The following is a 115,343-nucleotide window of genomic DNA, read 5'->3' on the forward strand; positions in this document are numbered from 1 at the left end:
CAGTCGCCGTAATAATTTCTGCCAGTAAAGTTTCATGACGCGAACGATTGCCATAATCACGATTTAAAGCTTCTACAATCGCTTCCCGATGATTATTGATCATGGCCTTTAAATTCAATAAATGCTGTTTGCGTTGTGCATTGCTTTCAATGCCTTGCTGATGAAAGCTCGTGCGCTGTAATTGGAAACAGTCTTGTAATGTCTGTTCGATAACTGTTTGCTCTAAATGCGACTGAACTGTAAGTTGCATAGTCTTTCCTTTTAACGGCTAACGGTGGTAAACGCGTTCTTATGCCTAAATGGAGAAAATCTCTTACTCTACTTTAACAAAACACTTGAATTGAGCTTGACTTTTTAGGACAATAACTTGATCTTTTAGGACATTCAGGAACATTGTTATGGCAAGTTATATCCGTGCAGCTAGTCTTGGCGGGTTCGAAGAACTTGTCCGTAGTTATGGTGTAAATCCTATCGAAATATTAAAACAAGTCGGTATTTTGCCATCGTTACTGCGCGATCCCGATTCTTTCATTCATTATGATCATTATTTAAGTTTATTAGAAAATGCCGCTTTACGCTGCCAAGAAGAAGCTTTTGGTTTAAAACTTGGCGCACTACAAAATATTAGCACGATTGGTTTAATTGGCGTGTATATGTCCCGACAAGCGACAATTTTAGATGCGTTAAATGTTGCACAAAAATATGTGTATTTACATGCTGAAGGCATCGTGTTTCAAGTTTCACAAGTAAATGCACAACTGTCTAAACTGACCTTTGTTCGTTTAAACGAACACAATGTCGATGTGCCACAAAAGTCACAACTGGCTATCTGTCTCGTGACTAATATTTTAAAAGATTTAATTGGACCCGCATGGCATGCTGAAAAAATTCATCTTAAGCAGCAGGCTCCCAAAGACTCTAAAGTATTTACAGACCATTTCGCTTGCCGAGTTGAGTTCAAAACAGAAGAAGATGCGCTTTATTTCCCAGCCAGTTTTTTAACACATCAACCTTATGCATTTAATGAAGATCTGGTGGATCAACTGATCGTACAGCGACTGGAAACGCAGAGTAGTACCAAAGGTGATAACGACACCTCTCTAATTGAAAGCTCAGTCCGCATGCTCATGGCAACAGGTGATTGTAGTATTGAAAATATTGCTTTATGTATGGGCATGCATCCGAAAAAGTTACAGCGATTCTTAAAAATGCAAGGCACGACTTATCGTGATTTGCTCGAAAACGTCCGCAAGAAAGAAGCGCTTCGTATGATTAATGCAGGTAATGTCAGCCTCACAGATCTAGCCTTACAACTCGGTTATGCAGAACTTTCTATTTTCAGTCGTAATTTTAAACATTGGTTTGGTATGAGCCCTTCTGAATGGCGTGATCACAATAAACAAGCGCTTACACATTAAAACTGTATTGAGTCTTTGAGCATAATTCGATTGGCTTCAACGCATTCACAAATAGAACATTCTTCTTCATGATGAGCAATTGGTAGATGTCGTAATGTTGCTATAAAAAGTAAAGCTAAGGATGACAACCCATCCTTAGCTTTATTTTTTATCTTCAGTTGTAGATTTATCGTCTTATATCAATCTTGGGATGCCTTAAATCAGCGCTTTAACCAACATTGAAATAGCGACCACAATTACCGTGATTGCGAAAATCTTTTGAATGATGCTGGAAGGCACTAAATTCGTTGCTTTACGCCCCAATAACATACCAACTATACAGGCAATCACAAAGGTTGCTGAAATACTGATGGGATACTGAAAGCCATCCAAAACATGAATCGAAATACTCACACCACCGATCAAGAAGATAATCATCAGTGAAGTTGCAACAATACTATTCATGTCTAGATCAGTAGCCTTGCGCAATGCAGGCACAATCACGAAGCCTCCGCCTACACCGAGCAATCCTGTTAACAAGCCTGCAACCACACCAATAAAGCCCAATACCGAAGCTGTTCTGACATTCCAGATTAATCGTCCAGTCGATTTATTCACTTTACAAGGTGGATTTTCCATATCATTGACTTTATTAAAAAAGACTCGATAAGCCACCACCAACATCACTAGGCTAAAAGCAATGCTCAACCAGACTGGTGAAATGATATTGGAAAGTTGTACCCCATAACGTGCTGAAGGAATACTGATCACCGCAATCCAAATCGCAGCACGATAACGCACGATTTTTTTGAAGAAACCCTGAATTGTTCCCACAAAAGCAGACAAGGTAACAGCCAATAAGCCGACTGGGGCTGCCTGAGCTACACTCCATCCCTGACTCGCCATTAATGCGGGAACTGCGAGTATTCCTCCGCCAGCACCCGTCATGCCAAGCAAACATCCTATTGCCAAGCCTTCTAAAACTAACAACCACATGGTTCTAGACCTCTTTACCTCAAGGGGGACTCTTTTTTAAATAAAAGAGTCCCTAACCCATCTGTGAAATAACAAATAGGAACTTGTTTTTTTAGGCGTTAAAAATAATTAGCGTTTAGGTTTAACCATCCACTCATGCCCTTTGAGCATGCCATCCCAATACATCGGTGGAAGAATCTGCTCTTTTAACAGCCATGCCAGTCGTGTCGGTTGTTCACCATTAAGTAGCCATTTTGGAAAGCTTGGGAGCAACTTACCACCATAACCAAACTCGGCCAGTACAATTTTTCCACGCTCGACAGTCAGTGGGCATGAACCATAACCATCGTATTGGGAAAAATTGGTACCGCCTTGTAAATACTCCAGTACATTCACAGCCACAATCGGTGCCTGCTTACGTGCTGCGGCGGCTGTTTTGGCATTTGGTGCATTCATGACATCACCCAAAGCAAAAATATGCGGATATTGGGTATGCTGTAAGGTATGTTGATCGACACTGACCCAACCTGCATGATCGACTAAATTACTTGCCAGAATAAAGTCGGGAGCTTGCTGTGGCGGCACCACATGAATCATGTCAAAATCAGTTTCGATAACAGCGCTATTTTCACCATTCAGTTGCTTGAACCAAGCACGTTTTTGCGAACCATCCACCTTGATGAGTTGATGGTTAAAATGCAAATTAGCGTCATAACGTTTGACATATTCCATCAAGGCAGGCACATAGGCGGGCACACCAAATAACGCTGCACCTGTATTGTAAAAATCAATCTGGATATCTTTAAGTACGCCCTGCTTTTGCCAATGATCCGCAGATAGATACATGGCTTTCTGCGGTGCTCCTGCACACTTAATTGGCATTGGTGGTTGCGTGAAAATCGCCTTACCGCGTTTCATTTCTCGGACTAACTGCCAAGTGTAAGGTGCTAAGTCATAACGATAGTTGGAAGTCACACCATTCTTACCCAGCGTTTCGACCAAACCCTCAATACCATGCCAATTCAGTTTTAAGCCGGGACAGACCACCAAAACGTCATAATTCAGCGGCTTACACCCTTCCAACAACACTTGCTTATTGTCTGGATCAAAAGCTGCCACTGCCGATTTAATCCATTGCACTTGTTTTGGAATTAAGCTCGCCATGGTTCGCACAGTTTTTTCAGGCTTAAAAATGCCGCCGCCCACCATAGTCCAACCCGGTTGGTAGTAATGAACTTCTGCAGGATCAATAATGGCAATGTCTAAATTCGGCTGACGTGAAAGTAAGCTTGACGCCACAGAAATGCCAGCAGCACCACCCCCGACAATAACAACACTCAACTTTGGAATATGCTCTTGTGCATGTGTCGATTGCTTTAAAATACGGGGGATAACACCTTGCAAGTCGTATCCTAAAGTTCTTGCTGTCAATAACATTTGCTCTAAGGTCTGATCTGTTACTTGAGACAACGCCCAAAGGGTAATAGACCGTGTGCCAGATCGGCAATATGCCAATAATGGCTTTTGAGCCTGCATATACAGGTGTTTAAATTCTTCGGCTTGCTCATCAGTCACTTTACCGCTCACCACAGGCAAATACTGAATTTGAATGCTATAAGGTTGCAAAGCCTGTTCAATTTCAGCCACATTCGGTTGATCGGGACCTTCACCATCTGGACGATTACAAAAGATGGTTTTAATGCCACGTGCTGCGATCAATTCAATATCTTGCGTAGTAATTTGATCGGCAACCCAAAATTCAGTATTGACTTGTTTTAATTGCATCTTCGCTCTCCTTTACTGACCACAAACTTTATTGGCGGGTAATGCGATATCAATTTTCTTCGGATAAGGAAGATTTAAACTGTTCATAATTTCCACAAATTCAGCTTTGTTTCGCGCTGCACCTAAACGCGAATTATGTAAACGCTCATGCCCGACTGTCGAAGCTAAACGGCCTTTATAGTCATGTCCCGGGTAAACAATAGTCTCGTCTGGCAAAGTAAAAATTTGAGTATGAATGCTGTCATACAAGATTTCGGCATTGCCTTCTTGAAAGTCGGTACGCCCACAACCATCAATCAGCAAAGCATCTCCTGTAAACACCATACCCTCTGCAACATAACTGGTACATGCATTGGTGTGCCCTGGGGTATAACGTGCTTCAATATTTATTTCACCTATCCGAATCACACTTTGATCAGTGATAAATATATCGCCACAGTTCACACCTGAATTGCGATGCAATACAGTTTTACAGCCAAACTTTTCACGTAATAGATTGGCAGCGGTCACATGATCCGCATGGACATGGGTGTCCAAGCTATAGACCAGTGTTAAGTTATGCATTTGCAAATGCTGGCTATAGACGTCTATTTCAGAAGCAACTGGGTCAATCAATACTGCTTCACGTGTCTGCTCTGAAGCCAAGAGATAAGTATAAGTTGAACTTTCTACTTCAAAAAATTGATGAAAGATCATGTTGTAACACCTGAATAAATACGTTTCTTTATTCTTAAATTGCAAACTCAGTGCCAACTTTTAGCTTTTTTAATTATATTCATTAAAAACAATATATTAAAAATTAATTTATTTTTTTTAGCCTCTACTCTATTTCATCCTTGTTTCACTTTATGTTTCAATAAGAAACAAATGAAACAGACAGTGAAACACCATGCTCACTCTTAATTTTGCTTTACAAACACAGTTAGAATTATTTTTAGAACAATTACAAAGCTTTATTGATGAAAATTTGATCTTGATTCAAGAACAGCAGAGCCAAAACTTTATTTATGAGTATGGAACATCCGAGTTCAACAAAAAAACCATCACTGCCTTCAAACAGTTAATTCAAAACACAGAACTGCAAACTGGGTTGATTCATCTGCCTGAAACCTCTACACAATATTTATTGACCCGAAAAAAACTGAATGTGCTTGATCAACAGTTTGTCGGTGAGATTTTTTTATTTCAGCCTGTTTCTTTAAATACGGTAAAACCAAAGCCTGTAACAGCATTATCTCTCCAAGAGACCTTTCATAGCCGCTCAAGTTCAATGCAGCATATGTTCTCCATTATTGAGCGAGTTGCGATTACCGAATTTCCTGTACTGGTTCGGGGGGAATCCGGCAGTGGTAAAGAACTCGTGGCACAAGCCATTCATGAACATAGCCAAAGAAGAAAACATCCGTTTATTGCCATCAACTGTGCTGCGCTCAATGCCAGCTTGTTAGAAAGTGAATTATTTGGGCATGTTAAAGGGGCTTTTACAGGCGCAATTCGTGAACACAAAGGCGTATTTGAACGTGCCGCAGGTGGTACCTTATTTCTGGATGAAATTGCCGAAATTCCACTGGAACTACAAGCCAAATTATTACGGGTACTGGAAACAGGAGAGTTTACGCCTTTAGGCGGTGAAAAATCGTTGAAGTCCAATGTCAGAATTATTGCAGCGACTCATCGTGCACTACGTGAAGAAGTTAAGTCAGGTCGTTTCCGCCAAGACTTGCTCTACCGTTTAAGGGTCATCCCGATTTTCGTACCGCCACTGCGTGAACGCAAAGAAGATATCCCTTTGATTGCCGAATTTTTACTGAATGAACATCGGACTTCAGCGCAAGCCCCTCTTCTTTCAGAGGATGCTCTGCAAACTTTAATGGCGTATGACTGGCCGGGGAATGTCCGCGAACTCAAGAATACATTGTTATATGCACTGGCAATGGCGAATGGTCGCTCCGAAATTACGATTTCTGATTTACCTGATGAGATCATTCATGGAGCACAAGATTCTGATTCTACAACTGAAAAAAATGAGCAACCTATACGAATCAACGCCACAAAACTGGAGGCCTATACCTTGCAGCAAACTCTAAAAAAATATCAATATGACTTGGGATTAACAGCGCAGGCCTTAGGAATTAGCCGAACCAGTTTATGGCGTTACCGCAAGAAATTTGGAATATAATCCTTATTTCTTACGGGCTTTGTTCGTTTATAGAAAATAGAATCTGTTTTGCATTGAGTATGGATAGGATACTTTTGCCTTACCCTCTCAATGCTGTCAATGACTGAAATAAAGCCAAAGCCGTTGCACTAATCCTTGATCGGATTTTTTGAGCAAGTTGTCATAATCACGTTGCGCCAGTTTCTTCACCAATGCCAACCAGATTTGACGTTGCGCTAAACTAGAACCCCGTATAGACCCCAAATAATGTGTCTTTACCGATCCTACACCACAAAATTTTAATGTCGTATCTTTAAGCTGTCGCGTACTCGGTTCACCAAAATACCATTTATACGTCCAACCTGCTTGGTCTAAGGTAGTAATGATTCTGGCCGTTTTGCGTTTTAAGTGCCCACGAATACGGTTGCTATTTTCAAAATAACTAAAGGCTTGACTAGGAAGAAATAAACGATCAATAAACCCTTTCGCTACAGCAGGTAACCCGCCCCACCACACTGGGAAAATCCAGACCAAATGATCCGCACTCATTATTTTAGACCATGCTGCTTGTAAATCGGGTTCAAGCTCCATTCTTTGTTCATAGCCATATTTCAGATTTGGATCAAAATGTAATGTGCCAATTTCAATCACTTCAACCTGCACGTCAGATGGTACAGCTTCCATATAGGCCTGCATTAAAGCTTGATTAAAACTGGTTGATGATGGATGAGCATTGATGACCACTATTTTTCTTTTCAGCAGGTTACTCATATTTTTCTCTAGGTTTAGCCAAATTCATTTTCAGATATCACTTGATATTTGAAATACATCTAGCCAAAATAACGCTTTCCATTTAAGATATCAAGTGATATTTGAAAATTAAATTAATCTATGAAACCCACAAAAATTTCTCGTGATGAAAAACAAATTCAAACTAGAAATCAGTTAATTGAAGCAGGCTTTCACCTTATTTCTGAACAAGGCTATAGTGCGGTATCTATTCGGAATCTTTCAAAAAAGGCAGGTTATACTCAAGGCGCTTTTTACTCAAATTTTGAGCACAAAGAAGATTTTTTACTGACCTTAATGAAAATTCAATTTGAACAAGAAAATCTGCAATTACAGAAAATTATTACTCAGACACATTTGACGCAGTCTGATTTAATGGCCGCACTCGAACAGTGGTTAATCGATTTTTTCCAGCATGATGAATGGTTGAAAATTTCAATTGAATTGCAATTATATGCGGCACGTGACGAAATATTTTCCAATGAATATCAGCAAGTTTGGCAAAATCATCAGGCGCAAGTTTCTGAAGTTTTACAACAACTCATTCCAAATTTTTCTGCGGCAGAGTCAGCTCAGCATGAACACAAGCTTCTAGAAATTATCTCATTAAGTTACGGCTTAGCGCTTCAATATATGATTTTTCAAGATGATGTGCATAAATATGTAAATATTATGATGCAGCAACTGACCGAGATGATACCCGCACATTAAAGCTGTCTCTTTCAAGTTCTATTTCATATTAAATTTCGCACCTAAACCTTCTAAAATGAAAGTGGCACAGACTGGATAAACATCTGGAAAAAGTGGATAGAGACAAGTGCTTAATCACGTTTCAATCAAGCTAAAACTGATTGACTAAAGGATTGAGCACATGACCTCATCAAATTTACAACAATGGAATGACTTGGTGGATGGATGCATCGATTTCCGCCCAGAAGAAGGCGTAGTAACTCAAACCTGATTTAACAGTGACCAATATTTACTTAAGACTGTAAGATCAGGCTTGAGCTAAATTCTTTTCAACCTGAATACATTTTCCATCAATAAATGTATATCTGATAAACATATATTCAGGCTTAAACATCAATATCAAGATCAGATAAAACTGATAAATCCGAAGATTTATCAGTACATTTTTGCTTAAGCCACACCAGCAAAGTCACGCAACATGCTAATGAATGCTTCTTTTTCCTGTTGTGGATATTTTTCAAACACTCCATTTTGATGGCTATCGGCGATTTCAAACAGATATTGTGCTGTTTGTTTGCCCTTTTCTGTCAATTGATACAAGTTCTCGTGATCTGAAAGTAGCCCTTCACGTTTTAAAATTTCTGCTGCGCGTTCTACTTCTTGCATCGGCATAGCAATATCCCGTGGTAAATCTTCCTTACTTGAAGCAGTTCCGCTGGCAAGCACTAACAGCAATCGAGATTCACTGGTACGAAAACCCGATGCCAATTGTTTCGGAATATAATCCGTTTGATAGGCTTTAAAAGCACGGCTCATTAAATAACAAACATTGTTATATAAATGCCCTTGTTGTGGAATTTCAGAAAGTGTTGGTTCACTGTGTTTTAGCTTTAAACTTGGATGTGGCATCACGCATGAATATGCACCTTGGTGATAGACCAAAGGACTGCGACCTTGATCATGAAATTTCACAACTTTACCAATCATAATCCAGTGATCGCCCCCTTCAATCACTTGGTGACGTTCACATTCAAATATGGCAGAACAGTTTTCTAATAATAAACTCGCACCTTCACCTTCCTGATAATTGGTTCCTTCAAACTTATCAATATTGCGGCGTGAAAACTTGTTGGACAGTTCAATTTGCGAACCTGACAAAATATTGACAGCAAAATGTGTTGCTTGCTCAAACACAGAAAAACTAGATGATTTTTTATCAATGCTCCATAAAATCAGCGGTGGATCGAGTGACACTGAATTAAAACTATTGGCAGTTACTCCGACTTTTTCACCCTGTTCATTTTGCGCTGTGACAATGGTCACACCCGTTGCAAAATTGCCTAATGCGCGTCGGAATTGCAAAGGATCTATGCTTAACGGTTGTACTTTTTGTATTACATTCATCTTTTTCTCCTTAATTTCCATATCACAAGGAAAAGGCTTAAATATCTAAAACTAAACGGGATGATTTGGAACGAGAGCAGCAGACCAAAATTTGTTCATTACTGGCTTTTTCTTCATCGGTAAAATACACATCGCGATGGTCGGGTTCACCTTCAATTACATCGCACATACAGGTGCCACAAACCCCTTGCTCACAAGACATTTCAATGTTGATGCCTTGTTTGGCTAGAGCCTGTAAAATGGTTTCTCCTGCATCTACCAAAATAATTTTTCCACTCCGTTCAGCGATCACTTCAAATGCATCGCCCGAAGTATCAGTTTCAACTTGGAAATATTCTTTATGAATCTGTGCTTGCGGGAAATTGTGGGTCGTAGCGAGATTGATCACCCAGTCCATAAAACCCACAGGACCACAGGTATAAATATGACTTGTTACATCAATATCCTGAATCGAGGCTTCAAAAAACTGGCGATGGCTCGCTCCTTCAGATTTAAAGTGAAAGGTGGTGAATGGTGCTAGTTCGCCATTTTTAATTTCATTGACAAAGGCACAACGGTCTTCGCTCGCACCACAATAATGCAGCTCGAAAGATGCACCCTCATGCGCTAATTGATAGGCCATGGTGATGAGCGGGGTAATGCCAATACCTCCACCGATCAACACCGTATGTTTCGCTGGGTACAATGGAAATAAATTTTTGGGTGCACTCACCTGAATGTGCATTCCATCTTTTAAATCATCAAAAGCTGAAATCGAACCACCACGTGATTCTGCATCTCTTAAAATGCCTAATCTGAACTTGCCAGCCTGATTTGGATTTTGGCAAAGTGAGTATTGACGAACCATACCATTGGGTAAGTGCACATCAATATGGGCACCTGCTTCAATTTGAGGTAATACTTCGGCATTAGCAGATTCAAATTCCATGACTGCAATATTGCCACCTTCTACATGGCGGTTTTTTACGACAACATCATAAAGTGTAGTCATTTTTGTTTTCTCCTTTTCACTTGCTTGGCACAAGGCTTAGCGCATGAATAAACCACCATTAATATCCCAAGTTGCACCTGTGACAAACCCAGCATTTGGACTTGCCAATAACGCACAGGTTTCTGCAATAAACGACATATTGCCTAATGCTTTAACAGGAATATTCTGGATAAATTGTTCCATTTTTTCGTCTGACACTACGCTATGCACAATGGCTGATTCCATTGGACCAGGAGCAACGGTATTTACTGTCACACCTTTAGCTGCAAATTCTTTAGCAAAAATTTTGGTTAAAGTCACAATGGCACCTTTGCTCGCTGCATAATGTGCGCCTGTTGCCGTACCACCATTTTGCCCTGCCAAAGACGCCATATTAATAATGCGCCCATAGCCTTTTTGTGCCATGTATTGACCAATAATTTGGCAAGACTGAAATGTACCGCGCTGATTAACTTGGGTAATCCAGTCAAAATCAGCAGCCGTAATCTCCAAAACTGGGGTTGCCTTAGTGACCGTCGCGTTATTAATCAACACATCAAGTTTTGCAAATTTCTGCTCAATCCACTGCACTACTGCATGAAAGTCTGCTTCAACTGAAATATCCAGTTTCACTGGATACATTTGCTCGGGAAACTGACTTTCTGCTTTGGCTTTTTCCGCCTTTTCCAAGGTGCTGGCAGATAAAATCACCTGATGACCTTGGCTCGCAAAATATTCCGCAATGACATTACCCAAACCTGACGCAGCACCTGTCACTAATACAACCTGTTGCATGACGATGCTCCTATAGAATGTAGCTAATACCTGACAAGGTATCGGTAGAATTAATTAAATTAATGATTTTACGGTTAATTTTTAAACCTGCGTCGGTATCACGGTTTAAATGGTAAGTCACATCTGCGGTGTAGTGTTTGAGGTTCTCTTTACGGAATTCACGCAAGTTTTGCGCACAACGTAAAATGATTTCACCTTCCTCATGTTTTAAAATCCGAACACGTGAAATGCTCCGAACCGTATTTGCCTTGGGTGAAGTTGAAATTGCTTCGCCATTTTCTAAACGCTGAACACGCAATTTACGCATGTGATGATCGTCATAAGCATAGTTCAGATTGTTTTCATAATCGGTAAGTGTCGGATCAATTGGAATGATATACACTCCTTTTTCATTCCAAAGATTTAACCAAGCATCATGCTCAGAGTGATCCAGCATATCGGCTTCTGCCCAAATAAACGCTGTGACTTCATTGAGTAAATTTAAATCAATTTTCATGTTATTTCCCTTAAGCCGTCATCAACTTTTTCCACTGTTGATAGGCCGAGCGCATCCCTGTTTCAGCACTCACATCACTTTTTAAACCATCTTCAGTTTGTACTTCACCCGCTAAACCACGGTTCAACATAATCCAGAGGTTTTCGCCTGCGGCTGCCCCTTTTTGTACACGTTCCCATGCTTCAGCATCATCGGGTGTACCAAATCCAAATGGGCCTTGGAAATGCTCATGCAAACGCAGACGGTATTGATTCGCAATTTGTGGGCCGCCATCCATGGTAATCACGGAATGATGAATTTCTGTTTTATCGACTGAAATCGGCTGCATGACTCGGAAAAATGCCATTGAACAGGCAATGTTCGGAAACAGGTTTAAGTTAAAACCAGAACCACCCACAGCGCGCACAATACGACGCACTTCCAATTCCGCATGACCTTCATCACGTAAAGCTTGTGCTAAATCTTCAAAACGTTCCTGAATTGGACGTTCCATTAATTCTTCGTCTAAATCGACCAATTCAGGAATCATCACCATCACACTGTGACCATTGCCTAAATCTTCGACATAACCGGGTTGATTTTCAAAGTTAAATAATTCTTCTGTTTTTTCATCGACTGAACTTAAGAAAGACTTGTGTACCAATGGAAAATGATAAGCATCAGTGGTGTTTTCTAGCTGGATTTTCCAATTTCCCGGGAAGGTAAAACGATGTTCGCCTAAAACTTTAATTGGATAACCCGCACCTTGTTTCATGAACAAATCAATCCACTTTTTCGCAGGACCGAGGAATTGTTCTAAAGGTTCCACTTCATGATTAAATGACGCGAAAATCATGCCGTTATATTCTTCAACACGCAGGCTGACCAATGGCAATTCTGATTTATCCAAACATTCACCATAACTTTCTGGGGAAGGAACGCCGCGTAAACTGCCATCAAGTGCATAACTCCAACCGTGGTATGGACAAACAAAGCTATTGGTTTTGCCTTTTTTGTGTTCACAGACTGTCGCAGCACGATGGCGACAACGGTTAAGTAATACATGCACTTTTTTCTTGCGGTCACGAACTACGACGACAGGTTGTTTGCCAATATTGATGGTTTTATAGCTACCGCCTTCTGGAATTTCACTGGCATGTGCCACCCAAACCCATGTGCTGTAGAAAATCTTCTGCATTTCCTCATCAAAGATACGCTCATCTTTGTATAAAGACGTATGTGCACGATCGCTTTGCACCAGTGCTTCATAATCCACACCGACATTCAGTGTTGAGATAATTCCATTCATTTCAATAATCCTTTGATAAATTCCTAATTTAATTCTGGGTCGGGACAGGTAATTCAGCGTCACTCTGCCAGTTCGTCACTGGTCGACTAAAAATATTCTGAGTTTGAAAATGTTTGATCTTCCAACTACCATCCGTCTGTTGCGCAAATTTCACGTTCAACTTAGCGCTATTCAAATGACTGCGTCCATCACGAAAAGTAGAGGTTTGCAACATCAGCCAAGTTGCCGTGGCGTACTGCTGCTGTACTTCAATTTGCTCCGAACTGACAAAGTGAGCATTCATGACAAAGTGCGATTCTGTTTGGGTATAGCTTTTGAACATGTTGTAAATGGCTTGCCAAGAATCATATCGCCCAAAAGATTTGGCATACTTTTCCCCAATCCCTTCCCAAATGCACTCCGCATCAAAAAGCCCCATCAGCTCATCTAAATTGGTCTTTGGATTTAACTCATCACAAATTTCCATGTAACGGTTTAAACAGTTCCGGATGGCGTTATGCGCTTCCAACTGTTCTAAACGTGAGAGGATTTTTACCAAGTTCACTTTGTCATCCATGCCCTGCACCTTAACGTTGAATAATCAATTCACGTCCAACACGTGCTTCGACTTTGCAATATTTCCAAAGTTTATAAGGACCTTCACCTACAACCGTGGTTCTGAACAAATTACATGCCGCATGTACAGTTTCAATATCAGGCACATCTGCCAATAAATAGGTCGTCCATGGCCAGCCTGTACTTGGGCCAACCATGCTTTGGTCATCATCCATATTGCCAAACACATGTACCTCAGGCAGGTCGTGAATCGCATTCCACATCTCACCAAATGCAGCCCAGACCGCTTTTGCTTCGGCAGGTTCTGCATCAAAAAAATTCTGATTAATGCCCATGCAGAACAACACACGTAAACTTTTTTTAGCGTCCATTTTGATTTCCTTGATTCAGGTTTAAATTTATAAATATCCAGGGCTTGGCTTTAAGCCAAAACGAATTGAACCCGCATTTTGTAATGTGGCATCGCCCATAAAAGCGTGCTGTGTAACGACATTGGTGTCATTTACAAAACGGCTAAATGGGTTCTGGGTATAAATGGCGGTCATGCCTGCCAGCATTTGCATTTTTCGCGTGACCTTGGCGCATACGCGAGCAGCATGGGTACAGGCTAAACGCATATCACTAATCTGTTGCGTGGTTGCCACACGCCCTGCAACGACTTCGTGCCAAACGCTATCCATGGTTTGATAGAACCATGCTTTGGCTGCCTGAAATTCTGCATCTGCTTGTGCAAATTCATATTGCGTCACAGGACGATTCGCAATTTCAGCACCACCTGTAATTGATGCTTTGCCCGGTGCTAAAATTTGAAATTCTTCTAAAGCAGCGGCCGCTACACCTATACCAACAACAGTTAAAACTTGGGTTGCTAGGGAAAGTGATGGATATTTAAAGAAAGGTTCAGGTAGTTTGGATGGTTCACCCCGTACAAATGTCCAGTGCTTTTCAACCAGTACATCTTCCACAACCAAGTCATGACTGCCTGTACCTTTTAAACCCACTGTGTCCCATGTCATTTCAATTTTGGCTTTATGCGCAGGCATCACTGCCATACGTGGTAGACCCTGCATTTCATTATTTTTTAAAGGTGAAATCCCCACACCAATAATGTCTGCACCCATGCAACCACTAGAAAACTTCCAACGTCCACTAACTCGAACACCTTCATCGGTAATTTCCGCAGGTTGTGGTGGGAAAATTCCCCCAGCAAAAACCACATCTGGGCCATCTTTATACAGCTCTTCAAGTGTTGCTTCTGGCAGACTGCCTAAATAAGCGGGGCTCATCCCAAAACTTGCCACCCAACCGACCGAACCATCCGCCTTAGACAAAGTTTCAATCAGTTCACAAAACTCACGCGGTGAAACGGCATCACCACCAAAGCGTTTTGGCACAAGCGCGCGGTAAACTCCCAATTGCTTGAGTTTTTCAATCATGTCCTGACTAACAAAGGCTTGATTATCGAACTCACCTGTACAGGCTCTTGCTCGAATTTCTTGACATAAAGCGTCAAGATCGACGGCTTTTTCTGGTGCTACAAACTCCATTTTAGATAATTCATTCATTATCTAACTCCTTGTAATATATTTATTTTAGTGCGAAATATATTTCGCAATCGCGCATAATTTTTCGTCTTGCTGATGCCCAGCAACCAACTGTAGACCCACGGGGAAGCCATCTTCTGTCTGTAATGGAATTGAAATTGCAGGGTGTCCAGACAAATTAAAAGGACGAACCAAACGGGTTAAATTTAAGAATGCCGCTGTATTTTCGGCATCATTGACTTTTGGTGGAATCTGCGGCAATGTCGGCAAAACCAAAGCATCATATTGATTTAATAAAGTATTTATGGCTTGAGTAAATTGTGCTTTAACCTGTTCGGCCTGTTTCACCTGCTCTAGGCTAGTATTCGCTGCTTTTAATAAGCGTTGGTTTACATCAGCACCAATTAGACCCGTCTGTGTTAACTCACCATAAGCCTGCCAATTTTCATAATTGATCATCTGCATGCCTGCATCATAAGCGGCATCAAACGAGTCAATGGTTTCACGCGGTAAATCCAGCTGATGCTGTGCAAAGAATTGTTCAATACAACGCCATACCTCATCACTCGCAGCTACATTTATATAAGCCAACTTGGGTGGCTGTTGCAGCTTTTCAGCAGGCTGAAAACTTGGTTCAATAATCTGCATGGCAACTTCAAGCATTTCGACTGAATTTGCAAAAGGTCCGACACAATCTAAACTGCTTTGGGCTGGATGTACCCCTTGACGACTCACACGCCCAAAAGTCGGTTTTAAACCATAAATTCCACAGCATGCAGCAGGCATACGAATAGAACCACCCGTATCGGTTCCTAAAGAAAAATCTGCCAGTTTTGCCGCCACTGCCGCAGCCGATCCACTTGAAGATCCACCTGGAATCAATTCAGGGTATTTAGGGTTAATGGGTGTTCCAAAAGCATGATTAATCCCCGTAATACCAAATGCCAACTCATGTAAATTGGTTTTTGCTGTAATTTGACAATTGGCTTTCAAAATATTGTCGATCACTTCCGCATTGTGTTCTGCAGGCGAAGCATTTAAATAAGCTTTACTGCCCGAGACTGTTTTAAAGCCTTGAATATCAATCGTATCTTTAATCATGACTTTGAGTTCGCCATGTCCTCGCGAAAGTGATTGTGCAATAATATTCATTCACTTTTCCATGTATTTTTATAACTTAATTTAAATATGAGAAATTTACATGTAATTGTCAAGTAAATTTTACAAGAGTCATCAAGGCAAGCGACTCAATTTTGTTTATAATAGTTTTATCAATTTTACTAAGTCCCTGCTTAGCTATGCTGAACCATTTAGAACAATTTTTGCCTAACAATGAACCTGAAAGTCTTAAAAATTTTCCTTTTTTCTGGATTTCACAAGTCAATGGAAAATATTCCCAACTTATTGAAAAATCAATTAAAAAATTAGGAATAGACAATACGCGTCGTAAAATTATTCTGAGCACCAATGCTTTAGGTGAAGCCAGTATTACTGATATTTCCAATCTTTCTACACTCAAACTCACTACCGCAACCAAAGCGGTTTATCGTTTAGTGGAAGATGGCATTGTTGAAGTTTTTTCTTCTGCAACTGATGAACGTATTTCGATGGTAAAGCTGACAGACAAAGGCTTATCGCTGGTTCAACAGATTAACCAAATCAGTGCTGTTACTTTAGCAGGCATTCTGAATGCCTTTTCTGAAGATGAACTTCATCATCTGAACCAACAACTAAAAAAACTATTTGAATTAATGCCCTCTAGTTAAGTCTCGTTTTTTTAATGGTACTCAACAGCAGATGATTAAAGACTCATTTGCTGTTCACCTCTTTTTCACTGTAAACAAATTCCATCTACAATTCCAAGAATAAGACATTGATATAAAATTAGTTTTTCCATAAAAGTTCAAATAGGATACCCTTTGAGTATTTAAAAATACTCAAAAGGTAATGGAATTTTACATATAAAAAGAAAATAATCCTGCAATGATCAACATCTCAATCGCCAAACGGTTGACTGAATTCTAATTATTTTTCTAAAAATATTATTGATCAAATACAAAAGTTAAGCCTCTGAATTTAACCCGCACTAAATCAATTCCTTTAGCGCAAGCAACCATTATTCAGAAATTTCAAACCGAGCAAGCTAAAACAAAAGGACAAATCAATGGACAATGTAGATGTCTACGTAGAAAAAGCGGAGCATAAAAAAACTCATCTGTATTCATGGTATGTGGTCATACTCTGTATGTTGGCCTATATCTTTTCTTTTATTGACAGACAAATTTTGGCACTCATGATTGAGCCAATTAAAGCCGATTTACATTTAACCGATACTCAATTTAGTTTGTTACATGGCCTCGCCTTTTCCTTGTTTTATGCCTTTATGGGTTTGCCCTTAGCCTATATTGCTGACCGTTTTTCTCGTCCAAAACTTATCTCTATTGGCATTATTATCTGGAGTCTTGCAACAGCAGCTTGTGGCATGAGTAAAAATTTTCTTCAGTTATTTTTATGCCGTATGGGCGTGGGTATCGGTGAGGCGGCATTATCTCCAGCAGCTTACTCCATGTTCAGTGACATGTTCAGCAAAGACAAGTTAGGGCGGGCTGTCGGGATTTACTCTGTCGGCGCATTCTTAGGTGGTGGTATTGCCTTTTTGGTCGGTGGTTATGTGATCAAACTGCTTAAAGGTGCAACCTTAATTCAAGTACCGTTATTGGGCGCCATGAAAGCTTGGCAAGTTGCCTTCTTGGTGGTGGGTTTACCGGGTATTCTCATTGGTTTGCTGTTTATTTTGACCGTACGGGATCCCGAACGTAAAGGTCAGCGCTTAAATACTTATGGACATGTCGAAAAAGGTGAATTTAAACAATGTTTACAATTTATGCATAAACATGGCAAAACCATTACTTGTCATTATTTAGGTTTCACCTTTTATGCCATGGCTTTATATAGCCTGACCAGTTGGACCCCTGCTTTTTATATTCGTAGCTTTTCACTTTCTCCGACTGAAACTGGCTATATGCTTGGTTCCATTATGTTAGTTGCCAATACCTTAGGTGTTTTTTGTGCAGGCTGGCTCAATGACTGGTTTATTCAAAAAGGCAGACAAAATGCACCGATGCTCACAGGTGTGATTGGTATTATCGGATTAATTCTCCCGATCTCTCTTTTCACCCAAGTGCAGAACTTACATCTTTCGGTAGCGTTACTTGTTCCTGCCATGTTTTTTGCCTCCTTCCCTTTGGTGATTTCTGCAACTGCTTTACAAATGTTAGCTCCTAATCAATTTCGTGCGCGTCTGTCTGCCATTTTCTTATTGGTCAGTAACCTAATTGGTTTAGGCATTGGTACCACTTTGGTTGCAATTTTGACTGATAAATACTTTGGCAATCCACTTATGGTGGGCTCTTCATTGTCAATTATTGGTGGCACATCCTGTGTGTTTGCTTTCATTCTTTTGCTTAAAGGTTGCAAATTTTTCAACGACAGTATGCAACGCGAAAAATTACATTAATTGTCATTTTAATCTCTGCATTCTGATGTCTGTCCCAAAGCAATGTTTTGGGAAGGCACTTCAAAATATTTAAAAAGTTAATGCCCGAACCTTACAAGCATCTCATGGAAATAATATGCAACGCTCACCGCATTTCAAACAACAAAAACTCGCCCTAGCCACCCTGCTGATATTCAATGGATTTTCAATAACAACCATTCATGCAGCTGAATCTACAGCAGCACCAACAGATGAGTGGAAATTCACGCTCAGAAATGCCTATATCGATCGTGATTTTGATAACGCTAGTGTCAAAGATACAGGCAGTTGGTCGCAAGCCGCTTCTTTATTCTATAAATCTAAAATGCTGGATACGCCCTTAAATATTGCCGATCAACCCATCACAATTGGTGCCGATGCTTCTGTGCAATATGCTGTGCGTCTAAGTTCAGACAAACATGTTTCCGATTCTATTCTTCCTTTTGATAAAGCCAACCAATCACAAGCATCAGATTTTTTAAAATATGGTGCAACTTTAAAACTCGGTTATGGTAATTCCTTATTAAGAACAGGTGAACTCTGGTTGGATCTGCCTGTGACTTCGGTGGATACCAGTCGCCAGTTGTTAACCTCTTATTGGGGAACTAATCTTCGCTCGCAAATTACCGATCAATTTCAGACTGAAATTGGTCGCATCGAAAAAGTCTCGCCACGTAATGAAGAAGAGTTTCGTAAATTTTCCTACACCTCTAAAGGGGTCACACACTATTCAGATGGGTTGAACTATATTGACCTGCGTTATCAAATTACCCCAACGTTAAAGGGTGAATATTATTTTGGCAATCTGGAAGATTTATATAATACGCACTATGCAAGTTTAGATCACACATGGAAACAAGCGAATTTTTCGCTTAATTCAAAACTGAAATATTTTAATTCTAAAGACCATGAGGATACGTTCACTATTGATGCGCAAAACATTGGTCTGCTGGAAACCTTGAAAGTGAGTAATCATTCTTTTGGCTTGGGCTATCAGCAAATTATTGGCGATTCTGCCTATCCATTATTAGATGGTTATCTACCTGAAACCTATTTTATTAACTGGAATGTCACAGGCTTTGCCAAACAAGATGAAAAATCTTATCACTTAATTTATAGCTATGACTTTAAGGACTTTGTACTAGGGCTCAGCACTGCGGTGAAATGGGTTTATGGTCATGATTTCAAATCATCCACAGGGGAAAACAATCAAGAAACCGAGGCCAATTATGTACTGAATTACGCTTTTCAGCAGCCGTATCTTAAAGGACTCAGCTTTCAATATATTCACATAGATTATAATGTGAAATATGGTAATGACTTTACTGAAGACCGTATTTTTATGAATTATATGAAGAAGTTTTAAAACCACACCTTTAAATCTAGATGCCTCCTCCAAAATGAGGCATCTTTTTTGCTTGTAGAATGTGTCAACGACATCTAATCAATTTAAGTTTGTAGAAATATTCTCAGTCCGATAAATTTCTTCAATACATTCTAAAATTTTTGGAATATACGCACTTTGGTCCATGTTGCGCATCGACAACGAGATAGGACTATAAGCTTCTAAATCTAAAATATTCAGATATTCCACATTTTTCATGCCAATGTCACAAGCACTTTCTGGAATTAAACATACCCCCTCACCTGACGCTACCAAGCCCAAAGCCATGTGAATTTCACGCACTTCTGTCCACTTGGTCGGAATTAAACCCAACTGGGTAAACATCGCTTGTATGGTGGTCGAGAAATTAGGTTTTGGTGTATTGGGATAGGAAAAAATAGTTTCATTCACAATTTGTGATAAATACACCCCAGTCTCTTGATAAGCATTCAAAGGATGCTTTTTAAAAATCGCCAGTTTCAATTTTTCTTTGCGGAGCAACAGTCTTTTAATGGCAGGATCACTAATTGGCAAGCGACCAAAACCTATGTCGATTTTACCTAGTTTTAATGCCTCGACCTGATCTTTGGTACTGCATTCAATCAACTCGACTTGAATCTCTGGATTTTTTTGGCGAAACAAATAAATAATCTGTGGCAATAACCCATATAACAAAGAACTCACATAGCCAATTTTGACACTGGTATTGACTGCGTTGATTTTCTTGATCATGGTGGTGGCTTGCGCTGCATGCGTTAAAATCTGCACTGCATGCTGATAAAAATATAAACCTGCTTCCGTCGCCTTTAAGGGCCGAGAACCTTTTTCAAAAAGATCGATCCCCAATTCTTCTTCTAATTTTTTAATTTGGCGAGTCAATGGTGGTTGAGCAATAAATAGCTTTTCCGCAGCTTTAGTAATACTTTGCTCTTCAACTACCGTCACAAAATATCGTAAATGTCTTAATTCCATCAACATACCTTTTTAGTATTTTAAAATACCACTTCATATCTATTTTAGGTGATTACATTCTTCTATGGTATACAAACAAGTTCGAAACAGTTGAAACTTCATGTATAAAAGCATAGAAACCATACTCGTGGATATCCCTACAATCCGCCCGCATCAACTGTCTGTGACAACGATGCGTATTCAAACATTGGTACTGGTAAAAATAACAACTACGGATGGTTTTATCGGTTGGGGCGAAGCCACCACCATTGGTGGGCTGAATTATGGCGAAGAAAGTCCTGAAAGTGTTAAAGCCAATATTGATACTTACTTTGCACCATTACTGACTTCAGTGAAAGCATTAAATGTTGCACAAACCTTAAAACTAATCCGCAAAAATATTAATGGCAATAGATTTGCCAAGTGTGCCATTCAAACAGCACTACTTGATATTCAAGCTAAACGTTTAGGCTTACCTATTAGTGAATTACTTGGTGGACGTTTACGCGAAAGTTTACCTGTGCTGTGGACACTGGCTTCGGGTGATACTGAAAAAGATATTGCCGAAGCAAAACAAATGATTGAGCTGAAACGTCATAACACGTTCAAACTCAAAATTGGTGCACGCCCTTTACAGCAAGATGTTGACCATGTGATTGCAATTAAAAAAGCCTTGGGTGCAGACATCAGTGTTCGTGTAGACGTCAACCGTGCTTGGTCAGAACTGGAATGTATTCGTGGTATTCAGCAACTTCAAGATGGTGGTATCGACCTCATTGAACAACCGTGTGCTATTCAAAATACGGATGCTTTAGCGCGTCTGACTCAGCGTTTTGACGTTGCGATTATGGCAGACGAAGCCCTTACAGGCCCTGACAGTGCTTACCGCATTGCCAAAAGTCATGGCGCAGATGTATTTGCAGTCAAGATTGAACAATCAGGTGGACTACTCGAAGCCTGTGAAGTCGCCAAAATTGCATGTCTTGCAGGGATCGATTTGTACGGTGGCACCATGCTTGAAGGCCCTATTGGCAGCATTGCTTCTGCACATGCCTTCTCGACCTTTGAATCTTTAGCTTTTGGTACAGAATTATTTGGCCCACTACTTTTGACTGAAGAAATTTTAAAAACACCGCTTCATTATGAAAATTTTGAACTTCATCTACCTACAGGTGCAGGTTTAGGCATCGAAATTGACGAAGACAAAATTGAACAACTACGACGTAAAGACAAGGAAGCCGTAAATGTTATTTCACGTACGCATGGATGTGCATATTCCGCTTGATATGCCCATTGAAAAAGCCAATGAGATTAAAGCTGTTGAAAAAGCATATTCTCAGGAATTACAGCGCTCTGGAAAATGGCGACACATCTGGCGTGTTACGGGACAGTACTCCAATATTAGTATTTTTGATGTTGAGAGTAATGAAGAGTTGCATAACATTTTACAAGGTTTGCCGCTTTATCCATTTATGAAAATTGAAGTGATGCCTTTGAACAGGCATCCATCTTCCATCCGTGAGGATGATTCATAGAATCTGAATCACCATTAATCTGTATTTTAAACATAACAAGGAGTGTGGCATTAAAACCAAGTAGCTAAATCAATAGCCAATAATAATGCCATCCATAATCTACATACTTCAGGAGTTATAGTATGAACCGTCAACAAATTGATGCACTTGTAAAAAAAATGAATGTCGATACCGCACAAGGACCTGTCGATGAACGCATTCAACAAATTATTGTTCGCTTACTTGGCGATCTGTTCCAAGCCATTGAAGATTTAGATATCCAACCTTCTGAGGTATGGAAAGGCTTGGAATATTTTACCGATGCTGGTCAAGCCAATGAATTGGGCTTATTGGCTGCTGGCTTAGGTTTAGAGCATTATCTTGATTTACGTGCTGACGAAGCGGATGCCAAAGCAGGTGTTACAGGTGGTACGCCACGTACTATTGAAGGTCCTTTATATGTGGCTGGTGCACCTGAAACAGTTGGTTTTGCACGTATGGATGATGGCAGTGAATCGGACAAAATTGATACCTTAATTATTGAAGGGATTGTCCGTGATGCAGACGGTCAAATCATTGAAAATGCCAAAGTTGAAGTTTGGCATGCCAACAGCTTAGGCAACTACTCATTCTTTGATAAATCACAATCGGACTTTAATTTACGCCGCACCATTTTAACCGATGCACAAGGTCAATATGTGGCTTTAACCACTATGCCTGTGGGTTATGGCTGCCCTCCTGAAGGCACGACGCAAGCGGTACTGAATAAGTTAGGTCGTCATGGTAACCGTCCATCACATGTGCATTATTTTGTCTCTGCGTCAGGTTTCCGCAAATTAACCACTCAGTTCAATATTGAAGGTGATCAATATTTATGGGACGACTTTGCTTTTGCAACCCGTGATGGTTTAGTCGCAACTGCGGTAGATGTCACTGATCCTGCTGAAATTCAACGTCGTGGTTTAAACAAACCATTTAAGCACATCACATTCAATATTGAATTGGTCAAAGATGCGGCTTCTACTCCTTCAACTGAAGTTGATCGTCGTCGTGCAGTAGCATAACGCTTTAATCGATGAACCATGAATGAGCTAAGGAAATACTTGGCTCATTCTATTCAGTTTCCAAATAACGCTACGATTTTTTAATTCTTACTCCTCTTTTCGACATTTGATATTTGCACGAATGAAGCAGATCCGAAATCCATGTATGGGTGCTTTACATGATCAATAAATCCTCGACTTCAATTCATGAAGTTTTATCCCAGATACAAGACGGCTCAACCATCATGATCGGTGGTTTTGGTACAGCAGGACAGCCTGCTGAACTCATTGACGGGCTGATCAAGCTTGGACGTAAAGACCTCACCATCGTTAGCAACAACGCAGGCAATGGCGACTATGGTCTGGCGAAACTGTTGAAAGCCGGTGCCGTCAAAAAAGTCATCTGCTCATTCCCGCGTCAGTCCGACTCTTGGGTCTTCGATGAACTCTATCGTGCAGGCAAAATCGAACTGGAACTGGTGCCTCAAGGCAATTTGGCCTGTCGTATTCAAGCCGCAGGCATGGGACTCGGCGCAGTCTTCACCCCTACAGGCTTTGGTACCTTATTGGCCGAAGGCAAAGAAACCCGTCACATCGACGGTAAAGATTATGTACTGGAATACCCAATCAAAGCTGACTTCGCTTTGATTAAAGCTCAACAAGGCGACCGTTGGGGTAATCTGGTCTACCGTAAATCGGCACGTAACTTCGGTCCGATTATGGCCATGGCAGCAAACGTGACCATTGCTCAAGTTTCTGAAGTGGTGGAACTGGGTGCTTTAGACCCAGAACACATCATCACCGCAGACATCTTCGTTCAACATGTGGTACAGGTTCAGCCTGAACCTGTAGCTGTGTAATCGGGAGAACATCATGAGCTATCAAAAACTCAACCGCAACCAGATTGCTGAACGTGTCGCACAAGATATTCCTGATGGGGCTTATGTCAATTTAGGCATTGGCTTACCGACCAAGATTGCCAGCTATCTACCTTCAGACAAAGAGATCTTCCTGCATTCTGAAAATGGCTTATTGGCTTTTGGTCCACCACCCGCCGCAGGTGAAGAAGATCCTGAGCTGATCAATGCCGGTAAAGAATATGTGACCATGTTAAAAGGCGGTGCCTTTTTCCATCATGGGGATTCTTTTGCCATGATGCGAGGTGGGCATTTAGATATTGCAGTTCTGGGTGCCTTTCAAGTGGCAGCCAATGGTGACTTGGCCAACTGGCATACTGGTGCACCCGATGCAATTCCATCGGTAGGTGGCGCGATGGATTTGGCGGTAGGCGCTAAAAAAGTGTTTATCACCACCGATCATGTCACCAAAAACGGTGAACCGAAGATTGTGGCAGAGCTGACTTACCCCGCCACAGGACAAAAGTGTGTTGACCGTATTTATACCGATCTGTGTGTGATTGATGTGACTGCGGAAGGCTTAAAAGTGATTGAGAAAGTTGACGGTTTAAGCTTTGCAGAATTGCAGGCGATGACGGGTGCTCCGTTGGTGGATGCGACACAACAGAATTAATGATTTGAATCCCCCTAAATCCCCCTTTGCTAAAGGGGGACTTCTCTAGCATAAAGTGCGGTGGGTCTCCCTCCTTTTTAAAGGAGGGATTAAGGGAGGATTAAGAGAAGAATAGATATGAAAAACGCTTATATCATCGATGCCATCCGTACCCCATTTGGTCGTTATGCAGGTGGTTTAGCCCCAGTCCGTGCCGATGACTTGGGTGCCGTGCCAATTCAAGCCTTAATGCAACGCAATCCGAGTGTGGATTGGAAACAAGTCGATGACGTGATCTACGGCTGTGCCAACCAAGCGGGAGAAGATAACCGTAATGTCGGTCGTATGTCAGCATTGCTTGCAGGTTTACCGGTTGAAGTGCCTGCCACAACTGTGAACCGTTTATGTGGTTCATCACTCGATGCGATTGCGATGGCTGCCCGTGCAATTAAAGCGGGTGAAGCGAATCTGGTTATCGCAGGGGGCGTAGAAAGTATGTCTCGTGCTCCCTTTGTGATGGGTAAATCAGAAACGGCTTATGGCCGTAGCCAGAAGATTGAAGACACCACCATGGGATGGCGTTTTATCAATCCGAAGCTGAAAGCCATGTATGGTGTAGAGACCATGCCACAAACCGCAGAGAATGTGGCACAGCAATTTCATATTGATCGTGCAGATCAAGACCAGTTTGCCTTGACGAGTCAACAGCGCACAGCAACCGCGCAAGCTCAAGGCTTTTTTAAACATGAGATCGTCCCTGTGAGTATTGCGCAGCGTAAGGGGGATCCGATTGTGGTGGATACCGATGAACATCCTCGTGCATCGACCACATTAGCAGGTTTGGCTAAACTGAAGCCAGTCGTCACAGCAGAAGGCACCGTCACAGCGGGAAACGCGTCAGGCATCAATGACGGTGCGGCTGCTGTACTGATTGCTTCAGAACAGGCGATTCAGCAATACCAACTTAAACCACGCGCCAAGATTATTGCTTCTACCGCTGTGGGTGTAGAACCGCGCATCATGGGCTTTGCCCCAGCGCCAGCGATTAAGAAGCTTCTTAAACAAGCCAATCTCAGTATTGAACAGATGGATGTGATTGAGCTGAATGAAGCCTTTGCGGCACAGGCACTGGCAGTGACCCGTGACCTCGGTCTGGCAGACGATACAACACAAGTGAATCCAAATGGTGGGGCGATTGCGATTGGTCATCCATTGGGTGCATCGGGTGCACGTTTAGTCACCACAGCTTTAAACCAATTGGAACAAACAGGTGGTACCTATGCCTTATGTTCGATGTGTATTGGGGTCGGTCAAGGTATTGCAATGATTATTCAGCGCGTTTAACAAATCATAACTATTTAAGATATTTCCCCTCCCTTTTTTAAAGGGAGGTCGGGAGGGATTTTATGCCAACATTTATTTCAAATGATGCAACCATCAATTACGCAACTTTTGGTGATGCCTGTAATCCTGCTTTGGTATTTTCTAATTCTTTGGGGACCAATTATGGCATGTGGCAACAGCAGTTTAATGCTTTAAAGGAACAGTTTTTTGTGGTGTGTTATGACTCGCGTGGTCATGGTGCTTCGTCTACCCCGCAAGGTCCTTATCACTTGCAGCAGTTGGGTGAGGATGTGATTCATTTGCTGGATCATTTAAAGATTCAACGCGCTGCATTTTGTGGGATTTCGATGGGGGGCTTAACTGGTCAATGGTTGGCTATTCATTATCCTGAGCGGTTTAGCCATGTGGTGGTGTGTAATACGGCGGCCAAAATTGGTCAGGAGCAGGCTTGGCTGGATCGGGCAGCGTTGGTCAGATCTCAAGGTTTACAATCCGTTGCGGACAGCGCAGCTTCGCGATGGTTTACAGTTCCCTTTATCCAAAGCAACGCGGCAACGGTTGCAACGCTTTCAAACGACTTAGGTGCTGGCAGCCCAGAAGGTTATGCGAGTTGTTGTGAAGCTTTGGCTAAAGCGGATGTTCGGGAGCAGTTAAAGACAATTACGGTGCCTGTATTAATTATTGCAGGACGGCAAGATCCTGTGACAACCGTGGCGGATGCTGAGTTTATGCAGAGTCAGATTCCGAAGAGTCAGTTGGTAGCAATTGATGCTTCGCATATTTCTAATGTGGAACAGCCAATCCCGTTTAATGAAGCTTTAAAGCAATTTCTATCGAATCATTCAACTAAACCGCTAGAAAAAGCTGAGTTTGAAGCCTAACGGTACTTTGTATTTACAATAGCTAGACAGATCTTGCTTCAGTTAAATCTAGCTTGAGGCAAGATTCTTTTCGACTAAAATATACATCTCTCTCCCTTCTATCTTGAATTTCAAATAATCCCTCCAATATGCATATGCTTGTTTAAATTCATGTTCTATCCCTTCAAAGTCAAAAATATAACGCATCCGACGTTGAATAAAATCTTGCATTGATTTGTTCTATTTAAGTGTTGCCAATAAGGCAACGAAATGCTTATTAAGTTGCTATTGTTCCAGCCCTAAAACTTTTAGATGATAAGGGCTCAACACAAGGAATCCGCATAAGATGGTAGATAATAAAAAGTACTAGAGGAGTTATCCTCTAGCACTTTAATTCTTCAAATCAAGTTTTGTATTAATTAAACAACAACTTGTTGATTATTGAGTAGATCATTTAAATTGGTATTCACACTATTTAATGTCAGCAGTAAGGTACTATTATAACTCGTCCCACTTCCATCTCTATCTATGTAAAGCTGCGTATTAGAACCACTTACCAATGTTTTGATATATGGATCTAGGCTACTAGTATCATAATTACCAGTGAAATTAATGAGCAAATCACCAAAGTCAATTTTATCCGCATTCATGTTGGTCGAAACATTGCCAACCGTAAAATCTGACCAACTATCTGTACCATTACCCCCAGCAGCTTCTGATGCAACCAATAGCTGATATATCAACGTATCCGATCCAGTTCCACCTGTAAATTGATCATTACCGCCTTGACCATCTAAGATATCATTACCAGCCCCACCATTCAGAATATTTACCTCACTATTGCCAATAAGTGTATTATTGAGTGTATTTCCTATTGCATTTATCGCTGTTGTACCAGTCAGTGTAAGGTTCTCTAGGTTATTGCCTAGTGTATATGTCACCGAGCTACGAACCGTATCAATACCCTCATTAGTATTCTCTGTAATCGTATCAGTTGTACTATCAACAGCATAGACATCATTACCTAGACCACCCAGCAATTTATCATTTCCGGCACCACCATCTAGATAGTCATCACCTGCTCCACCCGTTAAGGTATTAACTGCACTGTTCCCTATAAGCGTATTATTAAGTGCATTTCCTGTAGCATTTATTGCTGTTGTACCAGTCAGTGTAAGGTTCTCTAGGTTATTGCCTAGTGTATATGTCACCGAGCTTCGAACTGTGTCGATACCTTCATTGGTATTCTCTGTAATCGTATCAGTTGTACTATCAACAACATAGACATCATTACCTAGACCCCCCAGCAATTTATCATTGCCTGCACCGCCATCAAAGTAATCATCACCAGCTCCACCAGTTAAGGTGTTGATTGCACTATTTCCCAGCAATGTGTTGTTAAGTGCATTACCAGTTCCGTTAATTGCGGTTGTTCCTGTTAAAGTGAGATTTTCGACATTATTGCCTAAGGTATAGGTGATGCTGCTTTGGACAGTGTCTATTCCTTCATTAGCATTTTCATTGACGATATCCGTGGTGCTATCAACAACAAAGATGTCATCGCCTTTACCACCATACATGGTATCGTTGCCCGTACCGCCATTGAGCGCGTCATTTCCAGATTGGCCATACAGTATGTCATTACCCGCTAGTCCAGTGATCGTATCATTCCCCGATGCACCATAAAGCGTATCAACACTACTCGTTCCGTTTACTGTCAAATTCTGAACCACAAATGTAAGTTTGAATACATCTGACACAGTCTGGTTTGCAGTATCTTTGGCGGTAATTTTAATATTTAAGGCCGCAGCATAATCTGGAGAAGTTCCGCTTAAGACCTTTGTACTCGCATTGAATGTTAACCATGCTGGTAGTGGGCTTCCGTCTTCTAAGGTTGCTGTATAGGTTAGGGTATCACCATCAAGATCCTTAAATGTAGTTGAAGGAACGGTATAACTAAATGCTTTCGCATCTGTAACACTCTGATCTGCAATTGGATTCAATACAGTTGGTGCTTGATTAGGTGGATTCACTTTCAAAGTAAAGGAGGTTCCTGTTCCAAGACCATACATATCAGTTCCCCAATAGAAGAAAGACAAATTACCAGTGACATTCGATGATGGGGTGCCAGATAGGGTTTGTGTGGCAGCATCGAAGTTTAGCCAAGATGGTATCGGTTGATATTGTCCATTGCTGTCTTTGGTTGTGAGCGTGATCTTATAACTTAAGTAGTCCCAAGTGTCCTGATCGATAATTACATTACTCGCGAACTTATAGCTAAATACTGTTCCTTGGTTACTAGTAATCGTCGGAATCACAGCATTTACTGTTGGAGCATGGTTATTCGCAGCACGATTGACCAACGTATCTATATCGCTACTGGTCCAGACAGTCCCTGAATCAAATTCAATTTGATCCATTTTATAGGTATTACTCACTGTATCCGCGACATAATAGTTAGATAACCAAATATGATCACTCGTTCCTTTAAAACTAAGATAAACACTATTGCCATACTTTTGAGCAAAGACATCGCTACTATAATAGCCCTGAATTTGTAATGTATTGGTTGCGCTTAGATCATCATAGAAACTGTAGGTATCTGTTCCACCACCTTTGGTATAGATATAGGTATCATCTCCACCTAAACCATCAATATAATTGTCTTGTGCATTACTGGTAATAATATTATCTAATTCGTTACCAAACGCAGTTTTAGCACTACCCTTTAAAACAAGGTTTTCAATATTATCTTCTAATAATCGGTAGTTATTTGTTAGTACTGGATTACCATTTTCATCCTGACCAATGAATCGTGCATCTTGCCAACGTTCAATGGTATCTGTACCAGCATCAAAATCTTCCTCGACCTGATCACCATCAATGATACGGGTATTTCCATCTTCGTCAGTAATAATGGTATCAGTTACATCAACGACATAATAATCATCACCTGCACCACCAGCCATATAGTCGCTACCTGTACGACCATCTAGGTAGTTATTTCCGTTGTTGCCTATCAAATTATTATTAGCTATGTTCCCTAATAAATAACTATCACTAAAACCAAATAATTCAATCGCTTCAAATTGGCTATTTTCTAGATCTACATTGCCTACATCATATTGGTACTTGATTGTGTCATAACCACCAGTTTCACTCGCTAACTGGAGTGTATCTAGTCCATCTACAATATAAGTATCATCTCCTGAGCCACCTTTTAATATATCTGCACCTTCACCTCCATTCATGTAAGCCCCATCATTGTTAGCAATTAAGGTATCATCACCTTTACCACCATAAAAATGTCCACTTCCCATTAGGATATCATTACCATCGCCACCATAAACCGTGGCATTATGCTGGATTTTGATAATATCATTTCCATCACCACCATATGCATTTCCTGCTTGGATTATGATTAAATCATCCCCATTTTCACCATAAGCAATTCCATTATTTATTGCTATTGCATCATCCCCTTCACCTCCATACACATCGCCTGATTTAAGTGTGATTGAATCATTACCATTTCCACCATAGACAGTACTTGTTACCTCCATAATTTCAATAGTATCATTTCCATCTTTTGCATAAATATAATGATTATTATAATATGAAACCAAATTACTTTTGCTCGTTAAATCAGATATAAAATCATTTGAATTTGTATAAATAAACTCTGTATATGTTCCATTCATCAAATCCATCAACTTTGCATTTGTTGCACTCGTTTCAAATGCAAATTCTCCTGTATACATATCATAATAACGAACACCAGGAATAAAAATATCCAAATTTCCAATTTTATCGAAATCATTTTTACTATTTAATTCAATTAATGAAAAATAGATTCGACCATCTTTAATAAAACTCATTACCCCTGTATTAATATCATAACTAGCCTGCAACAAAGTCCGCATTATACCGCCTGAGCTTCCAGAAATATATGACCACAGTACACGATCATTTAAAGATATCAGCCCTACTCCATCTGCATCACTAATTTTATAGTTTCCATGTAAATATTGTTTATCTCCAATATTATAATTATCATACCCATTACCCCCATAAAAATAACTTCCGTCTCCTCCACTCAACCTATCATCACCATCACCACCGAATAGTGATCCACTATTACCGTAACTCGTAATATTATCATTCCCACTATCGCCATATATTGTATTATTACCATAACCTCCTAAAATATTATCATCACCATCCCCCCCATATGTAACACTACCTTTATTACCAGTAGAGATATTATCATTTCCGCCTCTAGCATATATCGTATTTAATATATCCACAGAATTAATTTCATCATTATTCTCCGTACCAAAAATTTCTATCTTTGAAATATTATCTATAATTTTTTTGTAATTCCAGATAGTTCCATCTGAAAACTCAAGCTCAGCTATAGAATAATTTTCTGAGAAACCATATCTAGTAGACATAGTATCCTTAAAATTTTTAATGATAATTTTATCATTCACTCCATATGTAATTTCTAAATCATTACCCACTAAAATTAATAAAACTTCTTCTTTTAAAACATCCTGAAATTTAATTCTATTATATTTACCATCTTGTTTAGCAAAGTCTTCAAATACATTATCTGATAATTTTACTCCCCAATTTATTTCTGTTCTTTTTGCATTCATCTCATCAGAATTATCTAAATAAGTATAAAAATCATATATCTTATCTACACCACCTCCTCGATTAAAGATATATGTATCATTACCCCGACCACCAAAGAGACTATCGTTTCCTTTTCCACCAATAATAATATCATTCCCTTTTTCATAATACATTAATGAAACAGTCCCATTTTCATTAATAACAGCATAATTCCCTCCTAAATCACTGTCTGAGTCATCAACTATATCTGCATAGATCAGATCATCTTTATTACCACCAGTTATTACATCATCTCCTTGCAGAGCAATCATTTTATTATTGAGATAAACTTCCCCTGCTAATACGTCATTACCAGCAGTTCCAAATATTTCTGATTTTAGTTTTTCTAAAATTTGATCTTTTAACCAAACTTCATTGTTGGAAAAGACCAGTTCAAATTTTTCTGAGTGATTAAAATAGTCCATGATGAGAATATGAGAATTTTCACCATAGGAAATTGTTAAGTCACCATCAGAAAGAACGTGAAAAGAGATTTGGTTAGATAAACTACTTTTTAATTCAATTTTATTTAAACCATCTGAGTCGACAATAACATCATCACCATCATTATCTTTAAAAATATACTGGTCATTGCCTAATCCACCATAGAGCGCATCATTATCCAATCCCCCAATTAGCGTATCATCTCCCTTCTCCCCATTGATTTCATCATTGCCAAATCCACCTTGAAGAGTATCGCTACCATCACCAGCAGATATTGTATTATTCCCAGAGTTTCCTATAATTTTATTGTCTAGGTAATTCCCAACAATGTGAAAATCTCCAGTACCTAACATTACAACATTATTCTGATTTGAATCTAAAACATAATCATGATTAACAGAAATATATCCACCAAAGTTTGCTATAAAATCATCTTTTAAATATGTAATTCCATTAATAATAATGCTTTCAAATTGATTGATATCCAATTGAATAGAACTATAAAAATTTAATAATAAAATAGTGTCTCTGGCTAATACCAAATTTAAGTTATCCAATCCATTGTTTAATATTATAATTTTATTATTATGATCTACATCAATGATCTGGTCATGCCCTAAGTTTCCATTAAAAATATAGGTATCCTTCCCGGCTCTGCCTTGCAGGAGGTTATTTGCAGCATTTGAAATCAGAGTATCATCGCCTGTTCCTCCGATTGCATTTTCAATCACCGTACCATAACCAATGAAGTTCTGACCTGCTTCTAAAATACTCTGTGAGTTTTGTCCGATGTAACTCCATCCGCCCGCATTCAGGTCAATATAAACATTCTGTGTCAAGGTAGATGCATTAAAAGTATCTATCCCATTCCCATCCCAAATATACTTATCGGCAAAGGTATAGGTATCATTCCCCATACGAACATTTTGATTAACTCCATACAAATATTGCAGACTTGCCAAATCATAAAGTTTGAGATTCGTATCATTAACACCATTGCTGGTATAGGACATGAGGGTATTATTTTGATTATTCTCTAATTCTGGTAAAACTGGTGCTTCAAATGGATGTTTTAACCCTAGAGCATGGCCTATTTCATGGAGTAAGACTTCAAATCCGTCTGAACCTTCACCTAAATCAGTTAATACTTCAAAAATCAACGAATTGAGATGTATTTCTCCTGTCTGAGCACTTGCATAACCAGCAGCCGCACTCGCATCTGCACTAGACAAATCATCTAAATAGAATTTTAAATCTCCAGTACCAGTCTCTGATTGTACAAACTCAATATTTAAAATTTCAGCAAACTTATTTAAAGCTTTTCCAACTGCTATGACTTGTTCTGGCGTATAGTATTGATGATTTGATAAGTTGTTTGCTGGAAATGCATACATTATCGTCGTTTTACCTTGTAGGGTAATATCTCCACGAGTCACAAGTGCATCAATAAAATAGGCAACACCATCCAGTGGATCAGGAGGCAATTCATTCTCTTCAGGGGGCGGGGCCATTTCCATAATTTTTGCCGTATCCCACACGATACCATCTTCAAATCGAACCTCTGATATTTCAATTTGATCAAATATTCCTTTGCTATCTAAGTAGCTATGATTATTTGTATTTCTAACTTTGTAATAATCTTTCACTGTCACTTGATCATCTTGATCATCTTGATCATCTTGATCATCTTGATCATATTTAATGATCAGGTCATATCCATCGCGGATAACACCTCGAATCTGATCTGAATTAAAAGTGAAATAAATAAAATTTTGATAATTAAGCGAAGCTATGTCTGAGACTTCTTCAACAATCGTATCGTTCCCATCTCCTATTGAAAAGACATATAAGTCGGAACCTTGCCCTCCTTGTAAATTATCATTACCAGTCCCACCAAAAATAATGTCATCTCCACTGTCACCATGGATTTTGTCATTAGCGTCTTCACCATATAGGATATCGTTACCTTCCCCACCAAACAGAAATATATCATTACCATCTCCACCATAAATGATATCATTTCCATCTTCGCCTTTGATCAAATCATCATTGGCTCCACCATACAGTATGTCATTATCCTTGCCGCCATAAAGCTGATCATTGCCTGCCCCTCCGAATAGAAAATCATCTCCTTCACCGCCAAACACATCATCTTTTTCTTTACCATCGATATCAATTAGCTGGTCTTCATTATCCCCATATAGGTAATCATTACCCTCACCACCGTCGATGTAATCCTTATCTGTTCCTCCAAAAATAATGTCATCCCCACCATTACCCCAGATATGATCTTCACCTTTTCCACCAAAAATGAAGTCATTGCCATATCTAGTGCTATCCGCTGAAGTTGGAGGTGCTGTGGTACCGAACAAATTAGGGAGATCGCCTGTAATATTGTCATTCCCTTCACCACCATAAATGACGTCGGCTTCGTACCCACCAATTAGTTTATCATCATCATCTCCCCCGCTAATATAATCTCGACCTGCTCCGCCATAGAGCACATCATTTCCCGTCCCGCCATATAAGTAGTCATCTCCTCCTCGTCCATACAGATGATCACTTTTTTCATCGCCATATAAATTATCGACAGAGCCAGAACCTAATATAAAGTCATCACCAAGACCACCATATACCGTATCTGCTCCCAACACTCCTCCATCATCAGTTTCTGACAATAAATAAATACTGGTCAAATTTAATGTATTACTCGCAATGTCTGAGAATATGCTTATTCCTGGTAATAAAATTGGAGTTACAACACCATTTTTAGTAAGAAAATACGTATACGATTGAGTCTCTTCACTCCATTCTTTAGTAAAATTAAAATTGACATCCCAACGCGAAGATACACTATTCGCGATAAGGTTTGTTAATTCTGCTAAAGTCGCATTCGGATTGACTTGATTCTTATATTTTTCCAATAGATATTTAGAAAAATCAGAGGCTTGAATTATATATCCCTCTGAGCTAATCAGTAAATCCTCACCATCACCACCATAGATAGTATCTTTCCCCACTCCACCTAGAATAATATCCTGATTATCACCACCTTTTAATGTATCACCACCTGCTAGTCCATTAATAAAATTATTACCATTGGCACCATCAATAAGGTCATTTCCAGTCGTTCCGCTTAGATAATCATTTCCTCCCCCTCCATTAATACTAGTTTGATTGTATGCAATATTATTTCCATTATTCAATGTAGGTAAATTATCAAAAGAGGGCATGTTTACAGGGGTAATTTCGCTGAAAACTAGACCAAAATCACCATTTTTTTCCCAGCCTTCTATATAAATTGTATTTTTTTCATCACCAATTTTATGAATGCTTATAATTTCATTATCGGTATCTTCGCCTAGTTTTCTTATAATATAAAGATTATTGGAACTGTACCAAGCTCGTATATTTTCATCATAAGTACCAACAGCTAATGTAGCTAGATTAATCTGAATTCTTCCATCTTGGTCAATAATATACTGTGTACCAAGCCCTAATCCTTCATTTTCAGTGATGATATAATTATCAACACCTTCCTTTCCTTCTAATATATTAGTTCCTATCCCACCTTCAATAAAATCTGAGTTAACACTTCCATAAATTAAATCATTACCTATACCACCTGACAAATCACTTCTAATTGTACTTTCCGTGGTGGCTTCTCCAGAATAACCGTAAATAATATCATTACCACCCCCACCTTTAATAATATCTTGGCTATTTCCAGAATATATAATGTCATTACCTTCAGCTCCTTTTATATTTGCAAGCCCACTCCCTCCGTAGATAATATCATTTCCTGCCCCACCACTAAGCTCATCATGTAGATCTAAATTACTTACATTAGAAGCGTCCGCATAAATAATATCATTACCCTCGCCACCTTCTGCAGTTAACCAGTTAGCTCCTCCAACTAAAATATCATTTCCAGTACCACCATCCAATAAATCAACTCCTGAACCGCCATTCAGATAATCATTACCAGAACCGCCATAAAGTTCATCATTATCTGCTCTTCCTAGTAAAATATCATTTCCATCTTCACCCTTTAGATTATCATTACCATTTCCACCATACATATCATCAGCATATTTCGTACCTTCTACAATATCTACACCATTGCCAAGAATATATATTCTTCCTGAATTTTGTATTCTATTAATTTGTTTACTAACCCAGTCATTTAAATCACTTAAAGCCCCTAACTCAAACCAATTATCTAAACCTAATTGCTGTAAATTAAATATATAATTATTTATCTTTGAATCTAAAGATTCTGATGTATCAGAAGTGTTTAAACCATAAACAATCAACTTGTTATCATGAACATAGTCAATCAAACCACTATTTAATATTTCCAATAATCCATTATAAAGTTTAGTTAAATTTGGTACTGGCATACCTAAAATTTCATTATTTAAACGTTTTAATTCATCTTCTTGATTTATTAATTCAAGCAAATCCCCTTCATTCAAAGCAATAGTAGGGAAGTTATCACTTACATCGAATAGAATTTTGATTGTTTCTCCAATGCCATAAGGGTCAATCACACCTTGAGTCAAAGTGTTTGTAAGACTTGCTAAACCATCGCTTGATTCATAATTAAAATTATCATCCCACGGAATTACAGCAATATTTTTTATACTAAATGAACCATCCTCACCTACAATAAATTCTGCATCCTTATTAAGAGTAAACTCCATTGAACCGAATACATAAGACCTATCTAAATAATCTTCACTTTCTGTATCAAGACCATAATTTGAAATACCAACTCGGGTACCCTGACCTTGAGGATATCCTTCATCATCTTTAAAACCTAATTTTTCCCAAAATTCTCTTGTCTTATACGTATGCCCTATCTCAAATTTATCAGCATAATCTCCAGCCAAAAACTTGCGAACAGCTTTAAAATTTCCCACGTCTATGTAACGTCCTGCCCCTAAAGTCATAAACTCCAGAGCATTAACCGTAATAGGTGTATTCACACTATTTGTAATAGTATCATCCAATAAATTGGTTGGCTTTTCTATTTTTCCATAAAGATAATAGCTAATAATTTCTAGCATCGTTGGAATTGTACTCATAATTTATACCTTTTTCTTAATGATGAATCATTACCCGACTGGGTTTCACTAGAATTTAAAATTTGCTGTTCTTCTGAAATAGTTCCACATGCAGTGACCAATATCTTTATATTTTCATTTTTTGCATAGGCTGGTTTTCTTAGACCTCCTATACTTAATAGCAATCCATAACGCTGAACTTGTTCTGGTTTAGAAAATAGAAAGCTATGATATATATTCATAACGTAAATATCATCAATACTTTCACCATCTATTTGATCTAATTTTAGTTTAGGCTCTTCTTGCTTATTTTTTTCATCATCTGTTTTTGCTCTTTTTACAGACCAGACTCCTATCCCATTGAGTGCATTATCAATTATTTCTCTATCACAACAAAGAGGGTCAATACTATAACTATGAATACTATATGTTCCTTTATCTATTTTTTTTAAACTGGATAAAGGAAGGATTCCAATTGAACCTCCCACTATAGAATATGTCAAAGGTAAATTTTTCAAATAATCAATATCAACGCTATTATCTTCTTTCCATAAGCTACGTAGCCCATTACGAGAATTATCAATATCAGAACATCGTTTATGTTGTATTAAGCATTCTCTCCGATTACTATATTCCTCTACTGTAGCAACAGCGACTAAACCAAAATTTTCTTCAAATGATTTGTTAATATCTGCTTTTTTTATCAGTTCTATAATTTTATCTTTATCACTTAAATCATATTTAGAAACGAATAATTTTTTATTATCAACATTCCACCCTTGATTTTTTGCTCTTATTGTTCGTTCCAATTTAATTTGAATAATATCTGCCTTTAGATTTCTCAATTTTTCTTCTTCTGAAAGATATTTTTCTTCTGCTGTACAATAGCCACGTCTCTCGTTATATTCCTCATATTGCCAAATAATAATTCTTACAACTAAATAAACTAGCAATATCAATACACTACTAAGCACAATTTTATGAAATAGTTTCATCAATGATCCTTTTTGCCATTCAGCAATTTACTTGGTCTCACTTTTTCCACCTCACTAAACAATGAAAAGGTCTGATTCACATAGTTCACCACTCCAGATATTTGATCCATGTAATGCATGAGTTCTGGAGTTTTTTCAGCTTGCATGAGCTTGATGGTTCTTGAAGGGTCATAGCCATCAAATTGGCAATAAAAGAGTGGCTCTCCGCGTTTAAGAATTAAATCTTTAGATGTGTCATGCCATTCAAATGCCCACATCAAGGGGCGTGGCCAAATATGAATCGGGAAACGCCCTCCAAAGATAGTGCCGGGTAAAGAGTGTTTACGGTAATGCCCAAAAGCCTCTAATTGCGTCAGGTACACCACTTCATCTGCAATAAAACAGTACGGCAGTTTCAGTTGTAAAATGGGAACTTGTGGTGTACGCCATTCATTTTCATTCACCAGTGTAATCAGTTCTCGTAATTTATTGGTGCGTACAGGTGATTGTTCACCCAATACATTCACGATACTCGGTTTGCCCTGTGCATCTCGTGAAAAGCGTAAATGAAAGTCAAATGGACAATTCACCACAAAATAGCGACTCTCCAATTGCAAGACTGCTGGACAGCGACTGGCGGATTTTGCATGTTTGGTTTGAGATTGCGAACGCATTCGATAAGGTGGCTCATATAGAATGGAGGCTTTCTCTTCTGTTAAAAACCAACCCACCTGAATTGGACCCGTAGCTGTGCTAGGGTCACGATCTTCTACTATAAACTGAATGTGCATTGTTGTTATTCGTAAGTGTTAAACCGCAATATTATAACCGTAATTCTGATTGTTTTTTACCCTAAATTATATATTCATGCTTAAAATTACAGCTATCATTTGCTGTTATATCCATGATTTAATTATTTTTATTCTAACCTTCATCACTTTTAAAATTCGTAAAATCAAAAAATCCACAATTAAAAAAATTGTGGATCTGATCTCAAAATCAATTCTAACGTTCTCGTAATGCTTCCTTCGCTTTATTAAATGGCTTTAATAAATAGTCTAGAATGGTTTTTTCACCGGTACGAATATCGACCGTGGTTATCATGCCTGGGGTAATTGCAAATTTCTGCCCTGCCTTATTCTCTAATTGGTCACGGTCGGTTTGAATATAGACGCGGTAATAGAACTGATCCTGCTTGACTTCATCCCGTATCGTGTCTGGGGAAATAATGGTCACCTTACCTTCAAGGCCACCATAGATTGAGTAATCATAAGCAGTAAACTTAACCAAAGCCGATTGATTTGGGTGAATAAATGCAATATCACGTGGTGAAACACGCGCTTCCACCAGTAATTTCTCATCCATAGGTACAATGCTCATCAGTTTTCCATTTTGTGGAATGACACCACCCAATGTGACGGTATCGATTTGTTTTACAATTCCCCGTACTGGAGCCTTGAGTACCGTACGCTTTAAACTGTCCGAGCGACCTTTTATCACGGCTTGTTGACTTCCGATTTCGGTATTGGTTTTTGCTAATTCTTCTCGAGCATTGACTTCATATTGATGACGTATATCTTGAATTTGATTGTTTAAGTCTGTCGCTTGTCGTTTTAGACGCAACACCTCAACTTCGCTGGCGGCGCCTTTGGCAATCAAGGGCTCTGTCATCGACAATTCTACTTCTACCAATTTCAGTGCGTGTTGCAGCCCAGTAATCGATTCTTGTAAGTTACTGCGTCGGGCATGATACAGCGCTGTTTCTTCACGCAGTAAGTGAGGGTCTTTTTGTACACTCTCAGGAAAGACTAAAGCTGTTTGGTTAACCTCAGCCTGTAGTCGTGCCGCTCTGGCTTGAGCTGCTAGTAGTACCGAGGCCGACTCTCCAACATGGGATGCAAAACGGGTAGGATCAAGCTGAGCCAGAACCTGCCCTTGCTGGACGATTTGCCCTTCTTTCACATCTAAATGCGTTAATATTCCACCATCTAAAGATTGGATCACTTGTTCTTTTGAAGATGGAATGACCTTTCCAGTTCCTGTAGATACTTCTTCTAGCTTAAAGAACCACGCCCAAATCAAAAAGAGTGCTAGACATAAGGTAACGATCCAAATCACTAAACTCGACTTTGGTAAAGCGGGTTCTGGATGTGAAACAAATCCTGCTCGGGAATTTTGCGTTGCTTGTTGATTCATCGCTTTTCTCCAACGATTGCAGCATGCTGAATATGCGATTCTTGTTGTTTCATAATTTGCTGACGCGGTGCATCCATCACGACTTTGCCATCATTGAGCACGATAATACGATCTACGAGCTCTAACACCGCTCGACGATGTGTAGCGATCACCAAAGTCCGTGAACCCAACCATTGTTTCATCTGGTCAATAAATTCTTTTTCCGCAACATCATCAATGGCTGCGGTAGGTTCATCCAGTAATAATATATTTGGTTGTCGAACCAGTAATCTGGCCAATAACAGTGCTTGGCGTTGCCCACCTGAAAAACCCGTTCCACCTTCTAACACTAAATGATCTAAGCCTTCTTTTTTCTCTTGTACAAACTTCAGGGCTCCAGCCATGTTTAATGCCTGAAATAGATCTTCATCCGTAGCAAGGGGGGCACCTAATAATAAGTTTTCTCGAATCGTGCCATAAAACAGCATAGAATTTTGGTTGAGTAGTCCAACGTCTCGACGTACATCAGCGGGGTCAATTAATGCTAAATTTAATTGATCCAAATGTATCAGCCCTTGCTGTGGTGTTTGCATCCCTGCAAGTAGTTGTAACAGTGTAGATTTACCTGCCCCATTGCGACCCAATAAAGCGATCTTTTCCCCTTGCTTGATCTGTAATTCTGAAATATGCATGACTGGTCTAGAATCATCTTGCCCATATTTAAACATGACATTTTCTAGATCATAATCACCATTCAACATTGCTCGGTGAATAAAATGGTTGTGAGCTGCTTGATCGACAGGCTTTTTCATCAGCTCATCCAATCCTTTTTTTGCAACTTTTGCTTGTTGGAAACGCCCAAGCACGCCTGTGAGTTGAGAGATAGGTGCCAACATACGAGAAGATAAAATCGAACAAGCAACTAGAGCACCTGTAGTCATTTCACCCTTCATCACTGCAAAGCAGCCTACAAGCACGACAATGGCATAGGTTAACCCTTGAATTTTTTGTGTCCAAGCCGATAGTACACCTACAATTTTACGTTGTTGCATACTAATCTCTGCCGAGACTTCATTCATGTGATTCCACTGATTCTGAAACCGTGACTCACCTCGTAACAGCTTGATGTCTTCTACACCCTGAACTGTTTCAACCAGAATTGCATTGCGAATTGCTGACTCTCTCATCCCCTGCTGTGCAAGTTTGGCCAAAGGTTTTTGCGCCAATAGCCCAGGAATAATCATGAGAGGAACGACCAGCAGCATCACCCAAAACAAATTACCGCCAATGAACCAGAAAATCACCAAAAAGAAAAAGAAGAACGGTAGATCCGCGATCGCAGTCACCGTAGTCGATGTGACTAATTCTCGCACTCCTTCCAATTCTCGGATTTGAGAAATAAAAGTCCCTGTCGACTTTGGACGTTGGTCATTTTTGATGCGCAAAGCATGTCCAAAGACACGATCGGAAATTTTTAAATCCGCACGCTTCCCGATAATGTCGGATAAATAAATGCGAGAGATCCGCAAAACAAACTCAAAAATTGCAGCAATCAGCACACCTCCTGCCAATACCCACAACGTCGGAATGGATTGTGACGGAACAACACGGTCATAAACTTGCATAGAGAAAATAATGGTCGCCAAAGCCAAAACATTGGCAACCAAAGAGGCCAACATAATATCTAGGTAGCGTTTCCAGTCTTTCAGTGCAATCGACCAAAACCAGTTCTCTTGATACGGTTTGATATATTCATCAACACGCAGATCGGCAACTGATTTTTCTGGTCGAAGTAGATAAAAGTTTTGCGTTGATGCTAAAAGCAAATCTTGAGTCGTCTGTTGTGAAAGCCCCTGCTCTCCACTCAGTTGAATCCCAATATTGCCTTTGGCATCCATCTGATGAATGACACCCACTTGACCATTTTTGAATTCCGCCAACAGTGGGAAACTCCATGGATTCAGCAAAGACTGGTCAACTTTAGCCTTTTTAAGATGCAAACCAACTTGTCGGCTTATAAATGATAAAAGTTCTTCAGGATTATTATTATGATTCCATTCGAGTTGGATTTTAATGCGTTCTTCAGAAGGTTCTATTCGATAATGTTTTGCAATATTCAGTACAGCCTGCAACCATGGCTGGTAATCTGTTGTCATTGTCATGGTTTGATTTCGTTCCCCAAATAATTTTTTTGCTCTAGTCCATAGACTTCACAGCCCCGCCCAGTTGCCGCAATATACTGAACTAAACTGTTATAAATATCGTAACGTGCATTTTCGATATCCGAAGTTGCCATATGAATGGATTGTTCGGCATTCAGTAAATCTAATGCTGAACGTGTCCCTAATTTATATTGCTCTTGATAGAGCTCTTTGGTTTTGATGGTGGTTCTTTGTCTGGCCAGCAGAACTTTCATTTGTTCTTGTTTATGTGCTATTTGTTCACGACTAATTCGTATCTGATCCAAGATATCTAAATGCACAGAATTTAACTTCGCCCGAGCAGCTTGTTCGGCATAACTGGCAGAACGTGTTTGAGCTGCAATTGCTCCACCTTGAAAGAAATTACTGTTGGCCTCGAACATAATCGAACTATAAAAACCATTGTCTTCATTATTATTCGGATTTCGACCATTAACCGCTTGGCTCATCGAACCTTTAACATTAAGTGTCGGGTAACGACTAAGTTTAGCTTGAGATTTTTGTGCTTGGGCCACCAAAATTTCAGCATGTGCTTGCAGCATTTTAGGGATGTGATTCATTTCTGGATCGACATATAAATCTGAATGAGCCACAAAACTATCGGGGATAACCCAATTCTTTTGGCGAATATCAAAACCAATCAAGTTTTGGAGTTGCAGTTGATATTGGATCAATAAGGAGTTTTGTGCGATTAAATTTGCTTGTGCTGATTCTAAGTAAGATTGTGCTTGTACTGGATCTGCTTGACTACTTAATCCGGCTTGAGCTCTTAATTGCGTTATTTCGACAATACGCTGAATCCCTATGATTTGTTGTTCCGCAATACGCACCATTTCTTGTAAACGTTTAATATTCACAATCGTCGATGCCACTTGCTGTGAAAGATCTTCAACAGTGACCAACAATTGGCTTTCCGCTCCCCATGAGCGTGCCGTTTGTATATCTACACTGGATTTCACCTTACCAAAATCATAGAGCATTTGTGTTGCACTAAAACTGATCAGCTGTCGACCTCGCTCACCAGATGTCATATCCCCTGTATTAATCCCACCAGAAAACTGGGGAAAATATCCTGAGCGTGCCACTGCAATATTTTCATTTTGTGCCGCATAATTCGAAATTTGTTGTTGAATATCGGGATGTGTCAGCACTGCCTGCTGTACTGCATCCATGATATTGATTGAATTCATTGTTCCAAATACAGGTGCGGAGGCGTTTGGTACTGTAATCAATTTGGCGTCAAATGGATGATTTTCTTTGAATTCATATAAATTAGATTTTTCAAATTGCTGATCACGATCATTTGGACTTGAAGTAAACATGGGATGAATTTGGTTGTTTAGTTCATCAATATTGACTATAGGTGTCGCTAATGCATTCAATGGCAAAAAAAGTAAGCACAACATCCTTTTTTTGATGAGTTTTTTTCGTTTGGTACAATACATAATGTTGCAATTTTATTTTATATAAAGGTAGTAAATAATCAAATATTTTTCAATATTATCAATAAAGTATATTCCCATGTATCAAAACTTACAGTAATTATTATGCATAAAAGATTACTGTAAGGTTAATATTAAATTAGGAAACTATTTACAAACAAAGTTCTTGAGTCAATATGTAAGAGTGAGAGCTAATAAAAGGTATCGGTGTTCCAATTGAGATGTTCTCGCTACCTGAAATCATATTTACCATTGATGATGTTGCTAAATAGTTACCTGATTTTAAAATTGAAATTGAAAATTTTGCTACGTGGTATGGATATTTTTGCTGCGCGGCCTGATAACTTTGATAAAAATTATTCCAATTATTATTTGGAACATATTCGAAAAAAGACTGTAGTTGCGGAATTGTATAGTTTGAAAAATCCAAATTCAGCTCTAATGATGTTTGATATTTTCCAACAGGTGATAGATAACGATAAACACCTGCATTAGATGTTGGTGCGGCTAAGCGGACATCACAATTAGCTTTTGGTAAATTGCCGCTCGCCAAAGTACCGACGTTTTGCCAAGTAGCTGCATTCGCCAAACAAACCACTGCTGTAGAGCATAAAAAAACAATGCTTTTAAAAAAGTTTGCCATGATTTCCTCTTTATAACGTTATAATTTATGAAATTTTTAAAATGCATGAGCTAATTTTCTAATAAAACATGCAAGTGCGCTATCCTACAAGGTAAACCCAATTTTTACAAACAACTTAATTCAATTTAATTATATATAATACAAATAGATAGGCTTTTTTTTTGCACAAAGATTTAAAAATTAAGATTTCTCATATCTACTCAAATTTAAGTGACAACTCGGGTATGTGGTTGGCCTAATACTATAAATTTATTCAGAACTGCAATTCTCGCATTTATTTCATTTACCTGACTTGAAAAATGTCTAGCTGACAACTTATCACCTAATAATTTGATGCAATACATTTTGGTTTCGACCAAACTTCGCCAATAATAGCCTGACCATTTTTTCCATAATGTCCCGCCTAATTGTTTAACTATTCGAAGTAATTCATTTCGCTCTCGCGAGCTAGGCTTTTATCTTTCCATGGCTTCGCATTTTTTCTGGGAGGAATATCTCATTTTGAAAATTTCATCGAGATAATCAGCCCAATATTGCAGCCACTTTGCACACTCATTTTCATATCCATGCAAATTATAGGTTCCTTCAATTCCCTTTTTAGAATGCCCTAAAATTGCTTCCGCCACATCACCTGGACAACCCAATCGTGATAAACCTGTACGTACTGTCCTTCTCAGATCATGAGGATTCCAATCCTCCATTCCCTCTGGCCAAAGCTGCTCATCTTTAAATGAATGTCTTTTCGCCCTAGGGCGTGTCCTCATTTGAAAAATTGGTTTTAAAGGTTTAAAAGAGTGATTTAACCTCTTTTTATTTGTATATTTCTCAATGGCACGCACCCTACTCACCGATGATATTTGGCAACAGATTCAATCTACTATGCAGTTTCATGGTTGTTATTGTTTAAAGAACAGTAGAAATATCATGGAAGCCATCTTATGGAAATTACGTACAGGTACAACATGGCCTGATATTCCTGAAGAATTTTGTCCTTGGAAAACAGCATATAACCGCTTTAATCGTTGGGCATGTAAGGGCTTGTGGGATAAATTTTTTTTAAACTACGAGGCGTATTGGATCAAGAATGGGTATTCATTGACGGAAGCTACATACGCGCGCATTAGCATGCAAGTGGAGCTCGGTATGGTTCGAGCGAGCAATTGGACAGTCTAGAGGTGGAAGAACCACAAAAATCCATCTTGCAACCGACGCGAATGGATTACCGATTGATTTTAAAATCACTGGAGGTGAAGTCCATGACAGCCAAGTTGCAACGCAGTTGATTTGTGAGGTCGGTCAGTCAGATTACCTGATTGCAGATAAAGGCTATGATTCGGAAAAAATCAGAATACTGGCAAGAAAGCAAAATATTGTGCCGATCATCCCAATGAAATCAAATAGTAAGAGAGAAAACAAAGAATTTGATCATCATTTATATCGCTTAAGGCATTTGGTTGAAAATGCCTTTGCGAGATTAAAACATTTCCGAGCGATAGCGACCCGATTTGATAAGCTTGCACGAAATTATCAGTCTATGGTTGACATTGCTTGTATGTTGATTTGGTGCAAAGCCAAATGAGGACACGCCCTAGTCTTTTCTTTTAATAACCACTTAGCTTCGGTAATTGTTTTCTGTGCAATCGGCTTTCCAGTACGATATGAAGGAAACACATATTAAGCGAATTATCTATAGGGCTACGATATCTATATTTAAAACTTTTACCCTCCTGTCTTACCACAGCCTAACCTCAAACCTGAATATTCACCTACATCAGTTGTATCTTTATCCCCTACTTTCATTTTGTTTATTGTACGTGCTGATAACACTATTTTTATCTTCAACCTTTTCCAACCTTGCATTTCTCTTTTGTTCATTGACCTGAATTTGCTACCATACCCACTTGAGGCGATAGGGAACCAACTCACTCCTCCAAGATCTTTTACATGTTTATAAACGGTCTTTTTTTTCGACTTAGAATAGAATCTACAAAGCATTATTTATGTCGATTCTAAAATTTAACCCATATTTTATACTATTGAAACTTAAGGATTTCATATACATGAGCTTGCAAGACATCATAGCCACTATTGATTCCCATACTCCTATGATGCAACAGTACTTAAAAGTCAAAATGCAGCATCCTCATGCCTTAATGTTTTATCGTATGGGTGATTTCTACGAACTTTTTTTTGACGATGCACATAAAGCAGCCAAACTGCTCGGCATTACGCTCACCCACCGTGGTAAAACCAATGGCAATCCAATCCCAATGGCTGGCGTACCCTTTCATGCAGCAGAAGGTTATCTGGCGCGTTTAGTCAAAAAAGGCGAAACCGTTGTTATTTGCGAGCAAGTCGGCGAAGTCACAGGCAAAGGACCTGTAGATCGTCAGGTGGTTCGTATTCTCACCCCAGGTACACTCACTGATGATGCCTTACTCAATAGCCATCAATCTTCGAATTTAGTAGCATTATGCTTACAACAAAACCAAATTGGTATTGCTTTACTTGACTTGAGTGCAGGCATTTTTAAAGTTCAACAACAAGATTTTAAGCTGGAACAACTCAGCATCGAACTGGCACGCCTCATGCCAAGTGAAATTCTGGTCGATGAAGATATTGTTGACCCCAACATTTTAGAACAAGTCAAAAAACAACTCGACTGTCCTGTAACTAAGCGTCCGAATGTTGACTTTAATTTAAATAATGCACAAAAAACCCTGTGTGATCAGCTTGGCGTTTCAACACTTTCTGGCTTTGGGATTGATCATTTACCTTTGGCAAAAGCTGCGGCAGCAGCGCTGATTCATTATGCCAAAGACACACAAAAAACTGCGCTGCCGCATATCCGTAGTATTCAGCTAGAACAAAGCAGTGACTTTATTGCCCTTGATCCTGTTACACGTCGTAACTTAGAAATTGTAGATCCTTTATTCGAACATGGAACGTCATTATTTCAACTCATCAATGATTGCCAAACCGCGATGGGCAGTCGGTTATTAAGCCGCACCCTCATGCAACCGCTGCGGGATACCGCCTTACTCGATGCACGTCTTGATGCCATTCAGGCTTTCATTGATGGCTATCATGAAGCTCCTATTCGATTAGTCCTGAAAGAAATTGGGGACATTGAACGCGTGCTTAGCCGTGTTGCTCTCGGAAGCGCGCGTCCACGCGACTTGGTACAATTACGCCAAGCGAGTGCTCAACTGCCATTTTTACGCCATGCACTCAACCCAATTGTTGCAAACCAAGAATCTCAGTTGATTCAACAACTCAATGAGGAATTAGGTGACTTTAATGGTTTATACCAGCGCCTCCTTGCAGCAATTATCGAAAATCCACCTGTGCTATTACGTGATGGCAATGTCATAGCAGAAGGTTTTGACAGTGAACTGGATGAATTACGCAAAATTCGTGACCATGCTGGGCAGTTCCTGATCGATCTGGAAATTAAAGAACGCGAACAATCTGGTATTCCTACCCTGAAAATCGGCTACAACCGTGTCAGTGGCTATTACATTGAATTGACTCGTGCCCAAGCAGAACAAGCACCTGAGCACTATATTCGCCGTCAGACCCTCAAAAATGCCGAACGCTATATCACGCCAGAACTGAAAAGTTTTGAAGATAAAGTGTTATCCAGTGAATCTCGTGCATTAGCGCGCGAGAAAATGCTGTTTGAAATGCTTTTAGATGAGCTTCGTCAAGATATTGCAGCTTTGCAAATGATGAGTGCTGCCATCGCTCAAATTGATTTGCTCAGTAACTTTGCCCATCAAGCCCGTTTAAGAAACTGGTCTCGACCTGAATTTAGTCCAGAAACGGGCATTAAGATTATGGCAGGTCGTCATCCCGTGGTAGAGGCATTAAGTAAAACTGCATTTACCCCAAATGATACGCATCTGGATTATGCACACCGCATGGCGATTATTACTGGCCCTAACATGGGCGGTAAATCGACCTTTATGCGTCAAACCGCACTCATTAGTTTACTGGCTTATTGTGGTAGTTTTGTCCCTGCACAGTCCGCTACGCTAGGTCCGATTGACCGTATTTTTACCCGTATTGGTTCTGCCGATGATTTATCGACAGGCAAATCGACCTTTATGGTGGAAATGACCGAAACTTCGCAAATTCTGCATCATGCCACCAATCAGTCCTTGGTGCTCATGGATGAAGTGGGTCGTGGAACCAGTACCTATGATGGCTTGTCCTTGGCTTGGGCTTGTGTTTTAGACCTGAGCAAACGGGTGAAATGTTTATGCTTGTTTGCCACCCATTATTTTGAACTGACTGAGTTGAGTAAAGAATCAGGTATTTACAATTATCATGTCAGTGCCAAAGAACTGAATGGCAATTTGATTTTGCTGCATAAAGTACAACAAGGTCCTGCCAGTCAGAGTCATGGTCTACAAGTCGCAAAATTAGCGGGTATTCCTGCGAATGTGATTAAAGAAGCGCAAAACCGTTTAAAAATTTTAGAGCGCCAACAGCAACAGCACGTCAATACGGCGGTGCAACGTGATTTATTTGCACCTGCCGTACAAGCAGAACCTAACATTATCGAACGTGTGGTTGAAGTGGAAAAAGTATCTCCTGCGCTTGAAATTTTAAAAGCGTTAGATGTCGATAACCTAACCCCACGTGAAGCTTTACAGCATTTGTATCAACTCAAAGAACAATTAGAAAGTTAAGCTTTAAAAAAAGGTCGGTTGAATATCACCGACCTTTTCATTTTGAGTATCACTTCACTCATCGAGATTGCTCAAGTTTCCACGCTAAATTTTGCTGCACAGCGGGCCATTCATTTTTCAAAATACTATATACATAGGTATCACGTAAAATATCATCCTGCACAATTTGATGATTTCTTAACACGCCATCTAATTTTGCTCCTAAGCGTTCAATTGCAGCACGACTTTTCAAATTAAAGGACGATGTTCTGAACTCAACAGCAATACAGTTTAATACTTCAAATGCATGCGTAAGCAACAAGTGCTTCGCCTCCGTATTCACATGACTCCGCTGCACAGATTGTCTATACCATGTTGAACCAATTTCCACGCGACGATGTTCAGCAACCACATTCATATAAGTGGTCATGCCAAGGATCCGACCACTGTGCTGTTCAATCACCACAAAGGGCAACATACTTCCCTTGTGCTGCAATTCAAGTCGTCTTTGTATCTCGTTAAGCATAAGTTCAGGTTTAGGAATAAAGGTATACCAAAGTTTCCAGAGTTCACCATCACACACAGCTTCTTTCAGTGCTAATTCATGCTCTAAACTTAAGGGTTCCAATTTAATGTTTTTACCCACTAGGGTGACTGGCTTTAACCACGGCATGTTTCATCTACCTCTAAAGCTGATTTCTTAGATGCTGCCACTTGGTGCATTGCTTCGCTTATCTCCTGCTTACCTGTATCAGATAATGCCTTGGCGACAGCAATAACGTCTCGATGCTCTTTGTTCTGACCTAATTTTGATTTACCCTGAATTTTGGTAATTTCAATCTCTATCCCCACGATGGCTTTTAACATTGGCTCGATATAATTTTTTGGCGCATCCGACATTTTCCATGGTTCAGCTTGCATGGCTTCATGGGTACGGGTTAAACGTGCCACCACTCCACGTACATAACGCTCATCATCACGTATTTTAACTTTTCCATAGGCATGAATTACTCGATAGTTCCAAGTGGGCACTTGTTGATGATGCTCTTGTTTGCTCGGATACCATTGTGGCGAAATATAGGCATCACCTGCTCGAAATACCACTAGCACTTCATCACCATCTTGAACATCTTGCCAAACTGGATTTTTTCTTGCTACATGTGCATGCAGTACGCCCAATTCAGTCACTTCAGCATCAAGTTCAAAAGGTAGATGATTTGCATCTAAACCACGCTGTCCATGCGTCAGCAAAATTCCTAAAGGATATTGTTGTATGAGTTCATGCATGACTTCTATATTGGTTTCTTCAAATTCTGCGGGGACGTACATGGTCTATGGCTCCTATTATTTTCCAAATCTTAATTTGTCTTACATGTTGTAAATTTTCAGTTTTAATTGGATTATAAAAAAGAACCAGTTTATCTAAATTTTAGTAGACCAGAATTATGGCAAGAATGACAAAAGTAATAGATCTCCCCTCTATGACCAAACTGAACAAGGCCAATGGCCAGATCAGTACTCAACTCATTCACATCTTCCGAGCAGCCGTTCAACGGGGTGATTTACAATCTGGTGATGCCTTACCTTCCTCCCGCGGGCTAGCACAAACATTAAATGTTGCCCGAGGTACCGTGATTGAAGCTTATGAGCAACTTATCGCAGAAGGTGTATTTGAATCTCATGCCCGAAAAGGAACTTTTGTTTCACAGACTTTAAACCATTCGACTACAGCGACTTTAAAAAGAGAAAAACAAGAAACCGACATCCCGCTTACAGTAGCCGCACAAGCATTTTCTGAAATACTCAAAGAATTTAGACCCTTACCGCATCGGCCTTTTGCCGTTTCTGTGCCCATAGGCCGTACTCAACCGAATGAGATGTGGCGGAAATATGGAAATCAGTACCGTGCTCGTGGCATTGCAGCCCCCTCAGGTTATGATGATCCTCAAGGCATCTTGTCTCTACGTATCGCCATTGCTGATTATGTTCGGCGCTCGCGTTCTGTGCATTGTGAGCCTGAACAAATTGTGATTACTAGCGGAATCCAACAAGCACTATATATTTGCAGTCAAATTTTATTCAATGCCAATGATATGGTTTGGGTCGAAGATCCCGCTTATCGGGGGACTACAGCCATACTTGAGCATTCATTACATCATTTAAAAATCGTACGCGTACCTGTTGATGAAGAAGGTATTCAAGTCAATATCGGTCGAGCGCTTGCTGAACATGCACGTGCCGCATTTGTCACCCCTTCGCATCAATATCCTATGGGTATGCCCATGAGCCTAGCAAGACGAACTGAATTACTCGCATGGGCAAAACAACAGGATGCTTGGATAATTGAAGATGATTACGACAGCGAACTTCGCTACAGTGGTCAACCTTTTCCAGCACTACAAGGAATGGGAACTGATCAGGTCATCTATTTAGGAACATTCAGTAAAGTCCTGTTTCCATCCTTACGTTTAGGTTATGCCATTTTGCCTAAAAAGCTGGTTGCCCCATTTTGTGGGCTAAGAGCATTGATTGACCGTCACCCACCTTCAGCAGATCAACATGTATTGGCAGCCTTTATTCAAGAAGGTCATTTAGAACGACATATTCGGCGTATCCGAAAAGTTTATGCAGAAAATCGTCTGCAATTAATCGATCTGGTAGAACGCTATATTCCAAAACACCTTGGTTTTTTACAATCTGGCGATCAGGGTATGCATATGTTGCTGTGGTTAGCCGATCATTTAAATGACCTCACAATTGCCCAAACAGCACTTGAGGCTGGGATATCCATTAAAGCTGTTTCACCCACGTATTCAAATCAAACGAAACGTTCTGGACTCATTCTTGGATTGGGAGACTTTGATGTTTCGCAAATGGAACAAGCAGTAGCTAAACTTGCAAAAATCATTCAACACCATGACACCGTAAAAACTAAAATTGCTTCCATTCAGTAAGGATACAGGTCGAGCATCAATAAAGATTCTTAATGTCATATATGAGGTTTTATTAAAATAGACGACTATTTTTCATGACATATCGATGAAATTTCAGACAATAAACCAAAAATTTACTCGTTCAAATACCAGCTTTATTCTTGGAATACGACATTTAATCCAGCCTCAAAAGCATATTATTATAATTAATGATCAATCATTGAATGAAAATCAAAAAATGAAATCATGGCTCTATTTTCACCACAAAGATGTCCTTAAATTTAGCGACTATTTTTTTATAGAGAACTAAGTTGATGATTGGGTGTGAAAGCTCATTAAGTAGTTTTGATTAGAATGTAAAGTTCAAACGCTACGAAATATCTAGAGGAATACAATCATTCATAGATACTCCGTAGCGCCATAATTAGAAGCTATAATTTTTATCATTGCCTAATTTGGAAAATTGAGCTTCCATATCATTAAATGCATCAGTAAAGCCATCCAATGAAATTTTATTCTCTATCAGTTGTTTTTTATTATTTTGGAATCGGGTAAAAGCATAATTTCCACGTTTAAATTGTTTAATCAATTCAGAACCGTTTCTAAATAAGCCTTCACGCTCTTGAAGAATTTCATTGTTATCTATATGAATAAAAGCTGGATTATCCTTTAAATTCTTTTCACCAACATTCACAATATATTGATGATTAACACGCAGAATAGAAATAGGCCCTTTACTCATAACACAGGCTCTCATGTCCTCAAATACTTTGTACTGACACTTTATTTTCCAGCTCGCACGCCCAAGTAACTTATTCTCCATGAAGTCAATTTCGGCATTATTGTTTGATTTGGCATTAACTTTTAAAATTAAAGAAGAAATTTGGTCTTCTGATGCATAAGTATTGTTTGTAATGACGCTAGTTAGGATAAAAAAGGATAAAAAAAAATTTTACGCATAATGAAATCCCCAGTATTTTAAAAAAGCTATAATAATCAACATTTTTTTGATATCTATTGCTTAATGTATCATTTTTTAAAAATAAGTGTGTTTTTTTACAAATTAATTTAAATATGTTGAATATTACTCATTTTTTCACACAAACCACTTTCAGGTTGCAGAGAAATACGTATTCCACTGATCCACCCATAGCGCCATTAAAATTTTTAAACCAATACAAAGATAATATTTTAAGTCCATTCAATATTTACTGACGCCAAAAAGTTGGGAGCGAGCTTTCAAAATAATAAGGAACACTGGACTCACATGGATCACCCGTATTTATCACACCAGTTTCTAGCTACTGCCAAAATATAGAATGTTTCCCTGAATTTGAAGGGACCATAAATTCCTACCTTTCATGAAGTTCAAGCCGTTTTTACCTTCATACTTAAGAAAGCAGACAACTCAGCACAACCACTTACAGGTCATGCGACTGCCAAAATGACTGAAGTTTATGCATCTGGACACGAAATTTCATAGAACAATGTTTATCTTGAACTTATACGGCTCTATACAGACCTGCACCCTACCACACTGATAGAATATCAATCTAAGTATTTGTTTTTTATAATTTATTAAGACTCTATTTTTCTATAAAATGGGCATACAAATAGGTCTGAATTTCGATAAATTTCATTGATATATCCTTATTTCACGCATTTGAATAACAAATATCAATAAAAGCAATTGTTAGTTATCCCCATTTTTGCCTAAAATACCGCATGAGTAATTAAAACCATATTTTTTAGGTAGCTGTCGCCATGACCTTTGTTGTCACTGAAAACTGTATTAAATGTAAATATCAAGACTGTGTAGAAGTTTGCCCTGTTGACTGTTTCTACGAAGGTCCTAACTTCTTGGTGATTAACCCAGATGAATGTATCGACTGTGCACTGTGCGAACCAGAATGCCCTGCAAATGCAATTTTCTCTGAAGATGAACTGCCAGAAGGTCAAGAAGTATTTATCGAGCTAAATGCAGAACTTGCTGAAAAATGGCCAAACATTACTCAAATTGGTGACCAACCTGCTGACCGTGAAGAATGGAATGGTAAAGCAGACAAGTTACAATATCTTGAAAAATAAGCCATTAAAAAAGATCAGCAGTTGCTGATCTTTTTTTATACCAAAAACACACATTTGATTGCAAAATTTCCAAATTTATACATCCCTTTTCGATTAAAATAAGCAGCTATATTTCTAAGCATTTGATTTTCATACATGAAGCATTTTTTCAAGGGTGTGCTCAGCTTGAGTATAATCCCTTTGGTTATGATCGGATGTAGTTCATCTCCTCATAAATCTGGGCAAGGCGCACCTCATGGAAAACGGATTTTCATACCTCAAGAACGCGTAATTGTTGAACGTCCAATTCCCCCTAAAATTATTCCATATACCTACAACAGTTGGGTTGCTGCTAGCGATAACTTACGACGCGTACGTGAATACGAAGTTTTTCTAGAAAAAAATAATGTCGGTAATATTATTCCCACGTTTGAGTTATTACGAACCGCCCGCGATTGGCAAAAATGTGGTCGTTCGCAATACATGATCCCTACACGTGAGTTATGGGCAAATCAGGTACCAACACTTAAAGTCTTTAAATACCTGGTAGCGTCCAAAGTATTAACCGACTTTGAAGTCACATCCGTTTACCGCGACTTAACGCTAAACCAATGTGCTGGTGGCGCAAGCTCCTCACGCCACTTGTTTAATTCTGCCATCGACTTCCGTATTGGGCCTGAATATCCGCAACCAGAAGATTATGCTTTTATTGAAAATACCAAATTTAAGCTGTGTCAGTTCTGGGAACAATATGGGCAAAGCCTCAATATGGGCTTAGGCTTGTATGCTTCAGGGCAAATTCATATTGATACTCAAGGCTTCCGCACTTGGGGGCCAGATTTAAGTCGCTCCTCATCCATGTGTAATTATTAACACGCATTCCATGACAGAGGTCTACCTACCTCTGTTTTTTATTTTCAGTGATTAATATTCTGAGAGAATTGAACTCTGTCTAGAAATGTTTAAAATGCACTGATTCGATATTTAGGCGCTAAGATTATGCAAGAAATGTGGTCAGAGATTGATAATTTTATCGATACACATTTAATTCCTGAAGACCCTATTCTGATACAAACACTTGAAAACACGGCTCAAAAAGGTTTTCCTGACCATCTTGCTGTCGCTCCAAATCAAGGCATGCTGTTGCAAATGCTGATTCAAATGAATCAGTGTAAACGTGTACTGGAACTCGGCACATTTGCAGCTTACAGTACCATGTGGTTAGCTCGTGCCCTGCCTGAAGATGGTTATATTCTTACCATTGAGGGACGTGATACGCATGCTGCACTGGGTCAAGAAAATATTGACCGCGCCAAACTACCACAAACCATTGAACTTAAAGTTGGGCGTGCAGCAGATGTACTCAAAGCACTCCCTGCTGATTTTGAACCTTTTGATTTTATTTTTATTGATGCCGATAAACAAAGCTATCCTGAATACTTGGAACTCAGTTTAGACTTATCTCACTCAGGTACAATTATTGTGCTCGATAACGTGATTCGTGCTGGTGATATCGTGAATCCCGATAATCACAAGCCGAGCATTGAAGGCATTCGGGAAACTTTTGCGCGCTTGCAAAACCACCCAAGATTATTGTCTTGTACAGCACTACAAACGGTTGGCAGTAAAGGTCATGATGGTTTTGCTATTGCGATTGTAAAATAGCCAACAAAGCACAAAAAACACTCTATTGCATTTTTATGTTAAAATACAAGTATTTATAAGTATTGTCCATATAGTTATCCACATATAATGCGGATAACTATACATTAGGCTAGTCCACTCGAAGTTCTTTATTTTGCGACCAAGAGTGGAACTGTTGAATTCCTAAATATCGTAGTGGTAATGCTTCCCAAAAAGAATTGGTGAATTTTACTGTGGCTAAAAGCCCCCATGACTACTAATTTAATATCATGTTCTCGCTGATATTCCAAGATGTTTTCAGAAACATCACCATAACGGTATTCAACCACGACATCTAAACCAGCATCTCTTAAGAACTGCGATGGTTCATTTAAGATTTCAGGATGATCGCCGATGTAAAGCAAATGACACTGTAATAGGCGTAATAGATCACTCTGAGCAATTCTGTGCATCATCTTGATACAGGTCGGTGAATATTCATAGGCAAAAATAAAACGCGTAGGTGGAACAAATTTCTCACCAACTGTCAGTACAGTGCTGTTAACGCCACGAATAAAGTTTTCAACATTACCACCAATGGGTTTGTTACGCTCGGCAGAGCGCTCACCTACCCGACCAATCACGGCAATATCATCTTCTTTAAGCACATGAAAACTTTGTTCTAGAAAGTCACCTTTTTCCTGAATATGCGTTGCATCTAAGCCATATTTTTCCTTCACCATTTCAGAAATATGGTTGAGTAGGTTATTGCTATAATCTAGGGCTAATTGACTTTGCTTTTGTTCAAGTTCTGCCAGCTCTTTTAAGAGCATTGCATTACTTTCAAAACCGATTACCCCACTAATTTCACCTAAATGATAACTGGCAGGATAGTAATCTAGCACTTGTAATAACACGAGTTCGCGTTGTGTTTGCTTTGCAATCCAAGCTGCTGCTTCTGCGACAGCATTGATGCAGGGAGAAGAATCTATACACGCTATTACCCGTTTCATTGTTCGCCTCTCAATTAGTCTCTGGGGACTATAGGTCTAGTTGTTGTCTCTAAACTTAGCACATCTAGTGATGAGTTGGCATCTTTTGTGTAACCGAGAGTGATGAAAAATATACAATTATTCTATTCACGGTAACGAATAAAGCGTGCTGGATTACCTGCCACAATCTCTTTTTCACCCACATCTTTGGTGACCATACTTTGCATTCCAACAATTGCATGATCTGCTATTTTCACCCCATCCTTGACACCGACATGTGCGCCCAACCAAACATCACGCCCAATTTCAATTCCTTGTGAGCGCACAGGTTGTTGATAAATTGGTTGGTCTAACTGCATACCGTGATCAAAAGCATATAAGTGGCTATAGGCTGCTATGCGTACTTGATCATGCAGTTTAATCCCGACCCGCCCACCATCTAAAATACAGTGATGATTAATGGCAACTTCATTGCCAATGTCCAGTGGTCCATGCAAGGTGCAATCTGCGGCAATAAAGCAATTGTCTCCAATTTTGATGGTACGCCCACGCTCTGCAAAAATATGGGCCAATGGTGAAATAAAACAGTTCTTGCCAATCTCTACCGTTTCCATTTCTCTTAAATATTGTTGATATTCATTTTGCCATTGTTCCGCCCATGCACGATGTTTCGGCTTTAAAGTCCAGTAGAGCCAAGGCATATAATTGAGTCGGTGTTTATGCTGTTCACGATATTTAAGTAAAGGATCTTGTTCAGTCATGCTGCTCTTCCACTAATTTCAGTTGTTCACGACCACGTGTAACATCACGAATCTTATCGGCTAATTCTGGAATTTGATGGACTTGCAACTGTAACTCAACATCAACACCCTCTGCGGTGTATTGTTCTTGAAAGTCGATTCCCTGATGTTGCATTTCATACTGAAAAATCGACCACTCCGAAAACTGACAACTAAAAGATGCCATTTTCTTTTCGATTAACTCAATTTTCTCTGCCAGAAGTAGACATTGCCCTGCACTACCGCCATATGCGCGTACCAAGCCACCTGTGCCCAACTTTACCCCGCCATACCAACGGTTTACGAGCACCAGTACATTCGTCAGCTCATTGCCTTCTATGGTGGCCAATATAGGGCGCCCCGCCGTACCTGAGGGTTCCCCATCATCATTAAAGCGAACCTGATGACCAATCTTCCAAGCCCAACATTGATGGGTCGTAGTGATATCTTTGTTTTCTTCAAGAAAAGTTTTTACAGCCTCTTCATTTTCGACAGGAATGGCAATGGCTTGGAAACGGCTTTTCTTTATTTCTTCTTCATAACTGACTTGGGCTGCAATGGTGAAAGGCATATTCAAAGATAACTGACAGGAATAGAATAATTGTAACGTGTTTCAATAAACAACTTAAACCAAGGGCAATAAAAAACCTCCATAACCAGAAAGAATATGGAGGTTAATTTTGAAATACATCAATCTCTGGTATTTTAGACGGTAAAATCTTCGCCCAAATACACCTGACGGACTGTTTCATTTTCTAGAATTTCTTGTGGTGTGCCTTCAGCAATAACCGCACCTTCACTGACAATATACGCACGCTCACAAATCGCCAATGTTTCACGCACGTTATGGTCTGTAATTAGCACACCAATGCCACGATCTTTAAGTGTACGGATAATGTCTTTAATGTCATTTACAGAAATTGGATCGACTCCTGCAAATGGCTCATCTAACAGCATAAATTTAGGATCTGCGGCTAAGGCACGCGCAATTTCTGCACGACGGCGCTCACCACCCGAAACACTCATGCCTAACGAGTCTTTAATATGGGTAATTTTAAAATCCGCCAATAACTCAGTCAAACGCTGTTGACGTTGCTGCTTATTGATATCTTTGCGGGTCTCTAAAATTGCCATAATATTTTCAGAAATCGTCAATTTTCTAAAAATAGAGGCTTCTTGCGGCAAATAACCAATTCCTTTACGCGCACGCTCATGCATGGCTAGGTCAGACATATCTAGATCATCCAGATGAATCTCACCTTTGTCCATGCGCACCAGTCCAACCACCATATAGAAGCTGGTGGTTTTACCCGCGCCATTTGGACCCAGCAAACCTACAATTTGTCCACTTTGCATGCTAAAGGAAACGTCTTTTACTACCCAGCGCTTACTATAGTTCTTCGCGAGGTGCTTAATACAAAGGGTTTGTGTCGCAGTCTCAACCTGATCCATTAATCACGCGCTCCTGGGAAGGATTTAGTACTTGAAGGCGGAATCACAATTTGTACACGACCAGACGATGAACCCGCACTATTTGGTGTTCCTGTCGCTTCAATATCACCTTTGTTCATGCTGTATTTTAAAGTATTACCACGGATACTTGCACCATTTTGCTCCAGCATTGCACTGCCAGACATGGTAATAATACCCGTGTCCGCGTTATAAACAATTTTCTGTGCCTGACCTTTTGCTAAGCCTTTATTGGCATCTAATTGCTGCTGAAAACGCGCAGGTCCTCCCGTTGCAGTAATTGAACTGATCTGTTTTTTCTGATTCAGATTGGCAACAATTGAGTTTGCTTGTAAACGCATGGTGCCTTGTTCAATAATCACATTGCCAGAGTAAGTGGTTACCCCAGTTTTTTCATTAAAAGTCGCACGGTCTGCCACCAAAGAAATGGGCTGATTGCGATCCGAAGGAATTGCAAAAGCAGAAGATGCCGCAATAATTCCTAAACCAAGTACAACTGCTTTTTTAAGGAAAGCTTTATAAGCTTGAAACTTAAGATTTTGGTTCATACTTTCCTCGAATATTAAAAAATTCGTATTGACCATCATTTAAATTGGCTTTTAACCCCTGACTGACAAACTCTGCTTGTGGAGATTGCACGGTCACTTGACGGTTTGTTTCTATTACACGGGTTTGTGGGAATGCCGTCAGCTCATCAGTTAAAAACTGCATTTTCCCCTGCCCTTGATCGAGCAACTTGGTAGCAACCACCTGCTGAGACAAAACAACTTTTTTATTGTCTTCATAACCGTTCGCTTGCTTAGCAAAAAAAGTCGCATTTACAGCGCCGTCTTTATACATTGAAGCGTTCAAGTTCTCGAGTTTAGTGGTTTGCTTTTGCATATCCTGTTCAAGTCGATCAACTTGAGCACGAATATATAAATTCCCTGCATCATCGGTTTGGGTTAGATTAATTTTTTCTGCGGAATAGGTCATACTTCGCGCAGATTCAGTTTCTAATTTATTCCCTTTACCACTGTAATAGTAATAACCACCACTTACAGCAGCAATTGCAATCGCCGTGATATATAAAACTTTGGTATCCATAAGTGTGGTTCTTCACTAAAAACAATTATGTACGTATATAAGCATTAATGCGGGATTGTAATAAATTTTTCAAGTAGCTCTTGGTAAGTCCCTTTTGCCATGAGCAGCATGTCGCAGACTTCACGAACTGCACCACGACCACCCATCGCTTGTGTGACCAAATCAGCGCGACGACGCACTTCAACATGACCATTCGGCACAGTGACTTTCATCCCCGCAATCGCAAAAGCTGAAAGGTCAGGCCAATCATCGCCCATATATAAACAATCATCTGGTGAAAGATTGAGTTGCGCACACGCTTCACGTAAAGCCACACCTTTATCTTCACGCCCTTGAAAAACCAAGTCTACACCTAAATCTGACATACGCTTTTCAACGATATTACTTTTACGACCTGTAATAATAATCACTTTCACGCCAGACTTTTGTACCAGTTTCATGCCTAAACCATCACGAATATCAAAGGATTTAATTTCATCCCCTGTATTGGTTAAAGTCACAAAACCATCACTTAAAATACCATCGACATCTAATACGAGCGCTTGAATATGACGTGCTTGTTCTAATAAAACATAAGATGCCATGGATTAATTTACCCCTGCTTGAATTAAGTCATGCATGCTAATTACACCAATGACTTTATTGGCATCATCCACAACTACAAATTGATTGATTTTTTTGTCGCGTAATTTTTCTAAAGCTTTTACAGCACGTGCTTCTTGAGAAATCGTTGCTGGGTTTTGAATCATCACTTCTGAAACTGGCAAGTTCACATCGAAACCTTGCTGTTTATCGATTAAACGGCGTAAATCACCATCAGTGAAAATCCCCAATAAACGATCTTCACTATCTACAACAGTGGTTAAACCCAAACGCTTATTTGAAATTTCATAGAGCACTTTATTCATTGGCGTTTCAGGTGCAACTTTTGGTAGTTCTGCACCCGTGTGCATTAAGTGTTTTACATGTAACAACAGACGTTTACCTAAAGCACCAGCTGGATGTGAACGCGCAAAATCATCCGCAGTGAAACCACGTGCTTCCAATAAAGCCACGGCCAAAGCATCACCCAAAGCCAAGGTTGCTGTGGTACTTGAAGTTGGCGCAAGACCTAATGGACAAGCTTCTTGAATATTGCCAAGAGTAAGTGCCACATCGGCATTTTGTGGCATTGGGCCAGTATCATCCGCACTGATGGTAATTAAAGGAACTTCCAAGTGCTTAATTAATGGCATCAACATCATAATTTCATCACTCTTACCAGAGTTTGAAATTGCAATCAGTACATCACCACGAACCAACATACCTAAATCGCCATGCCCAGCTTCGCCAGGATGCATGAAGAATGAAGGTGTGCCTGTAGAAGCAAATGTAGCCGCCATTTTACGGCCAATATGCCCTGATTTACCCATACCTGTTACCACTAAGCGCCCTTTGCACTGCAAGATAATTTCGCAGGCATAACTGAAACGCTCATCTATTTGCGTTGCTAATACACCTAAAGCTTGTTCTTCAATGCGCAAAGTTTCTAATGCGGCTTTCTGAAAATCGATTGGATTCGGCATGGCTTGTAAATTCAACGTTGGCAACCTTAAACTCGATAAGAGTTGATTTCAGGGCAATTCATCATTATTTAAATAATGATCAACCCCAGTCTCAAGTAAAAAATAATTTTCGCAATTTTATCATATCTATGCAAATGCAACGTTTCTAAATGTATAACTTTTCACTTGCTTATAAAAATAACGTATAAAACTTTGTGAATCATGGACCTTACGTTATCATGAGAAATCTTTTTGTTATCGCAATATGTAAGCCCTATGCAGCCTTTTGTTCTTTACAATTCAGAGCAACGTAAAAAAGTAGAATTTGTACCACGTAAAGAAGGTCATATCGATATGTATGTCTGCGGCATGACCGTGTATGACTACTGTCATATCGGACACGCACGTGTGATGGTTGCATTCGACTATATCATTCGTTTTTTGCGCAGTCAGGGCTGGAACGTCAAATACGTTCGTAACATTACCGATATTGACGACAAAATTATTAAACGCGCCAATGAAAATGGCGAAACGATTACTGCACTCACCGATCGCTTTATTCAAGCCATGAATGAAGATGCGGAAAATTTAGGCTGCTTACACCCTGATGAAGCACCGCGCGCGACAGAATATATTGACCAAATGCAAAGCATGATTGGCAATTTGGTCGACAAAGGTACTGCCTACCCTGCAAACAATGGCGATGTATATTTCCAAGTAGAAAAATTTGCCAAATATGGTCGCCTTTCAGGTCGTAAACTGGAAGATATGCAAGCAGGTGCATCGGACCGTGTTGATGTGGAAGTTGAGAAAAAACATCCGTTTGACTTTGTGCTTTGGAAACATGCTAAAGAAAATGAACCTGCATGGGCTTCACCATGGGGTAATGGCCGTCCGGGTTGGCATATTGAATGTTCTGCTATGTCGACGTGCTGCCTAGGCAACCATTTTGATATCCATGGTGGTGGTTCAGACTTAATGTTCCCTCACCATGAAAATGAAATTGCACAAAGCGAAGCATCTACAGGCGAACAATATGTCAATTATTGGATGCACGTGGGCTTTATTAACGTTGATGGCGAAAAAATGTCGAAGTCTTTAGGCAACTTCTTCACCATCCGTGATGTAATGGATAAATTCCATCCTGAAGTGATTCGTTACTTTATCGTGTCTTCACATTATCGTAGTCCAGTCAACTTCTCGGATGTTGCGTTAAAAGAAGCTAAAACTACATTAAGCCGTTTCTATCATTCATTCAAAGCCTACCAACAAGTTTATGGCACGAATGTTATAGAGCACTTAGATGGCAACCTAGTTGAACGTTTTAATGCTGCAATGCGTGATGATTTCAATACTGCCGAAGCAATTGCAGTGTTGTTTGAGATTAACAAAGAACTGAACCGTTCAGTGAAAGAAGACAATGCTGAACAAGCTGCTGTTTACTATTCTACTTTACGCCATTTGACCAATATTCTTGGCATCGTACAGCATGATGTTGAAGACTTTTTAAAATCTGATATTGGACAAGAAGTTCTGGGTTTATCTGAAGCGGACATTGAAGACCTTATTCAACAACGTCAAGATGCAAAGAAAGCTAAGGACTTTGCAAAAGCCGATGGCATTCGTCAGTCATTATTGGACCAAGGTGTGGTTTTAGAAGATACACGTCAAGGTACAGTTTGGAGACGTGCTGATTAATTCAGCAGTCACATGCGTAGAGAGTTGACAGTCAAATTAAACTCTCTATAATGCACATCCATATTGCGGGAATAGCTCAGTTGGTAGAGCACAACCTTGCCAAGGTTGGGGTCGCGAGTTCGAGTCTCGTTTCCCGCTCCAAAATTTGAAAGGCGCTTATCGAAAGGTAAGCGCTTTTTCTTTTTGATTTTTAATAAAATTATTATTCATCAGAATTCCCCCCATTCAAAAAAGCCATATTAGAAAACTCCCCCTTTTTAAATTTGCGACCATTTTGCGATCAAAACATGACTGCTCTTGTTCAGCCCTTGGAAATATCTTTTTGTACATAAACAACCAATAGACCGTACATACTGCTTGTCTCGAATAAATGCATACTTCATTCGGAATGACTTGCGAAGTACACTGCGGCTTTTTTAGAATGTCCCTTTCTTCAGTAACCCGTTGCAACTCTATTTTTAACTTTGCTAATTCTGCAATTGGATCATTCAATCTGTTGGCTGGATTGGTTGTAGATCTTAACGTTTGATCCAAGCATACAAATTATCTACGGATGTTTTAGAAAGTACCCATAAATCATTACGGGCACTTTTGCATTCAAATCAATATTTAAAAGTATAACTTAGCGCAAAGGTTCGTCCTTCCGCAGGAATTGCTAAAAGTGAATTGGCATTCGTCACCGCAGCTTGTTGAGCAAATACGGTTTTATATTGGTTATCCCATACGTTATAAACTCCGAAATCGACTCGACCTTTTGCCACTGGGAAATGTGCCAACACATCCATGGTGGTATAGCCTTTAATCTCTGCCGCACTGTTACTATCTGTGATTCCTGCTGCTTTTAACGCCAGATCATCTTTATAAGCTTTGTCTGTCCCTTTAATGGCTAATATCTGAGCACGTACACCATAACCTTCAGCATTGCTCCATTCTGCAAATAACGTACCTTTCATTGGTGAAACTGCAAAAGCATTTAACTCATGCCAATTATCCGCTGCATCTTTGTACTGACCACGTGTATAACCCAAAGTTCCCCCCATTTTATAGTTGTCCATAAATGGATAACTCACAGTGGCTTCTGCACCATAAATGCGTTGATCGGTATCGACTACATTGACAGATCGGTCAGAGTTAAATTGAACAACTTTATCTGAGGTATTGTAAAAGCCTGATAAACCTAAATTTAAGCCTGAATCTTGATTTAAACGCCAACCTAATTCATAGCTATTTACCGTAATTGGCTCAATACCAGAAGTTGTTAAGGTATATGCTGCGACATCACGTAATACGCGTTGCACATCTGGATAACTATAGCCTTGAGAGAAATTGGCATAAAGTTGTTGTGCATCTGTCAGTTTGTAAACAGTCCCTAAATTGAACAGAAATTTATCTGAATCTGTCGAATCTGCTGCCATTAAGGTATAAGGCTTACGTGCTGTTAAATAACTATCGGTATCCGCTTGGACATATTGATAACGCACACCAGCCTGAATGTTAAGGCGATCAGTTAAAGCATAATCTCCTTGTAAAAAAGTCCCGATATTCTGAATTTGAGTATCTGGTCCTGAACCTTGTGTTTCGCCTGTTGGGGTGTAAACCAAACCTGTGTTGCTAGGCAGATAAAAGTCTGCCCACTGATGATCTTTTTCCCAGTCATAGTCCAAACCATAAGTCAGTTTTAACTCACGATCTGCCACTTTCAAATCGGATTGTAAGGTCGAGCGAATCCCCGCATAGTCCACATTGGACTGACTTTGTTTAACACTTACGCCATCTTTCGAATAACCATAAGGGACAAATCTAGATTTTTCATTTCGATAGTAGGCTTCTACATTCAAAATCTGTCCTAAAAAATCCTGATTTTGATATTGTGTATTAAAAGCATAGCGTTCGGTGAATGGTTGCTTGTCTAGGCTCCAGCCCTTAATTGCTTTTAAAGAAGGTTCTGTTTTTGTCTGTAGATAAGAATAATCAGGACCATATTCAGTATCTTGTTCATCTTTATAATATTGCGCACCAAAACTTAAACTTTGGCTATCAGTCAGATTAAAATTCAATCGTCCATTGACATCAATGGTATCGGTATCCATCGTGCTGCCCTGCCACGGGCTTAATGAAATACGATCTCCTCGACCATCAAACTGTGAACCACGGCTGGTATAGTCTACACCTAGAAAGCCATCTACTTTGTCAGTGGCAAAAGAAGCGGTCTGTCCAACTTGATAAGCCAAACTATCACTACGGAAATTATCGGCAGCGGTTACACCCAACTTGGTCTGAAAACTGACAGGTTCAGATTTATCTGCTCGTTTAGTAATAATGTTAATAATACCGCCAGTTGCTCCAGAACCATAAATACTGGTCGCGCCCGAAACCACTTCAATATGATCAATCATATTCGGGCTAATACTATTAAGCTGACGCGCTACATCTCGAGATCCTGTTTGAGATACCCCATCAATCATCACCAGTACATTACGCCCACGCATGGTTTGACCATAGTTACTGCTTGTTCCGCTGCTTGGCGCGAGCGAAGGTACCAGTTGCGCTAAAACATCGGCAACTTTACGACCTGTTCCTGCCTGTTGTGCAATTTCATCTGCTGAAATGGTTTGAACAGTCCCCGCAATTTCCGCAATACTTTTTGGTGTTCGTGTTGCCGTCATCACCAGAGTGGGGAGCTTCGCTTCGGCATTTTGTGTTTCAGCCCCTATCGCAACGGAATCATTTGCATAAAGTTGAGTACAAATTGCTGTTGTAAGCAGGCAAAGGCTAAAGTGTGACAAGCGCATTTTTTATTTCCAAGTATTAAGTGTTAATATTAGTGCAAATAGTAATCATTATTATTACGATTGTAAAAACTTTTATTCCAATTTTTTATTTTTTGATGGATTTAATGGGCTGTTTCTAAATACAGTTGTGGGATTAAGTTTTGTTTAAAATAGAAGCTAAATAATGTCTCCCGAATGGAAGACATTTCTAAGGTACCTATTATTTTTTTCTATGAATGAGCTAATGCTCCGCACCTCTCATAAAATTTGTCTCTAAAACAATGATATAAAATGGCTGTTTTTTCTAACATATGAATTTTTTTCTGGGCTTCAAAAGCAATCTCATGGGCAACATATTCATAAGATTTCACACTCTCATCAGGCTCCCCTACAATTTTCTCTGCTGGAGAATGCTCAAAAATAAAATAACTCATCATGCGCATTACAGCTTTAAAATGTCCTTTTCCCACCACACTTTCTTCGCCCAATAAGATATGCCACCCTAAATCATGCTCTGATGCAGGATAATATAAGGACAACCGATCCCGTTTAGCCTCGTATATTTCTAAATAGCCCACATCCTGCCCTTCAATTTGAATAATATACAAACGTTGATGGTCATCAATCAGCATCTTCTCAAAATAAACAGCCAGCTCTAGTTCGGGTTTATTCAGTTGCCACTGCGGGATGACATGAGGTGTATGCATCCATTTATAAAGTAATGGAAAATCTTCAGGTAAAACCACTGCACGCAGTGCATAGGAAATCCCTTTTTCTGCATAAGAAAAATAATGAGGAAGACTTGAGGATAATGTTTGCATAGAAGTCCTTTCTTTTTGTCTTAGACCGATATTTAAATGCTGTGATAATACTGTTCAGTTGGATGCTGACTAAAAAACTGCTCTCTTTTTTGTTGTTCCAAAAGTTCCATATGTTGAAATTTTTCTGAATGGAGTGCAGCCACCTCAGGTTTTAAAATGAAAACGCCATCTGCATCAGCAACGATCAAATCGCCTGTTGAAATGATTGAATCAAAATATTGAATATCTTGGTCAAAGTCGACCAGACTTTTTCCTTCTGCTCGGGTGGTTAAACAACTCACCGCTTGAGCAAATACGGGAACTTTCATGGCACGTAAAGCACAAATATCAGTGACTGCACCAAGAACAATGATGGCAGCCAATTCATGGTAAATCGCTGCACGATGACGTTGTTCTCCCCAACAAGCACGGTAACCCAGTTTCCGCGCATCAATCACCAGTACGTCACCTGCTTTGCTTTCTAACAGTGCATTGCGTAGCAGCATGGCATTCATGGAATTTAAAGTGACCGTCCGCACCCTTCCTACAACATGTTGAACTGAATTAACTGCATGAATTTCAGGTAAATAACCCGTATCTAAAACATGCCCAATGGTCGAACTGGCAATATTGGCATACTGTGTAAATAAACGATTTAATTGATCTGACATGGACTTTGATCTCTTTCTTGATCCTTTTTAGCTAAAGGGCAACTGCTGCAATATTCACGTTTGGATTCAGGAAGTTGAAAATAAAAACAGCACTTTTTCCTTAGGTAAGTTCCACTGTTTGACTTTCGTTTTTGTTCTAACAAAAGAAATGGATTTTGTTTTAAGCCAAAATATTCGGCAGGTAAATTTGATAAGAATTGGCGTTGCTGCAAAATTTTTATCAAAGTCTGTTGAGATGCATTTTGTTTCTGCATCAGGTCATAGAACTGTAAAATTCTGAGCGCTGTGTTTTCCCAAAGCAAAAACTTCTGTACTTTTGCGACTTTACTGATGACCTCAAACACTTGACTTAAATCATCAAAAATCCTCAGCATGGTTGCTTTATAGGTTTGCTGTTGTGTCCACCACGTATCCTTTTTTAAAGAGGTGGGCTTAATATTTAAATGACGATCCCAATACCAAGTCGATGTTATTTGCACTGAAAGCGCAGACAATTCCCAAGGCAAACTCACCTGTTCCGTTAATAATGCGTATAAATAAGGGAATAACAGCGGAACTGCCCAATATTTCATAAACATTGAACCTGAACAGGTTAAGTTAACGGCCTGTATACGGGTTGAAAATTCAGTGAGCACCTTTAAACACTGCTCAGGATCTAATAGATCGGCGAAACTACATGCATCGTGCATATGCAAATTGATTTGAATATTGAGCCTTTCAGCCAAAATATGCTTGGCTTGAGAAAGACCCAATGATTCAAATTCAGGCTCTGAGACAACATTCACGACAGAGATATGGGAACGCACGCTATACTGACCTGTTCAATCATTCTTTTCAGCAGTCTGCAACTTCTTGACGAAATTACAGGTTTGACCCATACGGCTAGGCATACTTCCAGTTCGATTCTCTTGCTCAAGTAAAGGGCGAATAAGCTGTTTATATGGCCAGTGCTCTTTTTCAAATAAAATATGCTGTAAGGCTGAACGGGCTTCATCACTGAATGGCACGGCATTTAGAGCCTCCTGCAACGCTTGAGCCAAAATCTGCCATAACTCGAAGGTATTGAGCTGATAATATTCAGCAACTGACTCCAATATGCTGGCTAAATTCACTTGTATCCCTAAGGTCTGTAGGTACAAAATAAGATCTTCAATCGAATCATGATAAAGCGTGATTCTGAAATCATGTGGGCTTAAATACTGCGGATCTTCCAAACCCTGTTGTTGTAGCCAAGGTAAATAAATGCGTAATGAGTCATGATCACGCAACATCAACCCAGCAAACTGACCCTGTTTAATAACAATACAAATATTCTGACCATGAATTTCCCCCATTAACCCCAGACGGAAGAGCCTTAAATTCACGTCAAAAAAATCTCGACACAACATCTGGAACGTCACCATGATATTTTCTTTGGTCGACTGAAGTTTTTGCGCCTTTAAAATAAACTCAAATGGATATATTTCTCCCGCTAAACATTGTCCTAAACTGGCCATTGGAATAATTTGGTAAGGCTGTTGTAAGAGTTCAGCAGGAATACGGCGCCGTTGTACCGCTAAATGCATGGGCTGCTCATCAAATAAGGTCAAATTATCTGGAGTTAAATTTTCAGGCTGATGGGGTAAATATGCCCACCACTGATTTTCATCACATAACCATAAACGCGTGTTTAAAACCTCATCCAGTTTCTTCGCATCTTGCAACAGCTTTTGGTTTTTTTGCCCATTGATCATTTTCACAATCGGCAAAAAACGCAGTGAACCCAAAGACTTCACGGCCAAAGGCAGCTTTAGACTGTCCTGTGGTTTTGAGGCTGATAATAAGCTTCTTAAGGACGAACTCGCATACATTTCGGTAGATTGAAATTCCAATGGAATCATCACGCCATCTAGCAGTTCTTGAGCAAATTTCTCCGAAAAAATATGCTTAAATTGCCAAATATGCATCGGTAAAACCAGAAACTCATCACCGATTTCTTTTTGATTTAATTCCTGCTCCAAGGCAGCATATTGCTCATGATCTAAAAAAATTTTAGCGGGTTGCTGGGTTTCAATCTGCGTTACCGCCTGCCCATAGACCAGTTTTTCTGTTTTAACCGCGACCCAACGCAAAGGAATAGGCTGGGAAAACTCTGGGCTAAATTGCAGATACTCCTCTGCCGAAAAACCATCTTTTAATTTGGCCAGCGGATGATATGGACGATCCCTGAGTCCTGCATATTGTTCAAGTTGAATAAACAATTCGGCAGGACAATCTAAACCCCATGTTTCGGTACGAATCTGATGCTGTGCAGTGAGCTGACTTTGCATCATGGTCAGTTGCAGATCATCTCTAAATGTCTCTAACTTTGCAGTATCACAGTGAGAAAAGTAGCCAAAACGCTGCATCACATCAAAAAAATCTAATGCGCTTAATGCTCGTAATTGATAATTCTGATCTGCTTGAATCCATACTTGATAAGCAGGCATATGCGGTTGAATGACCCAATCCTGTTGAATTGCCTGCTGTAACGGGAGAACCATAAATTCCGAAAAATCAGAGTGAAATAAAAGTGCGAAAGAGTTTTGATCTAGATACATCTCGAACAAAGCATTGAAATTCTGCTCAAAACGATCTTTTAACAGTGCCAATGCTTGTGGCTTAGTAAAAATGACATGCTCTGGAATATAACCTTCCACCAAAAAACTATTCACCAAATCCACCAAAATCATTTGGGTCGTTACGGTCGGTGAAAACAACATCGTATTCATCTTTAACCCTCTTGAGCAGTTGGTTTGCGGAACTGATAAAGTGGATTGTTCATCAGACGAAGTTGTACCTCGCCATCTCCAAACAGACGTCTTTTGGTTAAAGATTCAATGCAGAACTGCGCAGCAAACACATCAAATTTTTCATATCTATTTTGATGTTCAGGATTTTGTTGTTGGAAATGATGAATAATGTTGGCCGCAATTTGCCAAAATTGTTGTTCAGGAAAATTAATTTTCTGCTGTAATGTCATCGCAATATCGCTTAAAGCCACGAAAAATAGGCAGGCACAACTAAAATCTCGTACGGCATTTAAATCATCAGTCAAAATGAATGACATGCGATTGGCTTTTGCATGTTCTGCGGGTAAGGCATGTAATTGAGGATATTCATGAGGATGAGTTAAATGTTCTGGACTAAAGCGAACACCATCGTGAAAATCTTTCAAAATAATCCGCGTAGGCCAGCCATTTTTATGCACTAAAATAATATTTTGACCATGCGATTCCGAGCCAATACCTTCTGCATGTAATAGAAATAAAATTGGTTGTATCACCACAGAAAGGAATTGTGTAAGCCACGCTTCCGTACCATATTTTTCTAGCCACGGTTGAATAAGCAACTGCCCATCACGTTGAACATGACTAACACCATTAAGCGGAATCGCATCTTCTTCTGGCTTTAAGTAAGCGTGAACACTTTCACGCCATAAACTCCCAATCGTGCCATAGGCTTGTTTGGCATGTGACGCAGGTAATTTGGTAAAATTGACCGCAGTCGCATGAACTTCTCTTAAAATTGCAAAATCTAAGGACTTTGCCAGTTCACTATTTTCGATTAAACGCTGTAGCCAGTCCGTAATTAACGGACCATTCATTGCGGCATGTGCAGCTAAAATTCGTGAACTGGAAGTATTGGTTAAACTCATTGCAAGTTTAATATAGGGCTTTTCTGGATGCTGTAAATTGGTCAAAGTTCTTAAGGACTGTTGCGCTATGTACGCATCACTTCCGTGACCTAAATAGACAATTTTTTGTTTCGCAATTTCTTCAAAGAAGGTATGAACCAGCGTATTTTCCCACTGCCAAGGATGTACGGGTAGCCATGTATATTCGCTGGTATTTAAATCCTGAGCACTCAAAGTTTGAGCAAACAGCGCTTGATCTTGCTCAGTTAGTTGTTGCTGTAAAAACTGTTCCGCATGAATAGACTTTGAAGCATTTTCTGAGAGCAAGGAATGATGGATGGCTAACCATACCAAGTGGATCGGTTGTGCGTATTCCACCCCATATTTCAGGTTGTCCTGTAAGCTAAAACCGACACGTGACTTGTAACAAGGGTGATAAGGATGCCCATCCATTAAATATGTTTCTAGAACATCATAATTGTGCTGTGTCGCAGGAAGTTGAAATTGGTTTTGACAGTGTTGTGATTGCACATCATGAATAAATGTCCGTTTTAATTCATAAATGAAATCTTCCAATTTAGCTGCATTTGGAATCGCACGGATAATTTCCTCAATCACTTGATTCAGTTGTGCCGCTGACTGTTGTCCTGCATGGTCTTGACGAATCACCTCTTGTTCATCCAAACGGACTAAACCAAAGCTCAGATAGTGCTTGCCTGCTGCACGGTACTGAATTTCTTTTTGATTTTGATCTAACGCTTGGATGATAAATACATCTTTTTCAAATTTTGCATCAATCACTTCTTCAAAAATTAAAGCCTGAAGCAATTGTTTGATGACACGTTGTTCCACTTTGTTGATTGCAGTTTGATCGGGTTGTTGCCAAGCTAAAGTCGCGACATAAGAGGCATTGTTTTTGTGCGTTAATGTGGGATGTAAATGACCCATAACCGATTCCTTCATATTAAATTTTAAATGTGTATATGTTGCTGTTTTTGATTTGGAAACTTCCATGCAAAAGGCAGGGCCAAGAGCGTTATGCAGGCGCAGAAGAAAAATAGCTCTTGAATGACTTGCCTTTGTACGATGACCAGTTCATGACTTCCTAAGAAATTTTGCGTCTGTATTTGCAAATAAAGTGCGGCAATCACAACTGCAATTGCAGCGCAAAGCCTACGCAATAAGTTATTTACAGCCGCACCATGTGTCACAAGTTCTGGATTGGGTAAGTGATTCAGTCCTGCTGTGGTCGCGGGCATATAAGACAAGCCGAACCCCAAACCGTGCATCACCATGCAGAGCATTAATAAGACGATAGAGTGATTAGCTGCCAACCCTAAGCCGACAAAGGATATTGCGGTCAGCACGATACCCACACTTAACAGCCGTTTTGCCCCATGCTGATCTAGATAGCGACCAGCACGTTTACTACACAAGCTGGTGGTTAAGGCACTACTCATGAGTAATAGCCCTGACCAAAGTGGACTTAACTGCAAACTATTTTGAATGAGTAAAGGAATCAAAAATAAGCTCAAAAATAAGCCGATGGTATGCACAACCGATAACATCAAACTGTAATTAAACTCACGACTCTGAAATAAAGACCAAGTAATAATGGCATCTGGCTTTTTTCGGCTAGCCCAAAAAAAGCCAAACCCTGCAAAACCACTCAGTCCCAATAACCACCAGAACGTAGGCTGATAGACATCCTGCAATTGTTGAATAAGACTTAAAGCCAACACGAAGCAAATAATGAAAATTGACAATAATCCAAAACCAAGCCAGTCAAATTTTAAATTTTGGATAGCAGGTTGCCGAGGCAAATAAAACCACCCCACAATTAAAGCAATAATTGCCAATGGTACATTCAACAAAAATAAGACATGCCAACTGGATACAGCGAGCATCAATGCACCTAACATTGGACCACAGGCTAAGGTCAGCATAATCATTGCTCCCCATAGCCCCGTTGCGGCACCCCTCTGTTCTTTCGGCGTAACTGAAAAAATAATTCCCAATGACAACGGAATCATCAGTCCACTGGCAAACCCTTGTAAGGCTCGGACCGTTAACACGGTCTCAAATTGCGAAGCGAAAGCCCCGAACATCGAGCTCAACATAAAAAGACTTAATGCAGCTAAATACACACGACGCTTGCCCCAACGTTGGCTGATAAAACCTGTCAGCAGCAAGCTTAGACTCATGGTCAAAAGGAAAATTACCATGACCCAACTGACCGTTGCTTCAGCAATTTGGAAATCTTGCATCAGTTGAGGAATAGCAGGATTAAAACTGCTGTTATTAATACTTACTGTACCTGTACCCAGCATCACTGAAAGCATGACGCAACGTTGCGACGCCAAAGCATCAGAAGTCGCGAGAGAATCTAACTTTGACATTTCAGCCATGCCTATTCCCAGCCCTACTTCATCAAATATTCAGGATAGTGATCCGCAGCTTTTCTTGAAATCTGCGATGACATCACATCAGTACGAGCATGAGTTTTGGATATCGCACTCTTCGCAAATGGACGATCAGATTCTGGGTAGTGAAAATCCTGAAAACTTTGTCGCCCTTCGATGTTGAAATAGGACTCGCCCAAAATCTGATTGGCAATTTTTGCAGAACGAAAAGCCCCTAATCCGAGGTCAGGTGTACCCACACCATGATGTCGCAAATCAGTATTCTGAATATAAATTTTGCCCTCACCTTGATAGTTCAGTTGATGATGTTCATTGATCTCCCAATGATTTTGTCCATCTAGGGGAATATCACGACTTAACTTAGTTAAAAAGTCTAACGAAGGATATTGATAACCCGTTGCTGCAATCACCATGCTGGCCTGAAGGTTTAAAACTTGCTGTTTCTGGGTTTGGAAAAATTTCAGTTGAATATTTTTTTCATTGATTATTTCTGCATTTTCGAGCTGATGATGTCCTGCAATCGTGACATGTATCTCTGTATCTCCAATGCTACGCTGATATAAGCGCTCATAAATATCACGAATGGTTTTAGCACTAATGCCTTTATATAAATTTGCCTGTGTCACAGGTAAAGTATCTTTGAGTTTTTTAGGCAAGTGATAAAAATAAGACATATAGTCTGGGCTAAAACTTTCCAAACCGAGTGGCGTATTTTCCATCGGGAAAAACCCAGCCGAACGCGTCAGCCAATATAAATGAAATTGTGATTGACCCGTTTCAGGATGTATTTGCTGATCAAATAAATCTATGAATATCTCAGCGGCAGACTGACCTGAACCAATCAGGACTACATTTCCTGATAAATGATCCTTGCACTGATCGATATAATTTGATGAATGTATACACTGCTGTGTCTGCTCAGCCACCTGCTGTAGCGGTTGCGGTAACTTAGGTATAGTGCCTGTACCTAAGACCAACTTTTGGGTTTGTTGAACCGACAGACGACCTTTATACTCAGTAATTACCTGAAAACCACCTGAAATAGGTGCAATGTCTGTTACGCGGCTTCCAAATTGTAAATTACGTAATTGTTTGACCACCCACTGGCAATAGTGATTGTATTCTTGCCGCGGAATGTACATGTTTTCCCGAAAATAAAACTTATATAAACGCTGATGTGCTTTTAAATAATTCAGAAAACTATAGGGGCTGGTTGGTTCGACCAAACTGACCAAGTCCGCCATAAAGGGAACTTGCATCATCGCATTCGGCAACTGTATGCCTGCATGCCAATCAAACTCATGCCGCTTATCCACAAATTGATATTTGAGTGAAGCATGTTGATTGAGCAATGCAGCCAAACTTAAATTAAATGGTCCTAAACCAATACCGATAAAATCAAGCATGTTCAGCCTCCACTACAGTTTGCGCAACATACAGTGGGTTTTTTAAATTGACATAAATCGACTGTTGAGAAATATCGGCTTGTAGTTCGTCCAATTCATACAAACGCGTCATTAAATTGCCCTTATAAGGGAATGTCGTTTGATGTAAAACGGTCTTTAACAATTGACTTTCAGGATATTTTTGATATGCTTGAATCAAATAAGATTGTAATTTTTCAATCAGTTGCTGTTCTTGAACCACACCTGTTATGCCAATTGCATTAATCAAACCAAATAAAGTATTTCCAATAAAGTAATATCGGAAACGTTCATCCACTAAAGCCTGCGGGCAAACTGCCTGACCATCTGTCGCCAAGGTCGGAAAACGTGCCAAAATTTCGTTGGCTAATTCTTGAATATAATAAAAACCTTGATTGTCTCTAAACCAAACATTTTTTGGCATTCCATCTTCAAGTTCAATCAGTGTATTTTGCTGATGAGCTTCAAATGCCATACCAAACTCATGGTACAACTCCATAAGAGGTAAAATTGTAATTTCTAAAAAGCGCTCGAACCACTGCAAAGCCACATCTGTCTGACTCAGTCCAGTCTGCTTTGAAACTTCAGCAAAAATTTGACTAAAACGATTTTTAGCTTCAAAAGGATGATCTTGGCACAATGACGCAATACAAGTGACATCATCACTTTGCTTAAACGGATTTTCCCGTAGAATACAGATGGTTTCATCCAGAACTTGACCATTCACTTTGAGTGCAATCCAAGCGGGATCACTGATGGTCTGTAATCGTGGATTACGTTGTCTAAAATCTGACAGACAGGCATCATTCCATAATTGGTAGCTCAATAAACCACGATGGCACTCTTTATAGAGATTCACACGAATCGAATTGGTCACCGCAACAGTCATTGAAGCCTTAAACATCCAAGGTGCTTGCTCACTATATAAAGTTCGCACTGATGTCGTCGCCTTAACATCCCAACCCAAAGCACCAAAATCAATCAATGCTCCCTCATGTAACAACTGCTGATACCAGTCTTTGTCTTTTAAATATCTTGCCTGCCACGGATGTAACGGCAGCAAAGCATAATCAGGATACTGCGCCATTTTTTCATGATGATAAGTATTAAAGTATGGCGCTAAATCTTGTTTTAATTGACTTGGAATCGATAAATTATGCGCATTATCATGAATGACATAATCTGGATGCACATATAAAAAATGCATTTTGAAAGCGGTCTGAGTTTCTGGTGAATAACGCTTCCAATCATCTTGTACAAAACCCTGACGACTCTTTGGTGAAGGATGCATACTATGCCCAAGAACAAGTGCCTGCTCACTTTGAACAAAGTTTTGCTTCGGCGCAATGACTTCATCCATTTGATCTTTTCGATGAGTTAAAAACTGTTGTAATGCTCGACGGCTTTGAATCCAGCACTCCAATAAAGATGAGATATCTAACGCCTTTTCATTTTCTTTTAGGGTTAGATTTTCTAATAAATTGGCAGCCAAATTTACAGCACTAATGCTTAAAATTTCACCATCTTGCTCAACCCATGGTAACTCAGCCAACCGATGCCGCCCTACTTTACTCATATACTCCAATGGTGCATAAACATATCCAGCAATGCTATCCAAAGGAATACATACCAAAACCTTGCCCCGACTCTGCTCACGTAAATGTTGTGATTGCTCGGCCACAGGAATCAAATGTCCATTTCCTGTTTCTTGTAGATATGAATTAATTAAATGTTGTAAAGCGATCTTATCCGTAATTGATTTCATCGTTATCACTTCTATCTATTAAGTAAAAATAGTGTGATGCGTAAGATATACCGATCAAACCAAAATGTAAATGATAATTACTATTAATTACATTACCATTATTGTGTATGCGCACTCTGTCTCATCTTGAGTCAACAAATGTGTTTCTCATGGCAAATTTGCTAATGAAAGTCGATGATGTTGTGCAATGCACCAAACCCTTTTTCATAAAGATTCCAGCGTAAGTGCTATTGAACGCAATCAATTATTTAATACTGCAAAGCATTTAGGTTGGGTATCTGGAAAAAATGGTCGGGCTATCACTACCGAAACTTAGTCAAAAAAAGATGTATTACATTAAATTATTGGGCGGCAGGCTCAACGTAAGACGTTTTCAAAGCCAGAGGAATGAAGTACATACACGTGTGGCAATCCAAATAAATTTACAGAATTAGGCCAACCACATACCCAAGTTTTACCTTGAATCTGTGTCACTTGGGGTAACTTTAATGTTTAAATCTTTGCGGAACAAAGCCCTTTTCCGTTAGATAAAATAGCTTTATCGATTAAGATTCGACACCGTTAGTCAAAATCTGTAACTTATTATTTTTTAAGTTCTTTGTTGGATTAAGGCTGAATGAATACATTTAAAGCTAGTAATACATAAAGCCCATATTAAAGGACTATTTCAAATCAAGCATTTTGAAGGACTACTCAATTCCATTGACTTCACATCCTTTTCTCAAAGGACAAGGTTCACCCCCCAGCAAATTTTCAAGCATGTTTTGCATATGTTGCAATTGCCCTATTTTCTCTTGAATCACTGCTAATTTTTCTCGCAAAATTAGCTGAAATTGCACAGCGGGAATCTCATGCTCACCCGCAATATCAATCATTTGTTTTATTTCAGTCAGTGTGAAGCCTAGATTTTTAGCCATCTGGATCAGTTTTAATTGTTGTAAAGTCTGTTCAGGGTAATCCTTATAGCCATTGTTGCGCACCAAAGGCTGAATCAATGCCATCTTTTCATAATAACGAATAGTATCGCGACTTAGATTAATCTGCTGTGATAACTCTCCGATTAGCATATCTCGGTTCCTTTTATATTTTTAAAAACTCTTGACCATAGAGTGTACTCCATAGTTTAGCGTAAGCAATAACAATTCATCGAGTCTAATTTTATGCTTACAACCTCTCAAACTGCGCTTGTGGTCGGTGCAACTGGATTCATTGGCAAGTTCCTTGTTGCCCAACTACTTCGAGATAATGCAACAGTGTTTGCTTTATGCCGCAATATTGATGAACAGGAACCTCAATTGCGTCGTTGGCTAACACAGCAAAACATCGACCATCAACAGCTGAGTTTTTTTCAGGGTGATATTACTCTACCCAATTTAGGGTTATCGCCTGAAAATTGGAAAACATTGAAAGAGGTGAATTACCTATACAATACAAGCGCATTATTCAAATGGCATTTGTCTATGCAGCAGGCTAAAGCCGTCAATGTCGATGGATTAACCAATCTGCTTCATAGCGTAAACAAGCATTGTCATTTGCAACGTGCCATACACTTGTCAGGCTTTATGTTGACGCTTGATCAGCATTTACAAGCAGCTGGCATATTCCGAGAACATATCGAAAAAACTGACTGGCCAAAAATTTATGACGCATTAGGCGCTTATGAAGCTTCAAAAATTGAAGGGCATTTTAACTGGATTAAACAAGCAAACTTATTCAATATACCATGGACAGTCATCCACCCAGCAACTGTAATTGGAGATGAAATAACAGGTGAAATTCCACCTAATCAACCCATTACTGCTCTCATTCAGCAACTTCAACAGAAGAAAATGACTGCCCTTCCAGGGACAGCACAGCATTCTCTACCTTTAGTATCAATCACAATGTTGGTGAATGCTATGGTACATGCAAGCGAAGACGCTCAAGCCCTGAAACAAGAAATTCTAGTTGCAAATCCTCAGCAAATATCTCTTCAAACTTTAGTACAGATCATTGCCCGGTCCTTACAAATTAATCCTCCACGCCATTTTATTTCTATTTCTTTTCTAAAATGGATTTTAAAGTGGCAATGGTTGGCAAAAAAACTAGATATGTCCCCAGAAATGCTAAATTTTATCAGAACTGAGCAGCTTGATCTGGGCGTATTCAATCGGCTAAATCAACAATGGAAAATTCCCCCAACCGAGCTGAAAGAGACCATGCAAAAGACTGTGCAATGGGTGACTCACTGACATTGTTCTTATCGCTTGACTGTAAGCACTTCCAAGTCTTTACAGCGATACAACCTTGATAAAAATCTAATCTACTGTGCATTCTTACAAGAGAATGCACAGCAATAAAATCTAAACATCAATTGAAACTATGATGACGCTTTACTCTGCTAATTCAGGGTGATAGCAGTAAGAAATGATTTTTCGCTCAGTACGCTATAAATGGCGACTGCTTACGAGATAAAAATGACCTCATTCTTTAAATTTATTTAAATTGTCAGGTGTATATGAATTTCAATCATTTAACTTTAAAAATGCCTTGAACTCATCTTGTGGCTCCCCATAATTTAATAGGCTCTACATAAACCCTGTGACCACACGTAAAATGCTATAAAAATTTGACTATCTAACAACATTAAAATAGCTTTGCTGGAATAGGTTTACTTTCTACTTTGCTGATGTTTTTATTGGGTACACCCCCGAATTGCTCAATAAATCTTTAGGAATTGGGTTGATGTAACAAAACCACCACCTGTACTTAAAAATTAACTTTAAATGCTATTGATGCAAAATCTCGATCATCAACAGTACTAAAGTCATTCGAACCAAAAAAGTTTACATAAGCAAGTTCGACATTATATTTTTGCTGATACGTTGCTGAAACAGCCACAGCCAAACTCATTTGTCCTTCTTGAAAATTTTGGCTAAAACCAGTCACATCATGACGAAAAATTAAACTTGGAATAATAACGGTAGCTGGGAAAATATCTTTGTATTGAAGTGCCCCACGTATCCTATACCCAGAAGACCACTCCGTAAAAAAACCTTCAGTATTACAAAACTTTGCGTTTAAAGAATCAATTTCTGCATTGGAAAGGTGTGCAGTACCATAAGGTGTGCATTTATGCTCCCCCGTTACAGGGTCATAAGCGCCAGATGACAACTTACTACGACCAAAAGCCCCTACGCGCCCAAAACGATGATTACCAATATCCGCGATATGGTTCAGCGCAAGTTCCGCGGCCCAATTAAATGAATTCGCGCCTAAAATATTTGCAGAACTATCGGCAATACCGACTGAAAATTGTGTTACAGGTGCACGTACATAACCTTGCAAATATTGTCCAAATTCAGCAGAAGTTCCTACATCTGTCAGTGGCGTATTTTTATCTAGGACTTGGGCATAAACAATATCTGTACCATTGAGTTGTAAAGGTTGATTAGGCTTGTGGGTGAGCTCACTAAAGACTGAGGTTGTCCCGAATTTCCCCGCAAAACTTAGCCCATACATTTTGATATTTTCAGGATAAATTGAGAAAAACTGAGCTGTGTCAAAATGAGCAGGCCCAGATGCTGTTACAGCCGTACCATCAAAGTTTGCATTTCGGCTGTGAAAGTTTGCAAAATAGAAGCCCAATTCCGCATTATTTAGACTGGTTAAAGTTTGCTTGAGTGAAAAACCATATTGCCCTTGATCTTTTGCATATTGACTGTCCGAACGAGGTATTACAGTTCGAGCCTCTAAAGCTGTTTCAGATAATTTATCCCCGGGCATCACTGTTATAATAATCGGGCCACAATGTTCTGGAACAAAATCTGAAATTGCAAAGAAAGTTCCACAGCCATCCACCACAGTAGGTCTAAATTTAAACTGATAAAATCCATCGAGTTTTAGATTCTTGTTCAAATCAGCTTGAAAAGAAAACATTTCGACTGGAATCATTCTTTCTTTGGGATCTCCCCCCGGTCGCGTCATGGCGGCATAATCAAATGCACTTACAGAATTTAAACCATTAAAAAAGAACTGTGATTTCCCCCAATTTAACGTATGTTTGCCTAAATTTAGCTTTAATTTTTGACCATCATCTGCCTCAAAAGTCGTCCAAATATAAGCATCCCAAAGGTCAATTCCTTTAAATTTTGCCAATCTTGGCCATTCTGAATCATCAAAAGCTTTTAAATCACCATGACCCGTTTCATACGCATGGTCATACCAGTATTTTGTACTGAGCACTGCACCAGATTGCTGACCTTGTAGCTTAAACTCTGTATACCCTTTGACTATTTCTGAGATAACATCATTTCTACTGAAATTTACTCGCCCATCATCACCATTCACATCAATACTAGAACCCGTTTTTCCAATAAGATTTGCATCGGGCTTATAAACTAACGCCGCTGATGCATTCTGTGTACTCCAATTTGCACCTAGGCTCAGCGTTGTATTTGTTTCAAATTTCCAATCCTCATTTAGATCAAAACTTGCTGCTGAAACTTCCGAGATGACCAAAGCAAGGCTTAAACAAAGAACCGTTTTTTTCATCAATGAAATATGATGCTTTTGTCCGTTTAAAGACACAAATTGACTGACCATATCATCTCCATATCGATATGATTTAATTTAGTTATTTCTACGCTTACCCTTCATTGGATGCGTAGAAGGATTTTTGTTTTAGAATTTTTATTGAAGTGACTTAAGCAAAATTTGGCTTAAAACACTGCGAAATGCGTCAGCGAAATATACCTACTGCGAAGTCTTCGTATGATTCGAACATCAAGAGGCTGGCTTCATTCGCTATTAAGATGCGACGTGCCCATGAATTAAATCTAGTCGTTTAATTAAGTCTTCCGCCTGCGCCCAGAAGCCAAAACCCGAGGCGGGATTGAGATGCCCAACTGCCCCTGCAACGATGAGTTCACTTCCCCATGCTGTTGCCATAGTTTTCACCGCGGCTAAACTTGCTAAATGATCATTGCTACTCGCAACAACAATACTTGGGAAAGGTAATTTCTGATGTGGTAAAGGTGTCCAACCTTCTTGTTTTAATGTCTCTGGGCTCGGATAGTTTTCTGGCCATTGCGCTGCCAAGTCTGGTGGCGTCACGAGTAATGCACCTTGAATCAAATGCGAATACTGAGCTGCCCAATGCAATGTCATCAACACGCCTGCACTATGCGCAACTACAATTACAGGTCCGCTCATTTTTTCAAATTCAGCCTGAATTCGTTGTACTCGATTTGCACAGTTCAATTTGTCACTTTCTGCTGGTGGCACCGAGCGAACCTTAACTAAACGTGTTTCAAGAAGGGTTTGCCAATGTTCAGCAACATGGTCACGTAACCCTGGAATAATTAGAACTGTCGCTTGTGTGAATATTTTTTCCATCGTTATACACCCCGAGCTCCTTGCTCTTTCAGGACAATGATTAATTTTTATTGCTTACTCACAATAAATTTTCACTGAACTGCCCGATATACATTTAACGACAACAGCTTTTCATTTGACGACAATATACTGTTAACGATTTTATAAATTGAACTCATGTGGTCTAAGCTAGGATGCAAGACCAGCGATATCCGATTGAGATCTCAGCCCTATTGAATACTTTGCTAAATCTTATATTTTCGTTATAACTAGAAACTAGCCAGGACGGCTAAATACAAAAGGAAAAAGATTGTGGTTCCTCTCGCGCATACTGCCATGCTCAAAAATTATTTAACTGTAAGTCAACAGTTAGACCTCAATCCTTACCCTTTATTGTCTAATGTCGGACTTTATCCGACTCAACTCTATGATCCCAAATTGCGTATTTCTGTGGACAAAGCGATCCAACTTTTAGAGCAATCTGCCTCTGAAAGTGGATGTGAAACGTTTGGGTTGCATATGGCGGAACAGCGTCAAATTGCTGATTTTGGTGAGTTAAGTTTGTTACTTAACTATCAATTGACTTTACGAGATGCCTTAAAAACAATTGTGCAATACCGAAATCTCATTAACAACGCGCTGGAAATGTTTATTGAAGAAGTCGGCAATACTGTCATTATTCGTGTCGAGGTTATCTCCCCCACGCAAGGTTATAGCCGTCAAGCCATTGAACTCGCTTTGGGCATTATCCATCGCTTTTGTGCTGCTTTATTGTCACAAAAATGGCGTCCTCTGAGTATCCATTTTACGCATGCTGCACCTCAGAGTTTGGCAATCCATCAACATATATTTGGCTGTTTATTAGAATTTGGCAGCGAATTTAATGGCATCGTTTGCACATCAGCCGAACTCGATAAAACCAATCCGCAAGCCAACATCGCCATGGCAGATCATGCACGGCGTTATCTTGATATTGATATCTTGCAACACGAAAACGAGTCTTCAACCGTTTTTGAAATCCGTAAAAGTATCTACCTACTTTTACCTATGGGACGCGCGACCATTGAACAAGTAGCGCAAACACATGATGTCAATGTACGTACACTACAACGCAAATTGGAAGCTGCTCAAACCAGCTTTAGTATTTTAATCAATGATGTACGTCGTACACTGGTGATTCGTTATTTGAATAATTTAAATTATTCCCTTGCTCAGGTTTCTGATATTTTAGGTTATTCAGTACCCAGCTCTTTTACACGTTGGTTCATTAGTCAATTTGGCATTTCCCCAACCGCATGGCGCAAGAACAATAAAGCAATCAATAATTCAATACTGAATTCTTAAAACCCGTTCATAATTTGATCCTAGAATGGCACAAAAGTTTTGCAGTACGTTGCTTCGACGTATGCTGCAAAACTTAAATGCATATTCGGACTAAAACAACCAATGCATCAGCGTTAATACCAATACTACAAGGAAGATACTTTCACCGACCATCAATAGAATGGGTTTGATACCAACCGTGGCTAATTCTTTGAACTGGGTTTTCATACCTAAAGCGCAAATAGAGATCACCAAACACCAGCGAGATAATTCATTCATACCACCTTGAACCATGGCAGGAATAACCCCCGTACTATTTATACAGGCAAGCATTAAAAAACCGACTGCAAACCATGGTAATAATGGGGGGCGTTTTCCTGTAGATTCAACACCCTGCATACGGGTAATCATTGCGGCACACACAATAACAGGGAGAAGCATTGCAACCCGCATCAGTTTGACTACCGTTGCTGTATTACCCGTTTCGGTTGACATGCTATAACCTGCACCAACCACTTGAGCAACATCATGAATGGTTGCCCCTAAAAATACGCCCGCTTGCTGTGGAGACAATTCTAACCACTGTGCAATCATGGGATAAACAATCATGGCAATGGTAGACAGTGCCGAAACGCCTATTACTGTGAATAACGTGGCTTTTTCTTTTTGCGGATGGTTTGGTAAAGCAACTGATAACGCTAATGCCGCAGAAGCACCACAGATCGCTGTTGCACCGCCCGTTAACATACCAAATAGTTTCTGAAAGCCGATTAACTTCGCCACGATTATCGAGACTGAAATCGTGATGATAATTAACGTGATGACAAGTACAATTGGCTGCCAGCCCAACGCAGTCATTTGCGCTAAAGTAATCCGCATCCCAAGCAGTGCAATACCAATACGCATGACTGTTCTTGCAGTAAATTCGATACCCGCTTTGCACTTACCATCGGTTGCCAAGAAATTTAAGCCCATGCCTAACAACAAGGCAAATAGCATCACAGGCGCACCATAGTGTTCCGATAAAAAACTGGCAGCGGTTGCCGCAACTAAACTAATTGCAAAACCGGGTGCAAGTTCCACAACACGCTGACGCAAGCCAATTTGTGAACTGAAGTTGATTTGACTCGAACTATTCATAGGTTTCTCCAGCATTGATGTGGATAAATATCTGCTCTCCAATTTGTTCTATCGGATAAGATATGACTCGAAGTTTCGTGGAATTGAGTAAATACCCAGTGGCTAAATCAAAACGCAAGCCATGTGCGCAGCACTGAATGACTTTTCCTTCTAGCCGACCACCGCATAAGGAAGCACCTTGGTGAGGACAACTGTCTTCAATGGCATAAAATTGATGGGCAACATTAAAGAGTGCGAGGGATTTATCTCCAATTTTAAGAAAGCTTCTCTCACCTTCAGCAGGGACTTTTTCCTGTGGGACTTGAAAATGAATGGTCATGCCACTTGCCCTCGATCCATAAGTACTTCAAGCATTGCCTGATAAAATGTTTCTGCTGTTTGAGCACCTGCCATCGCGTAGCTCGCGTTGAAGATAAAGTACGGTACACCTTTACCGCCTGTATCCTTAGAAAGGAACGGAATAGATGACTCATGTAATGCAGCTTTAATTGTCTTATCAGCATAGCCACAATAGCTTGCTATTTTGTCTAAAACAGCGGAGTCACCTATATTTTCTGCATTCCGAAAGTAGGCTGAGAATAGACCTTCCAATAATCTTTCGCTCTGCTCAGCACTTCCAAATTTTGCAACATTAATGAAAAATGAGTGCACCTTTTCAGTATTAGGCATTCGCTGTATTCGATCTAAATTAAAATCAAGCGATACTGCTTTAGCTGCCTGATGAACTTGAGTCTGTCGCATTTTAATTGCGGCGATACTCCCTAATCTTTTTAAATAAAAAGCCTCAAAAGGTACGCCATTTGTTGGAATATGTGGCAAAAGCTGCACACCCTTCCACTGAAGTTTCACAACGACGTCGGGATGGCTGTATCGTAATTTTTCTATTGCAACCTGTAACTGACGTTTCCCGATCATGCACCACGGGCAAATAAAATCAAAAAAAACTTCAATATTGATTTCACGAGTCATCACTTATCATCCGTATCTAATGCTGGGTTGTGTTGAATATTCATCGGTATTGCCTGCGCATTAAAACGGGCAACATCGCGGACATAGTGTTTTTTTGCGTAGAAAAATACCGCCGCAGCTGCAATGCTCATCAGCGGCATCAGTTGAAACGCACTATGTAGTCCAATCAGATCTGAAACTTTGCCGACCACTAAAGGCCCCAAAGCTAGACCTAGGAAATTGTTGGCTAAGGTTAATGTCGCAAAGGCGGTACTATGGACAGAGTTATGTGTAAGGTTTGCGACCATGGCACTCGATGGGCCATTGGTACCTAGTGCAATAAACATCCCAAGGCAGATCATCAATAGCTGTGAATTGCCCGCAGGCATTGCAAATGCAATGGATAACAACACACAGCCAATCAAGCAAAATGCGATGGCTAAAGTTACTTTGCGTACGGGACGATCTCGGCCTAAGCGGTCACACAACATGCCGCAAAGAATGGTGCCAACCGCGCTGCTCAATACAATAAGGGCTGCAATTAACCCCGCTTTATCGGTGCTCATACCGTAGTAACGGTTGAGATAACTCGGGAACCAAACGATCACCGTGCCACCGACAAACAACTGCAAACCACTGCCAATATAAGTTGCAATAACTGAGCGGCTAGAATAAATAGAACGTAATGGATGGGTCGATTTATCGTATTTTTGTTCTGCGCGAAGTTGACGGCAAGTCTTGCCAATTTTTGTTTCTTTCACAATGACTGGATATAAAAAGGCAAGAATCAGCCCAAATACAGCCATGCCTGCAAATGCCCAGCGCCAACCGAATTGCTCGGCCATCACACCACCCAGCGCCATGCCTAGAAATGAACCGAACACGCCACCCGCCATAAAAGCACTGGCTAAAGTGGCACGCATATCGCGTGGGAAAACCGCAACCACGACAGCAATACCGACACTGCCATACGCTGCTTCACCCACGCCGACCATAAAACGTGCCATGAACATGTGTTCATAGCTTTCCGCAACAGCACAACCTAAAGTGGCCAAACTCCAAAGCACAGCCATAAGCGTTAAGCTTTTCACTTTGCCAAATCGATCTGCCAAGATAGATAAAGGCAACGTCAATAAGCCCACCATTAAAGCCACAATGCCACTGAGTAAACCCAATTGGCTATCGCTCAGCGCCCACTCACTTTTGATTAAAGGAAAAACCGCATTGAGCACTTGACGTGACATATAGTCAGAGATGAGCAAGCCAAAAGTTAAAGCAAAAACCAACCACGCATACTTACGTGGTACGTCAATCGATGTATCTAAACCATCTGTAGAACTGGCATATTGATGCGCGCCCATACGACCTCCGTGTGTTTCTTATACGTTCTAATTCTCATTCTTCATAAAAATTGCGCTTAATCCGCAGCACAATCATCTTTGTGACTCAGTCCGAGTCAACATTCCATTTGACTCGGCTTATGTTTATTTACTTTTTTAATCGTGACTACTTAACCGACTTTACGATTCATTGCATATGACTCTGGGTCAGATATCACTTCATGAATACGTTGCGGAACACCTTTTTGCCCCACTTTACGGTTCGGTGCCATACCATTGGCCAGTAAAGTTTCTTCAATACTGTTGTACTGCACACCAATACGGTAAATCTCACGCGCTTCTTTGCCAGTCGCCACTTCACGACCCAATTCATGGGCAATACGCACAGTTTGTTCAATTTGCTGTACTGAACCAAAACGCTCACCGCGGTGATCAATAATCGTATCTTCATTACCGACACGAGCATGTAAACCCATGGCCATAGACATGGTGTTGAACGGCAAAACATTTTTCAGTAATGATTCTGAAGTTAAGGTGCAGCCGTCTGGAACACGGTGAATAAAGTTGAAGAAGTTAAATGGATTCGGGCCATCAAAACCACCACCAATGCCAATCCACGTCAGGTTCAGCGGCCCCATGTATAAGCCTTTACGCACCATACGCTCTAAGGTTTCTAAGCCGTGCATACCAGTTAACTGAAAGTGTGGCTGGATGCCATTTTGAGTGAGACGCTTTAAGTGTTCATTCAACCATGCAGGTCCCGCAGGTACGGTCATTTCTGCATAGGCTTCTTGAATCGCAGGATGCTCAAGTGACGTACCTTTTAAATACTCTGGGTACAACAGTTCCATAATATTCATTTGTGTGGTGTTGACTGCAACCGTCACCTGATCAGGTTTTGGGGTCAGTTCTGCCAACATATGACGGGTATCATCACTGAGCCAAAGCGCAGCTTCACCTTCACTTTCAGGTGCAAAGGAAATTGAACCACCCACTTGAATAATCATGTCAGGCACCGCTTCACGCACCCCTGCAATCAGTTCATTGAACTTAGACAAACGCTTTGAGCCTTTGCCATCCAGTTCACGTACATGCAAATGCAGCACGGTTGCACCCGCCTCATAGCATTCCACTGCTTTTTGAATTTGCTCGTCCATCGTGACAGGAATATCTTCTGGAAAATCTTCTGGCATCCACTCTGGGCCATAAGGCGCAACCGTAATCACCACTTTATCCATGTTTTCTGGGTGCAAAGAATCGTCAAAGAATTGCATGTGCATCTCCCTTTATAGTGTTCAAATTGTGAATTTAGTTAAATGTTTTAGTTTTCAAACTTAGTAAGTCTGGTCGCCAATAATGCCCGCACGTTCCATTTTGCGATGGCAAGCTGGGTAATCCATCACGGCATAATGCTGTGTGCTGCGGTTATCCCAAATGGCAATACTGTTTGGCTTCCAACGCCAGCGAACTTGGTATTCTGGAATTGAGGCTTGTGAAATGAGGTAGCGGAGTAAATCTGCGGCGCCTGGATTGGCATCTTGCCCAAAACGAACGCGCTCTTTGGTGTGGTAGTTGGTAAAATGAGTGGTAAATGCATTCACATACAGGATTTTTTCGCCTGTTTCTGGGTGAGTACGTACCACGGGATGTTCGGCATCAGGGAACTGCACTTTCAATGCTAAACGCTTTTCAATTGGCATTGCTGCACCAAAACTGGCTTCGATACTATGCCGTGCACGTAAACCATCAATTTTAGCTTTAATCTCTTCAGGTAAGTTTTCATAAGCCAAAACCATATTGGTCCACATGGTGTCGCCACCGACTTGTGGCGCTTCGACACAACGCAATACGCAACCCATTGGCGGAATTTCACGCCAACTGGCATCGCTATGCCACGCATTTTCATAACGATCAATTGGACTATCTGGGCTTTTATAAATTTGCACCAAACCTGGATGATCGGGATGACTCCCTACCGCAGGATGGTCTTCCAACTGCCCAAAACGTTCTGCAAATGCCACGTGTTCCGCACGAGTTAAATTTTGATCTCGTAAAAACAAGACGCGATGCTTAAGAAGATGTGAGCGAATTTCAGTAAATAAATCTTGATCGTGTATCGCATCTGCCAAATTTATGCCGCTGAGCTCTGCGCCAATATTGCAGCTTAATTGTTCAATTTGCATAAGAAATCCTTTCTAATAACAAACTTAAATAACGAAAATAGATGAACCCGTTGTTTTACGTGCCTCTAAATCACGATGTGCTTGCACGGCATCTTTAAGTTCATAACGTTGATTAATTTCAATTTTGATTCGACCACTTGCGACATGGTCAAACAGCTCATTGGCCAAAGCTTGCTTTTCAGCAGGATCCGCAATGTAATCGGCCAACGCTGGGCGGGTGATATAAAGCGAGCCTTTCATGGCAAGCAGCACTGGATTGAAATCTGGAATCGGCCCTGATGCCGTACCCACGCATACCATTAAACCGCGACGCTTTAATGAATCTAATGACGACATAAAGGTGTCTTTGCCCACACTGTCAAAGACCACATTGACACCGACGCCATGCGTTAATTCGCGCACACGCTCCGCTACATTTTCATGGCTATAGTTAATGACATGGTCACAACCATAGGCTTTTGCAATTGCTGCTTTTTTGTCAGATGAAGTGGTACCAATCACGGTTAAACCCAGCAACTTCGCCCACTGTGAAACGATTAAGCCCACACCACCTGCCGCGGCATGTAATAAAATCGTGTCACCTTTTTTAAAATCATAAATACGACGCATGAGATAGGCAGACGTCAAACCACGCATGGTCATGGCGGCTGCAGTTTCACATGAGATGCCTTCAGGAAGTTTGATCAGGACATTTGCATCAATTAATCGTGATGTGCTGTAAGCACCCAAAGTATTTAAAAAGCCGGTATAAGTGACACGGTCGCCCACTTGAAAGTCGGTAACACCCTCACCTACGGCCTCAATCACACCAGAAGCCTCCACACCCATGCCATTTGGCAGTGGAATTTGGTAGGTACCGTCACGGAAATAAGTGTCAGCATAATTTAGCCCTACTGCCACATGACGTAGAAGAACTTGCCCTGCGGCTGGCTTTCCTACTTCTATATCTTCGTAGCGCATTACTTCAGGAACACCCGATCCATAGAATCGTATTGCTTTATTCGACGTCATTTTTCTATCCATGCTATATTTTTATTTAGTGACTAATCACACATCAAAACTACAACACTCAATAGAGCGACACTTTACATAAGACGACATTCACTTAGCATTTTACGACACGGTTTGAGTGAGGGCCTCACTAGATGGCTATTCAGTCGAGATCAACGTTTGAGATTATGATGTAAACCTTGAGGCAATAAAGCATTAAAATTATTTAACTCAACCACGACCAATATTTATTCATTGGGAGTAAATTTGTGTAATAAAATAGCTCAAATTTAACTTGATCATTAACTCAATAAACGAGTTAGGACCAAATCAAATTTGAGCTGGCTATTAATACAGATTGATATAAATAGGCTTAATTTTGCTATGAAATATCAATGCATTTTTAATTGTGGTCTAGAAGACTTCGATAACACATCCTTTAACATCAGAATGCTGGTTTTAAAAAAACCATGCAATGCGATTTGATGAAATCGATACAGTGACATATACATTAAACGAGCAACAAAGCCTTCAATATTGACATTACCCATGACATGCCCAACGCTGTTACGGTCACTTAAAGACACTAAAGAGCCTTTATCCTTAAAGACAAATTCTGGAAGCGGTTGACCTGCGATATACGCTGCTAAGGCTTTTTCTAAAAAAATTGCCTGTTGATTGGCCACTTGTGCACGTGGTGCTAAAGGGCGTTCCATGCCTTGTGGTGTATAACTCGCGCAATCTCCCATTGCAAAAATCGAATCATCTCGTGTGGTTTGCAAGGTCGATTTAACAATAAGCTGGTTAATCCGATTGGTTTCTAATTCAGCAATATTATTAAGAAAATCTGGGGCTTTTATGCCAGCGGACCAGACCTTTAAGTCAGCAGGTAATTGAGTTCCATCATCAAAATAAATGTGCGTTTCATCAATTTTTTGTACTCGACTCTTGGTTCTTACATGAATTCCCATGTCGATTAATTCGGCTTCAGCCAAACTTGATATTTTCGTGTTCAGTGCAGGTAATACGCGATCTGCCGCCTCAATTAAAGTAATACACACATTATCGGGTTGAATACTATCTAAACCATATTTACAAAATTGATGTGCTGCAAAATGCAATTCCGCCGCTAATTCAACCCCTGTCGCACCCGCACCAATGATGGCAATATTCAGCACATTGTGCTGCTCATTTTCGATGAGTGTATTGGCTTGTGCTTGGAGATATAAATTTAAAAACTCTTTCTGTAAATAATCCGCTTGTGCACGAGAATCCAAACATACACAATGCTCTTTAGCACCTTCAGTATTAAAATCATTTGAAGTAGATCCTACTGAAACAACCAAAATATCGTAGGGAATAGAGCGACATGGCGCAAGTTGCTCTCCTTGATGAGAACTTAATTCTGCAAGTTGAATCTTTTTTTCCGCACGATCAATATTCATCATTCTCCCCAAAAAGAACTCAAAATGATTTTTACTGGCATGTGCAAAGTAATTCAATTCATCATCATGTGAATTTAACGTTCCAGAGGCAACTTCGTGTAAAAGTGGTTTCCAAATATGCGTTAAGGTTGCATCTACCAAAATAATTTCAGCTTTATTTTTTTTGCCTAAACGATTCCCTAAGCGCGTCGCAAGTTCGAGTCCACCTGCTCCACCACCCACAATCACGATGCGTGTTTTAGGATTCTTGTTTTCCAGTTGCATTGCTGTTTCTCCAATTGTTTGATGGCTATGAAACGCCCGATTCATAATCATCAAATAATTTTCTGGCGCTCCATCGCGCTTTAGGTTGTATCAAAATGTATCGCAAAATCATAAAATAGAAACAATTGATAGTGAACATTTATTTAAAAAATAGTAGTGAAAATTTAGTCATTTTACCGTGCTCATTCAACTTGGAATAATTTTGAATAAAAATTTAGTTAAGTTATTTTTTTGATATTTTTCAAAATCTTAATCAAACAAAAACCACCAAATTTATATAAATAGAATTAAATTATACGATTTTGACTTCTATTTTTTTAATATACAATTCAACTTTCAATTGTTCTATTTTTAAACAAAAATAAGTTTTTACGAGAAGATAAGCAAAAAACACTCAAGTCAGGGTTTATCCCATCAGCTGGAATCACTGCACAAATAGTTTAGAAAGTAGTGGGTTTCAAACTGGAAGTAGACGAAAAAAAGACGTAACTTTAGACAAATATTTTTATTTTCTACATTTAAAATGTCAGTCATTAATACACAAATCTTGGTGCTTCAATAAGACAGTTTTTAGTCATGATCTCAAGAAAAAGTCATACCCCTTTTCCAAGAAGTATGACTAAAATTATGAGGTTCACTGCGATCAAATTAAATCAATTGAATCGACAATTACGCTTTAGCAATTTTTGAATATTTGGCACGTGCAGCATGTAGTTTTTGATAACTATCAAGTAAACGTTGATGACGATCTAACCCTTCAAGTTTCATACTAGTTGGCGTTAAGCCATAGAATCGAACACTACCATCCACTGAACCTACGGCTGCATCCATGTGTTCATCTCCAAACATGCGACGGAAATTGACTTCATAATCTTCAAGTTCCATTTCATCATCAAGTTCAACTTCCAACACGACATTTAAACATTGATAGAACAAACCACGCTCAACCGTATTGGTGTTGTATTGCAAGAAGGTTTCAACCAGATCTTTCGCTTCTTCAAATTGCTGTAAAGCCAAATAAATCATCAGTTTGAGTTCTAGAATCGTGAGCTGACCCCAAACCGTGTTGTCATCAAACTCGATTCCGATTAAGGTTTTAATGTCGGTATAGTCATCCAATTCACTTTCTTCTAGACGTTCAACCAAGGCTTCCAGTTGTTCATCATCTAGGCGATGTAAATTCAGTGTGTCTTCGCGGAACCATAGTGCCTTATTGGTATTGTCCCAAATTAAGTCTTCAACCAAATACACTTCTGAATAATCAGGCACTAAAATACGACACGCTGTAGCACCTAAATGCTCATAAACAGCCATGTAGACTTCTTTGCCCATATCTTTCAGAATATCAAACAAGATTTTGGCTTCATCGATATTTTTTGCATGTCCTTCAGCACTAAAGTCCCAGTCTACAAAGTCATACTCAGATTTTGCACTAAAGAAACGCCAAGACACCAAGCCACTCGAATCAATAAAGTGTTCTACAAAGTTGTTCGGTTCTGTGACTGCCTGTGAACTAAAGGTTGGACGTGGTAAATCATTTAAACCTTCAAAACTACGGCCTTGCATTAACTCGGTTAAGCTACGTTCAATCGCCACTTGCATATTTGGATGAGCACCAAACGATGCAAATACGCCACCAGTACGCGGATTCATTAAGGTGACACACATCACTGGGTACTTTCCACCCAATGATGCATCTTTCACCAGAATTGGGAAACCTTGCTCTTCTAAGCTTTTAATTCCTTCAATAATACTTGGATATTGCGCCAGTACATCGGCAGGTACATCTGGAAGTGCAATTTCCCCTTCAATGATTTCACGCTTCACCGCACGTTCAAAAATCTCGGATAAACATTGGACTTGTGCTTCGGCAAGGGTATTTCCCGCACTCATACCATTACTTAAATATAAGTTTTCAATTAAATTGGTTGGGAAATACACCACTTCGCCATCAGACTGACGCAAGTAAGGTAATGAACAAATACCACGCTCGATATTGCCTGAGTTGGTGTCATATAAATGCGTGCCCAAAAGTTCATTTTCAGGGTCATAAATCGCTTTGCAATACTCATCCAGAATCTCTGGCGGTAATTCACCATTTGGCCCAGGTTGGAACCATTTCTCATCTGGATAATGTACAAATTCTGCATTGGCAATGTCTTCACCCCAGAATTGATCGTTATAGAACAAATTACAGTTCAAACGTTCAATAAACTCGCCCAAAGCTGAAGCTAAAGCACTTTCTTTGGTCGCACCTTTACCATTAGAGAAACACATTGGCGAATGCGCATCGCGAATATGCAACGACCAAACATTTGGCACAATATTGCGCCAAGATGCTATTTCAATTTTCATGCCTAAGTTAGCCAATAACGCTGACATGTTGGCAATGGTTTCTTCTAAAGGTAAGTCCTTGCCAGTAATATGCGTCAAGTGTTCAGACGCCAGATTCGGCATTAAGAGTGCTTGTGCATCTGCATCAATACTTTCAACTTCTTCAATGACAAAATCAGGTCCCGTTTGAATGACTTTCTTTACGGTACAGCGGTCAATCGAACGTAAAATTCCTTGGCGGTCTTTTTCTGAAATATCGGCTGGTAGCTCAACTTGGATTTTAAAAATTTGTTTATAGCGGTCTTCTGGATCAACAATATTATTTTGTGATAAGCGAATGTTGTCGGTTGGAATGTTACGTGCAAGGCAATAGACCTTAACAAAGTAAGCGGCACACATCGCTGAAGAAGCTAAGAAATAGTCGAATGGTCCTGGGGCTGAACCATCGCCTTTGTAGCGAATAGGTTGGTCAGCAATTACAGTAAAGTCATCAAATTTAGCTTCGAGTCGAAGGTTATCGAGATAATTGACTTTAATTTCCATGTTGGCACCTAATGATGCTTATATGCCTACACCAGACAGATAAGCGTCGAAAATATTGAATTAAAAGCAGAATGCAATGAAGAAATTGGTTTGCAAAAAGAATCAGCCAAAGGCTTGGCGCTGATTAAAAAACGGCTTAACGAATGCGCGTAGATTTTACAGATTTCTGGCTCAAAGTGGAAATGCTATCTTGAGATTTATGCAATTTTTCCCATAAGCCCGTACATTTTAAATATGCCCTATATTCAATTGCTCAGTTTTTCAAAACAAAACTCATCTAAACAATATGTATATCATTCACTGTGCAGATGAATCCTGTATTGATGAAACATTGTGATATTCCCCTGAATTCTCAGGGAAACATCAGAAGTCTATCCTTGGGTCAATTCAACCCGTGCAAGCTTGGCATCACAATTTTGATGACAATATGCTAAATGCTAACTCAGTTTCTCTAATTGAAAATCTTCAAATGCATCAAATGGCCGACCCGAATTTGGGTCAATAACTTCCACATAATTTTGCCCCCATACTATGAGGTTACGTTCTTTCACACCATGAAGTTCAATCTGGAGCTTTCCATTATCATTAAACGCAAACTTCCCATTAAAAGTTTCAGACTTCTTGTTGCCACTATTGGCTGTCCGCACCAATTCAAAGCTTTGATCCTGATTCAATTTTAAATCAATAGTTGATCCTTCACAGCCATCACAGAACGTGGGGCAAGTCACACATGGCGTAATCCCACGGTATTGCCCCACCCACAGTTGCACTTGAGGATCTACAGCTTTTATCGATTTTTCAGTTTCACGGGTTGAATGTTCAGCTTGTTTTGACTGGCTACAGCCCAAACATAAACTGGCAAAAACGAATGAACAGAGTAATGTTTTTTTCATTTAGAATGTCCAGTTCAGGGTAGCGGTTGCCTTAAGCGGTTCACCAGGTTGAACCCAATTATTGGTATAGCTTGCAACGTAATAATCTTGATCGAAGAGATTATCGATATTAAGTTGCACGCGTAAATCAGGACGAAGTTGTGCATACGCCCCTACATTTACAACAATAAAATCAGGTAAGCTCGTACCGTTATCAATATAGTTTGCACTGCGCTTACCATAATAATTCACATGACCAATCAAACCTGCCTCATATCCCGCCAGGTTGAATTGGTAATTCGCACTTAAGTTCGCAGTATGTTTAGGAATATTCTTTAATCTTGCCCCTTTTGCCTCAACTTCACTCTCAACGATAGATGCATCCGTAAACGTATAATTTGCGTTGAGACGTAGCTGATCGGTCAATTGGTGTTGTAATTCAAATTCAACCCCGTGGCTTTGCACGCGTCCACTATCAACATAACTATCACTAATCCCTTCAGTTAAAAGATGCTGTTTATCGAGATCAAAATAAGTCAGTCCCAACCAGCTTTTGGCTTGGAATTGATATTTTGCACCGACTTCCCAACTTTCAGTTTTCTCAGGATCATACAAGTCATTGTTTTTATTTAATCCTGTATTTAGTTCAAAAGCTTTGCCCCAATTCGTATAGAAAGATAGTTTCTCAGTGGGTTGATAATTGATTCCTGCACGTGGACTAAAAGGTGTAAATGCCTGTTCAGAAGATTTTCCACTACGATGGTCATCAATTTGCTGTTCTAAACGATTTGCACGTCCCCCAATCAAAACGTTCCACTGATCATTCAGGAAAATCTGATCTTGCAGATTAAAGCCCAACATCTCCTGCGTTTCTTTGGTGTTTTTGGTGGTTCGTGTTAAAGGCAAAATATTCTGACCATAGACAGGATGATCAAGATTAATCTGACTCGATGCTCCCGCGGCACTACGGCGTTGTAACTGATCAATCGTATAGTGACCCGCTTCTATATTAGTGACCAGCTCATGTCGAATTGACCCTGTATTAAAATTACCCCGCAAAATCGACTGAAAGTTTGTCGTCTCGGTTTCAAATTGACGTGAACGACGGAAACGGTTTGCGGTCTGTCCATCTGCGGTGATAGAAGAAATTTCAGTCGACGTCCCCGCTCGCTCACCATGACTATAGGTGATTGCCGTGGTGTTGTTCCAATCCTCATTAAATGCATGATTCACACGCAGTTGAACCATTTGATCTTGAATTTCAATATCACCGTCGCTGGGTTCGCCTAAAAATGTTTTTTTGTTCAGCTTCAATTGCCCATAAACCATGGGAATACCTCGGTCAAATACCCCTTTCGATTGAGCAAACTCGGTATCCAAATTCAACTGGGTTTGCGCTGAAAGCTTCCAAGCCAGTTGCGGCGCAATATAATAATGTTGATTATCTACTTGATCTCGAAAGCTCTGATTATTTTCATAAGCCAAACCCAGTCGATAAGCCACATCCTGATTCATTGCACCTGTGGTATCCAATGCAGCACGATATTCTTCAAGGGTACTGCCACTTAAACTTAGGCTATTTATAGATTCCCATTCGGGCTGTTTGGTGGTGATATTCATAATCCCGCCAATTGCTCCTTGCCCATACATCGCTGCCATAGGGCCTTTCAGGAAATCAATCGCGTGGATATTCACCATGTCACGTGGTGTATGAATACCACTCACTGAACTTAAACCATTTCGCATATAGATGGTGCCCATATTAGGGTCTGTGCTAAATCCTCGAAAAGAATAATTATCCCAAAAACCACCACCATAACTGTCTTGATAAACCACACCATTGACCAATGACAAGGCATCACTGATCCGCTGAACATGATGATTTTGAATGTCCTCATTGGAAACATGGGACTTCGTAAATGGAACTTCTAATAAGTCATGATTAAACTGGGTAATCGCCTGAGATGAGGTATGTCGTTCATCCTGCTTTTCAGCAGTCAAAGTAATGGTCGACAACTGGGTTGCTTTTGTATTTTCTTTAATCTCTGCTGCATGACTGCTTTGAGCATTTAAGCCTGATATTGCACCCAGTATTACACTACATAAAACTTTAAAAATTCGAGAGTTAATCAGTGTTTGAACATGTGGCGAAACCATACCGCCATTTCCCTTAAGGAACGGATTTAACTTGAATTGAGACATTTCAATTCCTTTAATGCGTAAAATTCTATGAGAACTTTTCTTGCTTTAAAAAGTTCTCTAACTAAAGTTGTTAGAAATTCAGGCAAATAAAGGTGGGGCTCGCCCTTGAGGAGTGAGAAATAGCCGCTGTAAAACAAAAAAGACATGCTTAAACGCTTTTTGGAATGCAAGCATACGAACTTGCATACGCGTAAAGACTTCTTGGATGCCAAGATTTAAATGAGCAACTAAATGTCCATACACCGTACAGAAAATACAGTGATGATCTAAATGATGTTGGTGCTGAGATGGCGAATGCTGCATGTTTTGCATATCATGCATAGATTCAGCATGTGCATGATGGCTAGTCTGTTGAGTTTCTTTCGTCTGAGCAACTAATTCAGCAATAGTGATACAGACCTGAGCAATTTGGAGTTTCTCAGGTAATAAGGGCTGCAAAAAAACTGCAACCTGTATCCACATCGCTATTAAAGCGAGCACTAAAGATGCTCTCAACCGAATCCAGTCTAAAATGATGAACGCGGAAAACTAACATAGATGTAACACTTGAATCAATTACCCTGCATAAAATTCTAAATACTGTTAAAAACTATTCATTGCTTAACAATGTCTAATGTTGAATCAAAGTTCTATCCAGTTCATTTTGGAATTCCTTGTTCTTTTATCACCCTATCAATCGTTTTTTATACTTAGAGGATGCACAATATTTAGACATTCATAATTCCGCATCAACATTTTGAAAATTATGTTTTAAGAAGAGTTGAGAAACATGCGAGTCAATTCTCTATCAGACGATTCAACTTTATTCATGTGGCTATAAGGCAGCTTTAAATATTCCACATTTGTTCTATGGAAGTAATTTGACTATACACATGCTGATGTTCTGCATGTTTGACAGCACACCAAAGCTCCATAAAACGCTTACCCAAATAGCTCTGTAAAATATGGTTTTCTTTAAACAGTGCTAAAGCATCCAACTGATTTGTCGCTAAAAAGACACGTTCAGTAGGATCACTCATTTGGTTCGTTGCTGTAGGAACCACTAAAGGATGGGTCAAGCCATGTAATGTTCCAATCAAAATCACGGCTGTGGTCAAATATGGATTACAGTCTGCACCTGCCACACGATATTCTAATCGGCTATTTTCAGCATCTGAACATGGAATCCGAATTGCGACATTGCGGTTATTCAGCCCCCAATTTGCTTCTAAAGGCACATGGTTGCCTTTCTGGAAGCGTCGAAAAGAATTGATATTGGGTGCAAGTATCGCCATGCTTGGCGGTAAAAGTAGAATCAGCCCGCTAATCACTTTTAATAATTCAGCCGATACCGATTCATTTGGCTGCATACGAAACACATTCCGTTTGGCTCGATCTAAAAGACTCATATGAAAGTGCATACCACTCCCTGCTTTATAAAGATCAGGTTTTGCTAAAAAGCTGGTACTTAATCCATGTTTTAAAGCTACTTGTTTGATCGTGCGCTTTAAAAGCATAATTTGGTCGCATAATTTAAGAATATCGTCCATATGCTGAATATTAATTTCATATTGCCCAGCGGATGATTCAGCCACAATGCCCGTAATGTTTATGCCCTGCAAAGCAGCAATATATTCAACTTCATCTAGAACTTGTTGATAGCTATTTGGCGCCTGAACATCAAAACATTGACTAGATACCATAGTCCCTGCATTTACATTCAGATCGGACAGGTAAAACTCTAATTCCGCAGCCATACATGGATATAAATGCTGCTTTTCGAGTTGTGCCAATATGTTCTTTAAAATATTTCGTGGTTCATATTCGCAATCAGCGTTCCCTTCTTTCATACTTAATAATAATTGAGCATTCAATTCAGGCTCTAACGGACAAGGCTGTAAACTTCCTAATACTGGTTTGCAAAAATAATCTGGCTCTCCAATATGTTTTCCCAATCCTGTTTCTTCTATCACCTCCCCATCTAGGCTCATCGCATAAATTGAGAGCGGAAAATAACATCCTTTACTCAGTTTTCTAAGACTACTTACATCAATTCGTTTACCGCGCACATGCCCGTTAATATCATATAAGCAAATATCAATATGTTTGGTATTGGGATATCGAGTGAAATAGTTCTCTACTTCATCTAAAAATAATAGTTCATCTAAATCCAAAGTAGAGGTATCAAGGGGGATGTTTATTCTCGAACTGTGTTGTTTATCTTGTATCGTGAGTAAGCTACTCATCATCTATAACCTTATTTAATTTGAATGGACTCAAGATAAATGAGGCATGCCATGAAGTAACGTAAATGTTGCGTAAATTTTTTAAATAACCATATAAAACAAAATATTAAAATTTATTTAACCTTTATTTTATTTGTTTAAAGATACTCATTTTAGGCTTATGACTGCATAAAATTAAATAAAAAGCTCGAAATGATTTCGGGCTTTTTTAAAATCAAACTAAATTTATTGACTGCTTTAGCCAATTACATCAGTCAAAAATTTACGAAATCAAAAAATCTATATCCCTTATGAGCAGGCTCATTTTTATGGGCTTAGAGGTTTTTCTTAACTTTAAAAACCTGTAGTTTCTACGGGTAAATGCCTACCTAACAAAGAAAAAGTAACATCAGCGACTTCCAACGGGTCTGAACTGGTCCAGATAATATGATTCCCCTCATTAGTACGTTAAGAACTTAAATGATATTGATTGAGCTGCCGAATTAGTTGTGCTGTAACAGCTTCTGAAGGCTCAATAATTTGAATATCACGACCGACAATATCCTGAATAGTATCTGAGACAAATGGATAGTGTGTGCAACCTAAAATAATCGTATCGACTTTTTGCTTGACTAGTGGCGCCAAAATATTTTTTAAATAATCTTTAACTTCCGCTGTATGTGCTTTCCCTGTTTCGATTTTTTCGGCCAAACCAATACACGGCACTAAAGACACTTTAATATCTTGCGCATACGTTTCAATTAAACTTTTTAAGTTTTTTCCCTTCACCGTCGTTGCAGTTGCCAAGACAGCAATATGCTTGCTTTGTGTCATTGCTACTGCGGGTTTTACCGCTGGTTCTATTGCAATAAGCGGCACATTCATTTGCGCTCTGATTGTTTCAATCGCTACAGCCGTCATGGTATTACAAGCGACAACAATCGCTTTGCACTTCCCGTCATTTATAAGATTTGAGATTAAATGAGTAGTTCTTGAAACAATCCAGTCGCTATCTTTGTCGCCATAAGGAACATATTTTGAGTCTGCAAAGTAAATAATATCTTCATTCGGAAGGGCCTGCCGAATGTGTTTAAATAGAGACAGCCCGCCTAAACCAGAATCAATCATTCCAATCGGGTTATTCTTCTGATTCATTATTTTTCCAATTTAAAATTCTAAAAGAAACTCTATTTTTCATTATTATATTATATTTTTTATAGCCTTTTAAATCAGGCCTTAACTGAAGACCTGACTTAAAAATATATCTTTAACTTATTGATTAAACAAATATTGATAAACAATATACGCAGCCAACTTCGCTGTTTTATGATCAATATCAAATTTGGGGTTACATTCAGCCACATCAAATACTCGAATTTTACCCGTGTTTTTAATCATTTGAATTAATGGATCAAATACAGCTAAATCAATTCCTTTGACTGCTGGTGCACTCACCCCTGGGGCAATACTTGAAGCAAAAACATCGATATCAATAGTGACATACAGATAATCGACTTGATCGATAAATCTTTGAACTTTTTGCACAAGACTGTCAAGCTGAGCGACCTGTACCTCACGATCATAAATATATTCACAATTTAATTGCTCGGCGGTTTCAAATAAAACCTGAGTATTTGAATGTTTGGCTACACCAATACATAAATAGTGAAATGGCTTGTTATGCTCAATTGAAGTTTTTGCAGCTTGTAAAAATGGCGTTCCAGAAGAGGCTCGTTCGGCTTCTCTTAAATCAAAATGCGCGTCAAAGTTAATAATGCCAATATTCTTCTCTGGCTCATGTGTTTGCAAATACTGAAACAACCCACTAAAGCTGCCATAAGCAACCTCATGCCCACCGCCCAAAACAATCGGTTTTTCACCTTGCGCGAGTGACTCAGCGACTTGGTCTGCAAGCATTTGTTGTGCCTGTTCTAATAACCCATTTTCGCAAATCACATCACCACGATCGGCAATGCTCATCGGCTGATGCACAGGTAAATTGGCGAGTTGCTTACGAATCGCATTCGGGGCTTCAGCAGCACCTATTCTACCTTTATTGCGCCGCACGCCTTCATCCGAACAAAAACCAATCAATACATACTCTGGACTCACTGACTGATTCATAATGTGGAAAATACGTTGATGATGAATTTCATCACCATCATGTCGACCCGTCCATTGGAATATATTGCTCATTTACTTATCTCAATAAAATTAATAAACCACGCCAGAAACTAACGCTCAATCGCGCTCTAAAGTTCGATTAAGCTCTGCTTAGAATTTCAATTCCTGCGCCTGATAAATGATTCGTTTCGTTAAATCGCCACCTAACCAATAGGTAATTTCAGATGGATGCTCAATTTCCCAAGCAATAAAGTCCGCAACTTTACCAATCGCTAAACTGCCATGTGTTTGCTGTAAACCTAATGCCTTCGCTGCATGAAGTGTGGCACCTGCCAGTGCTTCTTCAGGCGTTAAGCGGAAAATGGTACTGGCCATGTTCAACATTAAGCGTAAAGACAAACTTGGAGATGTCCCTGGATTCAAATCCGTCGAGATTGCAATCGGGACTTGATGTTGCTTTAGCGCATCAATGAGTGGATATTTCGTTTCTCTTAAAAAATAAAATGCACCTGGTAAAAGCACTGCAACGGTGCCCGATGCCGCCATGGCTTTCACATCATCTTCAGTAATATATTCCAAATGATCTGCAGACAAGGCTTGATATCGGGCTGCTAAACTCGAACCGGCTAAAGCTGATAATTGTTCCGCATGAATTTTGACTGGAATTCCTAAATTTTGAGCTGCCTTAAAGACCCGCTCCACTTGTTCGGGAGTAAATGCCAAATATTCACAAAAGGCATCAACTGCATCGACTAAACTCTCAGCATGCAGTTTAGGTAGCATTTCCGTACAAATATGCTCGATATAAGCATCGCTTCGATCTTTGTACTCTGGCGGTAAAGCATGTGCAGCTAAACAGGTACTTTTTACCGTCATAGGTAAATGTTGGGATATTTGACGAATAACGCGCAACATTTTTCGTTCATTTTCATAATCAAGCCCATAACCCGACTTAATTTCGATGGTAGTGACTCCATCTTGAAGTAAACTTGTGACTCGCTTTAAGGCACTGTTTAAGAGTTCTTCCTCACTTGCCGCACGCGTTGCTCGAACTGTGCTTGCGATTCCACCACCCTGAGCCGCAATTTCGGCATAGCTTACACCTTGCAGTCTTTTTTCAAATTCAATACTCCGATTGCCCCCAAAAACACTATGGGTGTGACAATCAATAAAACTCGGTGTGACCCAAGCTTTATTTAAATCATTGGTTTCATCATAGTCATCATGTGCTAAGTCTTGTTCTGGCCCAATCCAGCAAATATTATTCTCTAAAGTGACAATAGCGGCATTTTCGATGATGGAATATTTTCCATCCTGCATTGTTGCAACGTGACAGTTGTGCCAAAGTTTCTTCATGACTCATTCCTAAGATTGCTCAAATACCCATTTATATTTGAGCAATCAATATTTAACGCTCTAATTTAAGATTATCGGGAAGCTCTGATTCAACTTTTACTGTATTTTGCTTCGGCTTTACCCAAATATTAAAGGCAATCCAAAGCAGTGCTAACCAACCTGCACCGACATATATGGCTGGGCGTGAGTCTGGGAAATAACCAATCATTGCCAAAATAAACAGTAAGAAAACGATCGCGAATGCGGGTGCATACGGCCACCCAATGATTGGAAAATCAAGGGCTTTAATTTCAGCAGTAGATAACTTACGGCGCATAGCCACCTGAGAAAGTAAAATCATCAACCAGACCCAAACTGTAGCAAAAGTCGCAATTGAGGCAATGATCATGAAAATATTTTCAGGAATGAGATAGTTCAGAACAACACCGACTAGCAGTACGCCTGCCATGACCACAACCGTCATCCATGGCACACCATTACGTGATAATTTTTGGAATACTTTAGGTGCTTGACCATGATTGGCCATACCAAATAGCATACGTCCTGCACCAAATACATCACTGTTAATTGCTGAGACTGCCGCGGTAATGACCACGATATTCAAAATGGTTGCTGCTGAACCGATGCCTAGATTTTCAAAAATTTGTACAAATGGACTGCCCTGACTACCAATTTGGTTCCATGGGAAAATCGACATTAATACAAAGATGGTCAACACATAGAATAATAAAATACGAACAGGTACTGCATTAATTGCACGAGGAATGGTCTTTTTAGGATCTTGTGATTCCCCTGCGGTTAAACCAATAATTTCAATGCCACCAAAAGCAAAAACCACCACAGACAAACAAGCCACTAAGCCCGTGATTCCATTCGGCATGAAACCTTCATGAATCCATAAGTTCTGAATACCCGGTACAAAGCTACTATGGTCTGCATGAAAGCCATAGAACATTAATCCGAAGCCACCTAAAATCATAGCGACAATTGCAGTCACCTTGACAATGGACAGCCAGAACTCTAACTCTCCAAATACTTTGACATGGATCAGGTTTATACCGCCCAAGAACATAATCAGTGAAAGAATCCAGATCCAACGCGGTACATCGGGATACCAAAAGCCCATATAAATACCAAAAGCAGTAATATCGGCCAAAGCAACAATGATCATTTCAAATACATAGGTCCATCCCGTAGTAAAACCCGCCAATGGACCAATATATTGTGTTGCATATTCACTAAATGAGCCTGAAACTGGATTTTTAACCGCCATCTCACCCAATGCACGCATGACAATATAAATGGCAATGCCACATACAATATATGCCAATAAAACAGAGGGCCCTGCCAATTTTATGGCAGTTGCCGAGCCATAAAACAGTCCTGTTCCAATGGCTGAACCTAAAGCTAAAAATCGAATATGACGGGTATTTAGCCCCCGTTGAAGTGAAGCCTGTTGTGACATATTAATCTCCAATCCTTGAGGAAATTGAGTTAGGTACGACCACTCCATGTGGCCGTTTTTTTATCCATCACATATTTATAAACTTGGCAATAAACGAGAAAGCAGCAATTCATTTAAACAACCGCTTGCCAGCAATTCACTTGCCTGCTCAATATCAGGGGCAAAGAAACGGTCTTCACTGTAGTACGGAACTTGGTCGCGCAAGATTCTACGGGCTTGTTCCAATTTAGGCGAGCTTTTTAAGCCTTCTCGGAAGTCTAACCCCTGACAAGCGCCTAACCATTCGACAGCTAGAATGCCACGAACGTTATCAGCCATGTACCACAGTCGTTTTCCTGCATTCGGCGCCATTGATACGTGGTCTTCTTGATTCGCTGAAGTTGGCAAACTATCAACACTGGCTGGATGTGCAAGCGCTTTGTTATCACTGGCTAAAGCTGCTGCTGTCACTTGAGCAATCATGAACCCTGAGTTAACCCCACCATTGGCGACCAAGAACGGTGGCAGTTGTGACATGTGGCGGTCCATCATCATCGAAATTCGACGTTCTGAAAGTGAACCAATTTCTGCGATTGCCAATGCTAAATTATCGGCCGCCATGGCTACAGGTTCTGCGTGGAAGTTACCACCAGAAATCACATCACCTTGTTCTGCAAAAACAAGTGGGTTATCAGATACCGCATTTGCTTCAATTTCTAAAACTTCAGCAGCCTGACGGATTTGAGTTAGACATGCACCCATCACCTGTGGTTGGCAACGTAAAGAATACGGATCTTGAACTTTGCTACAGTCTTCGTGTGAATGTGCAATTTCACTTGATTCTGTTAAGAGGTCACGATAAGCCGCCGCTACATCAATTTGACCACGTTGGCCACGTACTTCATGAATACGAGCATCAAACGGTGAGCGTGAACCCAGCATTGCTTCAACACTTAAGCCACCACAAACTGTCGCAGCAGCAAATAAATCTTCAGCTTCAAACAAGCCGCGTAAAGCATAAGCCGTCGAAACTTGTGTGCCATTTAAAAGCGCCAAGCCTTCTTTAGCGGCCAAAGAAATTGGCTCTAAGCCTGCAATTTTTAAAGCTTCAACGGCAGGTAACCATTCACCTTTATAACGCGCCTTACTCTCACCAAGTAAAATCAAAGACATATGTGCCAATGGTGCCAAGTCACCTGAAGCCCCTACTGAACCTTTAAGAGGAATGTGTGGATAAACTTCAGCATTAATTAAAGCCAACAAAGCATCAATGACTTTACGGCGAATACCTGAAAAACCACGTGCTAAACTATTGGCTTTCAATAGCATAATTAAACGCACCATGGCATCATCCAGTGGCTCACCGACACCTGCGGCATGCGAAAGAACCAATGAACGCTGGAGTTGTTCTAAATCTTCAGGAGCAATCTTGGTTGAAGCAAGTAAACCAAAACCTGTGTTAATGCCGTAAGCGGTACGTCCTTCATTTACAATTTTCTCAACGCAAGCCACACTTGCATTAATGGCAGATGAAGCGCTTTCATCCAATTTAACTTGAATCGGGTTGAGGTACGCTTGACGTAAATCAGCTAAGGTTAATTTTCCTGGTTGGATCAGTAATTCCATGTTGGCTTCCTAATTTTTTGCACTATATTCTGCTGAGACAGTGCTTTTCACAATTGCAAAAAGCACCGCCAGTTCTTCCATGTATTTTTATTGAGTAATCATTGGCAGATTTAGGCCCTGCTCTTTGGCACAATCAATAGCAATGTCATAACCCGCATCGGCATGGCGCATTACACCGGTTGCAGGGTCATTGGTCAGTACGCGAGCAATACGTGCGGCTGCTTCATCTGTACCATCACACACAATCACAACGCCTGAGTGTTGAGAGAAGCCCATACCTACACCGCCACCGTGGTGTAAAGACACCCAAGTTGCACCGCCTGCTGTATTGAGCAACGCATTTAATAAAGGCCAGTCTGATACTGCATCTGATCCATCTTGCATTGCTTCAGTTTCACGGTTAGGACTTGATACCGAACCAGAGTCTAAATGGTCACGACCAATCACAATCGGTGCTGATAATTCACCTGTGCGAACCATTTCATTGAATGCTAGACCTAGTTTTGCACGTAAGCCTAAACCTACCCAACAAATACGCGCTGGCAAACCTTGGAAGCTAATGCGTTCACGCGCCATATCTAACCAACGGTGTAGGTGCTCATCGTCTGGAATGAGTTCTTTAACTTTGGCATCAGTTTTATAAATATCTTCTGGATCACCTGAAAGTGCTACCCAGCGGAATGGGCCAATACCACGACAGAACAATGGGCGGATATATGCAGGCACAAAACCAGGGAAATCAAACGCGTTTGCTACGCCTTCATCTTGCGCCATTTGACGAATGTTGTTGCCATAGTCAAACGTTGGAACACCTATTTTTTGGAAGTCAAGCATGGCTTGTACGTGCTTTGCCATTGACTGTTTAGCCGCTTTTACAACAGCTTCTGGTTCTGTTTTCGCACGTTGACGATATTCTTCCCAAGTCCAGCCAATTGGTAGATAGCCATTGAGTGGATCATGTGCGCTAGTCTGATCAGTTACCATATCAGGATGTACACCACGGCGAACAAGCTCTGGTAAAATTTCAGCGGCGTTACCATGAAGTGCAATTGAAATTGCTTTGCCTTCTTTGGTGTATTTCTCGATACGCGCTAAAGCATCATCCAAGTCTGTCGCTTGCTCATCCACATAACGGGTACGTAAACGGAAGTCGATACTGGCTTGTTGACATTCAATATTGAGTGAACATGCACCTGCAAGTGTTGCTGCAAGAGGTTGAGCGCCCCCCATTCCACCTAAACCAGCGGTTAATACCCAACGCCCTGTTAAATTACCGTTGTAGTGTTGACGACCCGCTTCTACAAAAGTTTCGTAAGTCCCTTGTACAATCCCTTGGCTACCAATGTAGATCCAAGAACCTGCGGTCATCTGACCATACATTGCCAAACCTTTGGCATCTAGCTCATTGAAGTGTTCCCAATTTGCCCAGTGTGGCACCAAGTTTGAATTGGCAATTAAAACACGCGGTGCATCTTTATGGGTTTTAAACACGCCAACTGGCTTGCCTGATTGCACCAAAAGTGTTTCATCTTCTTCAAGTTTTTTTAATGTTTCTACAATTTTATCAAAGCATTCCCAGTCACGCGCTGCACGGCCAATACCACCGTATACAACCAACTCTTTCGGGTTTTCGGCCACATCAGGGTCAAGGTTATTCATTAACATGCGCAACGGCGCTTCTGTTAACCAGCTTTTTGTATTTAAAGTTGTCCCTCTAGGCGCACGAATTTCAATGTCACGATAACGTGGATTATTTGCTTTCACAAACAGACTCCTTTCCTTTTTTAAAAATAATGTCCACAAGAAACTTCTTATGGGAACTACATGTTCATACTTGTATATACATATATATACTATATATTTTTTTATTAATACAATATTTTTTTAAAATTTCCATCAAACCCTTAATTTTCATACAAAAAAAAATGCATAAGACAACTTATGCATTTTGGTAATAGATTTGAATTCCTAAATTTCTAGCTTAAAACTTGTATAGCTTTATGCTGTGAAATCATCTTGCATGATGAACAAACCAGAGCAAAAAGTTACAGGTGACGCTATTCGAATCTTCAAAATTAAATGATTCATTTCTTCAAATTTGAATTTTTATTTGTCTAGACAACGCTGCGTACTGAGATATAAGCAACTTTATATATACCTATTTTCATCCATCGATTGTTTTACGGATTAAACTTACCTTCCAAATGATAGCGATTGCCCGGATAAATTAAACGTGCACTAGAAATCAGGTTTTTATTGGACCATGTTCTGCGCTGAATAAATAAACATGGTTCTGCCTTGTTGATTTTGAGCCATTTACATTCTTGAGCAGATGCCAAAACCGCTTTTACAATATGCTCCCCCTCAGTCATTGGAGAATTTTGCATTAAGTAAGCATTGGGGGTCATTGTAGAAAAATCTTGTTTTAAATAATTTGGCACTAAGTACGAGTTAACCAATCGATCTTCAATTTGCACAGGAATATCATTTTCATAATGAATAATAATGGAATGATAAAGTAGCTGACCTTCCTGCACTTGCATTTGCAGACTTTGCAAAGCATTCGCATGAACACTATCCAGAACAATGACTTCAGCACGATGCTCATGCTTTCTGGCTTGAATTTCATCTGCAATATTATTGATTTGAAACAATGACGTTTGCCCTTGCTCTTCTGCAACAAAAGAACCAACCCCTTGAACTCGAACCAATACACCTTCTGCCGTTAACTCGCGTAGTGCACGATTAATTGTCATACGACTACAACCCAACTGGTTGACCAATTCACTTTCAGACGGAATTTTTTGATTGGTCGACCATAACCCTTGATTAATTTTGGTGGTAATTAATTGCTTCACTCGCATATAAATCGGGATTGGACTATCTGCATCAATGGTTAAATTTAGGTCTTGTTTAGGCTCTTTTTTTATTGCCATGTGATTACTCAATGCAGATTAACTTAATTCTTCGCAGTTTACCTTGTACCCTTCAAAAGATATATACAGATATAGTCAAGTTATCTATAAGTCCACCCATAATTCTAGGTCGGCAGAATTTGGTGGGGAAAACGTAAAAGAACCTTCTTTTACAACTCCCATCCATACCAGTAAACCAGATTCGCTTTAAAGTTTCGCTATGGCTGTTCAAAATTTATAGAACTAAAACAAAGTAAATAGGCTTATAAACGTGTGCTTCAACCTTAAAATAAATAAGGGACATTCATCATCCGATCAATGTCCCTCAAGCAACTTCTTCAGCTTTTAAAATGTATGACTAGAAATTCACTGTCCATGAAAATTGAGCTGAACGTGGTGCACCTAAGAATAAATAATCATCCCCGAAGAAACTCCCTGCGTCACGCCAATATTTCTTGTTAAACACGTTATCAATGTTCAAACGTAGCGTATTGTCATAACCATAAGCACGGAAGTTATAAGCCGAACCAATATCAAACACAGTAAAACTTGGAACTTTAACCGTACCTGTTTTGTTGGCATATTTATCGCTACTGTATTGCATACCTGCCAATAATCTTAATCCATCTACTTGTGGCATAGCGTATGAAATATGACTGGCAAAGCGTAATTTCGGCACATTTTGCATTTGATGTCCGCTATATTCAGCCACATCAATGCCTTTAAGTTGTGAATGAATAAAAGCCATAGTCGATGAAATCTCAAGGTTTTGGCTTAAGCGACCTTGCACACCCAGTTCTAGACCCAGATTATGCTGTTCACCATCTGTGACATACACATTATCTAAATTGGTATATTGATTATCCTGCTTAAGATCAAACAAGGCTGCGGTGAATAAAAATGCCTGCCACTGTTGCTTGATTCCCAGTTCATATTGAGTTGAATGCACAGGCGCTAAAGTCGCATAAGCATTGCCTTCGATGCCTTTATCAGGGTTACCAAACGCCATCCACGGTGCCTGTCCACCGTCACTTAAGCCTTTGGCATAAGACGCATAAACATGAGTACGTTCCCACGGTTGATACATCACGGCTAACTGTGGCAAGAAACGATCTAAATTGGTTTCTCGCATATTACTGCCATCTGCGGCATAAGCATTTTCATCTAAATGCAACAGCTTACCGCCCAGTAGAACAGACCACGCTGTATTCAACTTAATCTGATCCAATACGTTTAAGGCTGTTTGCTGGCTATCAAGCGATTTATAGTGATTACCCAAAGCAACATTTGAAGGGCTATAGGTTTCACTATCAGTATAAATATTTCCTGAACCCACCTGCACATTGACCGCATCATACTGAGCATGACGCTTATAGGTCTGTGATAACTCTAAACTTAGGTTATGCTGCCATGTGCCCGTATTGAACTTCCCGTTTAGACCTGTTTTAAACTGATTGGTCAGGTAACTGTCATTTGGACTACGGAACTCATAAATATCGTAATTACCATTTTGGTCAAAGGTATTGCCTAAACCTGTATACTGACACACCGTACTGTAAGCGCAGCCATACGGAAATGCCGAGTAATCATCCACCACCACACGACTTTGTGAAGCTGCTAAATTCGCCGTCCAATTGTCATTAAATTGGTAGGTATATTTTAAGCCAGCATTCAAACTTTCATTGGTAACGGGTTTACCCCAGCTTTGATAACCCAGTAAACGATCCCATTCCACTCCTGTCGGTACGGTTGTACCATCCAGTAACTGATAGCCCGGTACTGAACGTTGGCGCTGACGTTGTGATTCAAGATCAAATTCCAATTTTGAACGATCTGATACTTTCCAGTCTAAAGCCAAAGAACCAAATACACGCTGACCATCGGCATGATCCACATAAGGGTGGATTTCTTCTTTTGCAAGATTAATTCGATAGCCAAACTGCTGCTTCTCGCCAAATAAGCCACCTAGATCTGTTGCGACACGATTGCCCCCATGACTATCCCCTTCAACCGTTAAAGAGTGAACATTTTCAGGTCGTTTAGTCACATAGTTGATCACACCACCAGGCGTAGACATACCACTTTGAATCGCGCTAATGCCCTTTAAAATCTCAACTTGTGCTTTATTTTCGAGGGCTACATTTTGTTGGCCACGCAGTAAATTACCATTCAGTAAATAGCTTGATCCTGCATTGAGCATAAAGCCGCGCATCATAAAATTCGAATAGTAACCAATTGGCGCGTAGCCATCCCCTACGGCTGCATCATTTTTAACGACATCCGTCAGTGTCTTGGCATGTTGATCCGCAATAAGTTGTGCTGTAACTGTCATCAGTGAGGCAGGTATTTCTGCCTGAGTTTGTTGTGTAAACCCCGTCAAATTCACCTGAGGCTGGTAATACGCAGCCCGAGCTTGCTCAGCGGTTACTGTAATTGTTGCAAGTTGTGCAGTCTCATTTTCATCTGCTGCATAAGCCATTCCTGAGCTTAGTCCTAGACATGAAAATGAACCAACAGCCAGTAATGCTTTTTGTAAATGAGAAAATGAAAATGGATACGTATTCACAGTCGTTGTCTAACCCCAAAAGATAATCTTACAGCATGAATTTTTCGGGCATGAGTATTCACAATTTTTACGCATAGAACAATGCTTTTCTCAGCGTTATTTCTGGTTTTTTCTGAATGGCATGAAAACAACTCGACACACACTGAATCGGCTTTGTTGCATAAACCTATTGCGATTGTATTTGCTGGCATTTGGGGATTTATTTTCTGGCATGAAATTCCCGATGTATTTAGCATTTGAGGAATCTCTATTATTTTAATGGCAATTTTGGCCTGTAACCCGACTGTTATCACTAAAATTAAACAGATGATTAAAGCTTAGTCTTCCTCCCTTTTAAATTAATAAAAAAACTAGAAGTCCAGTTTAGTAGCTACTTCTAGGTTTCAACCTCACCATAATTTTAAAACGCTATTTAGTAGCCGCGTATAACATCTACCTCATTGACTAAACTTAGACCCGCCATCACAGATTGATCATTTGCAACAATTTGCTGTACAACAACATTTAAGTTGGCATGCGATGCAATATGTGGCGTGACTACCACATTGGGATGATGCCATAAGGGATTCTCTGAGCTTAATGGTTCATGCTCAAATACATCTAAAATAGCCCCACTTAAGTGTCCTGAATCTAATGCAGCCAATAAATCGGTAGCGTTTAAATGTCCTCCACGGCCTGTATTAATAATGGCAGCACCTGATGGCAATCCTGCAAAAGTTGGTGCAGACAAAATATTCTTGGTTTCAGGCGTTAACGGGAGCAAATTAATTAAAACTTGAGGCTGTTGAAGAAAGTCAGAAAATTGAGCTTTACCTGCAAAAGTTTGTACACCGTCTATATTCTTTGCTGAATTAGACCAACCCACAACTGGATAACCCATATCACGAAGTTGCAACGCCACATGATGACCTATTTCACCCAACCCCATAATACCAATACAAAACTCAGATGATGGTCTTTGCGGTAATTGCTGCCAAATTGCCTTTTGATTATTTTTTAAGTAACTATCGAAATGACGCTGGAAATACAAAATTCCCCAGAGTAAATAATTAAACATTGCTGACTTATGGCTACTATCCACAATACGACACACTTTATATTTTCCATTTAAAGCTTGAATATTCAGATGCTCCACACCTGCCGCCATAGAATGAATCAATTCCAAATTAGGCAAATCCAAGAGTTTATCGACATTTGGAAACCAACATGCTGCCGTCGTTGCTTCTTTAGCGCGTACATCATTTAAACCACAATAGCTATTAGGCGGTGCGTATTTTTCAAAAGCATCAAAAACAATCTTTTCAATTGCGGGTACATCCGTCGCAATAACAATCATTCACTCTCTCCAAGTTGAGTTAATTTAAATAGATCAAATTGAGCTCATTTCAATTGAACTAAACATCCTGATTTTTTTATTTTAGATTATCTGTGAACAATCAAATATGCAGATAATTACATTCGTGTGTCCTACGGGTTCTCATGTTAATACTTGCTTTTTCTGCTTTTTTACAAATATGAAGCTTAATTTTTCCATGTCCCTTTCACAGATGCTTGATCACAAACTGAATCAATACCTACAGAAAATCTAACGAAAAAATCAACGAATATCGGACTGCTCCTGTCATAATAAAACCAACAGCATAATGAAATAAAAAATATGAGTGCAGCTATAGAAATTGTCGAAAACGCAATACAAAAAGGTATGAATCTTCGCCCTCAAATTGGTGGATTTCCTTATTTAGCCGAAGCTTTACGCGAAGCGGGTGTGACCCTAAATGAATGGATTCTTCCAAGTTGCCAAAGTCTTTACCAGACCAATAAAGGATCTGTCATCTTTCCCAACCCACCACTGATCACAACGGCCACAGACATTCCTACATTTAATCAAGACTTACTCATCCACGCATTACGCGCAGATCAAACGGGTCAAACTACATTTCCTGAATTTTTACAGGCAATCTGGGCTGCTGGAGTAATTCGCTATACCGTTAATTTAGAAGCGCGTCATGTCATTTATTATGGTAGTTTGGGTGAAAGTTACACCGAAGCATACCCTGCTGTCACACTTCCAATTTAATTCCCGTTTCTAGTATTTATTTTTTATTTTTGAAGAATTTTTAAGCGGATCCCCTTCAACGTATAGAACTCCCAAAGATAGGAAGATTTGGCTTTTACACCTGTTAAAAAATCATCACACCATAGGATGATGCATTTTTTTAGACTCAAGACAAAGCCAAAATTTTAAAAATAATCATTTGATTTGATTAAGGAAAAATTTAATGTTCATAATTTATTTCAATTTGCTTTGTGCTTAAACTTTACAAAACCTTTTTAAATCATTATTTTGACCCAGTTAAAGATGGGTATCCTAATTTCAGATATCTCCCTAAGGTTATAGTATTATTGTTTCATCCTGAATTGAATTTGATTGTTTGTTGTTTTTATCGACATTTCTTCTACAATAGTTTAATTCTGTTCAATAAAAAATTGCTATAGTCTTCTCACAAGTTCTTTTATAGTGATCTTATACGGAACATATGCATGAATTCAGAACGCCAACAAAATTTTCTTTTACGTAAAGAAAAAATCTTAGCAATGGCCGAGAAATTATTACTCGATAATAATCAAGATATTACTCTTGAAGAACTTGCTTCTGAGTTAGATATTGCCAAAGGTACGATTTACAAGCATTTCGACAGTAAAAATCAACTGTATCTAGAACTCATTATTCTAAACGAAAAGCGCTTACTCGATATTTCACATAAATTTAACATGGACATCAATTCTTACGTTTCAGAATACATGCTCTACAACATGTTAAATTCAAACCGTACAATTCTGCTGCATGTGATTGAGGAACGCCTGACCAATAACGAACGTAAGCTGAATAACTTATTTGATGAACTCTATAAAATCCGTGAAGCACGTATTTTAAGCATTAAAGAAATTACTGAAAAATATTTAAAAGAAAACAATAGTGCAATGTCGATTCGTGACTACCAGTCTTATGTCTGGACTGTCACTTATGGCGCCTGCTTATTGCTCAATTCAACACATTACCAAAAGTCTATTGGTTCACGTGACCGCTTGATCAAACTATATATTAATCAAGTACTAATGACACCAGATAGAACAGTATAAGTAGAATTTAAAGGAGATCTGATGTGGTCTCCTTTTT

Annotated in this window: 89 protein-coding genes, 1 tRNA gene and 9 pseudogenes (1 of these 99 cut by a window edge); 28 read left to right on the top strand and 71 right to left on the bottom strand. The window is 39.8% G+C overall.

The genetic code is table 11. The annotated features are described in order from the left end of the window. Positions 1 to 250: the beginning of a coniferyl aldehyde dehydrogenase gene (locus E0H87_RS00825; protein WP_131321519.1), read on the bottom strand. It extends 1,196 nt beyond the left edge of the window; 250 of the gene's 1,446 nt are visible here — the first part of the coding sequence; its start codon is at positions 248 to 250; its stop codon lies off the left edge, out of view. Positions 251 to 398: 148 nt separating this feature from the next. Between E0H87_RS00825 and E0H87_RS00830 the strand changes: the two genes are divergently transcribed. Continuing rightward, positions 399 to 1,418, top strand: a complete 1,020-nt coding sequence (locus tag E0H87_RS00830) for an AraC family transcriptional regulator (protein WP_131321521.1) — start codon at positions 399 to 401, stop codon at positions 1,416 to 1,418. A 195-nt stretch (positions 1,419 to 1,613) separates the two neighbouring features. On the opposite strand, the gene E0H87_RS00835 is transcribed toward E0H87_RS00830, so the two are convergent. From E0H87_RS00835 to E0H87_RS00845, 3 genes are all read right to left on the bottom strand, one after another. Then, a complete protein-coding gene (locus E0H87_RS00835) occupies positions 1,614 to 2,393 on the bottom strand; it encodes a sulfite exporter TauE/SafE family protein (protein ID WP_131321523.1) in 780 nt (259 codons plus the stop codon). Between the two features lie 108 nt (positions 2,394 to 2,501). Continuing rightward, positions 2,502 to 4,157, bottom strand: a complete 1,656-nt coding sequence (locus E0H87_RS00840) for a bifunctional protein tyrosine phosphatase family protein/NAD(P)/FAD-dependent oxidoreductase (protein WP_131321525.1) — start codon at positions 4,155 to 4,157, stop codon at positions 2,502 to 2,504. A 12-nt stretch (positions 4,158 to 4,169) separates the two neighbouring features. Beyond that, positions 4,170 to 4,853: an MBL fold metallo-hydrolase gene (locus E0H87_RS00845; protein ID WP_131321527.1), complete on the bottom strand. Its 684-nt coding sequence runs from the start codon at positions 4,851 to 4,853 to the stop codon at positions 4,170 to 4,172. 193 nt (positions 4,854 to 5,046) lie between these two features. On the opposite strand from E0H87_RS00845, the gene E0H87_RS00850 reads away from it, so the two are divergent. After that, positions 5,047 to 6,336 carry a sigma-54 interaction domain-containing protein gene (locus E0H87_RS00850; protein ID WP_131321529.1) on the top strand — a complete coding sequence of 430 codons (1,290 nt, stop codon included), beginning with the start codon at positions 5,047 to 5,049 and terminating at the stop codon, positions 6,334 to 6,336. Between the two features lie 96 nt (positions 6,337 to 6,432). Here the strand turns inward: E0H87_RS00850 and E0H87_RS00855 are convergent, their stop codons facing one another. After that, on the bottom strand, positions 6,433 to 7,086 hold the full coding sequence (locus E0H87_RS00855; RefSeq protein ID WP_131321531.1) for an NAD(P)H-dependent oxidoreductase: 654 nt from the start codon (positions 7,084 to 7,086) through the stop codon (positions 6,433 to 6,435). 120 nt (positions 7,087 to 7,206) lie between these two features. On the opposite strand from E0H87_RS00855, the gene E0H87_RS00860 reads away from it, so the two are divergent. After that, positions 7,207 to 7,815 carry a TetR/AcrR family transcriptional regulator gene (locus tag E0H87_RS00860; protein WP_131321533.1) on the top strand — a complete coding sequence of 203 codons (609 nt, stop codon included), beginning with the start codon at positions 7,207 to 7,209 and terminating at the stop codon, positions 7,813 to 7,815. A gap of 160 nt (positions 7,816 to 7,975) precedes the next feature. Then, positions 7,976 to 8,050, top strand: a pseudogene (locus tag E0H87_RS16115) (hypothetical protein); the annotation flags it as partial. A gap of 194 nt (positions 8,051 to 8,244) precedes the next feature. Here the strand turns inward: E0H87_RS16115 and E0H87_RS00865 are convergent. The 9 genes from E0H87_RS00865 to E0H87_RS00905 are packed head-to-tail and all read right to left on the bottom strand — an operon-like array spanning position 8,245 to position 15,998. Beyond that, entirely contained in the window at positions 8,245 to 9,198 is a 954-nt protein-coding gene (locus E0H87_RS00865; RefSeq protein ID WP_016166446.1) for a p-hydroxyphenylacetate 3-hydroxylase reductase component, read from the bottom strand. 37 nt (positions 9,199 to 9,235) lie between these two features. Then, positions 9,236 to 10,189 (bottom strand): PDR/VanB family oxidoreductase, encoded by a 954-nt coding sequence (locus tag E0H87_RS00870; protein WP_016166447.1) that lies wholly within the window; start codon positions 10,187 to 10,189, stop codon positions 9,236 to 9,238. Between the two features lie 36 nt (positions 10,190 to 10,225). Continuing rightward, entirely contained in the window at positions 10,226 to 10,963 is a 738-nt protein-coding gene (locus tag E0H87_RS00875; protein ID WP_131321535.1) for an SDR family NAD(P)-dependent oxidoreductase, read from the bottom strand. A gap of 10 nt (positions 10,964 to 10,973) precedes the next feature. Further along, complete coding sequence (locus E0H87_RS00880) at positions 10,974 to 11,459, bottom strand: aromatic-ring-hydroxylating dioxygenase subunit beta (protein WP_131321537.1); 486 nt, start codon at positions 11,457 to 11,459, stop codon at positions 10,974 to 10,976. 10 nt (positions 11,460 to 11,469) lie between these two features. Beyond that, positions 11,470 to 12,747 carry an aromatic ring-hydroxylating oxygenase subunit alpha gene (locus E0H87_RS00885; protein ID WP_131321539.1) on the bottom strand — a complete coding sequence of 426 codons (1,278 nt, stop codon included), beginning with the start codon at positions 12,745 to 12,747 and terminating at the stop codon, positions 11,470 to 11,472. A gap of 28 nt (positions 12,748 to 12,775) precedes the next feature. After that, positions 12,776 to 13,303, bottom strand: coding sequence for a nuclear transport factor 2 family protein (locus E0H87_RS00890; protein ID WP_131321541.1), 528 nt, complete (start codon positions 13,301 to 13,303; stop codon positions 12,776 to 12,778). Positions 13,304 to 13,313: 10 nt separating this feature from the next. After that, positions 13,314 to 13,673: an IacB protein gene (locus tag E0H87_RS00895; RefSeq protein WP_131321543.1), complete on the bottom strand. Its 360-nt coding sequence runs from the start codon at positions 13,671 to 13,673 to the stop codon at positions 13,314 to 13,316. Between the two features lie 27 nt (positions 13,674 to 13,700). Further along, a complete protein-coding gene (locus E0H87_RS00900) occupies positions 13,701 to 14,849 on the bottom strand; it encodes an acyl-CoA dehydrogenase family protein (RefSeq protein WP_131322480.1) in 1,149 nt (382 codons plus the stop codon). Positions 14,850 to 14,894: 45 nt separating this feature from the next. Next, positions 14,895 to 15,998 carry an amidase gene (locus E0H87_RS00905; protein ID WP_131321545.1) on the bottom strand — a complete coding sequence of 368 codons (1,104 nt, stop codon included), beginning with the start codon at positions 15,996 to 15,998 and terminating at the stop codon, positions 14,895 to 14,897. A gap of 146 nt (positions 15,999 to 16,144) precedes the next feature. Here E0H87_RS00905 and E0H87_RS00910 point away from each other — a divergent pair, with 146 nt between their 5' ends. The 3 genes from E0H87_RS00910 (at position 16,145) to E0H87_RS00920 (ending at position 19,747) form a co-directional block, all read left to right on the top strand. After that, on the top strand, positions 16,145 to 16,612 hold the full coding sequence (locus E0H87_RS00910; protein ID WP_131321547.1) for a MarR family winged helix-turn-helix transcriptional regulator: 468 nt from the start codon (positions 16,145 to 16,147) through the stop codon (positions 16,610 to 16,612). Positions 16,613 to 17,010: 398 nt separating this feature from the next. Further along, complete coding sequence (locus E0H87_RS00915; RefSeq protein WP_131321548.1) at positions 17,011 to 18,363, top strand: spinster family MFS transporter; 1,353 nt, start codon at positions 17,011 to 17,013, stop codon at positions 18,361 to 18,363. Positions 18,364 to 18,478: 115 nt separating this feature from the next. Then, positions 18,479 to 19,747, top strand: a complete 1,269-nt coding sequence (locus tag E0H87_RS00920) for an OprD family outer membrane porin (RefSeq protein WP_131321550.1) — start codon at positions 18,479 to 18,481, stop codon at positions 19,745 to 19,747. 78 nt (positions 19,748 to 19,825) lie between these two features. Here the strand turns inward: E0H87_RS00920 and E0H87_RS00925 are convergent, their stop codons facing one another. Continuing rightward, positions 19,826 to 20,737, bottom strand: coding sequence for a LysR family transcriptional regulator (locus E0H87_RS00925; protein ID WP_131321552.1), 912 nt, complete (start codon positions 20,735 to 20,737; stop codon positions 19,826 to 19,828). A gap of 100 nt (positions 20,738 to 20,837) precedes the next feature. Here E0H87_RS00925 and E0H87_RS00930 point away from each other — a divergent pair, with 100 nt between their 5' ends. The 7 genes from E0H87_RS00930 to pcaD all read left to right on the top strand — a co-directional run bounded on the left by E0H87_RS00930 (position 20,838) and on the right by pcaD (position 27,007). Continuing rightward, positions 20,838 to 22,001 carry a muconate/chloromuconate family cycloisomerase gene (locus E0H87_RS00930; RefSeq protein WP_131321554.1) on the top strand — a complete coding sequence of 388 codons (1,164 nt, stop codon included), beginning with the start codon at positions 20,838 to 20,840 and terminating at the stop codon, positions 21,999 to 22,001. After that, a complete protein-coding gene (catC, locus tag E0H87_RS00935; protein WP_131321556.1) occupies positions 21,961 to 22,251 on the top strand; it encodes a muconolactone Delta-isomerase in 291 nt (96 codons plus the stop codon). Before E0H87_RS00930 ends, catC begins: the two co-directional genes overlap by 41 nt. Positions 22,252 to 22,373: 122 nt before the next feature. Further along, positions 22,374 to 23,294 carry a catechol 1,2-dioxygenase gene (gene catA, locus E0H87_RS00940; protein ID WP_131321558.1) on the top strand — a complete coding sequence of 307 codons (921 nt, stop codon included), beginning with the start codon at positions 22,374 to 22,376 and terminating at the stop codon, positions 23,292 to 23,294. A 158-nt stretch (positions 23,295 to 23,452) separates the two neighbouring features. After that, on the top strand, positions 23,453 to 24,133 hold the full coding sequence (locus tag E0H87_RS00945) for a 3-oxoacid CoA-transferase subunit A (protein ID WP_131321560.1): 681 nt from the start codon (positions 23,453 to 23,455) through the stop codon (positions 24,131 to 24,133). Positions 24,134 to 24,146: 13 nt separating this feature from the next. Then, positions 24,147 to 24,803, top strand: a complete 657-nt coding sequence (locus tag E0H87_RS00950) for a 3-oxoacid CoA-transferase subunit B (protein WP_131321562.1) — start codon at positions 24,147 to 24,149, stop codon at positions 24,801 to 24,803. A 117-nt stretch (positions 24,804 to 24,920) separates the two neighbouring features. Next, entirely contained in the window at positions 24,921 to 26,126 is a 1,206-nt protein-coding gene (gene pcaF / locus E0H87_RS00955; protein ID WP_131321564.1) for a 3-oxoadipyl-CoA thiolase, read from the top strand. Positions 26,127 to 26,188: 62 nt separating this feature from the next. Continuing rightward, positions 26,189 to 27,007 (top strand): 3-oxoadipate enol-lactonase, encoded by an 819-nt coding sequence (gene pcaD / locus E0H87_RS00960; protein WP_131321566.1) that lies wholly within the window; start codon positions 26,189 to 26,191, stop codon positions 27,005 to 27,007. 398 nt (positions 27,008 to 27,405) lie between these two features. Here the strand turns inward: pcaD and E0H87_RS00965 are convergent, their stop codons facing one another. From E0H87_RS00965 to E0H87_RS01005, 9 genes and pseudogenes are all read right to left on the bottom strand, one after another. Further along, on the bottom strand, positions 27,406 to 37,200 hold the full coding sequence (locus tag E0H87_RS00965) for a putative Ig domain-containing protein (protein WP_131321568.1): 9,795 nt from the start codon (positions 37,198 to 37,200) through the stop codon (positions 27,406 to 27,408). After that, positions 37,197 to 38,174, bottom strand: a complete 978-nt coding sequence (locus E0H87_RS00970; RefSeq protein WP_131321570.1) for a hypothetical protein — start codon at positions 38,172 to 38,174, stop codon at positions 37,197 to 37,199. Before E0H87_RS00970 ends, E0H87_RS00965 begins: the two co-directional genes overlap by 4 nt. After that, on the bottom strand, positions 38,174 to 38,944 hold the full coding sequence (locus E0H87_RS00975) for a hypothetical protein (protein WP_131321572.1): 771 nt from the start codon (positions 38,942 to 38,944) through the stop codon (positions 38,174 to 38,176). Before E0H87_RS00975 ends, E0H87_RS00970 begins: the two co-directional genes overlap by 1 nt. Positions 38,945 to 39,158: 214 nt before the next feature. Beyond that, on the bottom strand, positions 39,159 to 40,349 hold the full coding sequence (locus E0H87_RS00980; RefSeq protein ID WP_131321574.1) for an HlyD family type I secretion periplasmic adaptor subunit: 1,191 nt from the start codon (positions 40,347 to 40,349) through the stop codon (positions 39,159 to 39,161). Next, positions 40,346 to 42,490 (bottom strand): type I secretion system permease/ATPase, encoded by a 2,145-nt coding sequence (locus E0H87_RS00985; protein WP_131321576.1) that lies wholly within the window; start codon positions 42,488 to 42,490, stop codon positions 40,346 to 40,348. The genes E0H87_RS00980 and E0H87_RS00985 overlap by 4 nt, the downstream gene beginning before the upstream one ends. Next, on the bottom strand, positions 42,487 to 43,935 hold the full coding sequence (locus E0H87_RS00990; RefSeq protein WP_227547289.1) for a TolC family outer membrane protein: 1,449 nt from the start codon (positions 43,933 to 43,935) through the stop codon (positions 42,487 to 42,489). The genes E0H87_RS00985 and E0H87_RS00990 overlap by 4 nt, the downstream gene beginning before the upstream one ends. A 187-nt stretch (positions 43,936 to 44,122) precedes the next feature. Next, positions 44,123 to 44,614, bottom strand: coding sequence for a hypothetical protein (locus E0H87_RS00995; RefSeq protein WP_131321580.1), 492 nt, complete (start codon positions 44,612 to 44,614; stop codon positions 44,123 to 44,125). Positions 44,615 to 44,820: 206 nt separating this feature from the next. Then, a pseudogene (locus E0H87_RS01000) lies at positions 44,821 to 45,107 on the bottom strand (IS5/IS1182 family transposase); the annotation flags it as partial. Then, positions 45,070 to 45,339, bottom strand: a pseudogene (locus E0H87_RS01005) (hypothetical protein); the annotation flags it as partial. The pseudogenes E0H87_RS01005 and E0H87_RS01000, both read right to left, overlap by 38 nt. Positions 45,340 to 45,442: 103 nt before the next feature. On the opposite strand from E0H87_RS01005, the pseudogene E0H87_RS01010 reads away from it, so the two are divergent. Further along, positions 45,443 to 46,193: pseudogene (locus tag E0H87_RS01010) on the top strand (IS5 family transposase). Between the two features lie 97 nt (positions 46,194 to 46,290). On the opposite strand, the pseudogene E0H87_RS16315 reads toward E0H87_RS01010, so the two are convergent. Next, a pseudogene (locus E0H87_RS16315) lies at positions 46,291 to 46,474 on the bottom strand (integrase); the annotation flags it as partial. A 200-nt stretch (positions 46,475 to 46,674) separates the two neighbouring features. Here E0H87_RS16315 and mutS point away from each other — a divergent pair. Next, positions 46,675 to 49,311 (top strand): DNA mismatch repair protein MutS, encoded by a 2,637-nt coding sequence (gene mutS, locus E0H87_RS01015; RefSeq protein WP_131321582.1) that lies wholly within the window; start codon positions 46,675 to 46,677, stop codon positions 49,309 to 49,311. A 58-nt stretch (positions 49,312 to 49,369) separates the two neighbouring features. Here mutS and E0H87_RS01020 read toward each other — a convergent pair whose 3' ends face one another. Both E0H87_RS01020 and E0H87_RS01025 read right to left on the bottom strand, forming a co-directional pair. Further along, a complete protein-coding gene (locus E0H87_RS01020) occupies positions 49,370 to 49,963 on the bottom strand; it encodes a GNAT family N-acetyltransferase (RefSeq protein WP_131321584.1) in 594 nt (197 codons plus the stop codon). Beyond that, positions 49,951 to 50,619, bottom strand: a complete 669-nt coding sequence (locus E0H87_RS01025) for an FMN-binding negative transcriptional regulator (RefSeq protein ID WP_131321586.1) — start codon at positions 50,617 to 50,619, stop codon at positions 49,951 to 49,953. The genes E0H87_RS01020 and E0H87_RS01025 overlap by 13 nt, the downstream gene beginning before the upstream one ends. Positions 50,620 to 50,735: 116 nt before the next feature. On the opposite strand from E0H87_RS01025, the gene E0H87_RS01030 reads away from it, so the two are divergent. After that, entirely contained in the window at positions 50,736 to 52,244 is a 1,509-nt protein-coding gene (locus E0H87_RS01030) for a PLP-dependent aminotransferase family protein (protein ID WP_131321588.1), read from the top strand. Positions 52,245 to 52,647: 403 nt separating this feature from the next. Here E0H87_RS01030 and E0H87_RS01035 read toward each other — a convergent pair whose 3' ends face one another. Beyond that, positions 52,648 to 53,046 carry an invasion associated locus B family protein gene (locus tag E0H87_RS01035; protein WP_227547290.1) on the bottom strand — a complete coding sequence of 133 codons (399 nt, stop codon included), beginning with the start codon at positions 53,044 to 53,046 and terminating at the stop codon, positions 52,648 to 52,650. 941 nt (positions 53,047 to 53,987) lie between these two features. Between E0H87_RS01035 and fdxA the strand changes: the two genes are divergently transcribed. From fdxA to E0H87_RS01050, 3 genes are all read left to right on the top strand, one after another. After that, the gene (gene fdxA / locus E0H87_RS01040) at positions 53,988 to 54,311 is read left to right on the top strand and encodes a ferredoxin FdxA (protein ID WP_067657771.1); all 324 of its coding nucleotides are present in this window, start codon (positions 53,988 to 53,990) and stop codon (positions 54,309 to 54,311) included. Positions 54,312 to 54,446: 135 nt separating this feature from the next. After that, a complete protein-coding gene (locus E0H87_RS01045) occupies positions 54,447 to 55,163 on the top strand; it encodes a D-Ala-D-Ala carboxypeptidase family metallohydrolase (RefSeq protein WP_131321590.1) in 717 nt (238 codons plus the stop codon). Positions 55,164 to 55,289: 126 nt separating this feature from the next. Then, complete coding sequence (locus E0H87_RS01050; protein ID WP_131321591.1) at positions 55,290 to 55,955, top strand: O-methyltransferase; 666 nt, start codon at positions 55,290 to 55,292, stop codon at positions 55,953 to 55,955. Between the two features lie 128 nt (positions 55,956 to 56,083). On the opposite strand, the gene E0H87_RS01055 is transcribed toward E0H87_RS01050, so the two are convergent. The 8 genes from E0H87_RS01055 to E0H87_RS01090 all read right to left on the bottom strand — a co-directional run bounded on the left by E0H87_RS01055 (position 56,084) and on the right by E0H87_RS01090 (position 61,805). Beyond that, complete coding sequence (locus E0H87_RS01055; RefSeq protein ID WP_131321592.1) at positions 56,084 to 56,926, bottom strand: universal stress protein; 843 nt, start codon at positions 56,924 to 56,926, stop codon at positions 56,084 to 56,086. 122 nt (positions 56,927 to 57,048) lie between these two features. Beyond that, positions 57,049 to 57,666 (bottom strand): DapH/DapD/GlmU-related protein, encoded by a 618-nt coding sequence (locus tag E0H87_RS01060; RefSeq protein ID WP_131321594.1) that lies wholly within the window; start codon positions 57,664 to 57,666, stop codon positions 57,049 to 57,051. Next, a complete protein-coding gene (locus E0H87_RS01065) occupies positions 57,659 to 58,255 on the bottom strand; it encodes an IMPACT family protein (protein ID WP_131322481.1) in 597 nt (198 codons plus the stop codon). Before E0H87_RS01065 ends, E0H87_RS01060 begins: the two co-directional genes overlap by 8 nt. A 134-nt stretch (positions 58,256 to 58,389) precedes the next feature. Then, complete coding sequence (gene lptB / locus E0H87_RS01070) at positions 58,390 to 59,136, bottom strand: LPS export ABC transporter ATP-binding protein (RefSeq protein ID WP_131321596.1); 747 nt, start codon at positions 59,134 to 59,136, stop codon at positions 58,390 to 58,392. Then, the gene (gene lptA, locus E0H87_RS01075; protein WP_131321598.1) at positions 59,136 to 59,702 is read right to left on the bottom strand and encodes a lipopolysaccharide transport periplasmic protein LptA; all 567 of its coding nucleotides are present in this window, start codon (positions 59,700 to 59,702) and stop codon (positions 59,136 to 59,138) included. The genes lptB and lptA overlap by 1 nt, the downstream gene beginning before the upstream one ends. Then, positions 59,686 to 60,240 (bottom strand): LPS export ABC transporter periplasmic protein LptC, encoded by a 555-nt coding sequence (gene lptC, locus E0H87_RS01080; protein ID WP_131321600.1) that lies wholly within the window; start codon positions 60,238 to 60,240, stop codon positions 59,686 to 59,688. The genes lptA and lptC overlap by 17 nt, the downstream gene beginning before the upstream one ends. Before the next feature lie 44 nt (positions 60,241 to 60,284). Continuing rightward, entirely contained in the window at positions 60,285 to 60,824 is a 540-nt protein-coding gene (locus E0H87_RS01085; protein ID WP_131321602.1) for a KdsC family phosphatase, read from the bottom strand. Between the two features lie 3 nt (positions 60,825 to 60,827). Beyond that, complete coding sequence (locus tag E0H87_RS01090) at positions 60,828 to 61,805, bottom strand: KpsF/GutQ family sugar-phosphate isomerase (RefSeq protein ID WP_131322482.1); 978 nt, start codon at positions 61,803 to 61,805, stop codon at positions 60,828 to 60,830. Positions 61,806 to 62,060: 255 nt separating this feature from the next. Between E0H87_RS01090 and cysS the strand changes: the two genes are divergently transcribed. Further along, complete coding sequence (gene cysS, locus E0H87_RS01095) at positions 62,061 to 63,482, top strand: cysteine--tRNA ligase (protein ID WP_131321604.1); 1,422 nt, start codon at positions 62,061 to 62,063, stop codon at positions 63,480 to 63,482. Between the two features lie 65 nt (positions 63,483 to 63,547). After that, positions 63,548 to 63,623 (top strand) — tRNA-Gly (locus E0H87_RS01100). Positions 63,624 to 63,844: 221 nt separating this feature from the next. Here E0H87_RS01100 and E0H87_RS16320 read toward each other — a convergent pair. The 10 genes and pseudogenes from E0H87_RS16320 to E0H87_RS01145 all read right to left on the bottom strand — a co-directional run. Further along, positions 63,845 to 63,968, bottom strand: a pseudogene (locus tag E0H87_RS16320) (IS3 family transposase); the annotation flags it as partial. A 116-nt stretch (positions 63,969 to 64,084) separates the two neighbouring features. Continuing rightward, entirely contained in the window at positions 64,085 to 66,274 is a 2,190-nt protein-coding gene (locus E0H87_RS01105; RefSeq protein ID WP_131321606.1) for a TonB-dependent receptor, read from the bottom strand. Positions 66,275 to 66,483: 209 nt separating this feature from the next. Continuing rightward, the gene (locus E0H87_RS01110; protein ID WP_131321608.1) at positions 66,484 to 67,074 is read right to left on the bottom strand and encodes a GNAT family N-acetyltransferase; all 591 of its coding nucleotides are present in this window, start codon (positions 67,072 to 67,074) and stop codon (positions 66,484 to 66,486) included. Between the two features lie 32 nt (positions 67,075 to 67,106). Next, positions 67,107 to 67,724 (bottom strand): RraA family protein, encoded by a 618-nt coding sequence (locus E0H87_RS01115; protein ID WP_131321610.1) that lies wholly within the window; start codon positions 67,722 to 67,724, stop codon positions 67,107 to 67,109. Beyond that, positions 67,709 to 68,530 (bottom strand): (2Fe-2S)-binding protein, encoded by an 822-nt coding sequence (locus tag E0H87_RS01120; protein ID WP_171458323.1) that lies wholly within the window; start codon positions 68,528 to 68,530, stop codon positions 67,709 to 67,711. Before E0H87_RS01120 ends, E0H87_RS01115 begins: the two co-directional genes overlap by 16 nt. Positions 68,531 to 68,545: 15 nt before the next feature. Beyond that, complete coding sequence (locus tag E0H87_RS01125; RefSeq protein ID WP_131321612.1) at positions 68,546 to 70,474, bottom strand: IucA/IucC family protein; 1,929 nt, start codon at positions 70,472 to 70,474, stop codon at positions 68,546 to 68,548. 2 nt (positions 70,475 to 70,476) lie between these two features. After that, positions 70,477 to 72,327, bottom strand: a complete 1,851-nt coding sequence (locus E0H87_RS01130) for an IucA/IucC family protein (protein WP_131321614.1) — start codon at positions 72,325 to 72,327, stop codon at positions 70,477 to 70,479. Positions 72,328 to 72,350: 23 nt separating this feature from the next. Then, entirely contained in the window at positions 72,351 to 73,787 is a 1,437-nt protein-coding gene (locus tag E0H87_RS01135; RefSeq protein ID WP_131321616.1) for a DHA2 family efflux MFS transporter permease subunit, read from the bottom strand. A 14-nt stretch (positions 73,788 to 73,801) separates the two neighbouring features. Continuing rightward, on the bottom strand, positions 73,802 to 75,208 hold the full coding sequence (locus tag E0H87_RS01140; protein WP_131321618.1) for a lysine N(6)-hydroxylase/L-ornithine N(5)-oxygenase family protein: 1,407 nt from the start codon (positions 75,206 to 75,208) through the stop codon (positions 73,802 to 73,804). Then, positions 75,201 to 76,991 (bottom strand): IucA/IucC family protein, encoded by a 1,791-nt coding sequence (locus tag E0H87_RS01145; protein WP_131321620.1) that lies wholly within the window; start codon positions 76,989 to 76,991, stop codon positions 75,201 to 75,203. The genes E0H87_RS01140 and E0H87_RS01145 overlap by 8 nt, the downstream gene beginning before the upstream one ends. 229 nt (positions 76,992 to 77,220) lie before the next feature. Here E0H87_RS01145 and E0H87_RS16135 point away from each other — a divergent pair. Then, positions 77,221 to 77,454: pseudogene (locus E0H87_RS16135) on the top strand (IS5/IS1182 family transposase); the annotation flags it as partial. A 226-nt stretch (positions 77,455 to 77,680) separates the two neighbouring features. Here E0H87_RS16135 and E0H87_RS01150 read toward each other — a convergent pair. Next, entirely contained in the window at positions 77,681 to 78,058 is a 378-nt protein-coding gene (locus tag E0H87_RS01150) for a MerR family transcriptional regulator (RefSeq protein ID WP_131321622.1), read from the bottom strand. A 93-nt stretch (positions 78,059 to 78,151) separates the two neighbouring features. On the opposite strand from E0H87_RS01150, the gene E0H87_RS01155 reads away from it, so the two are divergent. Next, a complete protein-coding gene (locus E0H87_RS01155) occupies positions 78,152 to 79,222 on the top strand; it encodes an SDR family oxidoreductase (protein ID WP_131321624.1) in 1,071 nt (356 codons plus the stop codon). 517 nt (positions 79,223 to 79,739) lie between these two features. Here E0H87_RS01155 and E0H87_RS01160 read toward each other — a convergent pair. Together E0H87_RS01160 and E0H87_RS01165 are read right to left on the bottom strand one after the other, a co-directional pair. After that, positions 79,740 to 81,575, bottom strand: a complete 1,836-nt coding sequence (locus tag E0H87_RS01160; protein ID WP_131321626.1) for a DUF1302 domain-containing protein — start codon at positions 81,573 to 81,575, stop codon at positions 79,740 to 79,742. 204 nt (positions 81,576 to 81,779) lie between these two features. Then, positions 81,780 to 82,367: an RBBP9/YdeN family alpha/beta hydrolase gene (locus tag E0H87_RS01165; protein WP_131321628.1), complete on the bottom strand. Its 588-nt coding sequence runs from the start codon at positions 82,365 to 82,367 to the stop codon at positions 81,780 to 81,782. A 291-nt stretch (positions 82,368 to 82,658) separates the two neighbouring features. On the opposite strand from E0H87_RS01165, the gene E0H87_RS01170 reads away from it, so the two are divergent. After that, positions 82,659 to 83,690: an AraC family transcriptional regulator gene (locus E0H87_RS01170; protein WP_131321630.1), complete on the top strand. Its 1,032-nt coding sequence runs from the start codon at positions 82,659 to 82,661 to the stop codon at positions 83,688 to 83,690. 90 nt (positions 83,691 to 83,780) lie between these two features. On the opposite strand, the gene E0H87_RS01175 is transcribed toward E0H87_RS01170, so the two are convergent. The 21 genes and pseudogenes from E0H87_RS01175 to E0H87_RS01275 all read right to left on the bottom strand — a co-directional run bounded on the left by E0H87_RS01175 (position 83,781) and on the right by E0H87_RS01275 (position 112,165). Beyond that, positions 83,781 to 84,809, bottom strand: a complete 1,029-nt coding sequence (locus E0H87_RS01175; protein ID WP_131321632.1) for a YeiH family protein — start codon at positions 84,807 to 84,809, stop codon at positions 83,781 to 83,783. Next, on the bottom strand, positions 84,802 to 85,128 hold the full coding sequence (locus tag E0H87_RS01180) for a Rieske (2Fe-2S) protein (RefSeq protein WP_131321634.1): 327 nt from the start codon (positions 85,126 to 85,128) through the stop codon (positions 84,802 to 84,804). Before E0H87_RS01180 ends, E0H87_RS01175 begins: the two co-directional genes overlap by 8 nt. Continuing rightward, entirely contained in the window at positions 85,125 to 85,778 is a 654-nt protein-coding gene (locus E0H87_RS01185; protein WP_131321636.1) for a DsbA family oxidoreductase, read from the bottom strand. Before E0H87_RS01185 ends, E0H87_RS01180 begins: the two co-directional genes overlap by 4 nt. Then, positions 85,778 to 87,118: an MFS transporter gene (locus E0H87_RS01190; RefSeq protein ID WP_131321638.1), complete on the bottom strand. Its 1,341-nt coding sequence runs from the start codon at positions 87,116 to 87,118 to the stop codon at positions 85,778 to 85,780. Before E0H87_RS01190 ends, E0H87_RS01185 begins: the two co-directional genes overlap by 1 nt. A 149-nt stretch (positions 87,119 to 87,267) precedes the next feature. Next, entirely contained in the window at positions 87,268 to 88,371 is a 1,104-nt protein-coding gene (locus E0H87_RS01195) for a 3-keto-5-aminohexanoate cleavage protein (RefSeq protein ID WP_131321640.1), read from the bottom strand. A 60-nt stretch (positions 88,372 to 88,431) separates the two neighbouring features. Then, a complete protein-coding gene (locus E0H87_RS01200) occupies positions 88,432 to 89,280 on the bottom strand; it encodes a TauD/TfdA dioxygenase family protein (RefSeq protein ID WP_131321642.1) in 849 nt (282 codons plus the stop codon). Between the two features lie 24 nt (positions 89,281 to 89,304). Next, positions 89,305 to 90,291, bottom strand: a complete 987-nt coding sequence (locus tag E0H87_RS01205; protein WP_131321644.1) for a quinone oxidoreductase family protein — start codon at positions 90,289 to 90,291, stop codon at positions 89,305 to 89,307. Positions 90,292 to 90,662: 371 nt separating this feature from the next. Next, entirely contained in the window at positions 90,663 to 91,979 is a 1,317-nt protein-coding gene (locus E0H87_RS01210; protein ID WP_131321646.1) for an NAD(P)/FAD-dependent oxidoreductase, read from the bottom strand. A gap of 669 nt (positions 91,980 to 92,648) precedes the next feature. After that, entirely contained in the window at positions 92,649 to 94,856 is a 2,208-nt protein-coding gene (locus E0H87_RS01215) for an OsmC domain/YcaO domain-containing protein (RefSeq protein WP_131321648.1), read from the bottom strand. 437 nt (positions 94,857 to 95,293) lie between these two features. Continuing rightward, positions 95,294 to 95,749, bottom strand: coding sequence for a copper resistance protein NlpE N-terminal domain-containing protein (locus E0H87_RS01220; protein ID WP_131321650.1), 456 nt, complete (start codon positions 95,747 to 95,749; stop codon positions 95,294 to 95,296). After that, positions 95,750 to 97,930: a TonB-dependent receptor gene (locus E0H87_RS01225; protein ID WP_131321652.1), complete on the bottom strand. Its 2,181-nt coding sequence runs from the start codon at positions 97,928 to 97,930 to the stop codon at positions 95,750 to 95,752. It lies immediately after the preceding gene. Between the two features lie 78 nt (positions 97,931 to 98,008). Beyond that, a complete protein-coding gene (locus E0H87_RS01230) occupies positions 98,009 to 98,410 on the bottom strand; it encodes a DUF2946 domain-containing protein (RefSeq protein ID WP_413773103.1) in 402 nt (133 codons plus the stop codon). A 347-nt stretch (positions 98,411 to 98,757) separates the two neighbouring features. Beyond that, on the bottom strand, positions 98,758 to 100,155 hold the full coding sequence (locus E0H87_RS01235; RefSeq protein WP_131321654.1) for a glutamine synthetase family protein: 1,398 nt from the start codon (positions 100,153 to 100,155) through the stop codon (positions 98,758 to 98,760). 333 nt (positions 100,156 to 100,488) lie between these two features. Next, positions 100,489 to 101,289, bottom strand: a pseudogene (gene murI / locus E0H87_RS01240) (glutamate racemase). A 117-nt stretch (positions 101,290 to 101,406) separates the two neighbouring features. After that, entirely contained in the window at positions 101,407 to 102,330 is a 924-nt protein-coding gene (gene hutG, locus E0H87_RS01245) for a formimidoylglutamase (protein WP_131321656.1), read from the bottom strand. A gap of 78 nt (positions 102,331 to 102,408) precedes the next feature. Beyond that, positions 102,409 to 103,614: an imidazolonepropionase gene (gene hutI / locus E0H87_RS01250; RefSeq protein ID WP_131321658.1), complete on the bottom strand. Its 1,206-nt coding sequence runs from the start codon at positions 103,612 to 103,614 to the stop codon at positions 102,409 to 102,411. 52 nt (positions 103,615 to 103,666) lie between these two features. Further along, complete coding sequence (locus E0H87_RS01255; RefSeq protein ID WP_131321660.1) at positions 103,667 to 105,079, bottom strand: amino acid permease; 1,413 nt, start codon at positions 105,077 to 105,079, stop codon at positions 103,667 to 103,669. Between the two features lie 75 nt (positions 105,080 to 105,154). Beyond that, entirely contained in the window at positions 105,155 to 106,684 is a 1,530-nt protein-coding gene (gene hutH / locus E0H87_RS01260; protein ID WP_131321662.1) for a histidine ammonia-lyase, read from the bottom strand. Positions 106,685 to 106,771: 87 nt separating this feature from the next. Next, a complete protein-coding gene (gene hutU, locus E0H87_RS01265; RefSeq protein WP_131321664.1) occupies positions 106,772 to 108,448 on the bottom strand; it encodes a urocanate hydratase in 1,677 nt (558 codons plus the stop codon). A 416-nt stretch (positions 108,449 to 108,864) separates the two neighbouring features. Beyond that, complete coding sequence (hutC, locus tag E0H87_RS01270; protein ID WP_131321666.1) at positions 108,865 to 109,620, bottom strand: histidine utilization repressor; 756 nt, start codon at positions 109,618 to 109,620, stop codon at positions 108,865 to 108,867. Between the two features lie 337 nt (positions 109,621 to 109,957). Beyond that, on the bottom strand, positions 109,958 to 112,165 hold the full coding sequence (locus tag E0H87_RS01275) for a TonB-dependent siderophore receptor (RefSeq protein ID WP_131321668.1): 2,208 nt from the start codon (positions 112,163 to 112,165) through the stop codon (positions 109,958 to 109,960). 168 nt (positions 112,166 to 112,333) lie between these two features. Between E0H87_RS01275 and E0H87_RS16140 the strand changes: the two are divergent. Then, a pseudogene (locus E0H87_RS16140) lies at positions 112,334 to 112,486 on the top strand (EamA/RhaT family transporter); the annotation flags it as partial. A gap of 91 nt (positions 112,487 to 112,577) precedes the next feature. Here the strand turns inward: E0H87_RS16140 and E0H87_RS01280 are convergent. After that, the gene (locus E0H87_RS01280) at positions 112,578 to 113,501 is read right to left on the bottom strand and encodes a 2-hydroxyacid dehydrogenase (protein ID WP_131321670.1); all 924 of its coding nucleotides are present in this window, start codon (positions 113,499 to 113,501) and stop codon (positions 112,578 to 112,580) included. Positions 113,502 to 113,822: 321 nt separating this feature from the next. On the opposite strand from E0H87_RS01280, the gene E0H87_RS01285 reads away from it, so the two are divergent. After that, positions 113,823 to 114,242 carry a DUF1398 family protein gene (locus E0H87_RS01285; RefSeq protein WP_131321672.1) on the top strand — a complete coding sequence of 140 codons (420 nt, stop codon included), beginning with the start codon at positions 113,823 to 113,825 and terminating at the stop codon, positions 114,240 to 114,242. 464 nt (positions 114,243 to 114,706) lie between these two features. Further along, a complete protein-coding gene (locus E0H87_RS01290; RefSeq protein WP_131321674.1) occupies positions 114,707 to 115,306 on the top strand; it encodes a TetR/AcrR family transcriptional regulator in 600 nt (199 codons plus the stop codon). Positions 115,307 to 115,343: the final 37 nt, after the last annotated feature.

Source organism: Acinetobacter sp. ANC 4178 (assembly GCF_004331175.1).
Classification (GTDB): domain Bacteria; phylum Pseudomonadota; class Gammaproteobacteria; order Pseudomonadales; family Moraxellaceae; genus Acinetobacter.

Coding starts and splice junctions, on each gene's coding strand:
- E0H87_RS01115 (WP_131321610.1), bottom strand. CDS start 67,724: ATGTCAGATCAATTAAATCGTTTATTTACACAGTATGCCAATATTGCC.
- E0H87_RS01255 (WP_131321660.1), bottom strand. CDS start 105,079: ATGTCACAACAGGCTTCACTTCAACGGGGGCTAAATACCCGTCATATT.
- E0H87_RS01140 (WP_131321618.1), bottom strand. CDS start 75,208: ATGCTTGATTTTATCGGTATTGGTTTAGGACCATTTAATTTAAGTTTG.
- E0H87_RS00870 (WP_016166447.1), bottom strand. CDS start 10,189: ATGACTACACTTTATGATGTTGTCGTAAAAAACCGCCATGTAGAAGGT.
- E0H87_RS01050 (WP_131321591.1), top strand. CDS start 55,290: ATGCAAGAAATGTGGTCAGAGATTGATAATTTTATCGATACACATTTA.
- E0H87_RS00995 (WP_131321580.1), bottom strand. CDS start 44,614: ATGGCAAACTTTTTTAAAAGCATTGTTTTTTTATGCTCTACAGCAGTG.
- E0H87_RS01205 (WP_131321644.1), bottom strand. CDS start 90,291: ATGACGTCGAATAAAGCAATACGATTCTATGGATCGGGTGTTCCTGAA.
- E0H87_RS01090 (WP_131322482.1), bottom strand. CDS start 61,805: ATGCCGAATCCAATCGATTTTCAGAAAGCCGCATTAGAAACTTTGCGC.
- E0H87_RS01110 (WP_131321608.1), bottom strand. CDS start 67,074: ATGCAAACATTATCCTCAAGTCTTCCTCATTATTTTTCTTATGCAGAA.
- fdxA (WP_067657771.1), top strand. CDS start 53,988: ATGACCTTTGTTGTCACTGAAAACTGTATTAAATGTAAATATCAAGAC.
- E0H87_RS01055 (WP_131321592.1), bottom strand. CDS start 56,926: ATGAAACGGGTAATAGCGTGTATAGATTCTTCTCCCTGCATCAATGCT.
- E0H87_RS00985 (WP_131321576.1), bottom strand. CDS start 42,490: ATGACAATGACAACAGATTACCAGCCATGGTTGCAGGCTGTACTGAAT.
- lptB (WP_131321596.1), bottom strand. CDS start 59,136: ATGGATCAGGTTGAGACTGCGACACAAACCCTTTGTATTAAGCACCTC.
- E0H87_RS00920 (WP_131321550.1), top strand. CDS start 18,479: ATGCAACGCTCACCGCATTTCAAACAACAAAAACTCGCCCTAGCCACC.
- E0H87_RS01035 (WP_227547290.1), bottom strand. CDS start 53,046: ATGGAGAATAAGTTACTTGGGCGTGCGAGCTGGAAAATAAAGTGTCAG.
- E0H87_RS01045 (WP_131321590.1), top strand. CDS start 54,447: ATGAAGCATTTTTTCAAGGGTGTGCTCAGCTTGAGTATAATCCCTTTG.
- E0H87_RS01180 (WP_131321634.1), bottom strand. CDS start 85,128: ATGACCATTCATTTTCAAGTCCCACAGGAAAAAGTCCCTGCTGAAGGT.
- E0H87_RS01165 (WP_131321628.1), bottom strand. CDS start 82,367: ATGGAAAAAATATTCACACAAGCGACAGTTCTAATTATTCCAGGGTTA.
- E0H87_RS01060 (WP_131321594.1), bottom strand. CDS start 57,666: ATGACTGAACAAGATCCTTTACTTAAATATCGTGAACAGCATAAACAC.
- E0H87_RS00945 (WP_131321560.1), top strand. CDS start 23,453: ATGATCAATAAATCCTCGACTTCAATTCATGAAGTTTTATCCCAGATA.
- hutH (WP_131321662.1), bottom strand. CDS start 106,684: ATGGAATTACTGATCCAACCAGGAAAATTAACCTTAGCTGATTTACGT.
- E0H87_RS00890 (WP_131321541.1), bottom strand. CDS start 13,303: ATGGATGACAAAGTGAACTTGGTAAAAATCCTCTCACGTTTAGAACAG.
- pcaF (WP_131321564.1), top strand. CDS start 24,921: ATGAAAAACGCTTATATCATCGATGCCATCCGTACCCCATTTGGTCGT.
- E0H87_RS01225 (WP_131321652.1), bottom strand. CDS start 97,930: ATGTCTCAATTCAAGTTAAATCCGTTCCTTAAGGGAAATGGCGGTATG.
- E0H87_RS01210 (WP_131321646.1), bottom strand. CDS start 91,979: ATGCAACTGGAAAACAAGAATCCTAAAACACGCATCGTGATTGTGGGT.
- E0H87_RS00860 (WP_131321533.1), top strand. CDS start 7,207: ATGAAACCCACAAAAATTTCTCGTGATGAAAAACAAATTCAAACTAGA.
- E0H87_RS01195 (WP_131321640.1), bottom strand. CDS start 88,371: ATGCAATTCTTTGACGATTCTTTGCACCCAGAAAACATGGATAAAGTG.
- E0H87_RS01185 (WP_131321636.1), bottom strand. CDS start 85,778: ATGACTCGTGAAATCAATATTGAAGTTTTTTTTGATTTTATTTGCCCG.
- E0H87_RS00895 (WP_131321543.1), bottom strand. CDS start 13,673: ATGGACGCTAAAAAAAGTTTACGTGTGTTGTTCTGCATGGGCATTAAT.
- E0H87_RS00975 (WP_131321572.1), bottom strand. CDS start 38,944: ATGCACATTCAGTTTATAGTAGAAGATCGTGACCCTAGCACAGCTACG.
- E0H87_RS00840 (WP_131321525.1), bottom strand. CDS start 4,157: ATGCAATTAAAACAAGTCAATACTGAATTTTGGGTTGCCGATCAAATT.
- E0H87_RS00855 (WP_131321531.1), bottom strand. CDS start 7,086: ATGAGTAACCTGCTGAAAAGAAAAATAGTGGTCATCAATGCTCATCCA.
- E0H87_RS01130 (WP_131321614.1), bottom strand. CDS start 72,327: ATGGGTCATTTACATCCCACATTAACGCACAAAAACAATGCCTCTTAT.
- E0H87_RS00950 (WP_131321562.1), top strand. CDS start 24,147: ATGAGCTATCAAAAACTCAACCGCAACCAGATTGCTGAACGTGTCGCA.
- E0H87_RS01125 (WP_131321612.1), bottom strand. CDS start 70,474: ATGAATACGATGTTGTTTTCACCGACCGTAACGACCCAAATGATTTTG.
- mutS (WP_131321582.1), top strand. CDS start 46,675: ATGAGCTTGCAAGACATCATAGCCACTATTGATTCCCATACTCCTATG.
- E0H87_RS01175 (WP_131321632.1), bottom strand. CDS start 84,809: ATGAATAGTTCGAGTCAAATCAACTTCAGTTCACAAATTGGCTTGCGT.
- E0H87_RS00990 (WP_227547289.1), bottom strand. CDS start 43,935: ATGTTGTGCTTACTTTTTTTGCCATTGAATGCATTAGCGACACCTATA.
- hutG (WP_131321656.1), bottom strand. CDS start 102,330: ATGAGCAATATATTCCAATGGACGGGTCGACATGATGGTGATGAAATT.
- E0H87_RS01200 (WP_131321642.1), bottom strand. CDS start 89,280: ATGCAAATTGAACAATTAAGCTGCAATATTGGCGCAGAGCTCAGCGGC.
- E0H87_RS00925 (WP_131321552.1), bottom strand. CDS start 20,737: ATGGAATTAAGACATTTACGATATTTTGTGACGGTAGTTGAAGAGCAA.
- E0H87_RS00930 (WP_131321554.1), top strand. CDS start 20,838: ATGTATAAAAGCATAGAAACCATACTCGTGGATATCCCTACAATCCGC.
- E0H87_RS01150 (WP_131321622.1), bottom strand. CDS start 78,058: ATGCTAATCGGAGAGTTATCACAGCAGATTAATCTAAGTCGCGATACT.
- cysS (WP_131321604.1), top strand. CDS start 62,061: ATGCAGCCTTTTGTTCTTTACAATTCAGAGCAACGTAAAAAAGTAGAA.
- lptA (WP_131321598.1), bottom strand. CDS start 59,702: ATGAACCAAAATCTTAAGTTTCAAGCTTATAAAGCTTTCCTTAAAAAA.
- E0H87_RS00905 (WP_131321545.1), bottom strand. CDS start 15,998: ATGAATATTATTGCACAATCACTTTCGCGAGGACATGGCGAACTCAAA.
- E0H87_RS01155 (WP_131321624.1), top strand. CDS start 78,152: ATGCTTACAACCTCTCAAACTGCGCTTGTGGTCGGTGCAACTGGATTC.
- E0H87_RS01145 (WP_131321620.1), bottom strand. CDS start 76,991: ATGAAATCAATTACGGATAAGATCGCTTTACAACATTTAATTAATTCA.
- E0H87_RS00875 (WP_131321535.1), bottom strand. CDS start 10,963: ATGCAACAGGTTGTATTAGTGACAGGTGCTGCGTCAGGTTTGGGTAAT.
- E0H87_RS01215 (WP_131321648.1), bottom strand. CDS start 94,856: ATGGAAATTAAAGTCAATTATCTCGATAACCTTCGACTCGAAGCTAAA.
- E0H87_RS00880 (WP_131321537.1), bottom strand. CDS start 11,459: ATGAAAATTGATTTAAATTTACTCAATGAAGTCACAGCGTTTATTTGG.
- E0H87_RS00885 (WP_131321539.1), bottom strand. CDS start 12,747: ATGAATGGAATTATCTCAACACTGAATGTCGGTGTGGATTATGAAGCA.
- E0H87_RS00900 (WP_131322480.1), bottom strand. CDS start 14,849: ATGGAGTTTGTAGCACCAGAAAAAGCCGTCGATCTTGACGCTTTATGT.
- pcaD (WP_131321566.1), top strand. CDS start 26,189: ATGCCAACATTTATTTCAAATGATGCAACCATCAATTACGCAACTTTT.
- catC (WP_131321556.1), top strand. CDS start 21,961: ATGTTATTTCACGTACGCATGGATGTGCATATTCCGCTTGATATGCCC.
- lptC (WP_131321600.1), bottom strand. CDS start 60,240: ATGGATACCAAAGTTTTATATATCACGGCGATTGCAATTGCTGCTGTA.
- E0H87_RS01280 (WP_131321670.1), bottom strand. CDS start 113,501: ATGATTGTTATTGCGACGGATGTACCCGCAATTGAAAAGATTGTTTTT.
- E0H87_RS01025 (WP_131321586.1), bottom strand. CDS start 50,619: ATGTACGTCCCCGCAGAATTTGAAGAAACCAATATAGAAGTCATGCAT.
- E0H87_RS00850 (WP_131321529.1), top strand. CDS start 5,047: ATGCTCACTCTTAATTTTGCTTTACAAACACAGTTAGAATTATTTTTA.
- hutC (WP_131321666.1), bottom strand. CDS start 109,620: ATGGCAATAAAAAAAGAGCCTAAACAAGACCTAAATTTAACCATTGAT.
- E0H87_RS00845 (WP_131321527.1), bottom strand. CDS start 4,853: ATGATCTTTCATCAATTTTTTGAAGTAGAAAGTTCAACTTATACTTAT.
- E0H87_RS00835 (WP_131321523.1), bottom strand. CDS start 2,393: ATGTGGTTGTTAGTTTTAGAAGGCTTGGCAATAGGATGTTTGCTTGGC.
- E0H87_RS00910 (WP_131321547.1), top strand. CDS start 16,145: ATGCTGAACCATTTAGAACAATTTTTGCCTAACAATGAACCTGAAAGT.
- E0H87_RS01290 (WP_131321674.1), top strand. CDS start 114,707: ATGAATTCAGAACGCCAACAAAATTTTCTTTTACGTAAAGAAAAAATC.
- E0H87_RS00865 (WP_016166446.1), bottom strand. CDS start 9,198: ATGAATGTAATACAAAAAGTACAACCGTTAAGCATAGATCCTTTGCAA.
- E0H87_RS00970 (WP_131321570.1), bottom strand. CDS start 38,174: ATGAAACTATTTCATAAAATTGTGCTTAGTAGTGTATTGATATTGCTA.
- catA (WP_131321558.1), top strand. CDS start 22,374: ATGAACCGTCAACAAATTGATGCACTTGTAAAAAAAATGAATGTCGAT.
- hutI (WP_131321658.1), bottom strand. CDS start 103,614: ATGAAGAAACTTTGGCACAACTGTCACGTTGCAACAATGCAGGATGGA.
- E0H87_RS01065 (WP_131322481.1), bottom strand. CDS start 58,255: ATGCCTTTCACCATTGCAGCCCAAGTCAGTTATGAAGAAGAAATAAAG.
- E0H87_RS01135 (WP_131321616.1), bottom strand. CDS start 73,787: ATGGCTGAAATGTCAAAGTTAGATTCTCTCGCGACTTCTGATGCTTTG.
- E0H87_RS01190 (WP_131321638.1), bottom strand. CDS start 87,118: ATGGGCGCGCATCAATATGCCAGTTCTACAGATGGTTTAGATACATCG.
- E0H87_RS01030 (WP_131321588.1), top strand. CDS start 50,736: ATGGCAAGAATGACAAAAGTAATAGATCTCCCCTCTATGACCAAACTG.
- E0H87_RS01105 (WP_131321606.1), bottom strand. CDS start 66,274: ATGCGCTTGTCACACTTTAGCCTTTGCCTGCTTACAACAGCAATTTGT.
- E0H87_RS01220 (WP_131321650.1), bottom strand. CDS start 95,749: ATGAAAAAAACATTACTCTGTTCATTCGTTTTTGCCAGTTTATGTTTG.
- E0H87_RS01085 (WP_131321602.1), bottom strand. CDS start 60,824: ATGGCATCTTATGTTTTATTAGAACAAGCACGTCATATTCAAGCGCTC.
- E0H87_RS01160 (WP_131321626.1), bottom strand. CDS start 81,575: ATGGTCAGTCAATTTGTGTCTTTAAACGGACAAAAGCATCATATTTCA.
- E0H87_RS00915 (WP_131321548.1), top strand. CDS start 17,011: ATGGACAATGTAGATGTCTACGTAGAAAAAGCGGAGCATAAAAAAACT.
- E0H87_RS01285 (WP_131321672.1), top strand. CDS start 113,823: ATGAGTGCAGCTATAGAAATTGTCGAAAACGCAATACAAAAAGGTATG.
- E0H87_RS01235 (WP_131321654.1), bottom strand. CDS start 100,155: ATGAGTAGCTTACTCACGATACAAGATAAACAACACAGTTCGAGAATA.
- E0H87_RS00965 (WP_131321568.1), bottom strand. CDS start 37,200: ATGAGTACAATTCCAACGATGCTAGAAATTATTAGCTATTATCTTTAT.
- E0H87_RS00830 (WP_131321521.1), top strand. CDS start 399: ATGGCAAGTTATATCCGTGCAGCTAGTCTTGGCGGGTTCGAAGAACTT.
- E0H87_RS01020 (WP_131321584.1), bottom strand. CDS start 49,963: ATGCCGTGGTTAAAGCCAGTCACCCTAGTGGGTAAAAACATTAAATTG.
- E0H87_RS00980 (WP_131321574.1), bottom strand. CDS start 40,349: ATGAATCAACAAGCAACGCAAAATTCCCGAGCAGGATTTGTTTCACAT.